Raw genomic sequence first — 115343 nt, 5'->3', positions numbered from 1 at the left:
CCTTTAGCAACTTTGTCCAAATCAAATTCATCCCCTGCTACATCTAAAAGCTCCATATCTTCCATAAGCTTTTCATATAATGTTTCACCAATAAGTTCGATTGCCTTTTCATCGTTAATACTTATTTTTGTCTCTTTAGCTTCTATTTGGCCATGCTTTCCATCATCAAAAACAATGATTTCCTTTGTACGTCGATCATAAACCCCTTTGAAATCTACCCCACAACCTATAGGCCAATTTATTGGATAAGATCTAATTCCAAATTCATTTTCTATTTCTTCCATAAGTTCAAATATATCTCTAGTTTCTCTATCCATCTTATTAATAAATGTAAAAATAGGTATTTCTCTAATGCTACAAACATGAAATAGCTTTCTTGTTTGTTCCTCGACCCCTTTTGCACCATCAATAATCATTACAGCACTATCCGCTGCCATGAGGGTTCTGTAAGTATCTTCACTAAAGTCTTGGTGACCTGGTGTATCAAGTATATTTATACAAAAATTATTATAATCAAATTGCATAACTGAAGATGTAACAGAAATACCTCTTTGTTTCTCTATTTCCATCCAGTCAGAAACTGCATGTTTAGACGCTTTTCTAGCTTTAACTGAACCTGCAAGCCTTATTGCGCCCCCATATAATAATAATTTTTCCGTCAGTGTAGTTTTACCAGCATCCGGATGGGAAATTATAGCAAATGTTCTTCTTTTTTCAATCTCTTTTATGTAATCCGCCAAGGTCATCACGCTCCTTTTATTTTTTTACATGCACATATATATATTCTTACAACCACTCTCTGAACTGCTAGTGGTTCTAAATTTCACTTTTCATTTCTCTACCTATCAATTCTAGCTTTAATCAAGAAATCTGTCAACTAAGGTTGTACTACCAGCTGTGAGCTATATATTATAGTATGAAGTTTCTTATTACAAGTCCCCCTGGAGAATTTTATACTTTATCTTGGTATAAATCCTATTTTCTTTTGCATTTTCCTTAGTGTCTTATTAGCCACATAGTTAGCTTTTTCCGAACCCTTTTTATAAATTTCTTCTAAATAAGCTTTTTTCCCTATGTATTCCTTAATCTTTATCTGTATAGGTTCAAGTTCTGCAACTATTGCTTCTGCTACATCTTTTTTAAATTGAGCATAACCTAATCCTTCATATTTTTCTTCTATTTCACCTATAGAAATACCAGTTATAGCCATTAATATAGTCATTAAGTTCTTAACGCCTAATTGTTCGTCGTTATACTTAACAACCCCTAAGCTATCTGTAACTGATCTGTTTACTTTCTTTCTTATAACTTCCGGTGGGTCCATTATTAAAATGAATCCATTAACATTCTCTCCTGATTTAGACATTTTTTTAGTTGGTTCTTGTAGATCCATTACCTTAGCCCCCGATTTACCTATATATGGTTCAGGTATTACAAAGGTATCACTATAGGTTTTATTGAATCTTTCAGCTATATCCCTGGCAATTTCAAGATGCTGAGTTTGATCTTTTCCTACAGGCACTAAATTAGTTTGATATAATAAAATATCTGATGCCATTAGCACCGGATATGTCAATAATCCTGCTCCTACACTCTCACTGTTTTTAGATTTTTCTTTGTATTGAGTCATTCTGCTTAATTCTCCCATGTAAGTAGAACAAGTTAAAAGCCAAGCAGCTTCACTATGTGCGGATACATGTGATTGAATAAACATAGTATTTTTCTCAGGATCAATACCTGAAGCTATGTAAATAGCCAACATTTCTAAGGTTCTTCTTCTCAAATCCTTTGGTTCTTGCTTTACTGTAATCGCGTGTAAATCCACCACACAAAAATAGCATTCATATTCTTCTTGTAATTTAACCCAATTTTTTATAGCTCCTAAATAATTTCCTAGTGTTAAGTCGCCCGAAGGTTGAATCCCACTAAATATCACCTTTTTATTTTCTTCCAAAATAATCATCTCCTATAATAATAATAATAATAATAATAATAATAATAATAATAATAATAAATGAAAATCATATATTGATCCGAATGCTAATTCTTGTTCATATGCTTTCTAATCAATATCTTATTTTTTCATTATTCTAAATGTGCTAAATACAAAAAAAGCCCTATGGATAAATCCATAGGGCGTATATACACGGTACCACCTAACACTTACAAGCTACATTAAAGCTTCTACTTAAACAGATACACTTGTATATCCTACCTTTATAACGTAAGGCTTACGTCAAGGACTACTGCATTTCATCCCGAGTCTTAGAGATCCATTCAATTTAAACATAGTTATCGTAATTCCACCATCAACGACTCTCTGTGAATCTGTTTTTAAATTTACTTACTTCTCATCAAAGACTATAACATTATAAGTTATTTAAATTATATTATGCCTATTCACTTAAATTGTCAATAATAATTTTAAATTTTATGCTTTCCAAAGTCCGTGTAAATTACAGTATTCTCTTACGAATACCACTTTTTCTTCTAACTTAAATTCTGCTTCTGGTTTATCACCTAGTTTTAAGTATTTTCTGTACACCTTATTTTCTGTGTGTACTTCAATAAATTCAATATGATGTTCTTCAAGCATTGGGTGCTCAACTGCTCCAACCTTAACCCTAATTCCACCTTCTATTTTTTCAATTACGGGAACATGTTTTTCAGCTGCTGCATCCTGAGTATTTTCTACTTTAAGTGTCATTGGTTTTCCACAACATACTAAAGTTCCGCCAGCGTTATGAACAACTTCAACTATATTTCCACATACATCGCATTTGTAAATTTGTCTCAATTCAGTCATTTTTATTCCTCCTTTAAATTTGAAAATCTATAAAATACTTATTATATTTTTTCAATTTATAACCGTTATCTATTGATAGTAATTAGATATATATTATTCTACATTTGTTTGAAAATTACCTCTTTTTTTTGAATTTTATTTACATATGTATTTTATGCTAATTTAATTCATTATATGCACCAATATGATTTAACGACATTTCAGAAGAAAAGTATCCCATTTCTATAAGTGGGAGTATAATTCGCCTTCTGAAGTCGTCAATTTATCTTCTTAGAAGCTATGCATCTTCTGTGAAGCTGTTGCAGCTCCGCAGGAGATGATTTAACTAATATTACCTTCATTTTTTTCTCTCTTTCGTGGAATACTATATAATACAATATAATATAAAAGGAGGTATGAACATGACTAAGGACCTTAAGAAGCAAACAAAAGTATATGCACCCTACGATAGAGATTTTTATGAATTAGAAGAGAAGGAGATAAGATCTTACTCTGAAAATGATTCTACTATGCTACCAAACCCAGTAACTGATCCTATAGTTTCTATGAATATATCCAATGTTGAATTTGACTATACCTATAATGGTGGCCAAGAAATTCCAGATACAGAAGACTAACTTGTTTTAAAGCTATAAAAACAGATGACTTCTTATTAGAAGTCACCTGTTTTTTTATATTATAACTTCAACTTTATGCACTCCATCAATAAATGGAACCAATCCATCTTCGCATAAATTACCATCAAGCCAAATTCCTTTGTTTCCCTGGCGCTTAACCTCAATCACATATTCGAATTTATCTTTTTTATATATAATCTCATACTGTGGCCATTCCTCTGGCACACAAGGTTCAATGGTAAACCCTTTTCCCTCCTTTAGTTTAAACCCTAAAATCGCCTCTATTCCCGTTCTATACATCCACCCTGAGGTTCCAGTATACCAACTCCACCCTCCGCGTCCTACATGAGGTTCTTTTCCATAAACATCAGCAGTCATTACGTAAGGCTCAGTTTTATATCTTTCACACTGAGGCAGTGTTTTTGTATGATTAATAGGGTTTATCATATTATAGAGCTTTGCCGCCATGTCACCTTTGTAAAGTTTAGCAAAGGCAAGAATTACCCAAGTTGCAGCGTGTGTATATTGTCCACCATTCTCTCTAACTCCCGGCACATAGCCTTTTATATAACCTGGCTCCAAAGTAGATTTATTAAAAGGAGGAGTTAAAAGCAAAATCATTCCATTATCTTCTTTTATTAAATAATGCTCTAATGACTTCATAGCCTCCTCTGCCCTTTCTTTATCTGCAGCTCCTGATATAACTGCCCATGATTGAGATAGGGAATCTATCTTACACTCCTCATTTTGAGATGATCCTAGTGGCGTGCCGTCATCAAAATATGCTCTCCTATACCAATTACCATCCCATGCGTTTTCCTCTAGATTTATCCTTATATATTCTTGCATCTCCTTGTATTTCTGTATTCTTTCATCATCGTTTTTATATGTGCAAGCTTCAAAGAAATCTCCTAGTATATCATATAAGAACCAACCAAGCCATACGCTTTCACCTTTGCCCTTATTCCCAACGGTACTCATTCCATCATTCCAATCTCCACTACCCATTAGTGGAATGTTATGAGGACCGAATTTAAGGCTTTTATCTATAGCTTTTATGCAATGTTCATATATACTACCTGTAAAATCTGCCCTTCCAGAAATATTATATCTTTCATCTTCACCGTCTGTTAGTGGCGTATCCATTAAATACTGAGCTTGCTGATCAAGAATAGAAAAATCCCCTGTGTTTTTTATATAATCCATAGTGACATAAGGTAGCCATAATAAGTCATCGGAGAACCTTGTTCTTATACCACTATCTACAACCGGATGCCACCAATGTTGCACATCACCTTCAACAAATTGCCTTGAAGCACTGTATAGAATCTGTTTTTTAGTCATACTTGGCTCAATCATGCCTAGTGACATAACATCCTGAAGCTGATCTCTAAAGCCATAAGCTCCACCAGATTGGTAAAAAGCAGTTCTCGACCATAACCTGCACACTATAGTTTGGTACATTAGCCATCCATTAAGCATTAAGTCCATACTCTTATCCGGAGTCTTAACTTGCAACGTATGAAGTAATTTGTTCCAATAGTTCTTTACATTTTCGAGTTCAGTATCCACTCTCTTAAAATCTTCAAATTCGCCAATAGTTTTAGAAACATTTTCCAAATTTTCATTTTCACCAAGCATCGCTACTAATTCAATCTCCATATTAGGTTCTATATGAATTTTTGAAGTGACTGCAAGACATGGATCGAGTCCTGCTCCTACATTGTTTGAAAGTCTTACTCTCTTTAGTACCTCAGGTTCCTCTACACTTCCTCCTCTGCCTAAAAATTCACTTCTATTGCCAGTAAAGCTTTGTTGCCCGCCTCCAAATAATCTTAAGAAAGCATTTATTTTCCCAAAATGCTGACTATAACAATTTGTAGCATATATATATTCCTTCTCTTCATTCAAATGAGTAACAATATGCTGAGCAGTATGCTCTCGTACAACCCCCATCACAAGTTCTGCGTAGTAGGTTATACTTATATCTCTTGCTATATCACTATTATTTCTAAGTTTTATTTTGCATAGCTTAACGTTATGCGACCTAGGCACAAACATGGTTACTTCACCCATAATTCCAAAAGCTTCATGCTTGAAATTTGAATATCCAAAGCCATGCTCAATTAAGTATTCTCCACCATCCCTTATTGGTTTAGGTGTAATGCTCCACACATTGCCATAAGCATCATCTCGCAAATATATAGCTTCTGAGCATTCATCGCTTACCCAATCATTAGACCAATTAGTAATTTTATTTTCGCGGCTATTAAGGTACCATGTATAAGCTGATCCACATTCTGATACATGGAATCCAAAATCACCATTTGAAATTACATTTATCCAAGGTGCTGGTGTATTATTAAAATCCTTAAGTAGAATAGTATAGTTTTCACTTTCTACATTAAAGCCTCCTAAGTCATTAAAGTACTCTAACGGTTTCATATTAAACTTGTGCTCTTTCCATTTAAATTGATTTTCTACAATCTGTAATAATGGTTGTTTTTCTATTTTCTTTAAATTGTTCTGAATTTGAGATACTAACATTCCCTTGCGGGAATCTATAACTATTCTAGCTATAGCTATTAAAAGCTCTATATCCTCCTCCATAATAGTAGCCTTATTAAGTATAAAGAGCCCTCCAGGTTTATTTTCTTTATCTCTTAAATGACTACTGCACACAAAATCCTTAATATCAGTTTGTAAAGGCTGATCATATGAGGCTTTTTGAAGATTTATTATTACCAAATCAACTCTTAACCCTTTAAGGCTTAAGTATTCATGGGCATTTAAAAGTTGACGAACGAGATCTTTATCTTTGCTCTCACGAACTATAAGTAGAATTATAGGTAAATCTCCTGAAATACCATATCCCCAAAGCGTAAATTGTCCCTTCTTTACATTTTTTATATTTTCTTCTCTTTGTTTAAAAGTGGAATTTAAAAATAATATTTTAGAAGCCATTACTTGGTATAAATTTGCTTGGCTAGATTTTATACCTAGATATTTCATGTCTACCTGAGTTTGGCTCCACGCCAGTTCAAACACCGCATTTACATTGTGAAGTTCACTATATTTCTTAGCTAAACTTATTACTTCCACTTTACTATCAGCTATCGAAGTAGTGAAAGCTATAATGCACGTTTCACCAGGTTTTATATTTACTCTTCTCCTCATACTTACTATAGGGTCAAGCACCGCCCCTACAGTATTGGATAAAATTGAGTCTTGCTTCATTGCTATAGGGTGTATTGTATTTTCACCACGCCCTATGAAACTCTCTCTGCTAGTCTCATATTGAACAGTTCCTACGGTAGTTCCCTCCGTTGCAACAGTTTGCATAATCCAAGGTTGATTTTTACCCTTAGCCCTAGGTCTTCTCGTTGCCAGGATGCAGCTAGGATTATCTATATACTCTGTTTTTACAAATAGATTCCCAAAAGCTGGATGGACTATGTCTGCATCATAATGAGCTAGAGTTACTTCTAAATAGCTTGTTATTTCTAAACTTTTACTTACGGTACCATGATTTGTAATGGATAATCTTCTTACCTCTGAGTCATCCTCTGTAGACACAGTGATTTCCGTGCGAGTAGTAATATCACCATCGTCCCTTGTAAATTCAGCTTTGTCTAAGGCGAATGTTACCTCATAACTATTCCCTACCTTTTTACAAGGTTCATAAGCTGCACTGAAGTATTCATGTTCATCCATATCTTTGATATACACGAACATGCCTGTATTGTCCTTAGTGACATCTTCCCTCCATCTATAAATCATAGTTCTATCTCGCATAGCATACCCTGACCCGCTATTAGAAATCATTAGCGAATAACTTCCATTAGAAATTAAATGTGTTTCTGGAGTTTCCGTTTTAGCTGTAATATATTTTCTAACTATAATCTTTTGTTTTCCTATAGTAGTTCCTGATATATTAAATTTATATTTTCTATCATATACCACTCTCTTAGAAATTTTCTCTTGAAGCAATAGCTCTGTAGCTTTGACCTTTGGCAAAGTATGAAATCTTTTTTGAAGAATATTATTTAATAATACATTGTCTATTGCCATTAAGCTCATACCTTCATGATGAATCATGAAGCACTTAATAATAGCCTTAGGTTCCTCCTTTAACATTCTATTTTTAGTATAATCTACCGCTTCATAAAAACCATAAGTTCCTTCTAATCCTTCCAAAGCAAGGCTCTTAAGATTATCATAAGATCCTCTAAAATCAGTTTGCAGTGCCATAACAGTAGCGTATGGCGCAATAACCAATTCATCTTCGAGTCCTGACTTGAGTCCTACTCCTGCTACCCCAAATGCCTTGTATTGGTAATTTGAATTTATGTCGAAATTATAAAATGCAGATTCAGATATTCCAAAAGGCACCCCTCTTTCATTACAATATTTCTTTTGTGCCCCAATTACAGCTTTATAAGTTTCATCTAGCATTGTTTCCGGATAATTTTTCATTATAAGTAGGGGCATCATATATTCAAACATGGTCCCACTCCAAGAAACTAATCCCTTACTTTTACCCATAAGAGTCATAGACCTACCAAGCTTAAACCAGTGTTTTTTAGGAACATCTCCTTTTGCTATGGCAACAAAGCTAGCCTGCCTTGACTCAGACGCAAGTAAATCGTAATAGCTCTTACCTAGACTATCATTCTCAACGTCATATCCAATTCTAAACAGTTCTCTTTCTTCATCATACAACATTTTAAAATCAGTAGCTTCTGCCATTGAATTTAGTCTTTCTTTTAAGCTCTCAATGCTACTAATAACCACTTGAGCTTTTTCTTTTGTATTTTGCAGTAAATCTTTTAATTTCTCTAAAGATTCATCACTTTTTGACATGCCATTTAACATATTTAATATGTTGGTGGTTTTTTCTGGAATACAATTTATTGCTGTGTTTTCGATTAAGCTTTTTAAAGAATTACTAATGTCTATATCAAAGTTTTTTTCATGGATAAACTCAAACCAAGGGAAAAATTCATTTATTTCCTCTAAGAACTTATCCACATCACCTTTGAGTTTTTTATTCCAATATGGCTCCTTGCCTTTTTGTACTTCCGTAACCCTTGATGCTAAATCTACAAGCACAGTTCTCCAAGAATAAAAATCTGTTTTGTCATTGCCTAAGGTGACAATCACTTGATGATATAATTCTTTCATTTCTTTGGATTCTTCTATTTCTTCACTAGCAAGCCTTATTGTGTCTTGCAAACCCTCCACTTGCACAAGATTAAATATTGGATTACACAAATATTCTTCTAGTGATTGAGAAACCAACCAGAGATAACCAACTAAGTTCCCGCTATCCACAGTGGACACATATCTAGGATAAAGTGGAGTTTTAGTTTTAGTATCATACCAATTATAAAAATGACCTTTATACGTAACCATGTCCTCAATTGAAGTCATAATTTTCTCTATTCTTTGTGTTACTTCCATTATGCCTATATACCCTAGATCATAGGCAACTATATTTGACGTTAATTCCATACCCATATTAGTGGGTGAAGTTCTCTGGGCTAATCCATTAGGCGGATCTTCTTGATAATTATCTGGTCCAAGCCAATTATTTTCGTCATTGACAAAATCCTCAAAATACGCCCAAGTTTTCCTACTTAATTTCCTTAAAAAGATCTTTTCTTCAACCATCATTTTAAAAGTTTCTAAACTTCTATCGCGACTTATAACATATGCAATTACAGGGCTTAAAAACCAAAGCACACAGGACGGTATACTAAGAAACCCAATACTCAAACTTGAATTAAATGCTAAAAATAAAATCAAAAGTGAAATTGCACTTTCAATCCACATAAAAGCTATGAAATTTTTAAGTTTTTTCCCTAGTTTCACCTCTACGTCTGCCGCTGTCTGCCACTCTAATAAATTTTTCTTGCTTACCATTATTCTATATAATGTTCTAATTATGGCATCCAACATCATATACGCTTGAAAAGGTATAAAACAAATAATCAAAAATATTTGTTCTATAGCCATAGACCCATTTTGAATTTTACCCGATAAACTTATACCTGCAGCAGGAGAAACTACAGCTTCGGATACATCAAAAAGTATAGGTGCTAAAACCGCAACAAATGCTGCAATAACCCATTTATCCGTCCCATCAGGCAATATTCCACCTAATGCAAGTATGAGCAAAATTGTAATGGAGGGTGCGAGTAAGCTCCTCCTTAAATTATCAAATATTTTCCATTTAGATATTTTATTTATTGGCGAATGTTTTGTAATCCAAGGTAATAATTGCCAATCACCTCTAGTCCACCTGTGTAATCTCATACAACTAGAATTGTAATAAGCTGGGTATCCATCTATGAATTCCACATCAGTAACTAATGCAGTCCTAACATAGCAGCCCTCTAACAAGTCATGGCTTAATACAGTATTTTCAGGTATTTCATCTTTTAACATATAATTAAATACATCTACATTATAAATTCCTTTTCCAGTAAAAATCCCTTCCCCAAATAGATCCTGGTATACATCAGATACAGCAGTAGTATAAATATCTATACCCGTTTCCCCAGAAAATATCTTTGAAAATAGAGTTTTGTTTGCGCTAAGAATAGACACTCCTACTCTCGGTTGCATTAAACCGTAACCTCTATCCACTTTCTTTTTACTATTATTTATGACAGCATTGTTTAGTGGATGAGCCATAGCCCCTATAAGTTTTTTTGCAGAGTCCCTTGGAAGCTTCGTGTCCGCATCTAATGTAATAACATATTTAACCTTTCTAAGGTTCAGAGGATTGCTGCTTATTACATCGTAACTAGTATTCTCGTTACCTCTTAAAAACTCATTAAACTCCATAAGCTTTCCGCGTTTTCGTTCAAATCCAATCCACTTGTTTTCTTTTTCATTGTACTGTCTATGTCTATTTAGAAAGAAAAATATCTTTTTATCAGGCTTGCAATACTTTTTATTTAAACTTTCTATGGCTAAAATCCCAACATTAACTATTGACTTATCTTCTACTTCCTCCTCAGTATCACTATCTTTAAAGTCCCCCAGTAATGCAAAAAACAAATTTTCCTGAGCATTGGCTAAATAGTATACTTCTAAATCATTTATTAATTCGACTACCCTACTAGGATTATTTAATAGTGTTGGAATTACTACAACCGTACTATATTTTTCTGGTATTACTTCTTTAAAATCCATTTTAGGAATAAAAGAAGGAGTACTCAGAACACTTACACTCCAATTGAAAATCGATATTACTATTTCGCTACAGGGTACTAATATAACAATTATGGCAAGACAATATCTCCATAAATCTTTGTTACTATCATTTAATAGGCTACTCGCAATAATTAGACATATTATTATCGTTGTAAATATAATAATAGTGCCTATATAAAAATTTTCTACATTCTTCTTTATGCTGTTTTTGAGCCTCTCTATACCAGTATTCTCATATCCTATTTTTCGCTTTAATTTATTTAGTCCCTTATCTATCAAATAATATCCAACATGTTGTTCATAGGTATTATTTTCTGAAAATTCACTTTCTTCGCAACATTCAATAGCTTTTTTTGCTATATATGATTCTGGAAGCTTTATATTTTTAGATATCCTTTCTATTTCGTGTCTATACTTATCTCTAGATTGAAAATCCATTTCTCTATAAATATGTGAAGGATCTTCTCTCAAAATACCCTCTACAGCACTTAGCTTTTCAAAATAATTTTCCCAATTTAAACCTTCAATAACCCTTATACTATTAATGGAATTTGCCATAGATATTTCAAAATTAGCTTCCATTTGATGCTCTAATACTATAATTTCTTCTAGGCTTGTTTCCTGCGCTCCAAGCCTTTCATCTATAAAATCATAAACCTCTTTAGAATCAATACCATTATCCCTTAACAATTTCAATAATCTTTCTGTAAAATGAGAATTGAATGTAAATTTTTCAGTTTCTAATAAATATATCTCTTTGACAATTTTATCTTCATTAAAAGCATTGATTAAACGCTCTGCAACTTTTTCTGCTTCTTTTTTATCTTGCTTCGCTTTAACAATTTTTTCAGTTATCCTACTAATATTTTGAATTAATGCTATTCTTAACATTATAGGAATAGCCCAAAGTTCACCAGACGTCAGTACAGCACTCCTTTGATAGGCCCTAATAAAATTTTCAATAACTGTTTCATCCATCCTACCATCGGTGTGAGATGCTATTTCTATAGCAATATGATAAACTCTTGGATAGCCCTTCATGAAACCTTTGTATATCACCGGTAAGTCTTTATAATAATTTTGTGGCATGTTATATTTTATACTCTTATACTCCTTCTCTACCAAGTAAAGATTATCCAAAAGCCATTCAGAAGCAGGCAATACATCTTTTTTATTTTTTTCTTCTTTATCCATGCTATCATAGCCATTTAAAATCTTTTCATAACTTCTATCTAAATTACTAATAAGCTTTTTCTTACAATTAGTTTTTTTCACATCAGCATAATGACGTGCCATTTCGAAAGCATGTTTCTCTAAATCTTCTCTATTCACATTTATGGTTGGAACATCTTTTAATAAATTTTCCTCTTCATAATAATTCAGATTTTTTCTTATCACTATGTAGATTAAAATACTTATTACGGCTATTGCCCCTAATGTAGCATATGGCATTATAAACACCCTTTCAACACTTTTTGTTAATAATATTTGTAAAGTTTTAGACCTAGTTGAAATTATTATCTCCAACTAATTGTTTAATTATTAGCAAAAACAACAAAAAAAACTCACAATGAAACATTGTGAGTTCTTTTTAAATGTGCTTAAGTTATCTTTTTATTAAATTTTATAAAATTCTTCAAATGATTTCGTAACATAAGTATGGTCTATTACTCCGCCTAGTTCTCTTATAGAATGCATAGCTAGAGTTGGGCTTCCTATATCTACCGAGCGTATATTTAAATGAGTTGAAGATATTGGTCCTATAGTTGACCCACCACGTGCATCAGAACGATTAACAAATTTTTGCACCGGCACCCCTGCTTTTTCACAAACTAATTCATAAACTGCATCAGAGTTACTATCAGTTGTGTAGTTTTGATTAGCATTAATTTTTATAACTGGGCCTTTGTTCATATAAGGCTTATTTGTTGGGTCATTCTTTTCTGGACTATTAGGATGAACAGCATGTGCATTATCCGCTGATATCATAAAAGATTTAGAAATTGATCTTAAAAAATCCTCACGATTTTTATCTAAAGATATTGTAATACGCTCTAATATATTAACTAGCATATTTGAGTCCGCACCTTGCTTTGTTGAGCTTCCTACTTCTTCATTATCAAAACAAACCATTACATTTGTTGCCTCTGCGGCTGGCGCTATAGCTAGTGCTCTTATTCCTGCATGTACCATTGCTAAATCATCTAATCTTGAGCTTGATATAAATTCATTGTTTAACCCGATAATTGAACCCTTTTCGTATTCATAAAGGAATAAATCAAAATCTATAATTTGTTTATGATCTACAGATAATTCCTTTGCAATGGCACTCATAAGATAATTATCTTTTTCTAATTCGTTGCTCACCATTGAAAGTAGTGGCAATGTATCCTTTTGCTTATTTAGTTCAATTCCAGTGTTTATTTCTCTATTCATATGAATAGCTAAATTAGGAATTATCATTATAGGCTTTTTAATATTTACTAACTTAGTTTCTGGATATAGAATATTTTTGTCTCGCAAAGTTACCCGTCCAGCTATTGCAAGAGGCCTATCCATCCAAGTATTTAATATAGGTCCGCCATAAACCTCTGTGTTTAATCTTACATACGTATTATCTACTACCATTTCTGGTGCTGGTTTAATTCTAAATGTAGGCGAATCTGTATGAGCGCCAATAATTTTAAAGCCATTTTCTTCGATTTCTCCCTTTCCAACTACAAACGCAATTAGTGCGGAGTCATTTTTAGTCACAAAATATTTCCCGCTTTTTTTAAGGTTCCACTTTTCTTCTTCTTTAATTTCCACAAAGCCTTCTTTACATAAATCTTCTTTAACCTTTGCTACAGCATGATAAGATGTTGGACTATCATAAATAAAATCAATAAGATTTTGGGCAAATTCTAATTCCTTATTCATATATATTCCTCCAATGAGTGTTAAAGCACATAATTACTTTGCTTATCCCCTTCTCTATTATAACAATTTTTTTAATAAAATTTCTATAAAATCCAAATAAATGCTATAATTAATTATCGAATATATGTTTAAAATTAACTTTTTAAATTATACTATATAATCAGAGGTGAAAAATATGTTATCAAAATTTTTAATTTCAAAATTCGTAAAAAATTCGGAGGATGTTAATAATAAAAAAGTAAGAGAAGCTTATGGTTACCTAGGCGGCTTAGTTGGAATTATAGTGAACTTAGTTCTTTTTACTACAAAACTAATTATAGGAATAATATCAAATAGTATAGCAATTACTGCAGATGCCTTTAATAATCTTTCAGACGTTGCTTCTTCTGTTATTACAATTCTAGGTTTTAAACTAGCTAGTAAGCCACCAGACAAGGAGCATCCATTTGGTCACGGAAGGCTTGAATATATTTCCGGACTTATAGTTTCCTTTTTAGTAATACTAGTAGGTTTTGAATTTATTAAAACCTCTTTTGATAGAGTAATTCATCCCTCAAAAGTAATATTCAAACTTATACCCTTTGTATTAATATTAGCCTCTATAGGATTTAAACTTTGGATTAGTGGATTTAATAAGACCATGGGCAAGGCTATAAAATCTTCAGCCCTTGAAGCCTCTTCAACTGATGCATTAAGTGATGTTGTTAGTTCAAGCTGCGTTGCACTATCACTACTTCTGTCTATTTGGATCGACCTTCCCATAGATGGATACATAGGAATCCTTGTATCCTTTATCATAATATATGCTGGCTACAAGCTTATTCGCGAAACTATGAACCCGCTTCTTGGTGAAGCTCCTGATAAGGATTTAGTAAACGGCCTTAAGGAAAAACTGCTTACCTATGATCATATTACCGGTGCCCATGATTTAGTTATCCATAACTATGGTCCAGGTAGATGTATGGGTTCTATTCACGCTGAAGTTCCTTGTGATATTTCTATAGTTAAAATTCACGAAATTATCGACACAGCTGAAAAAGAAATTTCTGAAGAATTTAACATTTATCTAGTTATTCACATGGACCCTATAAATACAGATGATGAAGATGTTAATGCCTCTCGTTTGGAACTTTTAGATGTATTAAAGTCTTTTTCTATAATAAAATCAATTCATGACTTTAGAATTGTAGGCGAGGGCGAACATAAAAATCTTATTTTTGATGCTGTAATTGATTTTAACCCAAGCTTTACAGATGTTGATGGACTTAACCTAGAAGATGAAATCAATAAAGAACTAAAAAAATGCTACCCAAATTATAATGCCATAATGACCTTAGATAGAGATTATTTAGGAGTCCAATAAACTTAAAAAAGTATATATTACTACAGATGCATTCTCTTCGCTAAGAACTACTTCAATGCATTTTACGTAATATATACTTTTTTTGCGCATAAACACAAATTTATCTATGGTAGATAGCAACCATTGAGTTTTATAGAATCTTAGTTTATGTAAAAAAAAATTTCGTCAAACAACTTAGGAACATTCTATTCTAGTTAATGAACCCATTTTATTGATTCGTTATAAATGAATAGAACTAATAAGAAAACTCCATCTTAACAAATTCACCATATCCTATTAGTGTGTCTTTACTATAAGTATCAACAGTCTTAAAACCCGCCTTGTTATAACATTTAATTGCCCTTTCGTTAAAAGAGCGAACTTCTAAAATAATTTTTTTATTGCCATATCTACTCTTACATTCATTTTTTAATAACTCCATAAAATTATCACCAAATCCTTGTCCACATAAAGATGGTTTTAAGCCAACCCCAATCAAAACATAGTCATTATTATTTATAAATCTAATGTAGCCACATAAACTACCAAATTCATTAATAACAGAACCAAACTCATTTTGCCTTTTTGACTCTATTGCAATACCCCAATTTTGCCTAAGAATAACATCCCATTCTGGAAAATTATATATAGAATATTTACCCTCGTATTTCCAATTACATATTTGTTTTGCATAATCCTCAGTCAAATTCTCTAATTTAAAATTCATTGTACAATCCGTTACGTAAACTTTATAAAACTCTATAACAACATTATATAAGTTTATATTTACTTCCTCATTCATCGTGTCCGATTTCATAGTCCCAAAGGATACTACTTTCGTTTGCTATAACACTCCAAAGTCTTAAATTTCCCTAATATCTTAGGGTACACAGTAGTTATTTTGTGTCTATAATCAGTTCTAATATTATCAAGACTCTTATGTAACTTTATAATATTCTTTTCAAGTTTTATAATATTGCTTGTTTTAACGTAACTTCCTCCTTTTTTATTTAGTTGGTATTTATTAGACACCTTACGTTGCAATCTACGTAATTTTTTTTCTACTTTCTTATCTTTTTGACTTTTATTAATTTTTATATGATTCCTCTTTATTTGAGCATATAGCTAAATCCTTAATTCCTAAATCTATCCCTATACTCTCGCCAGTTAACCGTACTGGTACTTGAATTGATTCTATACCTACTGAAATATAGCCCACAATAACTGATGGTATAAAAAATAATAAAGAATAGAATGCTGTATAATGCGTTCCACTATTACCATTAGACCATGGGATTAATCCTATAAATTTTAATATATTGTCTCCATAGCATACCTTATCTTCAAAAGAAGAAGCAAATAATATTCCCATAACATATAACAATAAAGAAATTGAACCTATCCCTATTTTTTTATTAACTTGTCTCAACCTTAGCACCCCCATGCAAATTATATTATCGTAGCTGTTAATGCATTATTTATGAGACATACGAACTAATTTAACTACAAATTATTCTTTAATCTCTATTGTTTTTTACAACTTTTCAATCCTTTAGAACCACTTATCGCACAAATAGCGACTACATATATTCTCACATCTCTTTACTCTGTTGGAAATATTTTTTGTTTTTTTGCAAAGCATGCTTGACATTTAATGCAAAGTACACTATGCTTAAAATGCAAAGCTAACATTGCAAAGGAGAGATGAGATGAAAACATGTATTCAGGAACTACGAAAAAAACATAAATTATCTCAAGAAGAACTAGCATTAGCAGTTGGTGTTACAAGGCAGACAATCACATCCCTAGAGTGCGAAAAATATACAGCATCACTTGTCCTTGCATACAAAATATCAAAATATTTCAATTTGAAAATTGAAGAAGTTTTTAATTTTTCAGAAGTGGGGGAATTATAAAATGGAAGAATATCGAAAAGTAATAAAGAAAAAAATAGGACTTATGTTAGGATTTAATGTGTTGGCAGCTGCCTTTATCACATTAATTGGAATCTCGGAAAATATGACAGCAATAATTAATGAACCTATTACTGATTTTATACATGGGTTCCAATTAGGTATCTTCATATTTTTGCAATTTGTCATGGTAATGTACATTATGAAATATGGAAAATCATTGAAAAACGAAGATAAATTAAAGAAACTGTATATAGTTGAACATGATGAAAGAACGACACTTATTAGAAATAAAATTGGTGGCGTAGGTTTTAACTTTTCCTTAGGCGTAATTGCAACTACCGCAATTATGGCTGGATTCTTTAATCAAATGGTTTTTGTCACTTTACTTGGTGTTCTAATTTTTATGTCACTCGTAAAAGGATTCTTAAAAGTATATTACAGAAATAAATTTTAGGAGGTAGATTCAGTATGAAGAGAGGAAATTATAATAAGTATTTAATCATTGCTAGCTTTTTTGGTTTCATCATATGTTTCATAGGACATTTCATTCATTTGCCCTGTATTATTGTGGGTTTCTGCTTTGGTGCTTGCATAGCATTCTCTACCATTGGTTTATATGCTTTAAATCATGATATAAGTAAATTAAAAAACTTTAAAAGGAACCTTATCAGAAGAATTGCGAATAATTAACCGAATATTGTGTATTTTACTAATAGAGGAAGCATAAGGCTTAAACACAGCCTTATGCTTATCTTTTATATTCAAATAAGCAATTTCTTTTAATTTTATTTACATTCATTATTTTGATAAACAAACTAAACTATTGACTACTTATTTTTAAATTTTAGCAATATTACATATTTAACTAACTAATATAAAATACTAAGAAAGGTAATAAAAATTGTATAATATAATCAGATAATTCTAAATTAAATGCTTTAACTTCACACAAAACTCACACTCATACTTTATAATTAACGGAAGAGGTGTATATATGAATGAAAAAATACTTGTAATTGAAGACGATATAGATATACAAGAAATTATACGTGAATTTTTGTGTGCAAGTGGATATGTTGTTGAAGTAGCTGAAGATGGATTAAAAGGTATTGATATATTTAATTCAAGTAAGTTTGATTTAGTGCTTCTAGATATAATGCTTCCTAAGATTGATGGCTTTGTTGTATGTGAAATTATTAGAAAAACATCTAAAATTCCAATTATAATGCTAACTGCTTTAGAAGAGGAAGAAGATCAAATAAAAGGTTTCGAATTAGAGATAGATGATTATATAACCAAACCTTTTTCAGTTAATCTTTTAATTAAAAGAGTGGAAGCTGTAATTAGAAGAATAAATGCTCAAGACGAAGAGTTAAAACTTAGCTTCGAAGATATTCTAATTGATACTACCTGCTTTAAGGTTTGGGTTGGTGGAAAAGATATAGAACTTACATCTAAAGAATTTGAAATTCTAAAGATATTTATTGAAAATAAAGGTAGAATTTTAACAAGAGAGATAATATTGAACCAACTTTGGGGATATGACTTTTATGGTGATGCTAGGGTTATTGATACTCACATTAAAAACCTAAGGTGCAAGCTAAAGGTTGATTATATTAAGACGATTAGAGGTGTTGGCTATAAACTTGAAAAATAAAATGAAAAAAAGTATTACATTTAAAATCTTTACAATCACATCTATATTGCTAATAGCATCAGCCATATGCATATATTTAATAATATACTTTATGTTACCAATTTATTACTATAATTATAAACGAAACAATGTAGAAACTGGACTAACGAAATTAGCTAGCACTGTACAAAGCCTTTCAATGGAAGAATCAAAGAAATATTTTGATGAATTTAATTTAAAATATACTGTTAGTTTGAATGTACAAGATATGAAAGGAAATATAATATATCCACCTTTAAATATTATATCTTTTGGTATATCTCAAGATACTGATATACCAAAAGACTCCTTACCACTTCCAGACAAAACATTACTGCGGGGTAGTGTAACTTCAACCATGTCTAAAGAAGTTATCAGTCTTGTTCCAAAACAGATAAAATTTTCAGAAGATAATGAAAGCTACACTATAAATGTTATCATTCCCTTGCAGCCTATAGATGAAGCTTCAAAGGTTTTATTAAATTTAGTGCCCTTAATTGGAATTGTAGTCATTATTATATCAGTGGTAGGTTCCTTTATATATTCAAAGAAAATTACTAAGCCCTTAGTTGAAATAAATAAGAATGCTATACAATTGGCAGCTTTAGATTTTGAAAAAAGCTGTGAGGTAAATAGTGAGGATGAAATTGGAGAAATTGCATTAAGCTTAAATGAGTTAGCATCCAATTTGCAGCATACAATGGATGAACTTAAAAACACTAATTTAAAGCTTTTGGGTGATATTGAAAAAGAACGGGAAATCGAAAGGAAAAGAAGAGAGTTTACTGCTACAATTTCACATGAATTAAAAACTCCTATTACAATAATCAAAGGTCAACTTGAAGGTATGCTTGGAAATATAGGAGTTTATAAGGACAGAGATAAATATATGAATAGATCCTTAGTAGTTTTGGATGATATGGAATCAATGGTTAGAGAAATACTTGAAATTTCAAAATTAGAAACTCATGGGTTTAAACCACAATACACTGAAATAAATCTATCCTATCTGATTAGCAATTGTCTTGAAAAACTCAGCTATCTTATAAGTCAAAAGGATATAAGTTTAAATACAAAAATAGCTGAAGAACTATGTTTTCAGGGAGATGAAAAACTAATTAAAAAGGCCATAGCTAATATTATTAATAACTCCATCACACATACAGAAAGAAATGAGAAGGTTCTTATAAATTTATATGAGGATAATTATCTAATAGTATTAACTGTTGAAAATGAAGGTGTACATATAGACGAAGCGGAATTCGAAAAGATCTTTAACCCTTTTTATCGCATAGAAAAATCTCGAAGCAGGAGTACTGGTGGCAGCGGGTTAGGGTTATATATAGTAAAAAAAATACTAGAGGCCCATGCTTTAGAATATAAATTTAACAATACTCAGTCGGGAGTTTGTTTTAAAATTATCTTTAACAGAAGCAATTAAGCTTCTGTTTTTTTGCGCCCGGCATGTTAGCACCAATTTATGACTTTCACCTACTTCATTCACGGTAAAAACATTTTAACTTCACCTTAACTACATAATTAAAAACTATAATAACATAAGAAAGATAAGAAAAAGAAGGAGGGTAACAAATGAATTTTATTAAAAGAGCAATACTAAGTGTTACTAAAAGGAAAAGTAAAACTGTACTATTAATTGTGATGTTTTGTGTTATAGCTAATATGGTGCTAGCTGGATTAGCTATACAATCAGCTACTGCTAAAGTTGCTGTTCTTGCTAGACAAAAACTTGGAGGGTCTGTATCTATTGAACTTGATCAGGAAAAGATTCGTGCTAAAAATTCAAGTGATATTCCTAGGCTAAATATGAAGGATATGGATAAACTAAAATCCTTAGAACATGTTAAATCATATAATTATTTAACGAACTCAATTGCTATGGCAGAGAACTTTAAACCTGTTAAAGAGGAAAATAAAAATGAGGTTGAGCCTGGCCAACAGGGAGGTATGAGTATGAGTATGAAACAAGGTGAAGATGGTGAAGAACAAAAGATACCAGATTTATCAATAGATGGCGCTTTATTTTCAAATCTTTATCCCGCTTTTACTGAAGGAAAAAGTAAACTGATTGAAGGACGACATTTAAAAAGTAGCGATGAAGGAAAAAATGTAACAATGATAAATAAAAAACTAGCAGATGCAAACAATTTAAAACTTGGAGATAAAATAAAAATAAAAGATAGAGAAGGAAAAGAAACCTTAGACTTAGAAATTGTAGGTTTATTTACAGATGATGGAACTGAACATACTCCTATTATGGATGCATTTCCTTTTATGAATCCTTCTAATACAATATATACACCTAATTCTGTAGCATCTTTAATGGATTTTTCATCTAAAGATACTTTTAAAGTAGCTACTTATTTCTTGGATGATCCTATACACATGGAAAATTTTAAAAAGGCTATAAAAAATTCTGGCATAGCACTAGATGATTTCAAAATAGATGCACAAGATTCGTTGTATAAAAAGCTGATGACACCTATTGAAAATGTTGGATCATTTTCAAAAACCATAGTTATTATAGTCGCCATTGCTGGTACAGTAATTTTATCACTTTTAATAAACTTATCACTTAAGGGCAGAAGATATGAAATTGGTGTATTGATGTCTCTAGGAGAAAGTAGATTTAGAATTATTGGTCAATTATTATTAGAATTAATAATTGTTGCTACCATAGCTTTTAGCATAGCTACATTTACCGGTAATAAGGTATCACAGACAATGGGTAATACTTTATTACAAAATGAAATAACTGCAAATAAAGATAAAGATGCAAACTCACAATCTGTTTCCTCTCGCAACCCATTTGAGATGTCGGCTCATCCATCACAGAATGATGATATTGATACTATAGACAACATGGATGTTAGCGTGAGTTCAAAAGATTTACAAAAATTATATCTAATGGGATTCATTATAGTGATTTTAGCAACATCAGGTTCAGCAGTTTCAATACTTCGATTTAATCCAAAAACCATATTATCTAGAAATGATTAGGGAGGTTGTATAAAAATGAATACAATATTAGAATTTAAAAATGTGAGTTATCATTATCAGGATGGTTCAAAAAAAACAACGATTTTAAAACAAATAGGTTTTAAGTTCGAAAAAGGAAATTTTTATACAATACTTGGCTCCTCTGGTTCAGGAAAAACTACATTTCTTGCTTTAGCTAGTGGATTAGATACATCCAAAGCTGGAGAGATATTATATGAAAAAAAGAATATAACAAATATAGGGCTTACTAATTATAGAAATAAATATATTGGTATAGTATTTCAATCCTACAATTTAATACCTTATATGTCAGCTCTACAGAATGTTTTAACAGCAATGGAAATAACAAAGAACAAAATAGAAAATAAAAAACAAAAAGCTTATGATTTACTAGAAAAAATGGGCTTAACAAAAGATGAAGCCCATAGAAACGTATTAAAGCTAAGTGGTGGACAGCAGCAGAGAGTAGCAATAGCACGCGCTCTTTCCTCAGAAGGAGATTTAATAATTGCAGATGAGCCAACTGGAAATCTTGATGCTGATATCGCAAGTGATATAGTAACTATATTTAAATCACTTGCTCATAGAGAAAATAAGTGTGTTATAGTAGTTACGCACTCTAGTGAAGTAGCCTCTCAGTCAGACGTTATACTTAGACTTAAAGGTGGTGTGTTAGTTAAAGCTTAAATTTTATTAGAGAATCCTTTTATATGAAATCCCCCCAGCCTAAGAGGTTGGGGGGATCTCACTATCAGATACAGGCGATATTCATGTTAAAAACATTTTAACTTCACCTTAACTATATAATTAAAAACTATAATAACATAAGAAAGATAGGGAAAAGAAGGAGGGTAACAAATGAATTTTATTAAAAGAGCAATACTAAGTGTTACTAAAAGGATAAATAAAACTGTACTATTAATTCTGATGTTTTGTGTTATAGCTAATATGGTGCTAGCTGGATTAGCTGTACAATCAGCTACTTCTAAAGTTGGTGATCTTACTAGACAAAAACTTGGAGGGTCTGTAGATATTACTCCTAATTATGAAAAGGCAACTTCTCAAAAATCAGCAGATGATCTACGTAAGCTACATATTAAGGATATAGATAAACTAAAATCCTTAGAGCATGTTAAATCATATAATTATTTACAGGCAACAAATGTTATGGCAGAGAACTTTAAACCTGTTAAAGCGAAAAAAGATGACACTAAGGATGCATTGCCTGAAGGTACGTCTATTCCTGATTTATCATTGGAAGGTACTTTATATTCAGATCTTCATCCTGATTTTACTGAAAGAAAAAGTAAACTGGTTGAAGGACGAAATTTAACAAGTAGCGATGAAGGAAAAAATGTAACAATGCTAAATAAAAAACTAGCAGATGCAAATAATTTAAAGCTTGGAGATAAAATAAAAATAAAAGCTCAACACGGAGAAGAAACTTTAGACTTAGAAATTGTAGGGTTATATACAGCTGATGAAACTAAATCTGATCCTAGGATGGCTGATTTTATGGATAAATATAGCTCTATGAATCCTTCTAATAAAATATATACACCTATTTCTGTAGCATCATCCTTAGGTGATTCTTCATCTAAAGGTACTATTCAAAAAGCTACTTATTTCTTGGATGATCCTATAAACATTGAAAATTTTAAAACAGATGTAAAAAATTCGGGTATAGCACTAGATGATCTCAAAATAGATGCACAAGATTCGCTGTATAAAAAGATGATGGCACCTATTGAAAGTGTTGGCTCATTTTCAAAAACCATAGTTATTATAGTCGCCATTGCTGGTACAGTAATTTTATCACTTTTAATAACTTTATCACTTAAAGACAGAAGATATGAAATTGGTGTATTGATGTCTCTAGGAGAAAGTAGATTTAGAATTATTGGTCAATTATTATTAGAACTAATAATTGTTGCTACCATAGCTTTTAGTATAGCTACATTTACCGGTAATAAGGTATCGCAGAAAGTAGGTAATACTTTATTACAAAATGAAATAAAGGCAAATGAAAAGGAAAAAACAGAATCAAAATCACAATCCGGGTCAGTGACGATGGGAATGAGTGGTGGACTAAAGACTGATGCTGATACTGATGCTATAGACAAAATAGATGTTAGCGTGAGTTCAAAGGATTTACAAAAATTATATCTAATGGGATTCATCATAGTGATTTTAGCAACATCGGGTTCAGCAGTTTCAATACTTCGATTTAATCCAAAAACCATATTATCTAGAAATGATTAAGGAGGCTTTATAAAAATGAATACAATTTTAGAATTTAAAAATGTGAGTTATCATTATCAGGATGGGTCAAAAAAAACAACGATTTTAAAACAAATAGGCTTCAAGTTCGAAAAAGGAAATTTTTACACAATACTTGGCTCTTCTGGTTCAGGAAAAACTACATTTCTTGCTTTAGCTAGTGGTTTAGATACATCCAAAGCTGGAGAGATATTATATGAAAAAAAGAATATAACAAATATAGGGCTTACTAATTATAGAAATAAATATATTGGTATAGTATTTCAATCCTACAATTTGATACCTTATATGTCAGCTCTACAGAATGTTTTAACAGCAATGGAAATAACGAAGAACAAAATAGAAAATAAAGAACAAAAAGCTTATGATTTACTAGAAAAGATGGGTTTAACAAAAGATGAAGCCCATAGAAACGTATTAAAGCTAAGTGGTGGACAGCAGCAGAGAGTAGCAATAGCACGCGCTCTTTCCTCGGAAGGAGATTTGATAATTGCAGATGAGCCAACTGGAAATCTTGATGCTGATATCGCAAGTGATATAGTAACTATATTTAAATCACTTGCTCATAGAGAAAATAAGTGTGTTATAGTAGTTACGCACTCTAGTGAAGTAGCATCCCAGTCAGACGTTATACTTAGACTTAAAGGTGGTGTGTTAGTTAAAGCTTAAATTTTATTAGAGAATCCTTTTATATGAAATCCCCCCACCTATGAAGATTAAATCATTCCGGCGACTTGATGTGAAAAATCCATATTGAGTCGCTGATTTTAATTTGCAAATTAATTCTACTCATTAATGTTTTGTTGCTTTATCTTAATCTCTGGCACAAAATCAATGATTATTTTGTACTTCTAATTTTTCATAACCATGTCCTTTTTCTGGTTCTTCCCTATATTTATTTTTAGTTTTTCAACTGAAAATGGGTTCCCATGTGCTGGGAATATTCTCTGGCAATTTTCAGAAATTATTTTTCTCCAACTCTCATAATATTCATCAATATTGCAAATAAATATTACACAATACTTTGTTCCAGCAAATTTGAGCATATTAGCAGCGGCATCTCCTACTATACAATCACCGTTATCAAACAATACTGAAATAGAATCTATAGTGTGTCCAGGTGTTTTCAGTATTTTCCCGTTTAAATTAATTCCAATATCTTTGAGCCTTATTTCTTCTTTAACAAGAATATCATTTACTCGTACCTTATAGGGTGGAAATTTAAGATTGCTTTTTTTGTCTATAATTCTTTTTAAATGTATCCCAATATATATCTGCTTAAGGGAAACCAATTGTTTTATGCGTTTGTTTATGAGTCCACCACCATGTGTTAGATCATTTTCTCCCTTTAACAATAAATCTTTTGCAAGATAAGACATTACTACTTGAACACTACTATTTTCTTTCAATATTCTATTTAACAATCCACAATGATCATCATGATGATGCGTTAGTATAATATGACTAATATCAGATAATCTAATACCAACTGATTTTAATCTTTTACAGAATAAATCCCAATCATATTCATATCCTGTATCAATTAAAATATATTTGTTATCAGTTTTTATTAAAAAGCAATTAGTCACACTAAGCTTTAATTGGATAATTTCCATTTTGGTACCCCTCCATTATGAATATAATTTTGAAATCCCCTCTAAGTTAATAGCTGCTATCAAGGTTCATAATCCTTGTTTAATTAGTATTTCAAATTTAAATCTAACTTCACTCTCCTTAGAAAAAAACTAAACACTAATATTGAATAAATTATATAATTAATTACAGTTGCTATTGCGGAGATGCAATATTAATGACTTCGGAAGGAGATTTATACTCCCACTGAAGTTTTCTATTTGTTATGGCATGTAACCCCCACTTATAGAAGTGGGAGACTTTCCTTCTGAAATGTTATTAAACCAAGTGATTTTACCGATTGGCGACCTATAACTGTTAAAGGTTGGTCGTAACTGAATGACACTGTTTACACGGATTCGCCCCTAGAATATGATATGGTGGAATATCTTTTGTTACTACAGAATTAGCTGCAATAATGGCACCATCTCCTATATGTACACAAGGCATTACGGTAACATTTTGTCCAATCCATACATCATTACCAACTACAGTATCGCCTTTTAGAGGCATATCTTCAAGACTAGGTGTAGCTTTTTCCAAATATTCCCCATAATATTAAATGGATATGTTATAATATTTTTTGATTTGCATAATAAGAAGATTATTCACTTATGAAATGTTCAAACCCCTCAGCATATTTTGTAGGCGAAAACTCAATTATTTCGTATTCGGCAATTTTATTAATATAAAATGGATCTTCTTTAATTATTGTTTTAACTTCTTCCCTATTCTTTGCATTACAAAGAATTACTCCACCTACCCTCGGATTTCTTCTGCCTGAACAAATAAACTTTTGTAATGAATAATATTTCTCTAAATGTTTTATATGTGGTTTTAATTCTTTTTCAACTTCCTCAAGTGGCTTTATATACTTCAATACTAAAATAAACATTAATATTCCACTCCTAAAAACTATTTTTAATCAACCTTATTATACGATTATGACCTAACTATGAAAACTGTCGTTAAATCCAAGTAACATCTAATGGGTTACGATCTACCAGTCGCTTATAACCATATTGGGGATACCCAACCATAACTGCACCTGTTAATACTTTATTTGTTGGAATGTTAAACAATTCCATCAACGGATAATAATTATCAAACGCACACATTTCAAAGAGTCCGGCCCAACAACTGCCTAACCCAAGGGTAGTTGCAAACAGTTCCATGTAGGCAAAGGAAAAAATCGTATTTTCTCTACCGTTTCTAATTTCTTTTGGAGCCATTGCTAAAATTAGATTTGGAGCATCACGTAATACTTTATCTATCCCAGTTTCTCTGTAATCACGAACATGATAAGGAAAACTCCAGTGGTGCAAAGGATTTTCAATTTGTGCTTCCATCCATTCTATGACAACCTCAGTAGCTTTTTTCAGTATTTTTTTATCTTCTACAATTATATATGATATTCCTTGCTGGTTACTGGCGGTAGGTGCAAAACGTGCAATATTAACTAATTTAATTAATTGTTCTCGTTGCACGGCCATGTCTTTGTAACAGCGAATTGATCGACGAGACCTAAGAAACTGTTTAGCAGTTTCTTCATTTACAACCGGGAACTTTTTTAGATCGGTCTGGTTATTTAAAGGTGTTTTGATATTGTCAATTGCACTGTGAGGGCATATGGCAACACACTGCCCACAGGCTATACATGCTTGTGGCTCAATTGCTACAGGACCATTTTCTCCCATACCCAAAACTTTTGGTGGGCATACTTTCGTACAAATTCCACATTTAATACACTTTGCTTGGTTTACTTTAATTAATTCCATTGGTGTTCACCCCTATTTTGTATATTCATAATTTCCATAATGTGCTTCTAACGGTATAATATTACATGATAACATCGTTTTTTACAAGTACACACCTATTAGTAGCATAGTATCTATTTACATACTATGCATTTAAAATCAATCAAATTTAATGTAAAAGATACGATTAATCAGTAATATAAACGACAAGTAGATGAATTAAATAAGTTATCGCATTCTATGCTAGCTGAATCTAATTATAAGGATATCGAATCAAAGTTTTTAAGGATACGGGGACTGAGCACTAATGAGCTTTCAATACTTAGAATTATTTCTGAAAAAGAAGATGTTATTATAAAAGATATATTAGAAATATTAAATGTACCTAAAAGTACATTAACTAGCATAATTGATAGATTAGAAAAACGCGATCTTATTGTTAGAGCTATTAGTAATAAGGATAGAAGATCCTATAAGCTAGAACTTACTGAAGAAGGTCACATGGCACAAGATGAACATCTTAAATTTGAAGAAGAGTTTTACGCAAAGATAATGATTTCTTTAGATACTTATGAGGATAGAGAAAATTTATTAAAACTTATAAGAAAGATAGCATACAATATTTCTAACTAATAGCAGTAAATTATCGTGAAACTTTAAAATTTAATGCTAATTATTAATTGTCTCATTCCATGAATCAATATTTGCTTTTGCCCAACTGTCTATATCGACTCTGGATCCTTTTAATGATGGCATAGACTGAAATGGTACTGTTAGCATATGACCTGACTTTTCATAGGTGATATGTTTATATTCATATTTAAAATTTGATTTTTCAAGCAACTTCATAGCCATTTCTGAATGCATTTTTGAAGGCCATATGGAGTCTGATTCAGAGGATATCATTAGGATAGGTCCATTTATTCTATTAACGGCAATTGTGGCTTCGTCAGTATTTCCTTCATCAATCAGCTTTTTGTACATCCATGACAACGCACCCTCTTTATTTTGCAACATTTTTATTACTAATTGCAATATAATAGAACAACTGAATTTCAGACAAGAAATTTCTTCACCTTTATACATCCATGAAGAATGGTGTGCTGGCAGCCCACCCATTTTTATCCCTTCATATGCATAGCAGCTAGGCATATTGGCAATAACACAAGTAATATCCTTGAATAAAGAGGCTGCCAAAAGAACCATTTCTCCACCCTTAGACCTTCCATACATTGCTATTTTATCTTTATTAACAGTATCTTGTTTTTTTAGCCATGTTATAGCATTTTCAATATATTCAAGTGATACACAATTAAGATTTTTGGGTGTTCCTTCAAGTCCAAAATAACAAACTGCTAATGCAGAATATCCCTTCATAGCTAAGATTTCAGCAATTGCCTGTGCTTTTTCTATTCTTCCGTCGCTTCCACTTACAACAATTACTGCTGGCCTCTTCATATTGTTTTTTGAAGTAAAATATCGTGCCAATAGATTCTTTTCTACTACATCTACGCTTTTAATCGTTTCATCGCAGAATATTCTTATATGCTCTTTTGATGTAATGGCTTTCCCATTCCTCTCCACCGTGCATGTAATGGTATATTTTCTATTTTCACTAATATCGCTTAATTTTTGCATTAACTTGCCCCGATGATTTTCTTTTACCTTCATAGAATAGAACAACCCCATTTCATTGCATGTTTTATAGGTACCATCAATAGGTGTTGTGTTTACTAAATCTATATTTCCATATTCATCTGCTATAAAAGTCGCATAAGCATCCCATAATCCATTTGCAGTATATATTACCTTCCATAAAAAGTCAATGACAATTTTGTAAGTTACTATTATTTAATGTACAAACATACTATATATCCAAAATTGTATTACATTCGTTTTGCTATAAACATATTTAAAGATACTTTAGAAACTTTAGTAGTCATGATAATAATTCTTTTTTAAAAATAGACAGTATATTGACAAGTTTTACATGTTCTGCTATTATTATTTTAGACAGTATAATGTCTTAAAGGAAAGGGGCATATTTATGGATAATTACAGAGATCTATTTTTAATGCAGCAAACTTACGCTACACTTTTTTCTCTTAACAATAAGCTTCAGATACAAGGCGATAAATACTTTGAGAGCTTAACGTCAAGACAGTTTATGGCAATGATTGCAATTATTCATTTGGCGGAAGATGAAACAACAATCAACAATATTGCGAGAAAGTTAGGTACCACCAAACAGAGTGTTAAACAAATGATAACTATTATCGAAAATAAAGGTTACATTATCACGATGCCCAGCCAGAAGGATAAGCGTGCAGTGAACGTTAAAATTACGGAATCCGGAAAACAGATCATGATGGAATGCGGTGAAAAAGGAATAAACTTTTTCGCAGATGTTTTTAAAGATTTTACCACGGAAGAAATGGAAATATTGTGGAGCCTATTAAAGAAACTGTATCGTTTTGACGGTGAAGAGCAGGATGGTTTTGAAGAAGATGCTAGTTTAAACGCGGAAGAAGAAGTAAATGACGCTCAAACGAGAGTATTAAAGGAAGCTCAAGCGAGGGCATTAAAGGAATTTGAAAGACGAAGAAATCATTCTCGAAATGAGAGGAGCGATGAAAATGAATAATATTGTTACAGTTAAAAATTTAGAAAAAAGTTATAATAAGAAAAAAGCTGTTGATGGAATAAATTTTGTAGTAAATAGAGGTGAAATTCTTGGACTCTTAGGTCCTAATGGGGCGGGCAAGAGTACAATTATCAATATCCTGGCCACCATATTATCGCCTGATAATGGCGAAATAACTATTTTGGGGCATGACTTAAAAAAAGATGTAAAAGCCATCAAACTGGGAATTGGAATAGTTCCTCAGGACCTGGCCATTTATGAAGAAATTACTGCCGAGAAAAATGTACGTTTTTTTGCAAGTCTATATAAACTCAAAGGAAATCTGCTGGAAAAACAGGTCAAGGAGGCCCTTGAACTCGTAGGTCTTTACGATAGAAAGGATGATAAGCCAAAAACCTTTTCAGGTGGCATGAAAAGAAGATTAAATATTGCTTGTGCCATTGCCCATAAGCCAAAACTTATTATCATGGATGAACCCACAGTTGGTATCGACCCCCAATCAAGAAATCATATATTGGAATCAATTAAAATCCTGAAAAATGAAGGTGCAACAGTTATCTATTCCACGCATTACATGGAAGAAGTGGAAGCGATTTCTGATAGAATCATTATTATGAACGAAGGAAAGATTATTTCTGAAGGTACAAAAGAAGAATTAAAACAGGAAGTGAATGATAAAATCACATATTCCTTTCATGTAAACAATTTAAATGAATTAAGCAATAATCATTTTTCTGGAATTGATGGCATAACAAAAATTAAAATAACTGAAAATGTGATTAAAATAACTGCCAAAAAGTCAAAGGATAATCTCAATGAAATCATATCCATAATCATAGCAAAGGGCTGTAAGATTGAAAGTATGAGCAGTAAAGAGGCATCTCTAGAAACTGTATTTTTAGAACTTACCGGAAAGAATCTAAGGGATTAGGAGGAAATACATGAACTTTATAAAAATAGTCAAATTTGATTTTATGAATATTATTAGAAACCCAACTCTGCTAATGTTTAACACTATATTTCCAATAATAATGATTGCGGTTATGGGTTTTGTAACAAAAGGTAAATATGGTTCAGGGCATGTAAGTTCCTATGATTATTATGGAGTCACAATGATGATTTTTACAGCGTTATTCATTGCCATGACAGCTTCCAATACATTTATGGAAGAAAGGGTAAAGGAAGGTAATACTCGCATAGTATATGCTCCGGTTTCAAAAACAGAGATATATCTATCTAAATTGATTGCTACTTATATTTTGGGTATGGTTTCATACAGTGTTTTATTGCTTGTAGGACAATATATTTTTCACATTAACTTTGGAGGAAAAAACATTCTGTATATTATGTTGTTAATCAATATATTTTCGTTATTTGGCTGCTCTCTCGGCACCATGTTCTGCTGTATTTTCAAAAGTGAAGAAGGAGCAAATTCTGTAATGCAAATATTTTTGTTTTTGTTTATATTTTTGGGCGGCTTGTTTTTTTCTGTAGCTAGTCTTGGAAATATAGTGGAGAAAATATCTTATTTATCGCCAGTCAAGTGGGTTACAGAATGTACATTTAAGGTCATTTATGATAATGACTTCAGCATATACCTCCCTACTCTTATCATTGTGTTGTTTAGTAGTATCATCTGTATAATAATATGTCAAATCACTTTTAAACCGGAGGAATATGTATAATGAATGTGCTCAATCTATTTAAAAATAGTTTAAACAGGATTCTAGCAAAAAAAGAGATAGTTATAATTGCAGTGGTCATTGTACCACTTATGATTGGAGTTGCTGTATTTTTTTCTGGAAAAATGAAGATGAGGCAGCACGTTGCTTTAGTAACAAATCATGCACAGAGCATTCCCAAAAATGATAGGATTAAAATTGATGTAATGAATGAAAAACCGGCTACTTCGAATCTACTTTTGGGTAAATATGCTGCCGTTGTGGAAGAAAAAAACGATGGAACCTATGAGGTAACAGGTATAAAAAGCAAAGCTGATAAGGAACTCATAGAAAACTTTTTTAACTTCGGTAAAATTCCCAAAATTGATCAAAGTGGACAAGCTAAAAGAGGTGTTGGAACAAACATTTTAGGGTTTATTCTAATGATTGTTTTAATGCAGGGGGTTGCTTTGACAATCCTTTATCCAGAAGATAGAACCCTTAAAACATTTAGGCGGATATTAACGACACCCGTAAGCGAAAAGCAATATATTTTTGCACAGGGAATTTTTACATTTTTATGTCTTTATATACCCACCTATCTAGTAATTGTTATCACAAAGGTGTGTTTTAATATAAAGATTGGATTTGGCCTTTTAATGCTAGCAATGTTAATTGGAATTCTTACTGCCCTCTCAACATCACTTGCTTTATTTATTTCATCAGTGCTAGAGAGAAACATCTCTTTAGTGGCCAGCGCTATATATGTAATAACTTGTATATTATCAGGCTGTTTTTATCCCTTTACGGGGAACAATAAAGTTCTTGATACCATTTGCAGTATCATCCCACAAAAATCATATATGACGCTGATTCAAGGGATAGAAAACGGGACTGGAATGTTAGAATTTAAAGGACAACTTATATATTTACTTATTTGGATTGTTGCACTCTGGCTCTTAGGAAGTATTATTACTAAGCGAAAAATGAGGCAAGGCATCTATTAAATCATATAGTAAGTAGTAGAAATATTAATTGGTAGAAAAATTTGTTTGTGAAAATTTGAAATAAAAACATACAACATAACGAGAATGTCACATTCGTTAGTTTAGTCATATATATCTTACTTTAAAATGTTCAAAGTAAGATATATATAATTGTGCTAAATATTTGAAATTTATGTTAGTATTTAGTATAATTTAAAATAAATAATGTTAATTATTAATAATTATGAATGTGAGGCACTTCTATGAAAATAATGATATTGGGACTTGGTGTTATCGGTACAACCTATGGCTATGCTTTTCAAAAATCAGGTCATCAGGTTGAACACTTTATAAGAGAAATTAAAAGAGACAATGCACCAAAAATTCTTGACATAAAAATGTTCGATGGCAGATATAACAATAAGGGCGAAAATAAGAAAGACACATATAATGTTACTCTTTCACAGCCCAACAGTAATTACGATTTTATTTTAATTAGCGTATCTGTGGGTAAATTGGAGAGTGCAGTAAAAACACTTAATGAAAACAATTAATTTCTTAATTAAATAGGATCATAATTAATGCATTATAAATAAATGTGGTTGTTGTAGATGATCCTGTACAATTCTTAGAACTTCACCGAATCTTTGATAATGAACAACTTCTCTTTCTCTTAGAAATTTTAACGGCTCTATTACATCTGGATCATCAGCCATATTAATTAGATATTCATAAGTAGCCCTTGCCTTCTACGATTTCTTCAAGACTTGAGCATTTCATTAGCTGCCTAACCATACTAGCAACCATTTCCATGTGAGCTAATTCTTTAGTATTTATTGTTATAAATTTAATTAAAATATATTAAATTTATAACAATAGATATGTCAGAATAGAAGATAAAAAAGTTTGCAAATTTTACTATTTTAGCATGCTTTTTTTATTTTGATTTTCTTATGTAGACAAGTTATTGTAATACAAAGCTCCAATGTTTAAGTTTACAAATTATTCCAAGGTTTAATTGTTTATTAAATGCACATAATAAATCGTAAAAATTATAAATTTGGAGGTATTGATATGAGAAAACTTTCAGAGGGTGAACTATTATCCTTAACAACCTTGTTAACTATGGAAAAAGATGGGTTAGCCGTGTCAAAAGTTATGAAAAATCTAATTAGTGATGAAGATTTAAAGAGACAAGCTGAGACTGGTGTTTTAGCAGCAGAAGGAAGAATAAAAGGCGTACAACAATTTATCAATGAAAATCAAGTAACTATAGGCGGTGTAAAATAATATGGGAATAATAACGGATAATATTGTAAAAAACAACACAGATATTAATGACGAAGTAATAGTTGGAACTATGATTAGTTCAGCAAAAAGTGCAGCAGATGCGTATCTAAACGCAACTATGACCAGCGCTACCCCTGAATTAAAAGCTATATACTCCTCTAGTTTAAATCAAATAATAGGCGGGCATTCAGCATTAACAGAGCTTGCTGTAAACCGCAAGTGGGCTTCACCTTATGATGCTCCTGCGCAACAACTAGCTATGTCCTTTAGTAAATCTGAAACTACAGTTAAGGCTAGTAAATAAAACCGTTCCAAAACAAGAATTGAGCGTAAAATTGGAGTTATCTCAAAGTTTTAGGGTAAAAGATCAAACCATTAAAGATTTATTTCTTGATATAGGTTCGGAAGAGCTAAGTCATATGGAGATGGTGGCGGAAGCACCAAGTTTTGAAAACCCAAGAAAGTAAAAAATATATATAAAAAAGAGCATCGTAATGGTGCCCACTGAAAAACAAAATTTTAATAACAGCATTAAGACTTAAAATGGATATGGATTTTCCATTTTAAGTTTATTTTTTATATAAGAGCATCCATAAGATCCCCACATTAATATTTGGAATTTCATTTCCGATATAATTTGCTAGTTGTGAGTTAGTAGCTACCATAGCTTTTAGAATTAATACGGTAAAAGCAAGCAATTCGAGTAAAGCTACAATTCCAGACATTGCTATTTCCCATATATATCTGAGAATTTCATATAAAATCCCCATTCTTTTTCTGAAATTTTACTTAAGTCAACAGATTTTGCACGCTTAACCTTTTTATCTATTTTCTCCCACATAACTTTCTTTATTGCATTAATTTGCTCATTGCAATTATTAGCTAGTAATTCCTTTGAAAGAATTAATTCATTATTAAGGGGTGTAGTCAATAACTCTTCTGATGTTTCAATTATTGATTTTGCAGTAATATCCTCTTCTTTCAATATTACTGCACAGCCGTGATTTACAGCGTATTGTGCATTTAGCTCCTGTTCACCTCGGCTACTTTTTCTAGAAAGTGGAACACAAATCATTCTTTTACCAATTGAAATACCCTCAGCAATTGCATTTGAACCACATCTAATAATCACTATATCAGATATAGCATAAATCAGAGACATATCATCAACATATTCATATTGACGATATCTTGCATCTGCAGGTAAATTGTTATTAAGTTTTCCTTTTCCACAAATATGAATAATATTATACTTTTCAAGAAGTTCGGATAAACACTCCCAAATCTTATTGTTAATTGCCGCCGAACCAAGGCTGCCTCCTAAGACCAGAAGAGTGGGGTTGCAGTTTTTGAAGGCTTTATCCTCAATGCATTCGTTTTGCACATTTAGTAATTCAGGACGTATTATCATGCCACAATAACCTCTTTTTTTACTAGGGACTTGAAATTTAGTACTAGGAAAGGTTACAAATACCTTTTTCGCAAATTTCATGCAAATCCTATTAGCAAGTCCAATAGTAACATCGGTTTCCCTAATGACAGATGGAATATGTTGTACCCAGCTTGCTATAATAACAGGTACCGAAACAAATCCTCCACCTGACATAACAACGGTCGGTTGTTCTTTCCTAATAATCTTATACGATTGATAGATTCCTTTTAAAACCCTGAATATATCTGTTACATTCTTCAGGGAAAAGTATCTACGAAGTTTACCTGTGCTAATAGCATGATAAGTAGCTAATCCTTGATTTTCAATCATTTCTTTTTCTATACCATGTCCAGAACCTATATACACAACTTCTAAACCTTCATTTTTCAGTAATGGTATTAGAATTTTATTAACCATAGCATGTCCAGCAGTTCCTCCACCAGTTAAAACAATTTTCATTTAAATCCTCCTTTAAATATTAGCTGCTTTTAAAAATTCAACAGTTTGCTCATAACTTATGACCGCATCTTGAGAATGATATAAGAAATTGTTATCTTTCTTAATAAAGTCGTTTATGATCCAAGAATGCCTGTCCTCAGCTTCAATAATGTACAGTTCATCATTCACACAGTAAATATGTTTTGTTTCTTCCTGCGTTGCTAAACATTCATTATTTTTTTCGCCTGGCCTTAGTCCAGTCACTACAATAATTGATTCATCTAATCCATATTTATATACTAAATACTTTGCAATATCATAAATCCATAACGATGGCATTCGTGCTATAAAAATTTCTCCTCCAGCACCACGAATTGCAGACTCAATTAATAATTCACAAGCCTTAGGAATATTAATAAAAAAGCGATTCATATCCTTATCTGTAAGCGTTACTGTCTGTTTTTCACTAATTTGTTTTTTAAATAATGGGATTACACTACCTTCACTTGCTAAAAGGTTGCCACATCTGAAAACAATAAATTTAGTTAATATAGAATTTTGGTTTGCAGCCAACATTAATTTTTCTCCTAACAATTTTGTACATCCATAAGTGCAATTTGCGTTTACCGCCTTATCTGTTGAAATATAAATTACCTTTGCTACCTTGTTAGCATTAGCACAATCAATTATATTGTTAGTACCTATAACATTAGTAAGAATAGCTTCATTAGGTGCTGTTTCACAAATTAGTACGTGCTTTAGAGCTGCTAAATGGAAAATAATATCACAATCACTACTCGCCTCTAATAAACGTTTTTTATCTCTAACATCTCCTAATACTATTTCTACACGTTTATCTGATAATGTCCTTTTTATTTCAATCATTTTCGCTTCATTTCTAGCAAAAATTCTAATTTGCCTAACTTCCATTTCTAGAAGCTTATGAGCTAACGCGTTACCAAAAGAGCCAGTGCCACCAACAATCAATATTTTTTTATTTTTCATAATATTCCCTCCATGTGTTTCCTATATTTTCATTATAAGAAACATATGTTACAACTATGTTACAACGTTTATTTTTATAAAAAAAGACTCCGCAACTAAAAATTGATTTGTATATTGTGAACTGCACCCTATTGTAGGCTATATCCCCTTAAAGTAGACGGATTAAGTAGTACTAAATATATTGTAACAACTTAAATCCTAATGAATAACATAATACAAAATATATTATAATTTCAAATATCGAGTTATTAGTAATATAAAGATAAGCGTTTAGATGATGAAGATGTAGTTTACTTATGCAACTATTATTAGATTTTTAGATCAAGGAGTGATTTTCGCTTGAAATATTCAATACTTCGGAGATATTGAAGAAGTGATAAAAATGAGGAGCGGTAAATATGAAAGTAGTTATATTATGTGGAGGTAAAGGGACCAGATTAGGGTCATCTACAGAAACTATTCCGAAAACATTAGCTTTAGTTTCTGGGAAACCAATTATATGGCACATTATGAATATTTATTCAAGCTATGGCTTTAATGACTTTATTCTTCCATTAGGTTTTGGTGGTGATAAAATAAAAGAATATTTTTGGAATTATGAGTGGAAAAACTCTGATTTCACCAAAGAACTCGGCAGTAATACTGTTTCTTTTTTAAATAAGCCTGCCAACTGGAAAGTGACTTTTGTTGATACAGGAACTGATACAATGACTGGTGGAAGAATTAAAAAAATTGAAAAATTCATTAATGAAGATACCTTTATGTTGACCTATGGTGATGGATTATCTGATATTAATATAAATAATCTACTAAAGTTCCATAAGGAAAACGGACAAGCGGTAACAGTTACCGGAATAGAAAGAAAGAGCCAATATGGAATTTTAACTGAAAAGGATGGTATTGCAACAACCTTTGACGAAAAATCAAAATTGGATGGCATAATAAACGGAGGTTTTTTTGTAATGAATAAAAAAGTTTTTAATTATATAGAAGATGACGATAAATGCATTTTTGAACAGGGTCCATTGAGAAACCTTGTAGAAAGTAGAGAATTGGCGGTTTATAGTTTCAAAGGTTATTGGACAGCAATTGATACTAATAAAGATCTAATTTATGCAAATGAGACATGGAAGTGAGTAAAATAAATAAGGACGATATGGACGCAATTTATGCATTTTTTTCTAAGGGTAAATCTCGGTTTAATAAACATGAAAATGAAAATCATGATATAAAAAAAGATAATAAAAAGGATGAAAAAAGCAAAAACAAAGATAGTAAAAAATATAAAGAAGAAAATGAAGAAGAAAATAAAGAAGAAGATATTGAAGACTATAGAGAATCAGATATAGAAGAATATAAACAAAGATGTTCCTTTTGTACAATAGTTAGCAAGGATTATTTAATAAAGACCTTAACTTTTTACTATTCACTTGAGAGGAATAGTGAAAATTTTCATCTATGGATTTGCTGTATTGATGATATTATCTATTCATCCCTTTCAAAGATGAATCTCAAAAATGCTTCTCTTATTCATTTGAATACAGTAGAAGACCAGCAACTGCTCGCTGTAAAAAACACGAGAAAAACAAATGAATATTGCTGGACATTGAAAGCAGCTGTTATTCGCTACGTGCTTATGAATTACAGCGTAAACTCAATAATATACTGTGACAGTGATATATTTTTCTTCTCAGATCCACAGATAGTATTTGATGAATGGGGTGAAGCTTCAGTGTTTTTATGTCCCCAAAGGGATCTTGAATGGGTTCACAAAATATATGGAAAATTTCAAGCAGGATTCATAGGTTTTAAAAAGGATATACAAGGATTGAATTGCCTTAATTGGTGGAATCAAAAATGCATTGAATGGTGTTATGGGGAACCTGACTCTGAAACGGGACGATGGGGAGATCAGAAATATCTTGATAAAATCACAGAAATGTTTTCAAATGTAAAAATTTCAAGAAATCTTGGAATAGATGCTGCACCATGGAATACAATTTATAATAATAATTTCAATATTACCTCAAAGGATAATGAAGTCTTTATTGAAGGTGATAAATTAATAGCATATCACTTTGCATGTCTTTCAATATTTAACGAAAATGACTATGACTTATGGACTTTTAATTATTTAGAAATAAGTTCTGCAATTAAGTCCAATATTTATATCCCATATATTGAAAGTCTAAGGAATACAATCAATGTTATAAGAAACAATCTTAATGAAAAAGTAGAGGGTTTATTTAATAAATCTGATTCTAAAGAAGCCCAGACATTATTTAAATACTCAGATCTGACGTTAGCCATGGCCCGCTATAACGATTTTTATAGCTTTTGTACTATAACTAGTAAGGCATATTTATTGCAAAGTATGTCACTTTATTCTTCGCTGAAGGATAAAATCGATAATTTTAATTTATTCATCTGCTGCATGGATGAAATTTCTTTTTCTGTATTAAGTAATCTGAAGCTTGAAAATACGATTATTATTAATGTTAGCGAAGTAGAGGATATGGAATTACTTCATGTTAAAGAAACCAGAAATATGCAGGAATATTGTTGGTCGCTTAAAGCACCATTGGTCCTTTATATTTTAGAGAAATATGCTATAGATTCAGTTATTTATTGTGATGCAGATATATTCTTTTTTTCTGATCCGATGGCGATCTTCAAGCAATGGAAGGATTATGATACACTAATTTGTCCTCAGAGGGATTGTCCGGAATTTGAAAAGGTACATGGACATTTTCAGGCAGGCTTTTTAGGTTTTAGAAACAGGAAAAGTAGTCTAGCTATTTTAAATTGGTGGAAGAAAAAATGTATAGAGTGGTGCTCAGATAAACCTGATATCATAATGGAGAGATGGGGAGATCAGAAATATCTAGATAAGGTTCCAAATTTATTTTATAGCATAAAAATATTAGATGACCTAGGTATAGATGCAGCTCCATGGAATCTAATTATTAACAATGATTACAAAGTTTACAAGGATAATAATACTGTTTTAATTGATGATCGAGAACTTATGGTTTATCACTTTGGCAGTATGAAAATATTTGATGAATCTGTCTTTGACTTATGGAAGCTAGATCCTTTGATTTTTAGCAAAGAAATAATTGATTATATATATATTCCATATTTAGATGCTTTATGCAAATCAATGGAAATATTAAAGTCATCAGGCCTTGTGGATCTTAAAGAATTATTTAGTAAAGAAGAGGTCACTAACGCTAAGAACCTGTATAGATTTCAATCGTAAATGTAAACCTTTCAACTTGGAGGTATAGTATATGGAAGAGGTTAGTCTTACCGGTAAGAGGATATTGGTAACTGGTGGATTTGGATTTATAGGCTCTCACCTAGTTAAGAGGTTATTGAATGAAGGCGCAGAGGTATCTATTATAGGAAGACAGAGCAGCCAAACCTGGAGACTGGAAGAGCAGTTAAAAAATATATCAATCTATGAGATTGATATAACTGACAGTAAAAAAATTGAAATTTGCATCAAGGATATATGCCCTGAAATAGTATTTCATTTAGCAGCTTATGGCGTAAACTCAGCACAAAAAGAATATATTAAAGCTGCAAACATTAATATTTTAGGAATGATTAATATTTTAAATTCATTGAAGGACACCGACTGCAAAAAATTCATTAATATGGGTAGCTGTGCTGAATATGGAGATAGGAAAGATCTTATGAAGGAAGATATGTATCCAGAACCTGTGAGCATCTATGGAAGTTCTAAAGCTAGTGCAACTATAATCGCTCATCAGATTGCCAGAGAAAATAATATAGATATTATAACCTTAAGGCCCTTTGGTATTTTTGGGGAGGGAGAAGAGAGGCATAAGATTTTTTGTCATATAATACTGTCAATACTGGAAGATAAGGAGGTAAGACTAACATCTGGTGAACAATTACGTGATTACTGCTACATTGAAAACATAATTGACGGATTGGTTATGTCTGCTAAAAGCAATTTAAAGAGCAATATTTTCAATATAGCAAATGGAAGTCTTTTCCCTTTAAAATACTATATAGATCTTATATTTAAAAATATTAAAACAGATAGGGTCCCCTTATATGGGACAATAAAATACAGAAAAAATGAAATGTGGTCACCTGGTGCGGATATAAGTAAGATCCATACTGAATTAGGCTGGAGCCCTAGAATAAGCCTTGAGGATGGAATTGTTAAAACAATAAGGTGGTATGAAGAAAATAAAGATATGTGGATTAAGCATTTACCATAGGATGTGAAAAAAATGTTAAAAGACCTTGAAAATAATTATAAAAATAAAAATGTTTTAATAACTGGTCATACAGGTTTTAAAGGATCATGGCTAGCTATTTGGTTAAAAAAATTAGGAGCAAATGTTATTGGTTATGCACTAGATCCCGTCAGTGTCAAAAGCAATTTCGTTTTATCTGAAATTAGCAATGATATTGTTGATATAAGAGGAGATATAAGAGATAGCAAACATCTTAATGAAGTTTTTATGACCTATGAACCAGAGATAGTTTTTCATCTTGCAGCACAACCACTCGTTAGGTACTCCTATGAAAACCCTAAAGAGACCTATGAGGTGAATTTTATGGGCACTGTAAATGTATTGGAAGCGGTGAGGGCCAGTAAAGAAACAAAAGCTTTAGTTATTATCACTAGTGATAAATGTTACGAAAATAATGAATGGATGTACAGCTACAGGGAAATAGATCCCATGGGTGGTTATGATCCGTACAGTTCTAGTAAGGGTTGCGTTGAACTTTTGGTTTCCTCATATAGAAATTCTTTTTTTAATACAGCTGAGTATAAAAATCATGAAAAAATAATTGTAACAGCACGGGCAGGTAATGTAATTGGAGGTGGAGATTGGGCCATCGATAGAATTATACCAGACTGCATCAGGGCACTAGAAAATGATGAAGAGATTTTGCTTAGGAATCCAGGTGCTGTAAGACCCTGGCAGCATGTCCTTGAACCATTATACGGATATTTACTTTTAGGAACAAAAATATTAAAAAAAGATGTGGAGTTTTCTGGAGCTTGGAACTTCGGACCTGAAGCTCAAAATGTCATTACGGTTCAGGAGGTTGTCAGAAGACTTGTCAAAGAGTGGGGCAATGGAAGCTGGAAATCTTTAATCCTTAAGGGAGATTCATTCCATGAAGCGAGCTTACTAAGTCTTGACATTAGCAAGGCTAGATTCTGTTTAAATTTTAAGCCTAGGTGGGGCATAGATGAGACAATAGAAAAGACTGTAGAGTGGTATAGGAAATATAAGGATGAAAAGGTGATTGATATATGCGAATCTCAAATTAATGATTATTGTAGATAGAGCTCTCATTCTAGGTGCATTAATATCAATATGGAGTGAAACTTAGGGTTCTAAAAAAAGAATAAATAATCTTTCCAATCAGATAATATTTATAAAATATTACAATTTTTAAGAGAAGTCCAAAATGGCTTCTCTTAAAAATTATTATCAGGGTCGTACTTTAAAGAGCCTTTAGGTAAATTATGTTTAATACTTAACTATCGTCTAACATGTTATATTTATAGATTAAATTCCTCTGCAACAACCTTTATAGCCTTTAATTTATCTCCAGTTTTAATAGCACAAGTAATTCTTATTTCTGATGTAGTAATCATTTTAATTTCAATATTGTTTTTGTTAAAAACCCTAAACATTCTAGCTGCTACTCCAGAGGTTGTCTTCATGCCAAGCCCCACCACTGAAAATTTAGTTATCTCTTCATCAACTATAACTTTATTATCTGCTATTAAGTTATCTATAATTTCTAAACTATCCTTTAAGCCTTCTTTAGGTATAGTAAATGATACACTTACCTTTCCATCTATAGGTGATGTTTGACTTATCATATCTATATTGATTCTTTTACTTCCTATAGCTTCAAATATAGTAGACAATATATTCACATCTTTAGGTATACGCTGAAGTGTTACTGCAACATCCTCATCACTAGTTGCTATTCCTGTTACTGGCTTATTTTCCATATTCATATTTTTTACCTCCTTAATTGCCATAGCTAAAAGCGCGCTTGAAATTATTTCACCTGTTGATAATAAAGCATCCAGTTCTCTCTTATCCGGTTTTTCTCCTATGCCTTTTGATAGAGATAATAAATCATCTGTAGTGTCCCCCATAGCAGATACTACTATAACTAAATCTGTATCTTCATTTTTCCTCTTTACTATACTTTGTGCAATCCCTTTAATTTTCTCTGTAGTTCCTACAGATGAACCTCCATATTTTTGAACAACTACTGCCATAATCAAATCACTCCTATTAATTATCACCTTTGGTGCTGTTTATCACCTTCGGTGCTATTTATCACCTTTTGTGAGATTTAGAACTCTTATATATTGTTCCAAAAAAAATAAATACAGCAAAGGAACACCTTTGCTGCATAAAATACATGTTTTTATACAAACTTCGTGTACCTTGTAGCTCACCACTGAAAAATCAGTGACAATTTTACACATATTATATGTAATCTCAGAAAACAATTTCACCAAATACATTTTCTTCGGCCATAGCTCCTTTTCTTATTCATCTTAGCCTGTAAGCTCCGAACAAGTACTCTTAGATACAGCACCTCTACCCTAGGTAGTTTATTTTTTTAATTAGTTTTTATATTATCACAGTATATTTATAAGTACAATCATTAATTATAGATGTTTTTGTTAAATCATCTCCTGCGGAGCTGAACAGCTTTGAAGAAGATGAATTGACGACTTCAGAAGGAGATTTACCCCTTTGTAGACCTCTGGAGTAGATAAGAATTCTCAATTGTTATCCCACCACTGAAGTTTTCTATTTATTAGGGCAAGTAACTCCTACTTATAGTAGGTAACTCCCACTTATAGAAGTGGGAGACTTTCCTTCTGAAATGTCGTTAAAACTATTTCTTAGGCATATATGGTATCTTATTTTTACCATCATATATTATTAAAGATTTAGCTTTTACAACATCAGTATTATATTTAAAATCTTTGTTAGAGAAATTTGCAACTACTTTTAAGTCCTTGCCAAATTTACTCATTTGTACAAGTTTGTCTGGTGAAAGTATTTTAAAATCCGTCATTTCCTTAGTTACAGCTTTTTTGTGAAATGGAGCCCAAATTTTATTGTGTGATGCTATTAAATCTTTATAATTATTCCATTCATATTTATCTATATGGTATAACGGTGGAGTATTATATAGAATTTCGTTTAACATTCTATTTCCTACTTCATCCTTTATTTTAAGCGTTGACCAGTCCCAGTGATAAGTAGTTATAACTGAGTCGTTGTAAACTAATTTAAAAAGAGGAAGAGAGTAAGTTTGATCAATAAATATATGTTTATATAAATCTTTTAGAGGAACTTGCTTCGAAAAACGATTAGGAACTCCGCCATTTGGAGAGTAATATGTTCCAAAATAATATTTACTATCTTTGTTTTTATTCATATCAGGATCCAGCCAAGAAAATGAGGGTGTTTCAATACCATGAGCAAAAGCTATAGTTTGGCTTGCAAAATCATTACCACCTTCAGAACCTATAACCATATTTTTATTATCTCTTATAAATGCCATTCTTTTAAGTCTTGCATTCATATCTTCTTGTTGTGTTGTTATGTGCTTCGGTGAGTAATCATCAAAAACCTCTCCAAAAGCATCGCAGTCAATAAACCAAGAATTATATTTTACGCCTGTATTTAAAATACTTTCTACTCTTTCTTTCACTGCTGGCATGGACAGAGTAGGATTAAGTTTTCTTCCTACCCCCTTAAAACCTTCTAATTTTTCACCCTTTCTATTTGTAACAGTAGCATTTTCATATAAAGATTTATCTTTAAAAGCAGCCGTAACCCATTTTTCTTCTCCAGGCTTATGAATAGAGTGATAAGAATCATAGGTACCTATTAAATAGCCCATATTATTGGCTTTTTCAACTAATTTAGGATTTATAGAACCTTGTATCCAATCATCGACGCCTATCCACGCATTTTTTATACCAGCGGCATTTATATCTTTTAATAAATCTACAGTATTGGAATTTGCCCAATTCTCTATTGGATCAAAATCATTTGGCATTTGAGATTTTAGTAACTTTTTATTTAAATCTATAAGTTCTAATTGATTTAAATTATTAACGCCTTTCTTTACTAATTTTTCAGTTTCTTTATCAAGATTCTTAAACACTTTAAGATTGTAAAAATCTTTTAATAATAATACCTGATTTAATGCACTCACTATTGTTTTCTTTTGATAATCGTCAACATAATCTTGAGTTTTTACTTGCTCAAAAACATCTAGCATTTCTTTTCCACCATCTATTTTTGTTTTTAATAATTCTTTTACCCAACTAATAGTTTCGTTTGATGTATTATTTCTAAATGCACCCCATTTCACATTTTCTTTTGAGATTACAGATTTATCCCAAAAATACATATGGGGTGCACCATAAAGTTTAGCAATGTTTTTATTTGTTTTTTCTTTACTTTTTAAAGTGGTGAATTTTCCTTTTTCAACAATATAATTCTTATATGTTTTTGCAATATTAACAGGGTCTTTTTCTGTTACATATATTCTAAATGAATATTCTTTATTTCTATTGATTTTAGGAAACTCATGATTAAATGAAAATTTAATTTTATCTTTCGAATTAAAAGTTATTTCATTATTGAACACATTTTCTATTACGTATAAAATAGAATATTTTTGCTTATTCAAAGCAAAAAATTGCATAGAAAATGATTCTAATGGTAAATAACTATTATTGCTTAAATATTTTTTCCAATATTTATCGTTGCTTGGTATATATTTGCCTTCTGAAAGAGGAATGACATAGCTTTCAGCACTAACATTAGGCCATTGAAATTCCGAATTATTTTTCACATTAGATTTTATTTTTACATTTAAGTATGTATTTTCCTTTTTAATTTCCACATTTACATTTTCATTAGGATATTTCCATGATACACTATTATTTGACCTTTTTAAATTTGATACTTTTCTTTTTGGTAACCCATCTGAAGCATTTTCCTTTACACCATTTTTTTCAATAGATAACTGAAAGGTTTCAGGATTTACAGTGAATTTGAAATTAGATTTTTTGACTATTCCTTCAGTAGTAGCATTAGCCGTGCTGGTACAGCTACCGAGTACTCCTACAATTAAAATAGAACTCATAAATATTGACATGATTTTTTTCATATTGCCCACCTCCAATTGAAATATTATACCATTAAATACCATTAAGTACCAGGTAAGGAGGCATTATAATGGGGAATAAATCAGTATATGTAGCTGTTATTCTAGATGCATTAATATCTATATGGACAGTGAGTAAGACTTGGGGTTCTAAAAAAAGAATAAATAATCTTTTCAATTAGATAATATTCATAAAATATGACGATTTTTAAGAGAATCCCAAAATGGCTTCTCTTAAAAATTATTACCAAGGTCGTACTTTCTCAAGCCAACCCTTCTCTTCCCAATATGTTTTATCAGTTTGATTAAATGCGTTTTTTCTGTATGAAACGCATGATATAGAAAAGAGCCTTTACTTTAAAACCAGGGATAATATGTTTAGATTTATTTGATATTTTAACAGACAATTTATCAACATCTTTTTCAATTTGCTTTTTTTTATTATCGCTGACACCTTGCCAGTCAGAAGCACCAACTGCTTTACCGTAAGTAAATATCTTTCCTACACCCCAATGAGTTAAGCTCATAGTCATATCTTTTATCGTTGATTTCATTCCGCTACCTGCTGCAGTACTTACAACGACAGCTGTTTTTGAAAACATTGTTTTATTGGGACGATGTATCATGAATTGAAAGCCGAAATGGTCAAGAAATGCTTTCATTTGACCACTTACATGCAATACATAAACAGGACTTTCCAAAATAATTAAATTTGCATTTTCCATTGCAGTTTTTATCGGAGTTATTTTATCTTCATGAGGACAAAAACTTTCGCCTTTACTAAAACAAAGTGCACAGCCTTGGCAAAAATGGGACATGTCTTTTGGCAAATAAAACTATATTAGTTCATCTTTCTCTCCAAGTAACTTTCTCAATAAAAGTTGCACAATGTTATAGGTACTGCCTTTATGTTCTGTTCCATATATGGCTACTATATTCATGTTTCCCCTCCTACTCAAAATTATAGAAATAAGATATATTTTCTTACTACTGAGAAATAACCTTTAAGTAAATTATAGACGATAGTTAACTATCGTCTATAATGAGTTTTATCTTTAGAAAAATAATCACTTTTTAAAAATGTTAAAAAGTAAAAAATGATACATATTATACTTACATAATCTTATGGTGGGAAAAACATTAAAATAGTATTTGATTAGCAATTATGAATTTCTCCGCAGCGACCTGCAACAAGAAGCGAAAAAGCACTGAAATTTCATTTAGGAATTCTTCTTTTGTGAAAATGTAATTCTCGTAAGACTGCCAGGAAGGCAGTCTAGAGAACTTGAGGCATGACGCCGAATGTGAACGTTAGCGAATTACATTTTCAGAAAAGTTTAGAATTTCTTAATGAAATTTCACGTTTCGAACTCCTGTTGCAAGTCACTGTGGAACATGTTATATTTACAGATTAAATTCCTCTGCAACAACCTTTATAGCCTTTAATTTGTCTCCAATTTTAATAGCACAAGTAATTCTTATTTCTGATGTAGTAATCATTTTAATTTCAATATTGTTTTTGTTAAAAACCCTAAACATTCTAGCTGCTACTCCAGAGGTTGTCTTCATGCCAAGCCCCACCACTGAAAATTTAGTTATCTCTTCATCAACTATAACTTTATTATCTGCTATTAAGTTATCTATAATTTCTAAACTATCCTTTAAGCCTTCTTTAGGTATAGTAAATGATACACTTACCTTTCCATCTATAGGTGATGTTTGACTTATCATATCTATATTAATTCTTTTACTTCCTATAGCTTCAAATATAGTAGACAATATATTCACATCTTTAGGTATGCGCTGAAGTGTTACTGCAACATCCTCATCACTAGTTGCTATTCCTGTTACTGGTTTACTTTCCATATTCATATTTTTTACCTCCTTAATTACAGTTCCTTTAATATCACTATTACTGAGCCCTACATATATAGGTATGCTATATTTTTGAGCAAGTTCTATAGACCTTGAATGCATTATTTGAGCTCCCAAACTTGCTAGCTCGAGCATCTCCTCATATTCTATTTCATCTAATTTTTTAGCTGCGCTGTATGCTCTAGGATCTACACTATATATTCCAGAAACGTCCGTATATATTTCACATCTGCCATTAAGCTTCACAGCTAAAGCAACTGCAGTAGTATCAGATCCACCTCTGCCGAGTGTTGTAATATCACCTTCCCCATTTATTCCTTGGAAGCCAGCAACTATTACGATTTTGCCTTCTTTTAAGCTTTTTTTAATCCTGCCACCGTGTATATCTTCAATTAACGCTTTACCATATTGTCCACTAGTCTTAATCCCAATTTGGTATGCAGTATAACTTATGGCATCATATCCAAGTCCCTTAATTGCCATGGCGAGTAGTGCACTTGAAATTATTTCACCTGTTGATAATAGAACATCCAATTCTCTCTTATCTGGTTTTTCTCCTATACCTTTTGATAGAGATAATAAATCATCTGTAGTGTCCCCCATAGCAGATACTACTATAACTAAATCTGTATCTTCATTTTTCCTCTTTACTATACTTTGTGCAATTCCTTTGATTTTCTCTGTAGTGCCTACAGATGAACCTCCATATTTTTGAACAACCACTGCCATAATCAAATCACTCCTTTATATATCTCGTGTAGCATAGACTAAATACTTTTTAGTTAATTCCTTCTAGGCTTTTTTCAATGCTCTTTAAAGCTTTTTCCAATATTGTTCTAGGACATGCAAAATTGATTCTTTGGAAATGTTCTCCACCAACGCCAAAGATATAGCCATCATCCAGTGCGATTTTAGCTTTTGTCTGCATCAATTGCTGAAGTTCTATATCCGTGAAGTCAAAATCACTAAAATCAAGCCACGCCAAATAAGTTCCTTCTGGTCTAATCATCTTTACCCTTGGAATTCTCGCCTTTAGAAATTTATCAATGAAATCAAGATTATCTTGTAGGTATATAATAAGCTGCTCAAGCCATTCTTCCCCTTTATTGTAAGCTGCTATCTGAGCCACAGATGCAAAGGAGCCTGGATCGATATCAATTGTTGCTAGTTTATGGTTTAATTCTTTCCTTAACTTTTCATTGGGTATTATAATATCAGAAATTTGTAGACCTGCAAGATTAAATGTCTTTGAAGGTGATGTACATACAATTGAGTTCATCCTAAATTCTTCAGAAATCTTACCAAATGGAATATGGCGATTTGACTGATATATTAAATCCGAGTGAATTTCATCTGAAATTACCAGCACATTATTCTCTACACAAATTTCACCCAACCGTTGCAACTCTTCAGCTGTCCAAACACGCCCAACGGGATTATGGGGACTACATAAAAACATGAGCTTAGTTCTGCTATCTTGAGCAATTCTTTCTAATTCACAAAAATTCATTTCATATTTGCCATTATTAAGTATTAATGGATTATTAGCAATATGACAACCATTATTGGTGATAATATTGGCAAATGGATAATAAACAGGACTTTGAATTATCACTTTATCACCTAGATTACAAAATGTCTCTACAATAAAGTTTAGTGCAGGTATTATTCCTGGTGTAAAAAGTATCCATTCCTTTTCAATGTCCCATCCGTTCCTTTTTTTATGCCAGTTAACTACAGCCTCCAAAAACTCATCACTCTTATGTCCATAACCAAAAATCCCATGTCGTGCTCTCTCTGTTAGTGCCTCAATAATGGGTTGAGCGACTTTAAAATCCATGTCCGCAATCCACATTGGAATGCTTTTTTCCTCTCCAAAGTTTTCTTTAAGATGTTTTTTAGACCATTTTATAGAGTCTGTTTCTCTTCTGTCGATAATTTCATCAAAGTTGTATTTTGTCATAATATCTCCTTCCAGTTTTAAATGTATTACAAAAAAACAAATATTGTTTAGGCTCTATACTATTTATAGTTTATAACCTAAACAATATTTTGTCAAGAGAGTTTTTATTTATACACTATTAGATCAAAATACTCTTTTTTATTGTTAACGAGGTATATTTAACAATTCAGTATACTTTTGCATAACTTTATAAAATGCGTCAATCTCTTCGGTAGTAAAGCTATTATGCAATGTTTTATCAGCCCAAGTGAGTTCCTTAATATCATATGCTTTATGTGCTTTACTTAGGAGTTCTCCTTTGTCAGTGACATACAAATGGACGTTTTTTGCGTTGTCATCTTCTTTTTTTCGTATAATTAAACCACGCTTTTCTAGTTTGGTAATAATCTGTGATACAGCACCTTTAGTACGATTCCACTCCAATGCCACCTCAGTAACAATAATTCCTGGATTCTCATCAATAACAGTCAGAGTATGTAATTCAACCATATTGATTATATCTCCAGTCCCATAATCACGAGCTGTTTTTATATAGTCACTATAAGTCATAACAAATTTATAAATAATATTTGCCTTTGTATCTAATTCATAATATTTAGTATTTCTTTGGATTACATTTTCAATATCGTTCATTTTGCCCAAACAACCTTTCTTTCATATTTTTATAATTAACCAAAAAAGTTTACGTTAACTAACTATACGATTCAGCATTTCTATTACCGATAATTTAATACTGTTAATTAGCTATAAATTACAAATGTTCACTCATATTATATCTCAATTAAAACTCTAAAATCATATTATACCATTTAGAACCACCGTGTACTGATTTAGATATGCCTATATTTACGAACCCGAATTTTGTATAATAATGAATAAGTTTTTCTTTACATGTTAGAATAACGCCTTTACGACCCTCTAATCTTGATACTTCTATCATATGATTCATTAATTGTACATCAATTCCTTGATTACAATAATCTGGTATCACGTCAAGACCAAAAATAGTCTGGTAATCTCCATCTGGAACATGTTGTGTAGCATCATTATATAATTCATCATAGATAGCAGTTTCATTGATTATACACCCATTGATGAACCCAATTATATTTCCATCAATTTCTGCTACAAAAAAAAATTCTGGAAATATCTTAATTCGTTGTTCGAATGATGTCTTCGTAGCAGCCTCTGCCTCTGGAAAACATCTTGATTCCACTTCTGTTACTGCATCTAAGTCTTCTATAGATACTCCTCTAATTTTAATATCCATTACACTAATCTCCTTTTGCTTAAAATATAAGTAATATTTGCTTCGTCGTATAGTATAGTTGCGAAGTATATATATATTTCAATTAAACATTAATAATTAATTACTGAACTTGATTTAACCTAAAGCATTTTTCTCCTAACACTTTTAATTTTGCAAGTTATATCTTTTCATATAGTTTCCCTCTGACAATCTCAAGTTGTTCTTTTAACTTCTTATTTTTACACCTTTTTTTATATTGTTTCAAAAAAAATAAATACAGCAAAGGAACACCTTTGCTGCATAAAATACATGTTTTTATACAAACTTCGTGTACCTTGTAGCTCACCACTGAAAAATCAGTGACAATTTTACATATATTATATGTAATCTCAGAAAATAATTTCACCAAATACATTTTCTTCGGCCATAGCTCCTTTTCTTATTCATCTTAGCCTGTCAGCTCCGAACAAGTACTCTTAGATACAGCACCTCTACCCTAGGTAGTTTACTTATTAAATTAGTTATTATATTATCACAGTATGTTTATAAGTACAAGCATTAATTACAGATGTTCTTACTAAAATGTCTATCTCCCCTCTCAGGCAGTATTGCAACAATGTTCCCACCTTCAATGGATTCTCCAAGTTTTATTGCAGATACTATGGCAGTCCCTAAAGAACTGCCTACAAATAGCCCCTCTTTACATTGTATCCTTAATTGATGGCTGCAGTTTTGCGAAGATATTTACACCTTCTTTTACACCCAAATTATTTAGCTTAATAAGTGGTGTATTTCCTATAATATTTAATATACTATTTATATATCTCACTGCTAATACCTCTACTTAGAACTAATTTTGCATATTCTTTTGCACCATCTAAGGAATGATCTCTATAATTTCCACATTGAACTTCATTGGCTGCCGGGATTTCCTCTGTTTCTATCACCTTTTTCAATCCATAATTTAGGGCTTCTATAACCCTATCTACACTGACATCATTCCATACGATCATGTAAAAACCTGTTCTACATCCCATAGGTGAAATGTCTATAATTCCGTCCATTACTTCTCTCATATATCCAGCAAGCAAATGCTCTAAAGTATGGATAGCTGATATATTCATAAACTCCTTGTTTGGTTGCATAAATCTTAAGTCAAACTTTGTTACTTTATCACCCTTTTCGCCTATCTTTACCTCACATTTTCGTACAAAAGGTGCCACAACCTTTGTGTGATCTAATGAAAAACTTTCAACCTTAATCATTTACCCTTACCTCCTTATTTGCTACTGCAATGAAAATGCCAGTTTCAGTATATTCGCCTTTGCTAGAATAACCTTTGCATCTTAAATCTGTATTCTCAATGTTTACTATATTAAACCCTGCGCCAGTTAACCACTCTTCCATCTGATTATTTGAAAAACCAAGCCATTCGTCAAACATTTCAGTCCTTGCCCACTGCCCATTATGCTCTTCTACATCCGATATTATTAAAGTCCCACCTTTTTTAATTATTCTGTGCATCTCTTTAATAGCCTTTTTAGCATCGCTCACATGGTGAAGAGCCATATTAATGAAGACCACATCTACAGATTCATCAAACAAAACCAAGTTGTCTATGGAGGATTTTATTGGATATACATTATCGAATTTTTTAGTTTCCATTAATTTTTTGGATTCTTTAAGCATATTTACTGATTGATCTATAGAAAACACAATGCTTGCATCTAAGGCCAGCGCTAAGGATAAAAATCCAGCGCCGCATCCAAGATCAGCCACTACCTTATCTTTTATACTTACTTTGGATAATACCTTGTACTTTAACCTTTCATCAAAATACTCACTTCTTATTACGTTCCAACTTTTAGCTATTTCGTTAAAATAATCTAATGAACTCATAATATTACCTCCATTTATTTTTTTTAAGTCTAAATTTTACATTTTATACTTAAAAAATAGTGTTAAGGCCAAGTTTTTTTTAAAATTCAAATATTTTTGGTGTCAAAAAAACACCGTCTCATTTTATAGAGGCGGTGTTATTACACTCCGCGGTCCACTCTAATTAGATATAGAATCTCACTTAAATCCAAGCACAAAATGCTTTATCGCTTTAACGGGCGAACCCGTAGTACCCTACTATAATTTCAGGTCCATGCTCCAAAGGGCACTTCATATATATTTAGGTAAAAGCTTCTCAGCATCGCTTCCTCTCTGTACCCATGCAATATACTACTTTCCTTTTTCATTGCATTTCCTAGTATTCATATTGGAATGATTATATTTTTATTATATGCCATATTTTATTTTTGTCAACCTCAATTTAAAAATAATAATTTACTATTATTCAGAATATATACAAAATATTTTCAACAAAAATATAAAATAATTATAATCAATTTCAACATCTATGAATAGTATGTATTGATATGATGAAATGGAGTGTGATATTATGCAAGGTACTATTAAAAATTTTTTCCCCGGTGGCAATACTTCAAGAGGATTCTATTCCTACTATAGGTATATACTAGGTCAAGATGAAGCAAGAAGAATAATATGCATAAAAGGAGGCCCTGGAACAGGTAAATCATCCTTAATGAAGAAAGTTTCTAAATACTTCAATGAAAAAGGCTACGATATAGAACAACATCACTGTTCTTCCGATAATAATTCACTAGACGGAGTAGTTATTAAAAAACTTAACGTTGCAATACTTGATGCAACAGCACCTCATATAGTGGATCCTATAAATCCAGGAGCCGTAGATGAAGTTCTAAACATGGGAGATTGTTGGAATGAAGAAGGCTTTAAGAAATATAGGCATAAAATAATTGGCATAAATAAAAAAGTTGGCAAAACTTTTAAAAGGGCCTATCGATTCTTTGGAGCAGCTAAATTAGTTTATGATGATTGGCAAAACTATAATGATGAAGCCTTGAATATTAATAAATTAAACATACTGAAAGAAAATCTAAAAGAATCTTTATTCACCACGCCACCATCTACTATAGGCTATGATAGACATTTATTTGCTACAGCCTTTACACCTAACGGTATTGTCACTTATATTGAAAACTTAAGCGCAGGTTATAAAAATATTTATGTATTAAAAGGCGGACCTGGTACTGGAAAATCAGATGTACTAGAATTTCTATCCACCGAAGCCTTAAGGCGTGGATACAATGTAGAAATTTTTCATACGCCACTTATCCCTGAAAAAATTGAGCATATATTGATTCCTGACTTAAATGTTGCCATTTTGACCTCTAATGAAATAAATAATTCAGATCTTCCAGGTATTGTAATTGATATGGAGGATTGTTTAAATCTAAGTACACTTGAAAATAACAAAGATGAAATAGAATATGATGCAACTGAGTTTTACACGCTATTAGATAAGGGCTTAGCTACAATAAAAGAAGCTAAATGTCTACATGACGAACTCGAAACTTACTTTATACCAAATATGGATTTTTCTAAAGTGGATGCAGTATTCACAAAGATCATTAAAAAGATAAACGAGTATGAAGAAGATTATTTAAATGATCCGTATACAGATTTTTAGTTAAATCGTATATGATAAATTCATAATCCTCATAAATACAAGTAAAAAGAATATTTATGAAAATAATCACCTTTATATAACTTCCCTATATGAAAAAAAGATGCTCTACTTTTTTTGAAAGTAGAGCATCTTTTATATATATATTTTAATTTTTTCTATTCTTCTTTGTTTAACTTGCTCTATTTTAAATATTACATTCCCATATTCAATAGTTTGGGTTTCATTTTTCTTTGGAATACATCCTATAAGGCTAATTAAAAAACCTCCTATAGTATTGTAATTCTTCGACATTAAATTTAAATCAAGATGATCATTCAATTCGTCTAAAGAAAGTAATCCATTCACTATATAAGTATTATTATCAACTTTTCTTATATCAGGTTCGTCATCATCATATTCATCTTCAATATTTCCCATAACTTCTTCTATAAGGTCTTTAATAGTAACTACCCCTGAAAATCCTCCATATTCGTCTATAAGTACTGCCATATGATTTTTAGATATTTTTAATTCTCTAAATAATTCATCTATATTTTTACTTTGATAAACAAGGTAAGGAGAATGTAATATATTCTTAATGTTTACATTTTCAAAGCCCTTAATGCGAGCCTCCATTATAAAATCTTTCATGTGAAGTATTCCTATGATATTATCAACATCACCGTCATATACTGGCACTCTTGAATACTTTTTCTCTAATAACTCATCTAAGAACTGTGTAACATGATCATTTATATCAATCAAAAACACTTCAGTTCTTGGAGTCATAACTTCTCTAGCTGATTTATCATCGAATTCGATAATGTTATTTATCATCTTTTTGGCAGTTTCGTTTATAGCGCCGCGTTGTCGTCCAACTTCTATAAGTGATTTCATTTCCTCTTTTGATAACTTCTCCTCTAATTTTTCACTATTAAGACCAGTAATCTTAACTAAAACATCAGTGGATGCTGAAAGTAGCATTGCAAAAGGAACCAGCAGCTTAGATACATAGAAAACAGGCACTACGCAAAACATTGCAATAGCTTCTGATTTTTGTAGTGCTACTCGCTTTGGAAACAATTCACCAAACACAAGTGTTATATAACATAGACCAATTGTTATGCTAGCTAAAGCAATTTGCTTACTATAAGGTACATTCAAATTGTTTAAATATCCTGAAAAATGATTAGATATTCCAGTAGCCGCAGTTGCAATAGAAAAAAAACCAGCGAGCATAATTCCAATTTGAACAACCGATAAAAACTTTGTTGGCTCCTCAATAAGTTTTACTAATAGCTGTGCTTTTTTGTTATCCTCTTGCGCAAGATGCTTAATTTTATTTTTGCTAAGTGACGCTATTGCCATTTCCGCCGATGCAAAGAATGCATTTATCAGTGTTAAAATACCAATTGTTATAAATTGCGCCATTATATTATTGGGCGCAGGGTCAGGGTCTGAATCCATTAAAATTCCTCCTCTTAAATAAAAACTTTTCATACTACAATAATATCACAAATATTGTATTCTTTATTGATAATATGAAAATTAATATTAATTATATCTAATTTATTGCAATTATTTAAAATAAAGTATGTTTCGATCTATACATAAAAAAAACAAACGCATACTGCAATATGATATAATATTATAATCAAATGAACCAACCCAATAACATTATGATAGAAATCATAGGAGGTAAATAAATGGATAAATCAAAAGTATACTTTACAAACTTAAGAACAAAACCAGGATGCAATCTATTAGATAAACTTCAAAAACTTGTGGTAGAAACAGGTATAAAAAATATTGATTTCAAAGATAAATTTGTAGCTATAAAAATTCATTTTGGAGAGCCAGGAAATCTTTCTTACATTAGGCCAAATTATGCTGCAAGTATTGTTAAGCTTGTGAAAGGACTAGGCGGTAAACCTTTCCTTACTGATTGCAATACACTATACACAGGAAGAAGATCTAATGCTGTAGACCATATTGAAGCCGCTATGGAAAATGGTTTTAATCCGATTTCAGTTGGATGTAACTTAATTATAGCTGATGGATTAAAGGGTGGGGATTATAGAGAAATCCCAATTAACCAAAAACATTGCAAAACTGCTAAAATAGGTTCAGCCATTGCTGATTCAGATATAGTTATTTCTATGACTCATTTTAAAGGCCATGAAATGACTGGGTTTGGTGGATCATTGAAAAATTTAGGTATGGGCTCAGGCTCTGTTGGCGGCAAGCTTGAAATGCATTCTGCATCAAAGCCATTTATGAAACATCGTAAATGTGTAAGCTGTGGTCAGTGCGTTAAAAATTGCCTACATGAAGCAATTACCTTTAATGAAGATAAAAAGGCAACTATAGATTATGATAAATGCGTAGGCTGTGGTCAATGTGTTGCCGTATGTCGCTATGGCTGCGCAACAGTAAAGTGGAATGAATCCGCTGATAGCGCTAATGAAAAAATTGCAGAATACACCTATGCAGTTATTAAAGATAAGCCACATTTTCATATTAGTTTCATTATGAATGTTTCCCCTAATTGTGACTGTTCACCGGAAAATGACGTTGCAATTGTTCCAGATATAGGAATAGCTGCATCCTTTGATCCAGTAGCCTTAGATCAAGCCTGTGTTGATATGGTTAATAGTGCAATTGCATTAAATGCAACTGAACTTTCAGATAACCACTATCATGATGGAGACGATAAATTTTCTACTATACATCCTGATACAAATTGGAAAGTTGGACTCGACCATGCAAAAGCTATCGGAATTGGAACTGACGAATATGAACTAGTAACAGTTAAATAAAAAATAAAAAGGTATATATTACTATTTAATCAATGCATTATACGTAATATATACTTTTTTTGTGCATAAAAATATTTGTTAGCAAACCTCGTAAGTTGAGACTCGCTTGTTTTGTGTTGTATTAATTTTTATATCTCCAAAATCGTTACAAAGAGGCTTATTCTACACTTTTAAGAGAACTAACCATATCAATATCTTTAACTTTCTTTGAAAACATAAGGTTAACAAGAATAGATATCAAAATTGTTCCGAAAATACTGTAAAACAATGATTGAACAGATATTATGGTCATCATATCAAAGGTATCACCCATGAATGAAATCATATAGCTAATAAGCCATTTTCCGCAAGGTATCCCAATTATAATTCCAAGGGTTGTAATCCAAATGGTTTGTGTAAGAAGTAGCCACCTAATTCTCTTTGTTTTAAAGCCTAATACCTTTAGCGTGGCAAGTTCTCTTTGTCGCTCTGTAAAGGATAATATGCCGAGATTGTAAAGCACTACTATGCCCAAAATAGCTGCTCCTAAAATAAGTATATATACCATAATGTTCATGGCTTCTGTCATGGTTTCATAACTTTTAGTTAAATCTACCCTTGACCAGATGCGCGTTACACCAGTAACATTAGAATTTATTTTTTTAGAAGTTATGATAGAGATAGCTTTAAAGTTGTATCCCAGCCTTTCAAAATTATTTTTTGTCAATGTGATGCCTTGGGATATGGGTGTACGGTAAATGGCCCCGATTGTTGATGTAACGTAACGTTCATCACCATAAATGTGAAAGGAAATTTCATCGCCTACTTTAACTCCTAAAAGATTAGCCATTTTATAGCTTATTGATACTTTGTCTTGTGGTAATTGAATAGCCTCACGCTTGGCATTTTGAGGGTTAATAAGTGTTACATTTTCAGTTACAAGTAGCTGCGCAGTTTTCTTTTTATCCTTTGCTTTAATTTCGATAGTACCTTCCATTATTGATTCTCCAGCATAGCTATTTTTAATTGATGAAATTTCTTTTTTGGATACTTTCTCAGAAAGTGTCAACTTTGTTTCATAGTGGTTAATATCCGAATACTGCCAACTAATAACATCCTTTACGCTATCTTTCATACCAAAAGCACATACAAGCAGTGATGTACATCCCATTACACCGATTATAGCCATAATGGAACGAACTTTACTTCGAAACATATCCCGTAAATTCCACTGTGTATTGAACCCAATCTTTGCCCATAACTTTGTTTTTTCAAAAAAGCCTTGTTTCATAATCCTTGGAGCCTTAGGCAAAAGCAATTGAGATGGTATATCTTTTAGAACTTTACGGCAAGTAAGGTAAGTTGCCAAAGTACATGCAATTACAGAAACTAGAGCCATTATAAATGAAGAGACTGAAACTTCCGGTTTCCAAACAGGTAAGGTGTATGCTGTTTTTAATGAATCGTAGAAAAGATGTGGCAGAATAAGTGGGCCTGCTACTAATCCAATAACAGCACCAGCAATGGAAATCCATAAGCCATAAGAAACATAGTGGAATAATATGTGTTTCTTCTTGAAACCTATCGCTTTTAATGTGCCGATTTGCGTACGTTGATTATTGACTAAACGCGTCATAGTTGTAATTATTGTAAGTAAGGCAATTGCAAGAAATACAATTGGGAAGACCTGCCCTATCGCTTTATGCTGCTCGATTTCTTCCTGAAACATTGCATAACTTCCAAAATTATTTCTTGTTAAAAATACACTGTACTTACCGTCTAAAGCGGTATCAATTTTTTTTTCTAACTTTGAGTAATCTGTCCCATCGGTAGTAACCAAAAGGTCTGTGTAGAATATTGGTATTGATTTTGGTAAAGACTTGTCGGAGAGATAAGCAAATCCAAAGTTTTCATGGTTTGGAACAATGTCATTATCGCCTGTTGCATACACATATTCAGGATTTAAAACTGTTCCTAGTATTTCTTTTTTCATAGTAATACCATTGAATGTTGTGGATATAGTATCTCCAAGGGTGAGTCCCTTTGCTTTAGCAAATGCGTCGTCCAGCCATACACCATCTTTATCAACAGAAAATTCCTGCCCATCAATAAGCTGGCACTTTGAAATCTTGTTTTCATTTGTAAAATGTAGTGTTATCTTTGGTTTGTTTTCAAATCTCGCAACACTGTCTATTGTGAGCCTTCTTTGTACGGAGGTAACACCATTAACTGATAAAACCTTATCAGCATCCGATTTCGTAAACCCACTGCCATAAATCCAGACATTAGCAAAATTAGTATCCCGGTAATACTCATTTGATGCAGTTTGCAATCCATACCATTCACTGTTTATACCTACGTATATAAAAACGCCTAAAATAGACATTATAAAAATTGAAATGAATTGAGTTTTGTTTAGCTTCATATCTCGAATCATTTTGAGAAAAAGCATTACCAGTTCACCTCCTTTACATCAACGGGTGCAGCATTAATACTTATATCCCTCACTTTGCCGTTTTTAATTCGGATAACCTTATCTGCAGCCTGAGCCAGTGCTGAATTGTGTGTAACAATAATAACTGACTTATTTTTCTCTCTGCTCATTTTCTGTAGTAAGGAAAGAATAACAATACCTGTTTCACTATCTAGTGCACCTGTTGGCTCATCGCAAAGAAGCATGGTTGGATTTTTGCATATGGCCCTTGCTATAGACACTCGCTGTTGTTCCCCACCTGATAGCTGTGATGGAAATTTATTTAAGTGATCACCTAGTCCAACTGAGGTCAGTATTTCGGCAGCATCCAATGCCCCTTTCACTACATCCTTTGTAAGTGCCACATTTTCAAGGGCAGTTAATGTTGGAATGAGGTTGTAGAACTGAAATACAAAGCCCACATTTTCTGCTCGATATTCCGTCAATGCATCATCTTTGTAATTCGCTATATTTTTACCATTAATAATGATTTCTCCATTTGTAGCAAAGTCCATACCACCAAGCAAATTAAGAACTGTAGATTTGCCGGCGCCACTCGGACCTAATATAACAACAAATTCACTATCATTAATAGTAAAACTGATATTATCTGCAGCAAGTAGCGTCTTTTCGCCTAAATTATAAGCTTTTGTAACATTTTTAAATTCAATTGTATTTTTCATAGTCCCCCCCTATAATCTGAAACATGTTTCAGATTATATTATACCAACCCGTCCCTTTGTTGTCAATATTAACCTGAAATATATTTCAGTTTTGTTGACTGCTTCACTTAAACTAGTTATAATTAAATTAAAATCTTAGTCTAAGGGAGGACACCATGAGTAATAACTCAATTAGAGAACCTAAACAAAAACGTTCTATTGAAAAGAAAAAAAAGATAATTGAAGTTGGATTTAAACTAATGTGCGAAAAGGGCTACCACAATACAAACTCAGTGGAGATTGGTAAAGCTGCTGGAGTATCAACTGGTATTATATATAACTACTTTACAGACAAAAAGGATATTTTTATTAGCGCTATTCAAGATTATGCTAACAGTCTAACAGCACCAATGTTTGAAAAAATAAGTACACTTAAAGAACCTATTGATTTGACAGACCTATTAAAGCAATTTATTGATATTTTTATACAGTCACACTATATTTCAAAGTCTGCTCACGAAGAAATGATGGCTATGGCTCATTCTGATAAAGATGTAGCTAAGTTGTTTTACCAGTTTGAAATTGATACTACAAACACCCTTATTGAGTTAATGAAACAAAAAGGTATTACACCAACAAACCCTAGAGAGAAAGTTCATATTTCTATTGGGCTAATTGAAAACCTTTGCCATGAAAGGGTGTACCATAAACACGAGTCTATGGATTATATGATTATGACAGACGAAGTTATAAATCTTGTTATTAGTATGTTAACAAATTAAATATTTGTTAAAGTAGTGTAACATCTTTATTTTGCTTTTAGATCCAATATCCACTTAAAGCAAGTAACCCCATATCATTAGATATGGAGTTACCTGCGACGAAATATAAAGAAGATTGTAAAGCAATGATTCACTTTATTTTAATGCATTTTTTAGCTTTTTTAGAAAAAATAATCATTTTAAAAATCATTTCTTAAACCCATATATACTTGAGGTAAGACCAATTACAACAATAGTGAAGCCTATTAGATTAGAGTAAAAGATCTCATTAGACGAAAATCCACCCCCACCGATTGCTATGATTGCTACTCCAACAATAGTAACTTCTATACCTATTAACATTATTTGTATTGGAGTTGTTAGCGGTAAACTAAAAGGGTGATATTTCGGCAAACAAAAAAGGAGAATAATTTCCAGTTAAGTACAATAATAATTCCTTCTCTGATACAATTAGAGATATATTTTACAGAGGGGGAATTTAAAATTGAAAGGATGGAATATGTTTAGTGAAATAAAACAATATAAAGCACTTGGATTTAATAAATCACAGGTTGAAAGAGCTCTAAATATAAATTACAAAACAGTTCAAAAGTATTGGGACATGGATCCTGGTGAATATGTTAAAGTCACTATTCAATCGAAGAATAGACATAAAAAAATTGATATCTACAAAGATGATATTTTAGAATGGATTACTGATTTCAGAGATATGTCAGCAGCACAAGTACTTGATTGGATAAAGGAAAGATATGGTGATGTAAAATTTAAAGAAAGGTCTTTAAGGCTTTATATTAGTAATTTAAGGAAAGAATACAATCTGCCTAAGGCTTCGCCAATAAGACAATTTGAGGAAGTACATGAACTTCCCATGGGCTACCAAGCTCAGGTTGATATGGGTCAAATATGGCTCAAAAGATTAAATGGAAACAAAGTAAAAGTGTATTGCTTTGCAATGGTTTTATCACATTCAAGGTATAAATACATACTTTGGACAGACAAACCATTTACTACCGCCTCTTTTATTGATGCTCATAATCGAGCTTTTGAATATCTTGGTGGTATGCCTATTGAAATAGTGTATGACCAAGATCGTGTGCTTGCAGTAGCCGAGAATTCTGGAGACATTATTTATACCGAAGGTTTTCAAAATTATATTAATACTATGAAATATAAAGTTAGGCTTTGTAGAGGTTTTGATCCTCAAAGTAAGGGGAAAATAGAATCTGTGGTAAAATACTCAAAATATAACTTTGCTATAAACAGAGTATTTATAGATGTTGATTCCTTTAATGAAGACTCATTCAAATGGCTAGATAGAACAGGCAATGGTAAAAAACATGAAATAACGAAAAAAATACCGGCAGAAGTGTTTGCTCTCGAAAAGAAACACTTGCTACCAGTACCTGAACTCTTTGAAAAAAATTCATCTAATACTAGTTTAACTTATGCTGTACGAAAAAACAATGTAATTTTGTATAAACAGAACAGGTATCAAGTGCCCAAAGGAACTTATAGCCCAGGTAAAGAACTTAAATTAATGATAAAAGGCTCCAAAATGAATATAGTTGATTTTGATACAGGTGTATTAATAGCAAGTCATCAAGTAAGTACAAGGCAGGGTGAACTTATAAAAATAATTCATCCCGAAAGGGATATTCACAGTTCTATTGACCAAGTTTATGAAAGATTGTTTTTTGCTCTCGGTAAAACTGAAAATGCAAAAATGCTACTAGATGGCATAAAACGTGAAAAACCAAGATACTGCAAAGATCAATTTGGTTCAATACTAAATATAGTACATTCATATGAAGCTTCGCTAATAGAACAAGCATTGAATTATTGTGTTATACGAAACTTGTGGAGTGCTGGAATGTTTAAAGAAACCCTTGAATATCTTGCGATACAGGATATTGCAAAAGTTGATAAAAAATCTGTAATTGACAAGTTATCTATACCATCAAAGTATAGAGGGTTAAAACCGGAAGTAAGAAGTATAAGTGACTATATTGATGCTTTGAAGGAGGACAAGCAATCATGGAGAAATTAGAATTAATCAAAGAGTATGCCAAAAATCTTAAGCTAAACTATTTAAATGTAGATGCAGATAAAATTATTGAAAAAGGTGAGTTAGGTAATGTTTCCTATCAAGACTTTCTATTATCAATACTTAAAAATGAGGTTGTTTTGAAAGATCAGAAAACACAAGAAAAAAGACTTAAATATGCTGACTTTCCAGTTAAAAAGACAATGGAGGAATTTGATTTTCTATTTCAAAAATCAATAACAAAGAAACAAATAAACAGACTCATGGAAATGGAATGGATAGATAGGATGTATAATCTTATATTTTTAGGCCCACCGGGCGTTGGGAAGTCTCACACAGCTATTGCCTTGGGTTATAAAGCCGTTGAGGCAGGTTATAAGGTAAGTTTTGTAACTATGGATAATCTGATGCATGTTTTGAAAACTCAGCAGATATCAAGAAAAAGCAAAGGTAAACTAAATAGAATCCTTTCTTCAAGCCTCGTTATAATTGATGAGGTCGGATATCTTCCTATAACTAGAGATGAGGCTAATTTGTTCTTTCAATTAATATCATCCCTTCATGAACAGGCATCACTAATTATAACTTCTAACAAAGGATTCGAAGAATGGGTAGAGCTTTTAGGAGACCCAGCATTAACAACAGCTGTATTAGATAGAATATCTTATAGGTGCGAACTTTTTAACATGATTGGAAAGAGCTATAGGTTGGAGCACAGAAAATCTATATTTTAGCAGTTAAATGGGAAAAATATACTGGGATAAATTCAGTAAAATAGTTTGCCGAAATTTCTCCAAAAGTACTTGCCAATAACAGGAGTCTTATTCTTTGTATGTTTATCTAAAATAACTATAGTTAAAAGTATTGGAATAAGTAAAATAACAATCAAAATCAAAGCTGCCATAAAAACACCCCTCAGTCTATATTTGTTTATACAAATGCTTTAATAATAGTATTTTCTTTTTAAACTCATCTTCTAAAATAATATTTTTTTGAGATAAATTGAATATAAATTTAACACTTTCATCGTATTTCCTGAGATTTTCATTGTTCTCATCAACTAAATTAAGATTACATAATGATTTTTCATATTCATCATCAGTAAGTATGTTATTGCTCTTTAAATCATCAAGTGTTGAGAGTACATCAACATCAAATTTAATTATATTACTATGTTTGTTATCAGTGTATATTTTATTCAATTCATAAAATGCAGGACTAAAAAAACCAATTAACCCAAATAAAATAATACCAAAAACTCCAGCTTGACCACCTACATTTAAAATTACCGATGCCAATATTAGACCTAAAAACCCACAAATTATTGAGTATATAATTAACTTCATAGCCATCACCCCTCGTATAATATCTATATGCCGCGATTTTTTACAATTTCGACTAATAATATATATTTAATCATACCATAATTACCATAAATTGAGTATATTTAAAATTCTTTTGAAATGAGTAATAGACTCAATGTGAATGTAACTCAATTGGTTATTGTGTTACATTCACAATATCAATATATATAATAAAGTAAACCCGTATTTACTGATATGGGTTTACTTGTGACGACGTATTCGAATGTTGCATATTACATTTACTATAGAGTATGCTTATTTTACTCTTTGAGCAATTGGATGGTTCTCTTTAAATTGAACTAAATCCCATAAGTTTCCGTATAAATCTTTGAATACTGCAACTGTACCATATGATTGTTCTTTAGGTTCTCTAACAAATTCTATACCTTTTGCTATCATTTCGTTATAATCTCTCCAAAAATCATCTGTTCCAAGGAATAGGAAAACTCGTCCTCCTGCCTGATTTCCAATAAACGATAGTTGTTCAGGTTTAGAAGCTCTTGCAAGTAATATTGTAGTCCCTGACGAACTTGGTGGAGACACTACCACCCAACGTTTATCTTGGTCTTCTTGGTATGTGTCTTCTATTAATGTAAAATGAAGTTTCTTTGTGTAAAATTCAATGGCTTCATCATAGTCTTTGACTACTAACGCAATGTGTACAATAGATTGTATCATTTTATTTGCCTCACTTTCTTTACAAAATATAAGTAATATTATTGTGTCGTCTATTTTTACAAGTTCCTCATAAATATTTATTCAATTATACTACTATTGCCTTATCCAAGAGTAAGCATAATTCCCAATATGTTTAGGAACATTATTCATATCTATAGAGCAATCTTCAATTATTAATAGTTTCTTTTTTTTTAAAATATTCCACATTAATGTTATCCTCCCCCCTCCTATGTAATCCTTACCTAATAATACCATAACATTATAAATAGCTAAACTTTAATTCCCCTAGGGAATACAATATAATATGGATGGGAAAAGAACAAATAACGTGAAACCAAAATTTCACGTTATTTTATAAGTATTTATAATGTTTACAAAAGGCTAAAGTAATAATAGACATACTTATTTACACAAGAAAGTAATCCCTAATACTGTTGTACAAACTCCAATTAACAATAATAATATAAAACCGATTATATTTTGTTTTTTAAGTTGCAAAATACTATAAAGTAAAGTATCGATACCAACACAAACCATTACTAAATTCAATAGAGACTTATCGTCTATACCATTGTAGGAATTAAATATATGAATAAAAAACAATATAAATATGGCCACAGAAACTATTTTACGTGAACTTTTATAAAATAAAGAATTTTCACTATATAGATTCATAAACATATAATAATTGTTATATTTTTAGTTGAATATATCTATTTTTACTCCTTCATAGAAATATCTCGTTGAAGTTGAATCCATAAATATAATCCTATTATGCAAGTTAATATTTCTGTTATAGTCATCGACCATATAACCCCATGTAAACCAAACGTATATTTTCCTAAAATCATAATAGGAATTAATAATGTTCCCTGCACTACAGACATTATGGTTGCATCTTTACCTCTTCCAGCTCCTTGGAATATTGCTATAAAAAGACCAGTAATGCCAGCAAACAAAGCTGAAATAAGCATAGCTAGCAAAATGTATATCCCAGTGTTTATTACGTAAGTATTATGGCTAAATAAATGTAATATTGGTTTTCTGAAGATAAATATTATCAATGAAAAGGCCATAGTTAGGATTGCAATATAGGCTGCAGTAATATTTATAATACTCTTCATTCGTTTTATATTGTTAGCTGCATACGCATAAGCAATTAAGGGAATAACTCCAATATATAACCCTTTAGCAGCAAATTGAGCAAGTTGGGCAATTCGCAGAGATATTCCAAATGCAGCAACAGCATAGTCGCCATAGTATGCTGAAAAATTATTTAACAATAAAACGGAAACAATCAAAAATGCATCTAATAGGAAAGAGGATATTCCTATCTTAAAAATATCTTTCAACATGCTAAGCGTTGGTTTGAATGTACTTATGGAAACTGTCAAAGTAGAACTTTTGTTTTTAAGGTAATAAACATAGTACAATACTGCACATGTATTCGCAACAACTGTTCCAATTGCTGCTCCTACAATATTTAAATGACATGTAAAAATTAATATGGGGTCCAAAACAATATTTATGATAACACTTATAAACATACCATTCATCGAGACTTTTGATGATCCCTCCGCTCGTACTACTTGTCCTAATGCAAAGTTAGAAATTACAAATGGACTTCCTAAGATAAGAACCATAATAAAATCTTTGGTGAACAAAACCGTATCACCTTTTGCCCCTAATACTTTTAGAATAGGATGAATTAAAGGTATCGCGAATAACATAAAAATAAATCCAGCTAATATACTTAAGAAAAAAGTAACTGATGAAACTTTTTTTGCATCTTCTAATTTTGTTTCCCCAAGTAACCTAGATATATAGGTTCCACCACCTACACCAAAAATATTTCCAATTCCCGATAATATGATTGTAAAAGGTAACGCTAAGGTGACAGCTGTCATCATCGATGTGTTATTTAGCATTCCAATAAAAAAAGCGTTAATAACATTATAAATCATAATAACGGACATCCCCAACATCATAGGCACTGCCATGTGTGCAATCGCTTTTGGTATAGTTGCTTGTTCAAAATAATAATTTTCTGTATTTTCCATATAATGATCCTCCTTAAATTCTCGGTAGTGTAAATTTTTTATTTCTTATCAACGGTTTGTTCTGTATATTGTGTATTGATTTTAAATTTACACATTTAAAATTCACCTCTCGCAAAAGAATATTTATGTTTCCTCGGCAACATAACTATTCTATCACTTTATTGTTTCCTTGTCAATAATAAAGGAGGCTGTATCATACGCTGATGTTTCAGCGCTTTGATACAGCCCGCCTTAGGCTACTTTTTATACAACTCCATTATTCAGAACCATTTCGATTTGTTATATCTACACCTTGCTTCTTTATTTCTGCATCCAAATGCCTACTATGCTTTTCCACGAAGCTAAGCATGATATCAAATTGTTACTCGGTTACCTGTTCAGTTCTGAATGTGACTCGATTGGCATTGTATTACATTCAGAATATCAGTACACTTAATAAAGTAAACCCATATCTAGTGATATGGAATGCCGTGATTAGTGACACCGGCTCTTTTAGTAATTGGATTAATAACAAAATAATGCTAACAGCAATTAAGGTTATTCATGACAAATATGGTTAATAATGATATCATAAACATAACAATTTAAGTTTAAAATTTCAAATGAGGTGGTAAAAAAATGAATAAATCAAAAGTAGAAAAAGTAAATTTTTATAGTGATGTCCTTGGTAAAGAAATGCCAATGTTAGTGTATTTACCTGAATGCTATAATAGTTTAACTCCTCTACCGGTATTATATTTTCTACATGGAAGAAGTGGGAATGAAAATTTAATGTTTGAAATGGATATAAACGCTAAAGCTGATCGAATGATAAAAAATGGGGACATTAAGCCTATGATAATTGCATGTCCAAGAATTGAAAACAGCCGTGGTTTTAATTCATCCTTAATCTGTAAAGAGGTGCCTGATCCTGGAGATAATAATAGAATCATAAATTTAGGAATGTATGAGGATTACTTTATGAAAGAAATATTGCCTTTAACAGATAAAACTTTCAATACTATAAAAGATAGAAAAGGAAGATATATTGGAGGGATATCTGCTGGGGGTTATGCAGCTCTTCACAATACATTTCGACATCAGCACATATTTTCAAAAGTAGGAGGGCATATGCCTGCCTTAGAACTGAAACTTGAAGAGGAAGACAAGCCATATTATAAAGACATGGATGTATGGGAAAAATATGATCCAATATATATTGCAAGAAACAATAATATTTCTTCTGATATTGATGTATATCTTGATGCTGGAGATAAGGATGAAGGTAGATTTTATGAAGGCTGTTCAACTTTACATAAAACATTGAACGAAAAAGGCATAAATTCTCAAAATCATGTATTCCCTGGTAATCACAGTGCTGAATATATACAATCAAATATTGAAAAATATCTAAAATTTTATGGATGTTAATATGTTGTGTACAGGCCTTGTGTAATTTATACAAGTATAAAAAATAATAAACCACTTTCTGTAGATGTATGATAAATCAATAGTAGGATAGTTTTTAATAAAGCTAAGAACTATTTTATATAATAGGGGTTGAAAAAACAAATGACGTGAAAATAAAATTTCACGGACATTTGTCTTTTACCTCTATACGTCCTATAGCTAATAGTTACTTTAATGTACGTAATAAACCATCATGTAATTGATATTTTTAGCCTATAATTGAGAATATACACTACTTTTTTGCAGGATTTACCCCTTTTTATATTCCAAATTCTTACCATTAATCTGGCAAAAACTATATTCACTTATGTAAGCTAAAATATATGCCACTATAGCTAAAACTTTTAATCCTTTTGAATCAAAATACTTGTAACTTATAACTATTGCAAATAGTACAATTAAATCTGTAACCATAGTTATACAAAATGTATTCCATATTAAGTTACTTTTTTCTTTTTTTTCCATTTTATTTATAAAATTCAAAGAACTAAACTCAGTATTAATATTTAATTTGTATAACAGAACAAAACAAAAACAACTAATTATAGCAATAATAAATATATACATAATTGGTAATAAAGTAACGCCATTTAATAGGTTCAAAATTATTATTAATCCGAGTACAAATACCGCAAGTATTAGAGTAGTTTTTAGCGCAGTAAATATTAATAAAATTTCCCGCTCGTCTCTTTTTCTAGGAAACAATATATTTCTTGTCATATTCCATATAATCAATAAAGCAATGCCCACTTCACCTATAATTTTTATATCATTCAAACTTAATCATCCTCCCTAATAAATTCAAAAACATCATCAATTTTCTTGTTCAAATAGTTAACAATTTTAAAAGCTAATTTTAAAGATGGATTAAATGCTCCTCGCTCTATTTCAAGGATTGTTCCTCTCGAAACACCAATTGCTTCAGCTAATTCCTCTTGGGTTATTTCTTTTTCAGCTCTTAAAACTTTAATCTTAGTTTTAAACATTTTTGTCTTAGTTAAATTTTAAGGCACCTCCCTGTTAACCAATCTACTATAATATAATTATAGTAGTATATATAATATAAAATATCAATATTATATTAGTTTGAAAATAGTAATGGGCATACAACATAATAAGTCTTGTATTGAGCCAAAATAAAGACCCCTCTGAAATAATATAATGTATCCTATAGAGTAGACATTAAAAAAAAGTGAACTGCCCCCTGTCAAGTAGACAGGGGGCAGTTCATTAATACTTCTAACGCTGAACCTATATCTTCATAGGAGTTGGTTCTGTTAAATAACATAATATTTCTCCGAAGTAACCTTGCACTGAGTGCTTTGCAACAAGAAACGAAAAAACATTGAATTTCCATTTAGAAATTCTTGTTTTGCTAATATAAAATTCTCGTGAGACTTCCTGGAAGGAAAACTCGCATACTTTTATTTAATATTCAACATTTCTTAGAGATAATCCTTTTGCTTTTGCCATCGGTATATACTCTGATGCTGTTTCTTCATTTAGTAATTTTTCTATATCCATTGCCTTAATTTTTCCTTTACCCACTTCTAAAAGGCTTCCTATAATAATTCTTACCATATTCCATAAGAATTCATCTGCATTAATTTCTATTTCAATAATGCCTTCTTTTTCTGTTATATTTATATAATTGATAGTCTTAGTAGTTGATTTAGTATTTGTAGATACTGTCGCTAAATACTTAAAATCATGAGATCCAACTAAAGACTCTGCCGTAATTCTCATTTCTTCTAAATTAAGATTCATCTCAGAGTGATAAACATATTTTCTATTAAATACATTTCTTAGTTCATTATTATTTATTTTATACACATAAGTAATTGATTTTATATTATACCCTGCATGAAATTTTTCACTTGCATCCACCATGGATTTCACTACTATGTCCTCTGGTAAAAATTCATATAAACATTCTCTCATCTCATCTATGCTTAACTCACAATTAGTATGAAAGTTTGCCATATAATTTTCAGCATGTACACCTACATCAGTTCGCACGCAGCCTGTAACCTCTATAGGTTCTCCTGCCATTTTAGATAATGCACCTTCTAGTTTACCTTGAACCGTTAAATCGTTATCTGATTGTTTTTGCCATCCTTTATATCTACTTCCATCATATTCTAATATCATTTTTAAATTTCTCATATATATCCGCCTTTAACTTTTTTGATTATTCATGTTTTAATTTTACCCAATGAACATTTTAATTATAGCTTTTCTATTAAAATAAAGCTAATATATTTATCATTATTTAATTTCATATACCCTAGTTTCATAAGGTCTTAATTTTATATTCACACTAGCGGCATAACCTTCCACCACATAATTTGATAGCAATAGTTTAGCCTTTTCATAATGGATATGCTTTGGAAACTCAAATATTGGTTCATTTCCAAAGAAATTAACTATGATTAAGATCATCTCCCCCTCTAATTGTCTTAGATATGCATATATTTCCTCATCTTCTCTATTAATTTCCTCAAAGCTTCCATATACCAATACAGCCTTGTTTTTTCTTAAAGCTATCAATTTTTTATAATAATTTAGTATTGAATTTGAGTCTTCTATTTGTTCATCCACATTAATTTTTCTATAATTTGAATTAACTTTTATCCAGGGTGTGCCAGTAGTAAACCCTGCATTTTCACTATTATTCCACTGCATTGGTGTTCTTGAGTTATCCCGCGACATATAGCGTAGTCCCTTTAGATAGTTTTCTTCACTCACTAACCCGCCCTTAACTAAATCTTTGTGTTTATTAAAAACAGCCACATCTCTATAATCTTGTAATTTAAAGTCCCAAGCATTGGTCATTCCTATTTCATCTCCATAATAAATAAAAGGAGTTCCCTTTTGAGTTAATTGAAGACAAGCTAACATTTTTGCAGATTCTTTTAAATAATTCTTCTCTTCTCCTAGTCTTGATATAGTTCTCGTAGTGTCATGGTTCGAGTAAAACAAGGGGCACCAACCTTCTTCTTCAGGCCTTCCTTGCCATCCACTCATATTTTCCTTTATATCTTTTATTAAGTTTATAGGTTTCCTTTCCCAATCAGTTTCCCCTCTACCCACACTATGCATATCAAAATGGAAGGTAAAGTCTAATTCACCTTTATCTTTTCCTGTATAAACATAGGCATTTTTATAGTTTACTCCACCCGTTTCACCAATTACTACATGATACCCAGTGTTAAATACCTCTTTTCTTAATTCTTTTAAATAATCATGAACTTCAGGTAGATTTTGTACATATTTTATAAAATCACCATATACATTGCCTTCTTCTATTATTCCATCTGGAAAGGAATGATCTTTTCCGAGATGATTAATAGCATCCATTCTAAATCCATCTACCCCTTTTTCCATCCAGTACTTTATCATGTTCTTTATTTCTTCTCTTAATTTTTCATTTTCCCAATTTAAATCTGGTTGTTTCTTAGAGAAAATATGAAGATAATATTCTTCTGATATCTCGTCATATTCCCAAGCGCTGCCTCCAAAAAAAGACCCCCAATTATTTGGAGGGTTACCCTTTGTACCTTTATTCCAAATGTAATAATCTCTATAAGCATTATCTTTGCTCTTTCTACTCATTTGAAACCAAGGATGCTCATCAGAAGTGTGATTTATTACCAAATCCATCACTAACTTCATTTTTCTAGAATGAAGTTCTTTAACTAACTCATGAAAATCTGCAAGCGTCCCAAATTCATCCATTATGTCTCTAAAGTCACTGATATCATATCCATTATCGTCATTAGGTGATTTATTTATAGGATTTAAATACAATATGCCTACTCCTAAGTCTTTCAAATAATCTAGTTTTTCTATTATCCCTTTTAAGTCACCTATTCCATCACCATCTGAATCCTTAAAACTTCTAACATATGCCTGATATGCCACTGCTTCCTTCCACCATTTTTTATCCATGGTTATCCCCCTCTTCAATTTTTTAGTTTTAAGACTTATGCGTAATTGCTATTTCTATACACGGTTGGAGAAACCCCCACTATAACTTTGAAAGTTCTACTGAAATGGCTTTGGTCATAAAACCCCAATAAAATCCCAATATATAAAATGCTTTCATCTGTACTGAGCAGTAGATTTTTTGCCCTGTCTATTTTTATTTCTTGCACATATTTCATTACTGAAATACCCATCTTCTTTTTAAAGCAATCGCTTGCATAACCCACTGAAATGTTTAAATCTCTAGCTAACTTATCAAGCGAAGAGTGATTTTCAATATTAATATGTATGTATTGAAGCATTTTATTAATCATAAAATTATCAGTGACTTCAATATCATTTATTAAAATATTAAAATATGCTGTGACCATGCTTATTTCTAAAGCTTGTAACTCAATTAAATCAGTAATACCTTGGACTTTATCATAGAAATTATTATATAGAGGATGCAGCGCACTTTTTGATACGCCATTTTTTATAATTTCCTTTGTGTATATAGCATTCCAAATAATTAAATCATTTTTTTTATTGCGAGCGGACTGTCCATTTTCTTTTTCCTGTAGATGTTTTTCTTTTAGGGTGCTTAATACTTTTGGTATATTTTTTGATTCGACGAAAAATGATATATCATTATTAAAAATATAAATATCTGATTCAAAGGTCTCCAGCATATTTTCACCTCTTTATTTTAATAATCACCTGCGGTGCTGCAATATTAAAGACTTCCGAAGGAGATTTACCACCTTGAGTTATTTAGTTGACTCTCTCTCAACTAATTTTGTATCAATAATATAATTGGTTATATATTCTTTCTCATCTTCCAATTTATTTATTAATAGCTTAACTGCAAAATAACCTAATTCTTCAGAATTAATATCAACTGAAGAAAGTGAAGGCTCTCTGTATGCAGTTAATGGTGTGTTATTAAACCCAACTATTGAAATATGGGTTTTGGACATTTCGCTTATTGCTTTTGATGCACCAAAGGCAATTAAATCGTCAGTGGTGACAACAGCTGTAGGGCTGGATTTTTCTAAAATTCTTTTCATAGCATCATAACCACTACTTTCTGTAAACTCTGCTACTTGTACCATATTTTCATCTATTTTCATCCCAATGTTTTCCATGGATTTCTTGTAACCTTCTAACCTATTTATAGTTACATTAAGTGTAGCTGGTCCTCCTATAAATGCAATTTTTCTCTCACCCTTTTGTATAAGATAATTAACAACATTATACATGGCGTGAAAGTTATCATTATCAACCCATAAAAGTCCTTCTGTATCTTCTGGTTTTCCTATTACTACGAAAGGATAATCTACCTTTTTTAAATAAGTGATGCATTTGTCATCCTTTTTTACAAATGGCAAAATAATTCCGTCAACTCTTCCACTATTTATTAAACTTGTTATATACTCTACTTCTTGATCTTCATTGCTACTGTAAGCATACATAATATAATATCCCTTTTTTTGAGCATAATGGCTTATTCCCCTCATAATTTGAATGAAAAATGGATTAGAAAATAAATCTTCATCAGTGCTAGGTAAAATAAGCCCTATAGTTTTGGTTGTTTTACTAACTAAGCTCCTAGCTATTGCATTAGGGTGATAATTGATTTCTTTCATTACTTTATAAACTTTTTTCTTTGTTGCATCACTAATTGTAGAATTATCCGCAATAACTCTTGAAACTGTTGAGGGTGATACATTTGCTAGCTTTGCTACTTCCCTTATAGTTATCGACATGAAAACTTCACTTCCTACTTTCTAAAAATATTTATACGAGTTATATTATAAAACTTGATTTCTGAAATGTCGTTAAAGTTTTAGACATCATCTAAAATAACTAATTAGTATGTTATTCTAGATGATGTCTAATTATAAAAACTAACCTTTAGTAGCACCAGATGATAGTCCTTCTACAATATGCTTTTGTAAATATACAAACAGCAATGTAATTGGAATAGCAACTAGAATTGCACCTGCAGCGAACATGGTAAATTGGGTGTTTTGTTGTTTTTGAACCCATTCAAATAATCCCATAGCAAGTGTTTTCTTCTCACTGCTTTTTAATATTATTTGAGGAAATATAAAATCAAACCAAGGTCCCATAAAGTTTGTAAGTGCAACTAATGTAATTATAGGCCTTGCCAAAGGTAATATTACCTTTACGAAAATAGTCATATTTGAAGCCCCATCTATTTTTGCAGCTTCATCTAAGCTTCTTGGAATACCATCGAAAAAGCCTTTACATAACCATGTATTATATGGTATTTGTCCACCTGCATACACAAGAATTAAACCCCAATGACTATTTAATAATCCTAACTTACTTATTAGAATAAATACAGCAGTCATAGCTAAGAAACCGGGGAACATTTGTAAAATCATCATTGTCATAAGCCCTTGTTTTCTACCCTTAAATTTAAATCTAGAAAATGCATAAGCAGAAAGTGTTGTTAGTATAACTGACAAAACCATATTAATTATAGCAATTTTAAATGTATTCATATACCATTTCGGAAAATCTGTTTGTGTAAACAACTCTTTATAGTGGATTAATGTTGGATTTTTAGGAATTATAGATGAACTAAATAAGCTTGTACCACTATTGAATGAGGATAAAACAATCCAAATTACCGGTGTCAATATTACTATACATAATAGCACCAATATAGCATATATAATTATTTTTTGAATTACATCGGATAAATTTACCTTTTTATTTTTTACTATTTTTTTATTCATTACATCATGTCCTCCTCTTTGAAGGCTTTGGTTTTACTAAAGCTATATGCTGAAATACTTGCAACAAAAATAAATAATATAATGGTAATTACAGATGCCATATGGTATTGATTCTGATCCTTTGTCATCTTATAGATCCATGAAATTAAGATATCAGTATCTCCTGCATATTGTAAACTTCCATTAACTGGATTACCGTCTGTTAACAAATAAATCATTCCAAAGTTATTAAAATTATAAGCAAAACTCATTGTTAATAGTGGCATTGTTTGAAAAAGCACTAGTGGCAAAGTTATTTTATAAAATTGTTGCCACTTGGTTGCACCATCAATTTCAGAAGCTTCATATAAAGACTTGTCTATATTAGTAAGTATTCCTGACATAAGTGCCATAAAATAAGGTGATCCTAACCAAACCGTTATTATTAAAATCATTATTTTCGCAATAGTGGGATCTGTAAAAAAAGGTATTTTTCCCATTCCAAAGGAAGCTAGCATATTATTTACTGGACCTGGTCCACTAAATGCTAATCTCATTATAAGTAAGGATATAAATGCTGGTATAGCATAAGGCAAAAGAAAAATTGTTCTAAAAAACTTTTTGAATCTTATTCCCTTAGCATTAGTTATTAGTGCTAAGAATAAACCAACAAAAAAGTTACAAGTAGTGCTTACTACAGCAAATATAAGTGTCCAAACTCCTACTTTTAGAAAAGTATTATTCCACATTTTTAAATTTACTAATTGTTTAAAGTTATCAAGTCCAACCCAGTCAACTAAGTTCCTTGGTGGCAAATGATTAGGACTTGAATAGTTAGTAAAGGCAACTACTACGGTGAACATAATAGGAAGCATAATAAAAAATACAGTAAACAAGAATCCAGGTGTTATCATGATATGAGGAAAATATTTTTCCCACACATAACTTAAGAATTCTTTTGTATTTAGTGGTTTATTACCTTTTTCTATACTTTCGCCTCCTCGTTTTGCATCATAGATATTAAGTATGTATACTGAAATTACAAGAAATAAAATTATAACAGCTATAAGACCTTCAATCATTAAGAAAATAGAATGATCTCCTGTTGCTTTCCCATTCACAAATTCCACACCAGAATCTCCTAGTGAAATTAGTCCCTTTATTGATGTTGAAAAATATCTTATATTAAATAATGCTACTATTTCTATAATTGCAAGAATAATTCCTTTGAATATTTCTTTGTTATATATTTGTCCTAGACCCATAAAGAGCACAGAGAAAAGAGTTGCTTTTTTTGATTTTTTCATTTCATACCTCCTAAATCAGATAGAATTTTATTTTAAATTAGTCATTTGCTATATAGCAAATGACTAACTTCTATTTACAACTAATTATTTTTGAGCAGCTATTGCGTCTCTTATAGTTTTAGCTGCAGTTTTAAGTGCTTTTTCGGGAGCAACTCCATCGTTCCACATTGATGAAAATGCTGCTCCGTATGGAGTCCAAACAAGTCCTATTTGAGGATTTGATGGCATTGGTACAGAATATTTTATTTGCTCTAAAAATGGTGCAACCATTGGATCATCTTTAATTTTAGCGTTTCCCATTAGTTTTGTTACTGGTGGTATTTGTTTAGTCAATTCATATCTTTTTAATAACATTTCATCAGATGTTGCTAAACTAGCGAACATTTGAGCTGCTATTGGATATTTTGAATAAGAACTAACAAATAATGTTCTTATTCCTGATAAACTTGATTGTTGCTTTCCATTAGTTAATTTAGGTAATGGTGCTACCCCAAAATTAACACCAGCCTTTTCTCTACCTGATACTGCCCATGGTCCATCTATCATAGCTCCTATTTTTCCTTCATCAAATAAACCTTCCACAATTGCATTAGTTGAATCTGCTGCATTGATTGGTAAAACTTTTTTCAAATCCATTAAAGATTTTGCTCCGTCAATTGCTCCAGCTGAATCAATACCTACGTCTGTTTTATCAGTTCCATTTTTAAAAATATAACCGCCGCTTCCTGCTATAAAACTATGAGAGAAGTAAGCATTTCCGATATCCCACATAAATGCATATTTGTTTGTTTTTGCATCATTAAATGTTTTGGCTTTTGCAATTATCTCTTCATAAGTTTTTGGTGCTGTTTTGAATACATCTTTATTGTAAAATAATCCGTAAGTATCTACTGCTGTTGGATATCCGTAAACTTTACCCTCATATGATACTGCATCTAAGGCTGATTTTAAATAGTCCTTCTTAACTCTTTCTGCAAATAGGTTATTTTCTAAAACTAAACCTGATGATACAAGTTCTCCAGTGTGATCATGTGGTGCATCAAATACATCCGCCCCTACTCCAGCTGGTCCATCTGTAGCCATTTTGGCTTTAGTATCAATAGCTCCAACTTCTTCATATGTAACTTTTACTCCGTATTTCTTTTCAAACTCAGTACCAATAAGCTTCATATAATCTGTTTCAACGCCTTTAGCCGTCCAAACTACTAGTTTAGCTCCTGATTCAGGTTTCACTTCAGTTGCAACTCCTTCTTTAGCTGCTGTTGCTTCTACTGCTACTTTTTTAGTACCACATGCTGCTAACGATACAGTGCATGATAAAGCTAATAATAGACTTAATACTTTCCTTTTCATATTTAATCCCCCCAAAATAGTATTTTTATAACATCTCTGCAAGCGTTTGCATATTTTTATTGTAAACCGAATTTTCAGAACTGTCAAATAATCTTTTTACCAAATTTTGTTTAATTAACTATAGTAAAATACTATGTAATATTATTATGAAATCAATTTCAAAATCACTTTGAGCTCTTATAATCTCTAGTTTAGATTCTCTCAATAACAATACTGCTTTACTTTATTACAACAATATTCTAAGGAAATTTTGTACAAACGTATACGCAAATGCACAATTTTATATTACAATTCAATAAATACAAATAAATTAACATAGTGTATATACATATTTTATTAAGTATATACAATCATCAATAAATGCTTATGATATAATTGCACCCATAAATATACTAGGGCATACAGGAAATATCCATGACAACTTCCACTATTTACTTTTTTCATATGCCTAGAATAAACATAAAAGTGAGGTAGATTAAAATGAATAAGCATGCAATATATCATATTACTGAAACACCCTATGCCTATGGCAGAGATTTAAACACTCTAGTGCTGCGTTTAAGAACAGCAAAAGATGATGTTAAAAAGTGCAATTTATATTATAAAGATAGATATAACTGGGATGATCCATATGATGTTAAAGAAATGAAAATTACAGCTCAAGCTGACTTATTTGATTATTTTGAAACAGAAGTATCCGTTGAGAGAAACAGATATAGATATTACTTTGAGCTAATTGATTGGGATAATAATATAATATGTTTTGATGAAAGAGGCTTTAGAGATAAGACAACAGATCTAAAAGAAATCACAGCTTTTCAATTTGCCTATTTGGCAGAGGGCGATTTGTATGAAGAAGCTCCTTGGTTACAAGAATCAGTTGTATATCAAATTTTTCCGGATCGTTTTTATAATGGAGATAAAAGTAACGACCAAGAGAATACTTCCAAATGGGGCAGTGTAGTAAACACTGAATCTATGTTTGGTGGAACTATTAAGGGAGTGATTGATAAGTTAGACTATCTAGAGGAATTAGGCGTTAATTTAGTTTACTTAACTCCAATATTTAAATCCACTTCAAACCACAAATATAATACAGCAGATTATTATGGCATAGACCCTCAGTTTGGGACCTTAGACACAGCAAAAGAGTTAATAAAAAATTGTCATGAAAAAGGAATGAAAATTATTTTTGATGCTGTATTCAATCATTCAGGAAGTGACTTCTTTGCCTTTGAGGATTTACTAGACAAACAAGAAGCTTCAAAGTATAAGGACTGGTATTTTATCGACAGTTACCCAGTTAGTACTGATACTGTGAACTACTATACTTTTGCTGATGACGTAAGCACAATGCCGAAATTAAATACTCATAATAGTGAAGTAAGAGAGTATTTATTAAAGGTGGGAGAATATTGGGTAAAAGAAATAGGAATTGATGGTTGGAGACTGGATGTTTGCGATGAAGTTGACCATGATTTTTGGAGAGCTTTTAGTAAAGTAGTTAAAGCAGCTAATAAAGATGCGGTTATTGTTGGTGAAATAATGCATGAAGCAAACTCCTTCTTAAAAGGAGATCAACTGGACAGTATAATGAACTATCCTTTTAAATCTGCTTTAGTTGATTTTTTCGCTAATAGAAGCATAGCTGCAGAAGAATTTGACAATATATTATCTTCTAATAGAACTCTTTATATGAGTAGCATCACAAGGCAACTCTGGAATCTAATGGGTAGTCATGATACTAAGAGATTTTTAACTGAATGTGAGGATAATGTAGACAGAATGAAGCTTGCAATCGCCTTCCAATTTTGCTACCAAGGAGTTCCATATATTTATTATGGAGATGAAATAGGTCTTAATGGTGGTGAGGATCCTCAGTGCAGAAAATGTATGATTTGGGATGTAGAAAAACAAAATATAGAATTATTTAACCACTACAAGACTATGATATCTCTTCGGAAAAATAATAGTGCTTTAATTTATGGTGGCTACAAAAAACTCTATTGCGAGGACAATGTATTAGTTTTTGAAAGAAGTTATGAAGGTGAATCTCTACTAATTGCTATTAACAATAGTGATGAAGAGTATAATGTTAATCTATCTTTAGATAACACCGCTATAGATATTTTCACATCACAGGAAACAAAATTAAACAATGGATTAATATTAGACCCTATGGAATTCAAAATATTAAAGTTATAGGAAATAAGAAAGCGGGGCAGTCGTTGATAAAAGGCGTGCCCCTTTTTTAATATATACTTTTCGTTATAGCATAATATAAGAAAAAAGATCCTAATATATTGGTTCATGATGATTCATAGAAAAACCATCAACCATTACATCTAACCTCTCCGAAGTATCCTCTTTTATCTCTACAGGTTTTAGTTTTTTCACAATTCCAAGAGGCTCCTTTAATGAAAGTTTATCGGTGCGTCCTGATATAACCCACAAAATTTTATACCCTTTTGGCATTACATCCAGTTTTTCTTCACCCTTTCCATCTGTAAAATATATTAGTATATTGGTATCCGTATTATTTACATACTTAACTACCGGTGTAAATTTTGTACCACCGCGCGAACTACAACGCTTTCTTATACTATTAATAGACTTAGCCTTGTATACTTGCCTTATTTGCGAATCACATTCAATCAAGGTTATTTCATGCTTATAAGTTTTTACAATATTAAAAACTTCCTTTATTGCTCCATGAAACTCCTCATCACTTATGCTACCGCTTATATCTATAGCCAAGGTAATTTTAGCTGTATGTCCTCTTAGTTCTCCCCTTAAATCTAATCTATTAGGTTGACGTCTGTTCCTTCTTGACACAGTCTTTTTTTTATCACTTTCTAAGGTTCCCATTATTTTTTTCAGATATAAATTCCAAGGAATTTCACCTTTACTCGCTTTTAATCCTTTGAGAATTCCCTCTAAATAAAGAGGAACCTTGCCCTTTTCTGCAAGTTTCGCAAATTTTCGCGTAAAATCTTTAAGGGTCTCCTCATCTGTCTCTATAGATTCTTCCCATAAATCATGAGTTTTAGATGCATTAAATTCTTTTTCTATGTGCTTATCCTTAGAGTCATCTTTTTCTCTCTCATCTTCTTGTTCTAATAGATTTAAGGCTTCTTGAATTGTATGTGCATAATACTCCATAGTCATATAATGTTGCATCTTTAAACTATACTTAAAATTTATACTGTCTATTGTCGTGGCATAGGGCGGCAAATAATCTATATACTGGTTCACTACTATATCCATTGCCATATTAATAGAAAGGGTACTATATTTTGTTTTAAGACTCCTTGCACGATTCAAATGGGAGGATAATATGTGATAAATCTCGTGTTTAATAGAGCCCATCATCTGCCTCGGTGTAAGATTTAAAAAGATATAGGGATTAAAATAAATAACGTACCTAGATAATTTAAAGTTTACAGCCGTGGGCGAGGTTATGTCATATTTTATCTCCCTAGACATTTGAAGCAGAAAATACCCATAAAAGTTTTCGTTATCTTCTATGAGCATAAAATTAACCTTTTGCACAAGCTTCAAAAAGTTTTCCACAAAATCCTTTGGCATTTCTTCAATGCTTTTCACATTAGAAATTTCATCATAAAGCTCATTTTTAAGACTTTCAAAGTTTTTCACCATAATTTCACCTAGCCTTTTATTTCATTGTAGGCCTTAAAATACATTTCAACGAAATCCTCATTTTCCAAACATAATTTATAAACACTATTATGACTTTCTTTAATATCCTGCATAATTCCTACCCCTAGGTCCACAGGGTAAATCTCTAGGAATTCTACAAGTCTTTGTATATCACTATTTAAATTTTCTTTCTTATCTAAGATACATAAGATATTATTTGCAATCAAATATAATCTAGTATGACTTTCCTCTTTCACCTTTGCAATTACATCTTGTTGTAATTGCATGCCATTAAATACCTCCTCATAAGAAATTAGAGGTTTATTATCTTCCTGTGAAAATGCCATAAACTCATGAGCTATTCTATTGCCTAAATTCCCTTTTAATATATTTAAAAATATTCTTTTATGGATTGTCTCTTTATTTTCCTTGTAAATCCTATAGCTTTTAGAAACCCGTTCATAACTTCTGGGGGTTGCTCTTACTTGCTCATCCTTTTGGTTATTAAGTAAATATTCTGGGAAAGTAGATATAAATTCTATAACCTTTTGCTCTATTTTATTCTCAATAGCCCATGAAATCCAAGCTAATGAATCACATTCCATTTGTAGCAAAACAAATCTATTTTCTTGCGCTGCATCCATATCAACTACTTGATAATCAAAATCTTCCCCGTATTTACTAGAAGGATTCATTGCAGCTAATATTTTAACTTTTTCATTTAGCTTGTACCCATTTATCTCCCTATTTAGTATAAGATTCATAAGCTCCTGCTGCACCGTATGTTCACAACGATTTATTTCATCAATAAATAAAAATACCTCTTTACCGCTAGATATCAAATTATCTATTTCTTGTAGCTTTGTGTGAACCGCGTAAACAGTATTTTTCTTACTAACAGTCTTTCCTCTATCATCTTTAAATCTATAATCCTCAACTGTTGGAAGACCACCTATTTCTCCTTCTTTCAAAAGGTTTCCATCTATAATAACTAGGCTCCAGCCTTTAATTTTTGAAAGTGTCTTCGCTAAGGCAGTTTTTCCTATACCACTCTCACCTATAACTAAAGGTACTTCATCCGTTTGTATAACAAGATCTACACTTTGCATTGTATCTTTAAAATTCATCATTCACCCTTCTTACATCATATTCAGTTTTTCATCAACTGCTATTTTTTTGCAGACTTTACTACCATATTTATAAATAAAAATTATTTTATCCATAGATATATTTCCATATTTTTCATTTATACTATCGCAGTTTATAAAATCTCTCACGTATTTTTCTGATATAGTTTCTTTAGATAATACATCTTTGAAAGCCAGCTCCGTAGCATCCATTGGTAGGTCATTAATGAAATATTTCATTACCAAGGCATTGTGCTTTAAAAATGACATTTTTTTATTTTCATCTATGTTTGAAATGAACTTTATTGCAGCTTCATTTTCGCAAACAGCCAAAATTTCTGCATTTAAGGTTGCATTTTTTATATACCTTAACGCATTATAATTTATTTTTATAGCCAAAATTTGTATTTCTTCATTTGGGTTGTCTATATATTTTATAGAGTCATAATCTTTTTCTATAGCTAGTTTTTGCAATAAATTGCTTGGTTCTTTTGCATATTTTATTGCATAGCCTTTTTGATCAATGCCTATTTTTATCAATTCTTCGCAGGGATTTTCAATAAATTCCAAAGTATTCCATAGCTTTGACACAACATATTTTTTCATATCATAACTTGGATTTTCTACAAACTCAATTGACCGTGGATTACTTCTTATTGCTAGCTCCTTCATTTCTTTTGTAGGGTTTCTTATATAACGTAGCATTACCCCATCTTTCTTTATAGCCATTATCTTCATTTGATCACTAGGATTTTCAATATTTCTTATAACAATTGGATTACTCTCTATCATCGCAATGACTTTATTTTCTATCATAAAATTGCACCTCGATACTTATTAATTTAAATTAATTATAACATGAAAAATGAATTTATTATTTCTTGGAAATAAAAAAAAGAGATATTTCTATCTCTTTCATAAACGATCTAAAATTTTATATTTTATATTCCAAAATACCGTTGCCCCAATTTTTACACCTATCTTTTCGATAGGTGGGTGTCCTCAGAGATGTTTAATAGTCCTTGCCACTTAAAATATTGGTCTTATAGGCCAAATCCACACCTAGATCTCGAACTCCCGTATTAATACTGTAGGTTGAAAATAAGAGCTTCACGAATACCTCAGAAATACAAACTTATAAAATCAATGAATACGTTTAAGTATTTCTTATTAAATTTATTATATCAGATTATAAATAAAATTCAATAGTAATTTATAATTTCTTTAAAAATTTTTTTTATGCAATAATGCCTTGTTTTTTTAAATACACTTTTGAGTTTTTATCTGCTTCTGCAGAAGTATATTCTCTTTGCATTTTTTTCATGGTCTTTAATATAACAGCATCTGCTGTACTCATACCGTCTATGGATAAAACTGCCAAATTTTTAATTGTGTCTTCTGCGGTTTCTGCAACAATCCCATTTCTTGCAGGTATAATAGAATTATTTATAGCCAAAATTGCTGATTGTACAGCGACTGATGCAGAAGTTGAAAGCTTTAATGCACAGCCTTCCTTTGCCCCATCACATATCATCCCACTGGTGTTTGCAATGGTATTTTTTATAACCCCATCTATTTGGTCATAACCAGCACCCATTAACCATGCTATAGCAACGCCAGCCCCGGTTCCAGCTGCAACACCACAAGCACACAGTGCTGATAATCTCCCTATATAATGTTTTATATAGCTGTTCGTAATATGACTTATTGCCACTGCCTTAGCCAATCTATCATCACTTACATTAAATTTATTTTTATATGCAACCAATGGCAAAATTGCCGTAAGCCCATTGTTTCCGCTTCCACTACTACTCATAACAGATAAATTCATCCCTGACATTCTCGCATCACTAGCTGCTGCTGTGAGCATCATTGAAGAGGTCATTAAGTCTTCTGACAGAATCCCTTTCTCTATGCTTTTCTTAAGACTAAACCCAACTCCCATGCCCATTTTCTTTTTAAGTCCTACCTTGGCTATATTTTCATTCATCACTATTCCTTCTAACATAAAAGCGATATCCTCATGAGGAATTTTCTCAATTTCTTTTATAATGTCTCTTATTCTCAAATTATATAAAATATTCTTTCCCTTATTGCTACTCTCATCCTCATTTGTTAGATCTATTAGAACTTCGCCTAATCTTTCAATATAAATAAATCTATTATGTTTTCCGCTTATAATTACACTACAATTACCTTTATCTGTTACAAGATTTACTTCTACATAGACTTTATCTCCAGTATCTTTAATGTCTAGTCTTAATTTCCCACTATATAAAAACTCTTTTGCAAGTTGAACTTGCATTTTGTTAATTCCTTCAAGTACCCTTAAATCCTTTTTACTTTCTCCACCAATAAAACCCAGTGAAGCTGCAATCGAAAGCCCAACCTCCTGCGTATTTGGTATACCAACTGACAATCCATTTTTATATATGTTAGGACTAACAAAAACTTCTGCACTTACTATATTATTAAAAGTTATTAGTTCTTTAGCCTTTGCACATGCAAGAGCAACAGCTACTGGCTCAGTACATCCCATGGCAGGGACAACTTCTTCCTTAAGTGTTTGAACTATAAGATTTCTTAATTTCATGAAAACACTCCCTCAACGAATTATTCTAAGACATACCTATAAAATTAAATACATTAAAAACTTATGTAGCTTTTATTAACATTTTTTTAAATATGCCTTATACATATAATAGCAATACTCATGCCAACAAAATTATACTGAGAATAAACGTTTCAGTGGTGTTTTTTCTCAAAATGATAAAAAAATCAGTATCAAAATGAGAATTAATTCTCATTTTGATACTGATTAATGATTTACAGCTTTGAAAAAGATGATTTATAGCTTCGAAGAAGATGATTTGATCCCATATTCTTTTATTTTTCTATATAAAGTTGCTCTACTTAATTCTAAAGCCTCAGCAGCCTTTGTAATTGACTGTTTACTATGTCCAAAATACTCTAGAGCTTTTTCAATTTCTTTTTTTTCTAATTCCTTAATAGGTATAATCTCTACATTCTTATTCGACTTTAAAGTGCTCTCGCAACCTTTCAACCTCTTCGGCAGATCCATACATTTTATAACACTACCACTGCACATATTTACAGCATATTCTATGGTATTTTCAAGTTCACGTACATTGCCAGGCCACTTATAATTCATAAAAATTTCTAAAGAATCATCATCTATTTTATTTATATGCTTTTCTAGCTTAGAATTACATTTGTCTAAAAGATAATCCACAAGAACTATTATATCATCTTTTCTATCTCTTAAAGGAGGTATATTAAGTGGAATTACATTTAATCTATAAAATAAATCTTGCCTGAACTCTCCTTCTAATACTTTTTTTTCTAAATCTTTATTGGTAGCCGCAATTATTCTTACATCTATAGGAATGGATTCTTTTCCACCAATTTTTTCGATAACGTATTCCTGTACTACCCTTAAAAGTTTAGTTTGAAGATGAATAGCCATGTCTCCAATTTCATCCAAAAATATTGTTCCCTTATTTGCTAATTCAAATTTCCCTGCCTTGCCACCCCTTCGCGCTCCTGTAAAAGCCCCATCTTCATACCCAAAAAACTCACTTTCTAGCAGTTGTTCTGGAATAGCCGCGCAATTTATTGTAATAAACGGCCCTTTCGCTCTATTACTATAAAAATGAACAGCCCGTGCAAATAGCTCTTTTCCAGTTCCACTTTCTCCCTGAATAAGTACTGTAGAAGTAGATTTCGCTGCTTTTTCCGCCTCTAATTTAACTTGTTCTAAGCAGTAACTACTACCTATAATGCTGTCAAAAGACGTAACCATAGTCCCTGTGGTAATATTATTTACTGTTTTTAATAAATCGGATATATTACTAAAAGAGCATACTATACCAAAGTTTTTATCACCGATACTAATAGGCTTCGCATCAAGTACTCCTCTGAAATGATGACTACTACCATTATAAGTAAAGTCTTTATTCTTTAAATTCTTATGTTTTTCGATAAGTTTATTGAAATCTAAGTCACCAATAAGATTTTTTATATTTGTATTTAAAATTTGGTTTCCATGAAGTCTAAATAGCTCTAATGCTTTGGTGTTATAATGAAGAATATTTCCTGCGTGGTCCGCTGCTATAATTCCTTTATCTACAGCGTCAAGAACTATCTCAAGTTCCCCTGCCAAAAGCTTTATTTTCTCTGTATTTTCCTGTTCTAATAGCTTTGAGGATATTAAATCCGCCATTCTATTTAAAAAGTTCATTAGGTTTACTTGATTATTTATAATAGCATCCCTTTGTTCTTCCTTAAACGCAATAAGCCCAATAACTCCAATAGTATCATTACCAACATGAATTGGGCAACAAACCTCGGCAAACTCCTTGCAACTGTAAGTATTATCACACTTTAAGCATGCAAAATGTTTTCTAGGATTTTCAATAACGAAGCTTTCTCCCTGCGTCAGCGCAAACCCAAAAACAGATTTTTCATTTACTTTTTCTCCGATACAATTTCTATACCTTCCTGTCCCTGCTATTCTATTATAATTATTATCTACAACCGTCACATCTACTCCTATGACACTTGATATCGCCTCAGAAATCTTCTGAACATTTGAAACTATTTTTATCAAATCCATACTTATCATCCTTTTAATTTTTTACATAAATCTGAATTTATTATACCATAGTTAAATAATCTCCTGGGTCGCTGAAATGTCGTTAAACATCTGAATATATATCAGAAAATTCTATATTTATTCTTTCTGTACTAGTTTTATACTGAAATTCATCATCTACATAATGCTTTGTTAATGTTTTTGTTGGAAGTTTAATTATAGCCTCACTTCCTATGTTAATCTCACTTTTTATTTCAATGCTTCCTTCATGCATTTTTACAAAAGATCTTACAAGGGACAATCCTATACCTGCCCCTTCACAAGGACGTTTTAATGTTTTATCTATTTGTGCAAATCTCTCAAATACAAATTTTAACTTGTCCTCTGGTATACCTATACCTGTATCCTTTACAGAAATGAGAATACTATCTTCCTTATCAGTCAATGCCACTAAAATTTTACCACCACAATCAGTATATTTAATGGAGTTAGATAGTACATTAAGCATAATCTTCTCTATTTTATCCGGATCAAAGGTCATTATCTTTTCTTCTACATCTGTATCAAAAGTAAGTTGAATTTGCTTACTTTCCACGTAGGACGCAGCAGATAAAGCTATATTTTCAATCACGCTTACGATGTTAACCTCTACCATGTTTGGTTTAAGTAACCCTGAATCTACTTTCGTAATGTCTAAAAAATTATTAATTAACCTCATAAGCCTGAAACAATTTTGTTTCATTACAACTAGATATTCATCTTTTTTCTCCCAAAATTCTTCTGTATTGTTATATATACTCAATACCTGAATAGCCGAATATATAACATTTAAGGGAGTCTTTAATTCATGAGAGATATTTGTAAATACCTCTGTAATCAATTTATTCAATTTAATAGTTTCATTTAATAATTGAAGATTTTTTTCTATGTCCAATTGCAGTTTTTCAACCTGCTTTTCAGGAGTAATATCACGTATTATACTTAATATCACGGGTTGTCCTGCATATGTAAAATAAGTAGAGGTATTTTGCACATTAGCAACTTTACCATCCTGCTTAAATATTTTTCCTTCAAAATTTACAAGTGTGCTTTGCTTATTGTATATTTCATCAAACTTCTCTTTAATATTTTCACTCTCATCTATATCCATAAAGTCTAAGATAAGTCTCCCAATTAATTCATCTTGGGTATTTAAGCCCACTAATTTTATAGCACTTTCATTCACAAAAATCACTTTATCATTTCTATGAACAAATATAGCTTCTCTTGAATTTTCAATAAGTAAGCTATGGCAATCTTCATTTTTCAATAATATTTTTTCTATATATATACGTTGATTATCCGTGTCCTTTAATTCATCATTAAGTGCTTGAAGTTGTAAATTTTTTCTGTATGAATTTTCTTTTTCAATTTCTACGTAATGACCTAATGGCCATGCAGTTAAAATAAATACTGCTGCCATAATTAAATCATTTTGAAAATATAAATTAACACTAGTATACGGTGCATAAATCAAATCTATAACTAGTATTATCCCTGATGAAATAACAGCCGTAGTAACACCATTTTTCATACCTAATTCTAATGTGGAAGTAACAATTATAAATAGGAACAATAATTTATATTGACTAGTACAATTATTCGATAAAATAATTGTAATTGAAAAAATCATAATAAAAACTAAGTTCTCAATAATTTGTATTAACTTTACATATTTACATTTAAATCTTCTTATAGAAAAAAATGACCATAACCAATAAATACATATACTGCTTACTGATAGTAGTGCGGTTGGAATTATATTAATATACCCACTTGAGTTTTGAAGAATCTCATTATTTGATATAAGAAGTTCATTGTATATTACAATTCCACAAAATAATAAGGAAATTAATTTAACAATAGATATAATATCATTTATTTCTTTTTTTCTGCCTCCGTCAATATTACTCATGTTTTTCACATCCAATTAAAGCATTTATATTTAACAGCAATATAAGGATCATCACTGATCCTTATAACCTTTTTAAGTTCTTATTTTCCCCTAAAGCATTTTGATTCTTCAGCTTTTACATTTTAATACATATATCGCCTAAATTCACTTTATTTCTAATATTATTATATCTTTCTCCAATCATTTTAGCATCAATTTTCATGTTTTAAATTATGTCAATTTTCTACATAGAATGCAAAATACCACAAACCTCCTCTAATCTAAACATAAATTTCAATAAAATACATATAAATATTAATCTAAAATATGGATATACTATCATTGAAAGGAGATGGTATTCATGAATGAAGGTCTAATAGTACTAGCGAGAGGAATCATCGGATTTTTTACCTTATTAATATTTACTCGTGTTCTTGGAAAGCAGCAGATTAGTCAACTAACTTTTTTTGATTATGTTGTAGGCATAACTATAGGCTCCACTGCCTCCACTCTAACTACAGATTTAACTAGTAGGGCATGGCCTCATTGGGTAGGCTTACTTACTTGGACTGTGTTATGTCTTGTTTTGCAATTAATAACTGTTAACTCAAAGACTGCTGAAAAATACCTAGATGGTGAACCTACCATTATTATTATAAACGGAAAAGTACTTGAGAAATCCATGAAAAAATTTCGTTACACCATAGGTGACCTTTTATCACAGTTAAGAGATAAAGGTGTTTTTGACTTAAGCGACGTAGCTTATGCAATACTCGAAAAAGATGGACAATTGTCTATCTTAAAAAAAACTCAATGTGATACTGTTACAGCAAATGATTTAAAAGTTAAAACTACCCCTGCTAGTATTGATTTTGAAATAATTTACGATGGATCTATTTTGCAAGATAACTTAGATAAAATTAATAGAAATGAAAAATGGCTAATGACTAAACTAAAAAAGAAAGGTATTAATGATGCTTCCGAAGTATTTTTAGCTATCTATAACGCAACAACCGGTTTACATATAGATCTTTATAAAGATGATATAGAAGAAAATAATAAATAGTAGATAAAGGGGCTTAAACTATGAAAAAATTTATATCATATGCTATACCAATAGTTACTTTAACAATTTTCGTACTAATAATGTTAGGAGGTAATTATTTAAAAAAGCCTCGCACTCCTTCAGAAGACGTAGTTTCTTTTGTTGAGCTATCTATAGAACATGCAAAATCTGAAAAGTGGGATATGCTTGAGCAAGATATCGTCAGTATTGATACTGCCTGGAAAAAAATCATACCTCGCATTCAATTTAGCGTTGAACGAGATGAACTATATAATATAAGTTTAAACATCGCCAGTCTTCGCGGTTCAATAGCCAGTGAGGATAAAGCTAGTACCTTGATTGAATTAAATCAAATTATTGAAAATTGGGATGAACTAACAAAATAATACCTAGTGACCTAGGTATTATTTTCAGGTTGTTTACAAACCCAGTATAATTTTTTTATTATACTGGGCTTTTTACATGCAATTATGCGATAGCATTTTGAGTTATGGATAAATGTAAAATAACAACTATCTTCTTAGTTAGAAAATCAAAAAACAGTAAAGATAGCAGGCTAGCTATCTTTTTCATATTCTGCACTGCTGCTGTAAGCAGACACTGCTCTTGCACATTTTCTAATCCACGCATATGGCAATAGCGAAGCCCATGCAGTTGTTTTGAATCTGCGAAGCTTCGCTCTATAGTTTCTTTTCTTCTTCTATATATATTTCTGCCTTTATCTGTTCTGGTGAACTTTACAACATCTTCTTTATACGTTTCCCAAACATGTCTTCTAATAGTTTTAAACTTGCTTTTTGCAGAAAAGCATTGAGCTCTATTTGGACATATCTCGCAATATTTTGCATTACCAACATATTCTTTATATCCTTCTCTTGTTGTCGTTTTATAATGTAAAGCCCTTAAGTCAGGGCATACGTAAATGTCCTGCTCTTTAACATATTGGAATTTATTTTTTGTGTACATTCCTTTTGTATGTGGAGACCTACGGTATCCCATTACAGATTTTAATTCCCTCTCATATAGTTCTTTACATATAAGATTTGTAGCATAACCAGCATCTGCACCAACATATTTTGTATTAAAATTAAACTTTTTTATTTGCACATCTAATCTATCGATATAAGGATCAACATCATTTATGTTTCCAGGAGTAACATACACATCAGTAATTATATTATGTCTGCTATCGACAGTTCTGTGATCTAAATATGAGAAGCCTTCCGGCTTGCCATCTCTCATCATATATCCACTGTCGGGGTCGGTTGTGCTAACTTTAGTTTCTTTTATTTTGGTAACAGGTTCTTTTTCCTTTAAAGGTTTTTTACCATGGTTTATTCTATCTTCTTCCACTGCTTTATTAAGTTCAGCTACATATTCTTTCGGCGTTTTTTCAACTTCAATTTTCACAAGCTTTCGCTTATTAGCATTTGCTTTTAGGTGTGTAGAGTCTGTGTAAAGTATTTTACCGGTTACCATCTTAAGATTTATAGCCTTAAATACTACTTCGTCAAATATTTTTTGAAACACATCTGTACCTTTAAACCGTCTACGTCTATTTTGGCTAATTGTTGAATGATCTGGAATAGGATCAGTAAGACTTAGTCCTAGAAACCATCTATAAGCCACATTTACTTCAATGTCCTTTACAAGTTGTCGTTCAGATTTTATTCCAAATAAGTACCCAATAAACAGCATTTTAAAAAGTATAATAGGATCTACGCCAGGTCTTCCATTATCTAAGCAGTAATATTTTTTAGTCAGTTCTCTTATAAAAGAGAAATCCATGTATTTATCTATATTTCTCAGAATATGGTCTTTAGGAACTAAATCTTCTAAATACACCATTTCTAGTTTTTGTTGTGTAAAATTCTTTTCATTAATCATAATAATGCCCTCCGAATTATAAAGTTTGTATACTATATATATTCGACATTGATGTCCTAAAATCCTTTTTGAATATAAAAAAAAACACTCCAATTTTAAATTAGAGTGTTTTACATTTTATGTTTGTCAACGGTCTGAAAATAATACCTAGTGACCTAGGTATTATTTTTGTTAGTTTATTATTTTTTTCTTTTTAAAATTTAGAATGAACTTTTCAAAACCACATGAAGTTCGTGTAATGCTCTAGTTGCCATTACATACCTAAGTTTATCCTCTTGCTTATATTCCCCCTGCAAACCTTCTGTTTTAAGTCCACAAGGCTCATCTAATATCATGATAACTGCATCAAACTCAAGTCCCTTAGCAAAATATGATGGAATCACAACAATTCCGCTATGATACACTGCGTTTTCTTTATTTATAATCTTAACATTAGCATCCTTGTTAATTAAATCAAAGATTTTTTCTGTTTCACTTATATCTTTACAGATAATCGCAATATTTTCATAAGTCTTACTTTTGAACTCAGAAATTTTTTGGTTCATAAAACTTTTAAGTTCATCCTTATCAGAAATTAATTTCTCTTTTACCACTTCACCATTACGTACTACGGGAACAATAGGATCTGCATGCAAATATTTATTAGCATACTCCATAATTTCCACTGTAGATCTATAGCTGGTACTTAGTCTAAACTCCTGAGTATTACACCCTGGAAGTATATTCTTTATATCATGCATAGGTAGCTTCCCGTCATATGGAATCAGTCTCTGATTGCTATCTCCAACTATCGTTAAAGAAGAACACTTTGTTAATTCCTTTATTACCATGAATTGAAGTTCATTATAATCCTGAGCTTCATCTATTACTACATGCTTTATTTCCTCAGAAATCTTGATCCCTTCTAGCTTAATTTTAAAATATAAGATACCACCTAAATCATTTTCTGTTAATGCTTTATATCCATTTATTTTGTTGTATAAATCAACACAGTTTCCATTTTCAATCCAAGTAAGGTTTCTTTTTACTGCTAATATCTCTTTAATTACTTCTCTAATTTTGAGTCTTCTATTAAAATCTAAATCATTTATTTTAAAATCCTTTTCTTCCTCAGGTAACTCTACCACACTTTTTTCATATTCTTTTTGTATAAATCTAACTTTTTCATCTCTAGCGTCTCTAATCTTAGAATAAATAATTCTTTTAATTTTCTTACTTCTTCTGAATAAAGGCATAGTTTTATAGTGATTATAAAACATTTCCATTATTTCTTTTTTAGATAATACTATCTCATTCATATATAATAAATCTTCTATTTTAAAGTATTCGTTATCTAATTTTTCTACTGAGGCGTCAAGAAAGTTTTTATACTCTGTAGAATTTTTATACATAATATCTCTAGCAAATTCTTTTTCTCCACTAAGTACTTTTTCCATGTACTCTTTTAGACTCATTACTTCCATAGGACCTAAAATGTCAAAGGCAAAGTCTCTAAATGTTGTTTGCTTAACTCCCGATTCTCCAAGGCTTGGTAGCACTAAAGATATATATTCCATAAATACATTATTTGGCCCTAATATTAGAACCTTGTCTTGGAGTATTTTTCTATAATTATAAAGCAAATATGCTACCCTATGAAGAGCAATAGTAGTTTTTCCACTACCAGCAACGCCATCCACTACAATAGTTTTGGTTCTTGGTTGCCTTATTAAATCATCCTGTTCCTTTTGTATTGTCATTATTATATCTTTCAGCTTTTCTGACGCATTGCTACTAAGCACCATTTGAAGTATCTCATCTTTTACATCTAGCGCTGAGTCGAACATGCCTTTAAGCTTTTCTTTTTTAATAATAAATTGCCTCTTAGCTAAAATGTTTACTAGTATCTTTTCCTTAGGAGCATCATAAAAAGCTTCCCCTAAAGCCCCGGTGTAAAATAAAGATGCAACGGGAGCTCTCCAGTCTACTACTAAAGGTTCATAAGTATTTTCTGGAGTAACTCCAAACCTTCCTACATACATTTTATTAATACCATAGTCTTCTTCAGAAAAATCAACTCTTCCAAAATAAGGAGAGCTCTTAAGCTCAGTTAACTCCATTACTCTTCTATCAATAGTTTTAAATGCTTCTTCCTTTACATATACCTCATGATCAAAATATTCTATTACCATATCTTCATCATCTCTATAATCTTCAATTACTTTTTTCCTATATTCTAAAATATATTTTGTGATTTCCATTCTCTTTTGAATATATTTTAGAATTTCTTCACTAATGATTTTAATAATGCCATTTAATTTTTCTTCTTCTATATTAAATTCTAATTGTTTCTTTAATTCAACTTCTATTAAACTAGCATCCATATCATATTTATTATTATTCAAAACTACCACCCCCTTTAACGATTATATTTTTTCGTACAATTCGCATTCGTATATTTAAAAAATTTCATTCCATCCAATTATATCTATAATCCCAAGACCTGGAGAATCATTAATAGTTATCGTATTCCCTGTAATACATGCACCACCAACTATTGAATCATGTTCAAATAGCAACATAGTATCTAGATCAGCTTTAATCATATTGGATTTTGACGCTGCAAAACTCGTTGCTGCTGTAATGCCTATTCTACTTTCTAGCATGCATCCCATCATACATCTTATACCCATATTTTCTGCCATATTATACATCTTTATTGCATTATTTATACCACCGCATTTCATAAGCTTTATGCTTATGAGGTCTGCCGCTCTTTTTTCAATGATCTTAAAGGCATCTGATGGACCAAAAACTGCTTCATCTGCAAGAATTTTTGTTTCCACATTATCTGTTACATATTTTAGTCCATCTATATCCCAAGCATTAACTGGTTGCTCAACAAACTCAATATCTAACCCCATATCTTCGAACTTTCTAATAGTACTTACAGCTTCCTTTGGCCTCCACCCTTGGTTAGCATCTACTCTTATTTTTATTCCACGCCTTACCGCTTTTCTTACTGCTTTTACTCTCTCTATATCACGAGCCATATCATTTCCAATTTTCACTTTTAAATATGTATAACCATTTATTACAGCTTCTAATGATTTTGTCACCATTTTTTCCACTGTATCATTTGCTATTGTAATATCTGTAGTTAATGAAGTTTTATATCCACCCAAAAATTTGTAAAGTGGCACTCCATATTTTTTGCAAAGTAAATCATATATAGCAACATCAATAGCTGCCTTAGCACTATTATTTCCGTGCATAGAACTATGAATTACTTTCATAATTTCTTCAATATTATCAATATCTAAACCTATAATTTCAGGTTTAATATACTCTATTGCTCCAATAATTGAACTCTGGGTTTCCCCAGTTATTAAAGGTGTTGGGGCTGCACTACCATATCCTATTTCTCCTGTATCTGTAACCATTTTTATAACTATTTCATCAGAAAAATTAAGAAGTCTCTTCCCTACTTTATATGGTTGTCTCAAAGGAGTATTAATTTTACCTATCCTAATATCTTGTATTTTCATAATTATCCCCCACTAAACGTTTAATATTTTAATAGTATTTAACTTACTTAACCTATTTATACAATAAGAAGTAAATTCTTAACAGTACAATATTTCATTATACCTCTATATCTACTTTAATTCTATTACTTTTATAAAATTCTTTACTAATTATTTTTATACAATTTAACCCTTAAAGTTATTCTATTTTTATTTACTTCTATACTATCATATAAGCCCTCAATTACTTTTATGTTATATTCAAAATAGTAATATAGCAAAAACCCATATCTATAATTGATATGGGTTTTTCTTACGACGACCTGTATGAGACTGTGAACTATTTTTTTATTGCTTATAATCATCTTTCATTCGGACATCATAAGCTACTCGGAGTGCAGTGCCAATTATACTTGCCATTACTACACTTATATACACGCACGCTATCATCCCTAGCCCCAAAAGTCCAGCACCAAAATCATTTGGATCGGACTGAGTGTTGAAAAAATTTGGCACTTCAAATGTGATTATAGGAGAATAAACTAAATAATAAGGAACAGTAACTAATAGTATATTTACCCAATTTGCCTTTATAAAAAATGCCATTATAATTATATAAAATAATGTTAATAAACCAATCCCCAAAACTAGTATTGTACCATTCTTAAACGTCCAATCACATTGTAAATATACTCCTCCAGCAATAGCAAAAATAATACTTATTATTTGAGTTATAATAATCTGTTTTAAAACTTTTGAAATATTCTTCTTAATATAATTCACCTTCTTGATTTAATTCAATAATTCAGCTCCGCAGGAGATTATTTAACAATCACTTTACCAGTCGTATCAATAAATTTCCATTCATCTTTTATGTATACAGATCTAAATACATTTGTATTTTCGATAATAGAAAACATCTCATTTTATAATGAAGATATTCTTCTTTGGATAGTTTCCGATAGTCGCATTTAACATTTCTTCTCTATCTTTGCTTTCCTAAAAAATATAATTTACCTTCCGAAAACGAACTACAACAAATTGGTATAATAAAAATTAGTCTATATTTTTAATAGTGCTTACAACCGATGAAAGCTCTTTAGAAAGTTTTTTATAATTAACGTACTCAGGGTGATCAGGTGGGAACCCTACATCCATAGGACCACCTATAATATAAGTAACTCCCCTTGCAGTAATATATCTTTTACCTATACCATCCGACATACTTTCATCAAAATCGGGTGATTTTTTTACAATTTCAAAGAGCATACCTCCGGCTATAGGATTAACCGGCTTAAATTTTACGACCAACCCATTATTATCTTCTTCAACCGTATACTTATTTTCCCAAGACGCTGGAAAAGCAACAGAAAAGCCCAAATTATTACTGACATATTCTTGTGGTGATGCTGAGATAATTTTTTTTGGTGAAGGCACTGTTTCTTCAGAAGGTGCTGTTTGTTTTGAAGAAACTGTTTTTTCAGAAGGCACTGTTTTGGTTGAAGGAACCGTTTGTTTTGAAGAAACAGTCTTTTCAGAAGGTACTGTTTGTTTTGAGGAAACTGCTTTTTCAGAAGGTGCCATTTGATTTGAACAAACTGTTTTTTCAGAAGGCGTTGTTTTTTCTGGAGAAACAGTTTCTTCAGAAGAAGGCTGTGACTTTGAATCTTGTACTTCTTCAGATTGCTGTGGTTGCTGCGGTGATGCATCCTGTGAAGTAACTGATGGTTTTGTATTTGCAGCTTTTTCACTAGATGATGACTTTGTACTAGGTGCAGTATTACTAGCAATCTTTGTGCCCGTGGTGTTTTTATTTGTGGTAGTATTATTTTTATTTGGTTGTTTTTTACCTGTTATATAAAAAGTTCCGACTAAAATAATGAATACAATAACTATTATAGACCCTCTAACTAATTTTTTTTTAAATAATTCAATCATATCTATTCTCCTTTTAATTGTAGATTTATTATTAAAACATAAAATAATATAGCTATTGATCCAACATCCCAAACAATTAATAATATTGATATAGGTGTTAAATAAATATTATTATTTGATTTAATAATAGGTTTTTGTGTTTTAAAAGTTTCTGAAACATTACTAAATGATGTATTGTCAATAACTTTAGCATTGATTATAGTATATTCTGGTAAAATTCTTAGCGTAATATTTGGCATGGCAATATTCCTTATAATATACAAACTTAAATCTGCTTGTATATTATAAGGAATAAGCAATTTTAATAAGAGTAGCAACCTTCATTACCAGCCATTCTGAATCTGATATTTTAGGTAAATCTTTCATTGTTAACACCAACTGTAAGAACTAAAAATCATAATTGTCTACACTTGTATTCTACAAGCTTAGTGTAACAGAAAAATTTTCAAAGTCAATATTATTATACAATTTATGCATTATTATACTTTCATTCCTTATTTTATAGCGGCTCCGCAGGAGATGTTTTAACTCAACGGTACACAGCGGTTCTATAAGTAATATAAGCACCAATATAATATTTGGTTATACTGATTAGCCCTAGATTTTCTAGGGGTTTATCTTTATATTAAATATGCATAAACACAGAGGCGTATACTTCTTCTTACCCATTGGTCTAACTCTTTATATTGGCATCACAAACCAAACCAATAGTTCTACGGGTTAGAATTATTTTGATGAAGAGTATGTTATAATAATTAAAATATAAGTAATTTATAGGAAATTAGGTGTACATAAAAATAAATTAATTACCTCAATAAAACTTTAGTAATATAACATACCTTAAAAATAGCATTTTCTGAAGAAAGGAGAAGATCTCTTAAGTAACCTATAATTCACATGATTATGAAAGGAATGTATGTTTAGTGAAAAATAATAATGAATTTCTTGAAAACTATACGCAAATACCAGATAAACAGGCTATAAGAAAATTTATTTGGGGTCTTGTTCTCATTGTAAACATTTTAAATTACAGTGAATTATCCTATTATAAAGATTCTATATTAAATATGCCTATACCAAATTCTATATTAACTTTATTAATTGCCATTATTTCTATTTTCGATTTAGGTTCATTAATTTTTTATATTTTTCCCAAGCGATTTAACAAAATAATTTGGTTATATACAGCTATCGCTTTTACAGGAACTTCAATTTTTAATTTCTTTATTTCTTCCTTGGTCTTCCTACATGAATTAAATAGCCCTATATCTTATTTAATTGTAATAATAAGTTTATTAATATATATACTTATTATTACTGCTATAATATTTAATATAAAAAATAAGTTAAAAAATGGTTATAGCAAAAAACATATTAATAAGGCATTTGTAGGAATATTTTCTTCCTTCTGTATTTCACTTGGAATAATTTTATCAAAACAAATAGAATTTAACAATATCCGTTTTGCAATTTCTCAATTAGTAATGGCTTATTTACTAATACTCCCATGCTCAGGATTTCATAAGTTTTATTTAATAATTAAAAACAAGGACAAATATAATAATCATGAATTAGGTAGTAATCCACTAAAAAAATAAAATTATGTTTTGCCTAATCAAATTTGTACAAAACTATAATCGTTGACTTTTTAAGAACTTGATCTAATAAAGTTTTGTACTATTAATACAAAACTTTAGATTTATTAATAATATTTTATGTTTTTTTAATAAATTTCTTATAATATAAACTTTTTACTTTAGGACCTAACAATATAAATAAAGTAGGCAATTTATATTATTTTTTACAATGATGGGAGTATGTATATATATTGTGGATAACTAAAGGGTTAATAACTAGTCAATTTGACAGTTATTAACCCCTTACAGACATGAATCTTATTTTTTACTTCTATTTAAACATGCATCTTGCTTCTAGGATGTATGTCTAAAATTGTTTACTTTGCAAGTTCATATAGTGCATGAGCATATATCTTAGCATTCGTAATTAAATTGTCTATTGTGATATATTCATTTTTTTTATGAATAGTATCTGGTTCCCCTGGGAACATTGGTCCAAAGGCTACAGTATTAGGCATTTCTTTAGCATAAGTGCCTCCACCTATGGATAGCAATTTAGCTTCTTTTCCAGTCTGCTCAGCATAAACCTTTTGAAGTGCCTTAATAATTGGACTATTTGGTGAAAAATATAATGGTTCTTGATGTTCAAACTTTTCTACCCTTATTCCAGTTCCATCAATTTTACTATTAAATGGAGTCATCATATCCTCTAATTTCTTTGTTACAGGATATCTTAAATTTAAAGTCATTGTAGCTGAATTTTCATTCATATCTACAACTCCAACATTAAATGATAACTTACCTGAATTCTCATCTTCAAGGCAAACACCAAAAGACTCTCCGTGTGTTTCCATACCTATGTTTTCATTTAAAAACCCTACAAATTCTGACGCATCATTCGATCCAAGGTCTAATGTTCCAACGAAAGCAAATAATTGCATTATAGCATTTTTACCAAGTTCCGGTAAACTTCCATGAGCTGCTTCGCCTATAGATTTAATTATTACCATATCTTTATTAACTACTGCAGAAAGCTTGTAATTATTATCTTTTATAAAAATCTCCAACGCTTTAACAATGCTTTGTGCGTTAGTAGCCACGATTCCTGCCTCACAATAATCAGGTACTATGTTAGATACTTGACCACCCTTAATATATTTTATAAAGTTTTCACCCTTATTCTTGATCTTAAAATCTTTTACAATGTTAAAAATAGTTATACCTTTTTCTCCATTGATTATTGGATACTCTGCATCTGGAGTAAATCCAGCAACTGGTGCTTTTTCTTTTTCTAAGTAATATTCAAGTTCCTTGCTTCCGGTTTCTTCATTAGTTCCAAATAGAACTCTAATTCTTTTAGATATAGGCAATTTCGCATCTTTAATAGCTTTTAATCCATAAAGTGTTGCCATTATTGGTCCTTTATCATCTGTAGTTCCACGTCCGTACATTTTTCCATCATGAATTTCTGCAGCATATGGTGGATGAATCCATCCTTCACCTTCAGGAACTACATCTAAGTGACCTAATGCTACAACATAATCTTCACCTTGTCCATATTCTGCATATCCAACATAACCATCTAAGTTAACTGTATGAAAGCCTAAATTCTTTGCAGTGTTTAAAGCACATTCTAGTGATTTAGCTACTCCATCGCCAAAAGGCATTCCTGGCTTAGCTTCACCTTCTACACTCTTAATTCTTATTATTTCTTGAGTAGACTTAACAATATCCTCTTTCATAACGTCAATTAATTTATTTAATTCCATATTCGTTCCCCCCCACTTATAGTCTACGTCCGCAGCTTTATCTACATTCGTAGCTTTATCTACATTCGTAGCTTAGTTAAGATATCATATTATTTATTATTATTTTTCAAAGGTAATCCATCCTTTTTGAGATAAATACCTTAGAAACATAATTAACCTATTAATAGCATTCTGCTCAGTATCATCAAATTTTTGAGCCAGAGCTAAAGCTATATCATAAACAGTTTTAGTGCCATCACAAAGTTGCCAAACCATAGAACCCATTTCATCAAGCTCTATATCATTAACTTTTGGTTTTTTTATGAGCCATCTCACAAATTTTTCTACTGGTTTATTATGGTTAAAAAACAGTTTTACTTTTTTATCACTTACAGACCATTGTTCAATCTTTCTTAATGGTCTGTAAATCATAAAATTTTCCTGTGATTTTTCTTTGTTTTTTTTATTAAACATACATTTCTCCTACAAAGAAGTTAAGAGCCATAGTGGCTCTTAACTATATTTTTTCTTTATTTTTCATTAAGTTAAATATTGTTTACCATGTATAATTTTAACATTAAACAGTAGTTTTGTCCACTTTTGTAGCAAACATGTAGATCCATAATCCTAATCCCAAGAACATTATTGTAGCGAATTCTGGGCTTGCAGCTAAACGTGGAAATAATCTTGCTCCAAAACCTATATCTAACCAAGCAATATTGGGATATAAATTCTGAAGCGTTGCAAATCCTGCGACAACTATACCCATTAAAGCATCTCCTGCAACAAGCCCTGATGCAAGAAGTATACCTTTTTCCACTTGTACCTTTTGTTTTTCTTCGTCTTTCTTGAATTTCTTTTCAACTAATATTCTAATAATCCCACCACAAAGAATAGCTGAGTTTAAATGTATTGGTAAATATATTCCAAGTGCAACTGGAAGTATTGGAATTCCTGCCATTTCACAGAATATTGCAATTGTAACTCCAACAAATACTAATGCCCATGGAAGTTCACCAGTCATTACACCTTTGATAACCATTGACATTAATGCTGCTTGAGGTGCAGCAACATCTTTGCTCCCTATAACATATGTGCTATTAAGCATTAATAATACTCCACCAGCAACCGCTGCAGCTGCAACTATTCCTAAGTACATACCAATCTGAACACTCTTTGGTGTACCACCGATTACATAAGTTGTTTTTAAACTTTGTGCAGTACCACCAGAAACACAGATAGCAACACAAACTATACCGCCTATAATAACAGCTGCGATCATTCCTTTATCACCAACGTTACCTGTAATCTTTAATATTGATGTTACAATTAACAATGTAGCTATAGTCATACCTGAAGCTGGGTTATTTGAACACCCAATTAATCCAACCATTCTAGCTGATACAACCGCGAAGAAGAATGAGAATACAACCGCAAGTATTCCACCAACTATACCAACATTAATTATTGGTAATAACCATGAAAGTAAGAATACTAATACTGCTGCGCCTACAACCCAACTTATTGGTGCATCAATGTCGGATCTTTTTTGAGCATTCGCCCCACCTGCTCCAATGCCAGACATAGCTGATTTAAAAGATTTGATGATTGTTGGAGCTGATTTTCCAAGACTTATAAATCCACCTGCTGCAACCGCACCAGCACCTATATATTTTATATAACTTTTCCAAATATCCCATGCTCCCATTTGACTAATAACTGTTACTGATGGAAATAATGGCGCTTGCAAACCATGTCCAACATACATTATTAGCGGCATAAGTCCGAACCATGCTATTAAAGAACCCCCAAACATATAAAGTGATGCTCTAACCCCGACTATATACCCAACACCTACAAGAGATGCTAACGTATCAACACCAAATAATGTTCCTTGCATAGGCTTTATCGTCCATTCGGCTTCTTCGACCCAAAATTTAAATCCACCAGAGAATAGCTTAAAAATTGCTCCCCCTGCAAGTCCTGTCAATACTGCCTTAAATCCTGAGCCACCTTCACTACCAGTTACAAGAACCTCAGCAGCTGCCATACTTTCTGGATATATAAGGGTACCATGTTCTTCTACTATTAAGAAGCGTCGTAGAGGTGTAACAAATAGCACTCCTAAAAGTCCTCCAAGTAATGTTACAACAATTATAGTAGAGAGTTTTAATTCCATACCCCAAAGTATAATTGCTGGAAGTATAAATATAATTCCGCCTGCTAGTGATTCTCCCATAGCAGCAATTGAAGATACCATATTAGCCTCTAATATGTTATTTCTTTTAAATAAACCTTTAAGTATTCCTGTAGCCAAAATTGCTCCTGGAATACCTGCTGAAATTGTCATACCTACTTTAAGTCCTAAATAAGTGTTTGCAGCCGCAAATATCATTGCAAATAACATACCCATTATTATGGATATTGCCGTAAGTTCTGGCATTGCTTGGCTCGCTGGTACAAATGGTAAATAATCATCACCTTTAATACCACCGTAAGCTGTATGAGAAAGTTTTTTTGATTCCGCCATGATATATCCCCCTCTTGATTATATATGTTAATCATCTATTAATATAATTCATAATACCATATGTTGTAATAATAACTATTATGAAAATTTATCGTATTTAACCAAATTTTCTTATTTCAATAATTTTTCAGTTAAATCCCTACAAAATGCTCGTTTTAGCTTAATATATCACTATAATTTTATTCTTAATATTGCTTTTGAAACCGTACAAATTTTTTTATTCATTTTAAAATATTTAGTTAATGTAGATTTATATTACATCTTGAAGTACAGAAGAATATTGGTATTTTTTTATCGAATATATCGTTAGGAAATGTAAAGCTTTACCATGGTTTTTTTATTGCAAAACCCTTAAGCTAGAGGGATGCTAAATTCAATTATTAGACTATATTATAACTTCCTAACTAATTAATTTTCAAAAAATGAAAATAGCAGATATATAAACTTGCATTTATATCCTGCTATTTTATTATTTTAATTTTCCAAATCTACTAAACGGACTAATTATAATTCCTGCCTTACCCATTATATCTTTTTTAGGTATAAAAGGTTTATCCCAATATCTTGCATCTAGAGAATCTACTCTATTGTCACCCATAAAGAAATAACTATCTGCTGGCACTTTATATTTCCCTGTTTTACCACCTGGAAATACAACATAACTTTCATTTATTTTTTTATTATTTATATATACAGATCCATCTTCTTTAACTTCTACTATATCATTTGGAAGTCCAATAAGCCTCTTTATTAAATCTTCACCCAATTCATCAGAATGAAATACTACTATATCTCCATGTTTAAGATTATTTTTGTTATGAACTATTGTTACTAAAATTTTATCATTCAAATGTATTGTTGGTAGCATAGATCCAGTTGGAACAGTTACATTAAAGAAAACAACCTTGCGTATTACAAATGCTATTATAACGGCCACTACTATAGGTACTATCCAATCTTGAAATATTTTTTTAATAAAGTCCATAATTATCTCCTCCGAAATCTAACACATTAATATCTTATCACAATATTTACAATATATCAGTAATTAAAATTTATTTTCTTGTTAAATCATCTGTTGCGGAGCTGCAACATAATTTGGTATATAAAGGTGAAAAGAGAAGCCGACCTATTAAAAGTCACTTCTCCAAATTTGACGGAAATATATAAAATTACTGTATGTACTATTCCATGCGATGCGCAAAATGTTCCATGATTTTTGCCCAAATACGTTGTGTTTCGATGAATTCAGCATAATGTTTTTCCACATTTCTATTGTATTTCTCGAGTTCTGCCAAGACATTAATAAACTCAGGCTTTCCAAAATAAGCACTGATTTTGGGCAATGTTACTCTCAGCTGCTCTTTTATCTCTCTAATCTTATCCGTGTAGTGATCTGGCTGAGTTATATAGAGCAGTAATGGCTTATAACGAATCCAACCTATACATGCATTATAAAAGCGAGTTTTAACCTTGTCCGTATCAGCTTTGATAAACTTCAATCGAATTGGGAGAACGCCTTCTAAAAGGTGATTATATGTAGAAAATCCGTCATGGAATGTGTAACATGGCACCCTCAAAACTTTTCTCTCACTTAGACATGTGCTTAAAAAAGTATCCTCCCCTCTAGCTCCTGGTGGATTGTAAAAAGGGAAAATACGCTTAGGCTCAGTTAGGTTAATACACAGATTAGCACCTGAGATGAATTTAGAATGATTTATTTCTTCTACCTCTCTGGCCTCATGGCTAGTCAATGTCTTTGTATCTGCATATGTTATCCCACCATTTTTCATAACAGATTTTAATTTATCCCACTTAATAATATCATTACTAATAGCCTCAATAAAAGACCTAAAATCACCTTCGGTCATAGTGTCGTTAAATTCCATATATGGAATTGGAGATATATAACCACAGTGATGTCCGTGAGTGATGTCTGCTTCAGTGATATTATTAAGATGTTCTGCCAAAACAAACTGACCTCCCCAAATGGCAGTATCAAGCGTATTAGTTACTGCCATTGGGTATTCGTCATCATCCAAAAAAACAAGATAATCCATTTTGTTTTTTATAGCATTATATAGCACAGCGTTACGCTTGGCTGCATATCCTTTGCCAAAAATCATTTGAGTCTCCTCAAAACTAATGACGTTTTCTCTAATTAAATAATCAATTTCTTCTTTTATAGCAACGCTTCCAATAAATTTACTACTATCAATCTGCTTTACCAAATCGGGATGTACATTTGTGTAATCAGTTATTTCAGTTTTATTATAATGAAGATCATAGGCAACAAAAAGGTTTAAACTTAACCTTTTATCTGCTACCAAACCAGATTCCTTCCAATTGCTTATGTTAGTTCTCAGCACCTTTTGAAAACTCTTTCTTCCCGTCGCAAAACCTATTCCGACTTTGATCTCTTTGACGTTCGGCATTTAATCACTCCCTTTTATGAAAACTTTATGGTAAAGTATATCTCTATTGTATATTATACCATAACTAACCCATAAAATCACAAATAGCATTTCAGACTAAATACTACATTTTTCTTTGTCCAAATTATATTTTAATTAGACATTATTTATTATATATTGCTTTTTTTCTTGCAAAAATAAAGGGAGTCGTGAAATTCATGGATTTTCAATTTAAGTGTTATGACCTCAGGGACTTCGGCTTCCTGTTAATCGAAGCACATTTTCTAAACAGAGGTCATATAATGATTTTGTAATACTATGAAAGGATTAGCAATATGTATAATGTTTATGACCCATATCCTTATGGTGTTAATACACCTATGTATAACCCATACAATATGTATAATCTTTATAGAACCTATCAATGTCCTTATTACATTAACCCATCAATGCATACCTCAACTGATGAAATAGAGTATGATTCAATTCAGTTAAAGGATTATGGACCAGAACCGTTTGTAGTTAATATTAATGAGGCTACTAAGCAAAACAATACTTATCGTACCGCTTTATGGACAGGAAGCCATTTGCAACTTACCTTGATGAGCATCAAGGTTGGGGAAGATATAGGTTTAGAGGTTCATCCAGATCTTGATCAATTTATACGTGTTGAAGAAGGGCAAGGGCTTGTTAAAATGGGTGATAGTAAATATAACTTGGATTTTCAAAAAAACGTCTATGATGATTTTGCATTCATCATACCTGCTGGTAAATGGCACAATTTAATCAATACAGGTGACATACCACTTAAATTGTACTCTATTTATGCACCACCTCAACATCCACATGGTACAGTTCATGAAACTAAAGCAGATGCAGAAGCTGCTGAAGAGAACCACGACCACTTATATCAAAAGGGACAAAGAGCTCTTAGGCAAAACAAGGAATTTACCTTAAGTGAACTTGCTCAGTATGATGGTACTATGGGAAACCCTGCTTATGTAGCAGTTAACGGAATTGTATATGATTTAAGCGCTAATTCAAAATGAAGCGGTGCTACACACTATGGCTTAACTGCTGGTAAAGATTTAAGCTCTCAGTTTGAAAGCTGCCATGGAGTATCAAGCAAACTAGCTAAGCTTCCTAAGGTTGGTGTGCTTAAAGTATAAGCAAAAAACTATAAAATAAAATGAGATAACTTAAATACTAAGCTATCTCATTTTATTTTTATACTCTAGTAATAGTAACCTCTTGCTATTTTTGTGTCTCTTGATAAACCAAATGCGGTCTTCCGGGCTATTGTTCGCATTTTGATTTTAATTCGTTAAATAAGAATATTATATATTAACAAAACTAAACATTTAGTATTTCATTTGAAATTTCTTCAAATCTTTCATCAGTTATACCAAGTTTTTTCTTAAATATTTCATCTTCCATTCTTACAGTAATTATCTTGTTAGGAGATATCTCCTTAATAATATTTTTTATCTTCTGAATTGATTCTTCATCATCGGTATAGCCCTTTAGAATAGTTACTTCTAATATAAATTTGCCTTTATATTGCTCTCTAAAAGCTTTCATATTTGAAATATGATTCTCAAAAGTATACCCTCCAATTGGCCGCTGGATTTTTTGAAAATCTTCATTTGAAATAACCTTTATTTCGCCAATAACTTCCTCACACATGTTAGCAATCTCTTTAAATTCTAGCCAATTTAGAATATAACCGTTTGATAGCAGCTTAACTTGCAACCCTTTACCTTTAATAATATTAATCACATCAATAATTTCTTCATTCACTAAAGCTTCACCTTTTGAGTTAATAAAGATTACTTCTGCTTTTGTACTTTCTATCATACCTTCTAGTTCAATCAATGAACTATCTGTTTTATCAAATGATTTTTGGGTATCTACTTTATTTGGCGACCTTCCAATAGGACAAAATATGCAGTCAAAATTACAATGCTTTTCAGGCAGTATATTTACTTCCAGTACCCTTTTACCATCTTCAATATAAATCTCTTTATAACTAAACCCACCCATTGCTATATCCTCCTAAAATTACTCTATTACTACTTCCTTATTATTGATATCTAAAATTGAAATTTTGCTTGTTCCACCTAAATTGTCTTGTACTGCTTTTGCTAGTTCTTTTAATGCGTCCTGAAATTCTATTAATCTACTTTCATCAGTTAATTCAATACATAAAAAAGCATTAGTTGTATTTTCAGTAAGCATTGTTCTTACTGCTTCACGCCAATTCCAGCACCTGCAAATTGCTCCCTCATTATCTTTATATATTATCTCACCTTCATATGGTGGTTCACTTTTATCCGTTCCTAATGTAATAAAATTTTCATTTCCAACTGCCTTAGTCAATCTTATATCAGAAGCAAATGTATCGATATCCTCACCACCGCAGGGCAATGCATATCTTAATGAAATACAGTTGTAAATATCAACTAGTGGATTAATAGTCCCTAAATGATTTCCATTATTCACTCTCTTTAGTAACGCTTCTATTGATGCCCTTGCACCCTTCTTTGTTTTAAACTTTTGAAATGCCTCTCTCCATACTTTTATAACTTCGTTACTGCTAAATTCTGCATTCTGCAAATATTTTAAGGCTTCCTTTTCTGAATTTAAAATCATTTCCTTAAATGTTTCTTTATCTTTTATAGTGTTATCTATTCCATAACAAACAACAACTCCGATCCGTGCACTGGGAAATAGGCTCCAAAAATCATCTTCAATGACAAACTTTTTCATTAAAATTCCTCCTTCATATAAAAATGTGATAGCTACATATTTTACCCTTATCACTTTTCTTTAGCTAATAGTCTACTTATTTTTTGCTATTTCTAAACTATATACGATACCACTCTCAACAATTGCGATAATGGATTGATCATCATCTATAAAAAATTGCGGGCGGATGGATAAATTGTATTTTTTAATAAAAGAAATGGTGTCTACATTATAACCTTCTGGTTGCAAAATAAAGGGCTGATCCCTGATATCTTCAATGGTAACATATTTAGAATGAACAGGTTTGAAATTTTTCGGTGTAATGCATAAAAGTCTATCGATATACAGCGGCGTTTCTACCAAATCTTCCTTAACAGGCAAAGTAGAAAGGCCAATACCTACAACACCCGTTTTTGCCCAGAAAAGAACATCTTCATAATCACCTTGCATAATATTGATATCAATATTGGGACTCTCGTCTGAGGGAACATAAAACACACTATATTAAATTACTCAAATCCTCTAACCCTTTGCTACCAGCCTATTTTCTCTCTATCCTCGCAACGCACTCTACATGAGCCGTCTGTGGGAACATATCCACAGGTTGAATTTCTAAAGTTTTATATCCAAGTTCATCTAAAATCCCAAGATCTCGAGCTAAAGTGCCTGGATCACAAGAGACATATACTATAGTTTTAGGCTTCATGCTACTAATTGCTTCTAAAAGAGTTTTGTCACAACCCTTTCTTGGTGGGTCAACTACCACAACATCAGCTTTTACTCCCTGATGAAGAAGCTCTGGAATAATTTTTTCTGCCTCGCCTACTATAAATTCTGTATTAGATATATTATTTTCTTTTGCATTTATTTTAGCATTTTCAATGGCCTCGGGTATTATCTCTACTCCATATACTTTTTTAGCCTTCTGAGATAAAAATAAGGATATAGTGCCTGTACCACAATAAGCATCAAGCACCACTTCTCCACCACTTAAATTTGCATACTCTAGTGCTTTACTGTACAGCACTTTTGTTTGTATTGAATTAACTTGAAAAAAGGATAGTGGAGAAACTTCAAATTTAAATTCCCCTATGTAATCTGTTATAGTATCTTTTCCCCATAGAGTTACGCATTTCGCTCCTAATATTACATTTGTTTTTTCACTATTAATATTTTGGATTACACTCACTAATCCTTTGATTTTTTTAGTCATTAAGGCTATAAATTCTTCTTTGTAAAGAAGTGTTTTACCATTAGTAACTAATACCACCATTACTTCTCCAGTCTCAATCCCTTTTCTAATCATAATATGTCGAAGATTGCCTTGGTGATTTTCCTCATTATAACACTCGATATTAAACTCTTTTATCCATTGTCTTGTTAGCTTTACCACAAGATCTGCAACTGTATCTTGAATATGGCAATTTTCCATATTTATTATGTCATGACTTCTTTGCGCATAAAACCCAATATTCACTATAGAATTTATATTGCTAACAGGTAGTTGAACTTTATTTCTATAATTATAAGGACGCTCCATGCCTATTGTAGAATGTACTATGACCTCTTCTAATTTTCCTATCCTATTTATAACCTGTACTACTCTATTAGTTTTAAAATCCAATTGAGCCTTATAGTCTATATGTTGCACGTTACAACCGCCACAGTTCTTGTATATACTGCAAACTGGATCTATTCTACTTGCTGATTCCTCAATTATCTCTAATAGTTTACCAAAAGCAAAGTTTTTAGAAACCTTAACAATTTTTATTTTTACCACTTCACCTATAATTGCACCAGCTACAAAAACGGTAAAATTATCTATTTTACCTACTCCTTCACCCTCATATCCCATATTATCTATCGTCATTATATAATCTTCATTTTTTTTAACAGGAATAATATAATCATCAAACTTTCTCTTACTTTTCATTGTTTTTCCTCCCTAATTCTACCTTTATCCTCTTTACTAAAGCACATGAAAATAAATAGCAAGCAAGCTATGCTCGTATATTTACTCCCATGTGCTTATTAATTTTGATTTTATAATACCTAAAAAATGCCTACATCACAATTTAAAAAAATTCTATTATTCTTTAAAAGTCTCACATTGTGTTTTTTCAGTAGTTAAAGCACCTGTACCATTAACCATAATATTATCTGCAGCACATAAATTTTCTCTATTGTGTATACAATTTTTAGCAATGCATCTAATATTCGGACTCATCTCTATAGAGTCACTATTAAATACTTGTTTAAATTCACCAACTACATTCATATTAAGTACATTAGTTAATGAATTCTTTAATCCTTTTTCAGCAAATGTTTCACACTTCGTTGCCTCACTACTATGAGCATTTGACCCCGAGACATTGATAGTACTAGCTGAGCAAATTCCTGACATATTATTGACGCAATTTGTTGCGCTGCAACTTAGAGTTCCGCTCATGTTTATCACTCCCACTACTTATTTCTTATTATAATCTGTAGCTTTAGCTTTTATTATACTATAAAAATGAAAAATAAGTATAATAATTATTATTTTGCGAAAGCTGTTTCTTATATAATAAAAAAAAGCACCATGTAGGTGCTAAAAAAAAAAATCAGTTGCCATGTTGTTTTGTTTACACTTATAACTATATCCATATTTGTTTTCAATATACATGTCTATTGAAATTTTAAAAAAAGATTGCCAGTTAACTGACAATCTCTTGAGCTATAAACTCATTTTTTTTAGTTTTTTACATTAGCCCTACCACTATACACAATGCCTCTAGCTGCATCCATTGTTATAAATGAACCAGTTTTAATAACTTCTTCTGCTCCTATTGCACTATATATTATTGGAATTTCTCTTGATGTACATTCAATAACAACACTTGAACTTAATTCATCTTCTTCTACAATAATTCCTGAAACTCTATCTAATATGTCAATATATTCTCTATTTAATGTTTTCATTACTAAAATGTCTCCATCTCTCATAGTGTCTTTAGCTTCTTTTGCACTTTTTACATAATAAGCTGTACCACAAGCTGAAGCACTTATATTTCCCTTACCTTGAAGTAATATATCACCAACAATATGAACTTTCATCATATTTGTACTACCTACATAATTTGCTGGAATTCCAGCAGCAATAACTACTAAATCTCCCTTTTCTACATAGCCTTCTTTTAAAGCAATATTTACAGATTTATCTATAAGTTCATCTGTAGATTCTACCTTCTCTTCACATATTGCAACTACACCCCAGTTTAATGCAAGACTTCTAGCTATCTTTTCATAAGGAGTAACAGCTATAACAGGGCATTCTGGTCTGTAAGCTGAAACTTTTTTAGCTGTACTACCACTTTGAGTTGCAGTAATAATAGCTGAAGCCTTAAGTTCCATAGCTGTATTGCAAGTAGCTAAACTAATGGCATTTGGTACATTAGGAATGTGATATTTGCCCTTATTCTTTAAATTCTCTTCATAATTAAGAGCATTTTCAGCAGCTTTTGCTATTTTAGACATTATAGTTACTGCCTCTACAGGGTATTTACCATTAGCAGTTTCACCACTGAGCATTATAGCATCTGTACCATCGAATATTGCATTTGCAACATCTGATGACTCGGCTCTAGTTGGTCTTGGATTTCTCATCATAGAATCTAACATTTGAGTAGCTGTTATAACTGCCTTTCCAGCAGCATTACACTTTTGGATAATCATTTTTTGAACTATTGGAACTTCTTCAGTAGGGATTTCAACTCCTAAATCTCCTCTTGCAACCATAATACCATCAGAGAATTTAATAATATCATCAATATTATTAACCCCTTCTCTATTTTCGATCTTAGAGAAAATTTGTATATCTCCGCCACCATTTTCGTTAAGTACACATCTTATATCAAGTACATCTGATGCTTTTCTTATAAAAGATGCTGCAACAAAATCAACACCTTGCTCAGCTCCAAATTTTAAATCACTGATATCTTGCTCTGTAAGTGCAGGTAAGTTTATTGAAACACCAGGCACATTAACTCCTTTATGGTTACCTATCATACCAGTATTTGCAACCTTGCAATGTATTCTTTTACCTTTTACTTGTTCTACAATAAGTCCCACTAAACCATCATCTATTAGTATAGTATCATTCGGTTTAACATCTTCATATAATTTATTGTATGTTACTGAACAAATAGTTTCATCTCCAACAACTTCTTCACCACAAACAACAGTAAATTTTGCGCCTTCCTTTAATTCAACTTTACCAGCTGCAAAATTTCCTGTTCTGATTTCTGGTCCCTTAGTGTCTAGTATTATAGCAATATGTTTATTAAGCTCTGATCGTAGCTCTTTTACTAAGTCCATTCTTATCTTATGTTCTGCATGATCTCCGTGAGAAAAATTATGCCTTGAAGCATCCATTCCCGCATCAATTAAGCTTTTTATAGTTTCACTATTGTCACTTGCTGGACCTACTGTACAGATAATTTTAGTTTTTTTCATAAATTACTCCTCTTATTGTTAGTTTTTTTTATTTAATACATTATTACGTTGTCTTATATTTAAATCCCTTAGCAGATGCGCAACTCTGAAAGAGATGATTAACAGCTCTAAAAGAGATGCTTAACAGCTCTGAAAGAGATGATTAACAGCTCTGAAAAAGAGATTATTAGTAAGAAAGAATTTTTGAAATATGATAAAGTCTTTCATTAAATTTTCTTGGTATTTCTAATGCTTCATTGATGTCTTCATCCATTATTTTGCCATCTTTCATACCAATTACTCTTCCTGATTTACCTTCTATAAGAACTTCTACAGCTGCTACTCCCATTCTTGAAGCAAGCATTCTATCAAAGGCACTTGGGCTTCCACCTCTTTGAATATGGCCGAGTATTGTAGCTCTTGATTCAATTCCTGTTGTTTCTTCTACTTGCTTTGCAAGTTCATTTGCTCCGCCTACACCTTCAGCAAGAATTATCAGATTGTGCATTTTGCCTCTTAGTTTACCTTCAAATATAGTTTTGCATAAACCATCTATTTCATACCCTTTTTCAGGAATAATAACTTCTTCAGCCCCTCCGCCAATACCAGCGTATAAGGCTATATCTCCACAATTTCTTCCCATTACTTCAACTACACTAACTCTTTCATGAGAACTTGATGTATCTCTTATTTTATTTATAGCATCCAGTACTGTATTTAGTGCTGTATCAAATCCTATAGAATATTCACTATAAGGCAGATCATTATCAATAGTTCCAGGTATACCAACCGTTGCAATACCTAAATCTGATAAAAGTTGTGCTCCTTTGAAAGAACCATCTCCTCCAATTACTACTAATCCATCAATTCCAAATACCCTTAATACATTAACTGCCTTTGCTCTTCCAGCTTCTGTTTTAAATTCTTCACAACGGGCAGTTCTAAGAATAGTTCCACCTCTATGTATTATATCCGAAACAGAATGTCTATCCATATCAAAAATTTCACCGTTTATAAGGCCACTATATCCTCTTTTTACGCCCATAACTCTTATGCCTTTAAATATACCCATTCTAACTACTGCTCTAATGGCTGCATTCATTCCCGGTGCGTCGCCTCCACTTGTTAATACCGCAATTGTTTTCATAAAAATAACCTCCTTGTTGTTCTCTGTCTAAGATATCAACTATTGATTGTTACCTTATTGTACCAGAGGGACAAGTATAGTCCCACTGTAATTATAATATATTTATGTTTCCAAACAAAACATTACTACTAATTTTAAAATACCTTTATAGTCTAATATTATACAAATTTCTCGAAATATTCAACATTTTATATGAAAAAAAATATTTTTTTATTAAATGGTATAGTATTAACACTTTGTAAACCTTTTATTGAATAAAAACGGGAGAAAAGAAACATCGCTCCCATTATTTTACCATTATATGGTGTTATTTATTGAACTTTTATGTTGTTTTCTCCAAATATACTTCTTAGAAGTACCATAGTATCTGTTTCTTCACTTAACCACAACCCTTTATCTACAGCGTACATTTTTCTTGGCTCTTTTGTACAAAGATATACAGGAGTATTCCCTCTGTAAATAGCTAAATTCTGTTTTAATTTTTTTAGTGCATCCTTCATCATAAGTTCATTTTCTATTAGGATATAAATTTTTTCACTGTTAATCTTTAGGAGTGGTTTAATATCTTCACATAATATCTTTGGTTGCTCTTCTTCCCTAATGCTAACTCTACCTTTTAGTATTACTATTTCATCCTCTTCCATTAATGATTTATACTTTTCAAATGTCCTCGGAAAAACTATTACTTCCACACTTGCGTATAAATCCTCCAAATTAATAAAAGCCATCATATCATTATTCTTTGTAACTTTCTTATTAACAAATGATATTATACCACCAATAATAACTT

Annotated in this window: 98 protein-coding genes, 1 other RNA gene, 6 pseudogenes, 2 riboswitches and 1 other annotated feature (2 of these 108 only partly in view); of the genes and pseudogenes, 35 read left to right on the top strand and 70 right to left on the bottom strand. The window is 31.4% G+C overall.

The genetic code is table 11. From position 1 onward, the window contains the following. From ACWJKE_RS16380 to ACWJKE_RS16370, 3 genes are all read right to left on the bottom strand, one after another. Positions 1-740, bottom strand: the 5' portion of a protein-coding gene (locus tag ACWJKE_RS16380) for a peptide chain release factor 3 (protein WP_216301857.1). 862 nt of this gene lie to the left of the window's left edge; the window shows 740 of its 1602 coding nt (coding positions 1-740); the start codon lies at positions 738-740; its stop codon lies beyond the left edge, outside the window. A 218-nt stretch (positions 741-958) separates the two neighbouring features. Continuing rightward, complete coding sequence (gene trpS, locus ACWJKE_RS16375; RefSeq protein ID WP_216301856.1) at positions 959-1954, bottom strand: tryptophan--tRNA ligase; 996 nt, start codon at positions 1952-1954, stop codon at positions 959-961. A gap of 477 nt (positions 1955-2431) precedes the next feature. Then, positions 2432-2806, bottom strand: a complete 375-nt coding sequence (locus ACWJKE_RS16370) for a desulfoferrodoxin (RefSeq protein ID WP_216301855.1) — start codon at positions 2804-2806, stop codon at positions 2432-2434. A gap of 395 nt (positions 2807-3201) precedes the next feature. Between ACWJKE_RS16370 and ACWJKE_RS16365 the strand changes: the two genes are divergently transcribed. After that, positions 3202-3423, top strand: coding sequence for a hypothetical protein (locus ACWJKE_RS16365; RefSeq protein ID WP_462953610.1), 222 nt, complete (start codon positions 3202-3204; stop codon positions 3421-3423). 54 nt (positions 3424-3477) lie between these two features. Here the strand turns inward: ACWJKE_RS16365 and ACWJKE_RS16360 are convergent, their stop codons facing one another. Both ACWJKE_RS16360 and ACWJKE_RS16355 read right to left on the bottom strand, forming a co-directional pair. After that, complete coding sequence (locus tag ACWJKE_RS16360; RefSeq protein WP_216301853.1) at positions 3478-12099, bottom strand: GH36-type glycosyl hydrolase domain-containing protein; 8622 nt, start codon at positions 12097-12099, stop codon at positions 3478-3480. A gap of 165 nt (positions 12100-12264) precedes the next feature. Beyond that, complete coding sequence (locus ACWJKE_RS16355; RefSeq protein WP_216301852.1) at positions 12265-13566, bottom strand: M18 family aminopeptidase; 1302 nt, start codon at positions 13564-13566, stop codon at positions 12265-12267. Positions 13567-13741: 175 nt separating this feature from the next. Here ACWJKE_RS16355 and ACWJKE_RS16350 point away from each other — a divergent pair, with 175 nt between their 5' ends. Continuing rightward, positions 13742-14929, top strand: a complete 1188-nt coding sequence (locus ACWJKE_RS16350; RefSeq protein ID WP_220286111.1) for a cation diffusion facilitator family transporter — start codon at positions 13742-13744, stop codon at positions 14927-14929. 235 nt (positions 14930-15164) lie between these two features. On the opposite strand, the gene ACWJKE_RS16345 is transcribed toward ACWJKE_RS16350, so the two are convergent. Beyond that, entirely contained in the window at positions 15165-15710 is a 546-nt protein-coding gene (locus tag ACWJKE_RS16345) for a GNAT family N-acetyltransferase (RefSeq protein ID WP_253198071.1), read from the bottom strand. A 285-nt stretch (positions 15711-15995) separates the two neighbouring features. Next, positions 15996-16337: a hypothetical protein gene (locus ACWJKE_RS16340; RefSeq protein ID WP_216301850.1), complete on the bottom strand. Its 342-nt coding sequence runs from the start codon at positions 16335-16337 to the stop codon at positions 15996-15998. Between the two features lie 280 nt (positions 16338-16617). Here ACWJKE_RS16340 and ACWJKE_RS16335 point away from each other — a divergent pair, with 280 nt between their 5' ends. The 9 genes from ACWJKE_RS16335 (at position 16618) to ACWJKE_RS16295 (ending at position 24466) form a co-directional block, all read left to right on the top strand. After that, the gene (locus ACWJKE_RS16335) at positions 16618-16824 is read left to right on the top strand and encodes a helix-turn-helix transcriptional regulator (protein WP_216301849.1); all 207 of its coding nucleotides are present in this window, start codon (positions 16618-16620) and stop codon (positions 16822-16824) included. Position 16825: 1 nt separating this feature from the next. Next, positions 16826-17278: a hypothetical protein gene (locus ACWJKE_RS16330; protein WP_462959021.1), complete on the top strand. Its 453-nt coding sequence runs from the start codon at positions 16826-16828 to the stop codon at positions 17276-17278. 14 nt (positions 17279-17292) lie between these two features. After that, on the top strand, positions 17293-17514 hold the full coding sequence (locus ACWJKE_RS16325; RefSeq protein ID WP_216301847.1) for a hypothetical protein: 222 nt from the start codon (positions 17293-17295) through the stop codon (positions 17512-17514). Positions 17515-17818: 304 nt separating this feature from the next. Continuing rightward, positions 17819-18481 (top strand): response regulator transcription factor, encoded by a 663-nt coding sequence (locus ACWJKE_RS16320; RefSeq protein ID WP_216301846.1) that lies wholly within the window; start codon positions 17819-17821, stop codon positions 18479-18481. Position 18482: 1 nt separating this feature from the next. Continuing rightward, entirely contained in the window at positions 18483-19940 is a 1458-nt protein-coding gene (locus ACWJKE_RS16315) for a sensor histidine kinase (protein WP_462953604.1), read from the top strand. Positions 19941-20089: 149 nt separating this feature from the next. Continuing rightward, positions 20090-21517, top strand: coding sequence for an ABC transporter permease (locus ACWJKE_RS16310; RefSeq protein ID WP_216301844.1), 1428 nt, complete (start codon positions 20090-20092; stop codon positions 21515-21517). 15 nt (positions 21518-21532) lie between these two features. Then, positions 21533-22204, top strand: a complete 672-nt coding sequence (locus ACWJKE_RS16305; RefSeq protein WP_220286114.1) for an ABC transporter ATP-binding protein — start codon at positions 21533-21535, stop codon at positions 22202-22204. Positions 22205-22375: 171 nt separating this feature from the next. After that, a complete protein-coding gene (locus ACWJKE_RS16300) occupies positions 22376-23779 on the top strand; it encodes an ABC transporter permease (RefSeq protein ID WP_216301842.1) in 1404 nt (467 codons plus the stop codon). 15 nt (positions 23780-23794) lie between these two features. After that, on the top strand, positions 23795-24466 hold the full coding sequence (locus ACWJKE_RS16295; RefSeq protein ID WP_216301841.1) for an ABC transporter ATP-binding protein: 672 nt from the start codon (positions 23795-23797) through the stop codon (positions 24464-24466). A 182-nt stretch (positions 24467-24648) separates the two neighbouring features. Here ACWJKE_RS16295 and ACWJKE_RS16290 read toward each other — a convergent pair whose 3' ends face one another. The 4 genes and pseudogenes from ACWJKE_RS16290 to ACWJKE_RS16275 all read right to left on the bottom strand — a co-directional run bounded on the left by ACWJKE_RS16290 (position 24649) and on the right by ACWJKE_RS16275 (position 27207). Further along, the gene (locus ACWJKE_RS16290) at positions 24649-25413 is read right to left on the bottom strand and encodes an MBL fold metallo-hydrolase (RefSeq protein WP_462959020.1); all 765 of its coding nucleotides are present in this window, start codon (positions 25411-25413) and stop codon (positions 24649-24651) included. Between the two features lie 364 nt (positions 25414-25777). After that, positions 25778-26007, bottom strand: a pseudogene (locus ACWJKE_RS16285) (DapH/DapD/GlmU-related protein); the annotation flags it as partial. 26 nt (positions 26008-26033) lie between these two features. Next, positions 26034-26324, bottom strand: coding sequence for a YciI family protein (locus ACWJKE_RS16280; protein ID WP_216301839.1), 291 nt, complete (start codon positions 26322-26324; stop codon positions 26034-26036). 73 nt (positions 26325-26397) lie between these two features. After that, positions 26398-27207, bottom strand: a complete 810-nt coding sequence (locus ACWJKE_RS16275; protein WP_216301838.1) for a nitroreductase family protein — start codon at positions 27205-27207, stop codon at positions 26398-26400. 219 nt (positions 27208-27426) lie between these two features. Here ACWJKE_RS16275 and ACWJKE_RS16270 point away from each other — a divergent pair, with 219 nt between their 5' ends. Beyond that, positions 27427-27819 (top strand): MarR family winged helix-turn-helix transcriptional regulator, encoded by a 393-nt coding sequence (locus ACWJKE_RS16270; RefSeq protein ID WP_462953599.1) that lies wholly within the window; start codon positions 27427-27429, stop codon positions 27817-27819. A 36-nt stretch (positions 27820-27855) separates the two neighbouring features. Here the strand turns inward: ACWJKE_RS16270 and ACWJKE_RS16265 are convergent, their stop codons facing one another. Further along, positions 27856-28929: an acyl-CoA thioester hydrolase/BAAT C-terminal domain-containing protein gene (locus ACWJKE_RS16265; RefSeq protein ID WP_462954358.1), complete on the bottom strand. Its 1074-nt coding sequence runs from the start codon at positions 28927-28929 to the stop codon at positions 27856-27858. A 304-nt stretch (positions 28930-29233) separates the two neighbouring features. Here ACWJKE_RS16265 and ACWJKE_RS16260 point away from each other — a divergent pair, with 304 nt between their 5' ends. The 5 genes from ACWJKE_RS16260 (at position 29234) to ACWJKE_RS16240 (ending at position 33031) form a co-directional block, all read left to right on the top strand. Continuing rightward, entirely contained in the window at positions 29234-29830 is a 597-nt protein-coding gene (locus tag ACWJKE_RS16260; RefSeq protein ID WP_462959019.1) for a MarR family winged helix-turn-helix transcriptional regulator, read from the top strand. After that, positions 29823-30761, top strand: a complete 939-nt coding sequence (locus ACWJKE_RS16255) for an ABC transporter ATP-binding protein (RefSeq protein WP_462955173.1) — start codon at positions 29823-29825, stop codon at positions 30759-30761. Before ACWJKE_RS16260 ends, ACWJKE_RS16255 begins: the two co-directional genes overlap by 8 nt. A 10-nt stretch (positions 30762-30771) precedes the next feature. Beyond that, on the top strand, positions 30772-31515 hold the full coding sequence (locus ACWJKE_RS16250; RefSeq protein WP_462953596.1) for an ABC transporter permease: 744 nt from the start codon (positions 30772-30774) through the stop codon (positions 31513-31515). Continuing rightward, positions 31515-32498, top strand: coding sequence for an ABC transporter permease (locus tag ACWJKE_RS16245; RefSeq protein ID WP_216301831.1), 984 nt, complete (start codon positions 31515-31517; stop codon positions 32496-32498). The genes ACWJKE_RS16250 and ACWJKE_RS16245 overlap by 1 nt, the downstream gene beginning before the upstream one ends. Before the next feature lie 242 nt (positions 32499-32740). Then, entirely contained in the window at positions 32741-33031 is a 291-nt protein-coding gene (locus tag ACWJKE_RS16240) for a ketopantoate reductase family protein (RefSeq protein ID WP_462953595.1), read from the top strand. Positions 33032-33055: 24 nt separating this feature from the next. On the opposite strand, the pseudogene ACWJKE_RS16235 reads toward ACWJKE_RS16240, so the two are convergent. Next, positions 33056-33226, bottom strand: a pseudogene (locus ACWJKE_RS16235) (manganese catalase family protein); the annotation flags it as partial. A gap of 325 nt (positions 33227-33551) precedes the next feature. Between ACWJKE_RS16235 and ACWJKE_RS16230 the strand changes: the two are divergent. The 3 genes and pseudogenes from ACWJKE_RS16230 to ACWJKE_RS16220 form a co-directional block, all read left to right on the top strand. Continuing rightward, a complete protein-coding gene (locus ACWJKE_RS16230; RefSeq protein ID WP_216301829.1) occupies positions 33552-33767 on the top strand; it encodes a hypothetical protein in 216 nt (71 codons plus the stop codon). Position 33768: 1 nt separating this feature from the next. Continuing rightward, on the top strand, positions 33769-34071 hold the full coding sequence (locus ACWJKE_RS16225) for a spore coat protein (protein ID WP_216301828.1): 303 nt from the start codon (positions 33769-33771) through the stop codon (positions 34069-34071). 37 nt (positions 34072-34108) lie between these two features. Next, positions 34109-34222: pseudogene (locus tag ACWJKE_RS16220) on the top strand (manganese catalase family protein); the annotation flags it as partial. 272 nt (positions 34223-34494) lie between these two features. Here ACWJKE_RS16220 and ACWJKE_RS16215 read toward each other — a convergent pair. Continuing rightward, positions 34495-35658 carry an undecaprenyldiphospho-muramoylpentapeptide beta-N-acetylglucosaminyltransferase gene (locus ACWJKE_RS16215; protein ID WP_462953594.1) on the bottom strand — a complete coding sequence of 388 codons (1164 nt, stop codon included), beginning with the start codon at positions 35656-35658 and terminating at the stop codon, positions 34495-34497. A gap of 12 nt (positions 35659-35670) precedes the next feature. After that, a complete protein-coding gene (locus ACWJKE_RS16210; protein ID WP_216301825.1) occupies positions 35671-36642 on the bottom strand; it encodes a polysaccharide biosynthesis protein in 972 nt (323 codons plus the stop codon). 398 nt (positions 36643-37040) lie between these two features. On the opposite strand from ACWJKE_RS16210, the gene ACWJKE_RS16205 reads away from it, so the two are divergent. The 4 genes from ACWJKE_RS16205 to rfbG are packed head-to-tail and all read left to right on the top strand — an operon-like array spanning position 37041 to position 41987. Further along, positions 37041-37778 (top strand): sugar phosphate nucleotidyltransferase, encoded by a 738-nt coding sequence (locus ACWJKE_RS16205; RefSeq protein ID WP_462952776.1) that lies wholly within the window; start codon positions 37041-37043, stop codon positions 37776-37778. Beyond that, entirely contained in the window at positions 37775-39904 is a 2130-nt protein-coding gene (locus ACWJKE_RS16200) for a glycosyl transferase (protein ID WP_462959018.1), read from the top strand. The genes ACWJKE_RS16205 and ACWJKE_RS16200 overlap by 4 nt, the downstream gene beginning before the upstream one ends. A gap of 31 nt (positions 39905-39935) precedes the next feature. Next, positions 39936-40901 (top strand): NAD-dependent epimerase/dehydratase family protein, encoded by a 966-nt coding sequence (locus ACWJKE_RS16195; RefSeq protein ID WP_462953592.1) that lies wholly within the window; start codon positions 39936-39938, stop codon positions 40899-40901. 12 nt (positions 40902-40913) lie between these two features. Next, complete coding sequence (rfbG, locus tag ACWJKE_RS16190) at positions 40914-41987, top strand: CDP-glucose 4,6-dehydratase (protein ID WP_462952773.1); 1074 nt, start codon at positions 40914-40916, stop codon at positions 41985-41987. A 218-nt stretch (positions 41988-42205) separates the two neighbouring features. On the opposite strand, the gene ACWJKE_RS16185 is transcribed toward rfbG, so the two are convergent. The 11 genes and pseudogenes from ACWJKE_RS16185 to ACWJKE_RS16135 all read right to left on the bottom strand — a co-directional run bounded on the left by ACWJKE_RS16185 (position 42206) and on the right by ACWJKE_RS16135 (position 52856). Then, positions 42206-42943, bottom strand: a complete 738-nt coding sequence (locus tag ACWJKE_RS16185) for an ACT domain-containing protein (RefSeq protein WP_268064076.1) — start codon at positions 42941-42943, stop codon at positions 42206-42208. A gap of 167 nt (positions 42944-43110) precedes the next feature. Beyond that, positions 43111-43282, bottom strand: a riboswitch (Lysine riboswitch). Between the two features lie 293 nt (positions 43283-43575). Next, entirely contained in the window at positions 43576-45873 is a 2298-nt protein-coding gene (locus ACWJKE_RS16180) for a glycoside hydrolase (protein WP_462959017.1), read from the bottom strand. 302 nt (positions 45874-46175) lie between these two features. Further along, positions 46176-46700, bottom strand: a complete 525-nt coding sequence (locus ACWJKE_RS16175; protein ID WP_462959016.1) for a flavodoxin family protein — start codon at positions 46698-46700, stop codon at positions 46176-46178. Positions 46701-47274: 574 nt separating this feature from the next. Then, positions 47275-48474 (bottom strand): aspartate kinase, encoded by a 1200-nt coding sequence (locus tag ACWJKE_RS16170; protein ID WP_462953589.1) that lies wholly within the window; start codon positions 48472-48474, stop codon positions 47275-47277. Between the two features lie 49 nt (positions 48475-48523). After that, positions 48524-49708, bottom strand: coding sequence for a MalY/PatB family protein (locus ACWJKE_RS16165; protein ID WP_462959015.1), 1185 nt, complete (start codon positions 49706-49708; stop codon positions 48524-48526). A 144-nt stretch (positions 49709-49852) separates the two neighbouring features. Next, positions 49853-50341 (bottom strand): MarR family winged helix-turn-helix transcriptional regulator, encoded by a 489-nt coding sequence (locus tag ACWJKE_RS16160; protein WP_462959014.1) that lies wholly within the window; start codon positions 50339-50341, stop codon positions 49853-49855. 148 nt (positions 50342-50489) lie between these two features. Beyond that, complete coding sequence (locus ACWJKE_RS16155) at positions 50490-50978, bottom strand: GNAT family N-acetyltransferase (RefSeq protein WP_462959013.1); 489 nt, start codon at positions 50976-50978, stop codon at positions 50490-50492. Positions 50979-51287: 309 nt separating this feature from the next. Continuing rightward, a riboswitch (Lysine riboswitch) is annotated at positions 51288-51459 on the bottom strand. 56 nt (positions 51460-51515) lie between these two features. Next, positions 51516-51659: pseudogene (locus ACWJKE_RS16150) on the bottom strand (cysteine synthase); the annotation flags it as partial. Further along, positions 51658-51786, bottom strand: a complete 129-nt coding sequence (locus ACWJKE_RS16145; protein WP_258280624.1) for a hypothetical protein — start codon at positions 51784-51786, stop codon at positions 51658-51660. The gene ACWJKE_RS16145 and the pseudogene ACWJKE_RS16150, both read right to left, overlap by 2 nt. Beyond that, the gene (locus ACWJKE_RS16140) at positions 51770-52222 is read right to left on the bottom strand and encodes an S-ribosylhomocysteine lyase (protein WP_462959012.1); all 453 of its coding nucleotides are present in this window, start codon (positions 52220-52222) and stop codon (positions 51770-51772) included. The genes ACWJKE_RS16145 and ACWJKE_RS16140 overlap by 17 nt, the downstream gene beginning before the upstream one ends. Beyond that, positions 52215-52856, bottom strand: coding sequence for a class I SAM-dependent methyltransferase (locus tag ACWJKE_RS16135; RefSeq protein WP_462959011.1), 642 nt, complete (start codon positions 52854-52856; stop codon positions 52215-52217). Before ACWJKE_RS16135 ends, ACWJKE_RS16140 begins: the two co-directional genes overlap by 8 nt. Before the next feature lie 124 nt (positions 52857-52980). After that, positions 52981-53212 (bottom strand) — a binding site (T-box leader). Positions 53213-53406: 194 nt separating this feature from the next. On the opposite strand from ACWJKE_RS16135, the gene ACWJKE_RS16130 reads away from it, so the two are divergent. Next, positions 53407-54519 carry a PRK06851 family protein gene (locus tag ACWJKE_RS16130; RefSeq protein ID WP_216303944.1) on the top strand — a complete coding sequence of 371 codons (1113 nt, stop codon included), beginning with the start codon at positions 53407-53409 and terminating at the stop codon, positions 54517-54519. Between the two features lie 132 nt (positions 54520-54651). On the opposite strand, the gene ACWJKE_RS16125 is transcribed toward ACWJKE_RS16130, so the two are convergent. Further along, on the bottom strand, positions 54652-55965 hold the full coding sequence (locus ACWJKE_RS16125) for a hemolysin family protein (RefSeq protein ID WP_462959010.1): 1314 nt from the start codon (positions 55963-55965) through the stop codon (positions 54652-54654). A 239-nt stretch (positions 55966-56204) separates the two neighbouring features. Here ACWJKE_RS16125 and ACWJKE_RS16120 point away from each other — a divergent pair, with 239 nt between their 5' ends. Continuing rightward, a complete protein-coding gene (locus tag ACWJKE_RS16120) occupies positions 56205-57317 on the top strand; it encodes a DUF362 domain-containing protein (protein WP_216303942.1) in 1113 nt (370 codons plus the stop codon). Positions 57318-57474: 157 nt separating this feature from the next. On the opposite strand, the gene ACWJKE_RS16115 is transcribed toward ACWJKE_RS16120, so the two are convergent. Both ACWJKE_RS16115 and ACWJKE_RS16110 read right to left on the bottom strand, forming a co-directional pair. Continuing rightward, positions 57475-59748: an ABC transporter permease gene (locus ACWJKE_RS16115; RefSeq protein ID WP_462959009.1), complete on the bottom strand. Its 2274-nt coding sequence runs from the start codon at positions 59746-59748 to the stop codon at positions 57475-57477. Continuing rightward, a complete protein-coding gene (locus ACWJKE_RS16110) occupies positions 59748-60452 on the bottom strand; it encodes an ABC transporter ATP-binding protein (protein WP_216303940.1) in 705 nt (234 codons plus the stop codon). The genes ACWJKE_RS16115 and ACWJKE_RS16110 overlap by 1 nt, the downstream gene beginning before the upstream one ends. Before the next feature lie 155 nt (positions 60453-60607). Between ACWJKE_RS16110 and ACWJKE_RS16105 the strand changes: the two genes are divergently transcribed. Then, positions 60608-61213, top strand: a complete 606-nt coding sequence (locus ACWJKE_RS16105) for a TetR/AcrR family transcriptional regulator (RefSeq protein ID WP_216303939.1) — start codon at positions 60608-60610, stop codon at positions 61211-61213. A 186-nt stretch (positions 61214-61399) separates the two neighbouring features. On the opposite strand, the gene ACWJKE_RS16100 is transcribed toward ACWJKE_RS16105, so the two are convergent. Further along, on the bottom strand, positions 61400-61555 hold the full coding sequence (locus tag ACWJKE_RS16100; RefSeq protein ID WP_462959008.1) for a hypothetical protein: 156 nt from the start codon (positions 61553-61555) through the stop codon (positions 61400-61402). Between the two features lie 142 nt (positions 61556-61697). Here ACWJKE_RS16100 and istA point away from each other — a divergent pair, with 142 nt between their 5' ends. Together istA and istB are read left to right on the top strand one after the other, a co-directional pair. Next, positions 61698-63260 carry an IS21 family transposase gene (gene istA / locus ACWJKE_RS16095; RefSeq protein ID WP_462959007.1) on the top strand — a complete coding sequence of 521 codons (1563 nt, stop codon included), beginning with the start codon at positions 61698-61700 and terminating at the stop codon, positions 63258-63260. After that, positions 63248-63991, top strand: a complete 744-nt coding sequence (gene istB, locus ACWJKE_RS16090; protein WP_220320588.1) for an IS21-like element helper ATPase IstB — start codon at positions 63248-63250, stop codon at positions 63989-63991. Before istA ends, istB begins: the two co-directional genes overlap by 13 nt. Before the next feature lie 32 nt (positions 63992-64023). Here istB and ACWJKE_RS16085 read toward each other — a convergent pair whose 3' ends face one another. From ACWJKE_RS16085 to ACWJKE_RS16065, 5 genes and pseudogenes are all read right to left on the bottom strand, one after another. Then, a complete protein-coding gene (locus ACWJKE_RS16085) occupies positions 64024-64161 on the bottom strand; it encodes a hypothetical protein (protein ID WP_462959006.1) in 138 nt (45 codons plus the stop codon). Between the two features lie 16 nt (positions 64162-64177). Further along, positions 64178-64603, bottom strand: a complete 426-nt coding sequence (locus ACWJKE_RS16080; RefSeq protein ID WP_462959005.1) for a hypothetical protein — start codon at positions 64601-64603, stop codon at positions 64178-64180. A gap of 273 nt (positions 64604-64876) precedes the next feature. Beyond that, positions 64877-65299 carry a VOC family protein gene (locus ACWJKE_RS16075; protein WP_216303937.1) on the bottom strand — a complete coding sequence of 141 codons (423 nt, stop codon included), beginning with the start codon at positions 65297-65299 and terminating at the stop codon, positions 64877-64879. A 719-nt stretch (positions 65300-66018) separates the two neighbouring features. Next, a complete protein-coding gene (locus ACWJKE_RS16070) occupies positions 66019-67359 on the bottom strand; it encodes an MATE family efflux transporter (protein ID WP_220286134.1) in 1341 nt (446 codons plus the stop codon). 256 nt (positions 67360-67615) lie between these two features. Next, positions 67616-67720 (bottom strand): annotated as a pseudogene (locus ACWJKE_RS16065) (MarR family transcriptional regulator); the annotation flags it as partial. Between the two features lie 257 nt (positions 67721-67977). On the opposite strand from ACWJKE_RS16065, the gene ACWJKE_RS16060 reads away from it, so the two are divergent. Further along, a complete protein-coding gene (locus ACWJKE_RS16060; RefSeq protein WP_462959004.1) occupies positions 67978-68769 on the top strand; it encodes an alpha/beta hydrolase in 792 nt (263 codons plus the stop codon). A 288-nt stretch (positions 68770-69057) separates the two neighbouring features. Here ACWJKE_RS16060 and ACWJKE_RS16055 read toward each other — a convergent pair whose 3' ends face one another. From ACWJKE_RS16055 to ACWJKE_RS16015, 9 genes are all read right to left on the bottom strand, one after another. Next, positions 69058-69585 carry a hypothetical protein gene (locus ACWJKE_RS16055; RefSeq protein ID WP_462959003.1) on the bottom strand — a complete coding sequence of 176 codons (528 nt, stop codon included), beginning with the start codon at positions 69583-69585 and terminating at the stop codon, positions 69058-69060. A gap of 2 nt (positions 69586-69587) precedes the next feature. After that, positions 69588-69794: a helix-turn-helix transcriptional regulator gene (locus ACWJKE_RS16050; RefSeq protein ID WP_216303932.1), complete on the bottom strand. Its 207-nt coding sequence runs from the start codon at positions 69792-69794 to the stop codon at positions 69588-69590. 442 nt (positions 69795-70236) lie between these two features. Continuing rightward, positions 70237-70974: a tRNA pseudouridine(38-40) synthase TruA gene (gene truA / locus ACWJKE_RS16045; protein ID WP_216303931.1), complete on the bottom strand. Its 738-nt coding sequence runs from the start codon at positions 70972-70974 to the stop codon at positions 70237-70239. Between the two features lie 102 nt (positions 70975-71076). After that, on the bottom strand, positions 71077-72759 hold the full coding sequence (locus ACWJKE_RS16040; protein WP_216303930.1) for a glycoside hydrolase family 13 protein: 1683 nt from the start codon (positions 72757-72759) through the stop codon (positions 71077-71079). A gap of 35 nt (positions 72760-72794) precedes the next feature. Then, entirely contained in the window at positions 72795-73466 is a 672-nt protein-coding gene (locus ACWJKE_RS16035) for a helix-turn-helix domain-containing protein (RefSeq protein ID WP_216303929.1), read from the bottom strand. A gap of 78 nt (positions 73467-73544) precedes the next feature. Continuing rightward, positions 73545-74543, bottom strand: a complete 999-nt coding sequence (locus ACWJKE_RS16030; RefSeq protein WP_462959002.1) for a LacI family DNA-binding transcriptional regulator — start codon at positions 74541-74543, stop codon at positions 73545-73547. Positions 74544-74684: 141 nt separating this feature from the next. Continuing rightward, positions 74685-75545: a sugar ABC transporter permease gene (locus ACWJKE_RS16025; protein WP_462955156.1), complete on the bottom strand. Its 861-nt coding sequence runs from the start codon at positions 75543-75545 to the stop codon at positions 74685-74687. Continuing rightward, positions 75545-76831: a carbohydrate ABC transporter permease gene (locus ACWJKE_RS16020; protein WP_462959001.1), complete on the bottom strand. Its 1287-nt coding sequence runs from the start codon at positions 76829-76831 to the stop codon at positions 75545-75547. Before ACWJKE_RS16020 ends, ACWJKE_RS16025 begins: the two co-directional genes overlap by 1 nt. Before the next feature lie 84 nt (positions 76832-76915). Next, a complete protein-coding gene (locus ACWJKE_RS16015) occupies positions 76916-78184 on the bottom strand; it encodes a sugar ABC transporter substrate-binding protein (protein ID WP_220286140.1) in 1269 nt (422 codons plus the stop codon). 480 nt (positions 78185-78664) lie between these two features. On the opposite strand from ACWJKE_RS16015, the gene ACWJKE_RS16010 reads away from it, so the two are divergent. After that, on the top strand, positions 78665-80389 hold the full coding sequence (locus ACWJKE_RS16010; RefSeq protein ID WP_462959000.1) for an alpha-glycosidase: 1725 nt from the start codon (positions 78665-78667) through the stop codon (positions 80387-80389). Positions 80390-80479: 90 nt separating this feature from the next. On the opposite strand, the gene ACWJKE_RS16005 is transcribed toward ACWJKE_RS16010, so the two are convergent. The 7 genes from ACWJKE_RS16005 to ACWJKE_RS15975 form a co-directional block, all read right to left on the bottom strand. Beyond that, on the bottom strand, positions 80480-81844 hold the full coding sequence (locus ACWJKE_RS16005) for a vWA domain-containing protein (protein ID WP_462958999.1): 1365 nt from the start codon (positions 81842-81844) through the stop codon (positions 80480-80482). 8 nt (positions 81845-81852) lie between these two features. Beyond that, the gene (locus ACWJKE_RS16000) at positions 81853-82971 is read right to left on the bottom strand and encodes an ATP-binding protein (protein WP_220320099.1); all 1119 of its coding nucleotides are present in this window, start codon (positions 82969-82971) and stop codon (positions 81853-81855) included. 12 nt (positions 82972-82983) lie between these two features. Continuing rightward, positions 82984-83787, bottom strand: a complete 804-nt coding sequence (locus tag ACWJKE_RS15995) for a hypothetical protein (RefSeq protein ID WP_220320100.1) — start codon at positions 83785-83787, stop codon at positions 82984-82986. Between the two features lie 125 nt (positions 83788-83912). Then, a non-coding RNA gene (gene ssrS / locus ACWJKE_RS15990) (6S RNA) lies at positions 83913-84102 on the bottom strand. Between the two features lie 106 nt (positions 84103-84208). Then, the gene (locus tag ACWJKE_RS15985; RefSeq protein ID WP_220320101.1) at positions 84209-85564 is read right to left on the bottom strand and encodes an L-cysteine desulfidase family protein; all 1356 of its coding nucleotides are present in this window, start codon (positions 85562-85564) and stop codon (positions 84209-84211) included. Between the two features lie 255 nt (positions 85565-85819). Beyond that, entirely contained in the window at positions 85820-87607 is a 1788-nt protein-coding gene (locus ACWJKE_RS15980) for a sigma-54-dependent Fis family transcriptional regulator (RefSeq protein ID WP_462958998.1), read from the bottom strand. An 82-nt stretch (positions 87608-87689) separates the two neighbouring features. Then, positions 87690-89540, bottom strand: a complete 1851-nt coding sequence (locus ACWJKE_RS15975) for a sensor histidine kinase (protein WP_216303918.1) — start codon at positions 89538-89540, stop codon at positions 87690-87692. Between the two features lie 340 nt (positions 89541-89880). On the opposite strand from ACWJKE_RS15975, the gene ACWJKE_RS15970 reads away from it, so the two are divergent. Beyond that, positions 89881-90585 (top strand): DUF421 domain-containing protein, encoded by a 705-nt coding sequence (locus ACWJKE_RS15970; protein WP_220320104.1) that lies wholly within the window; start codon positions 89881-89883, stop codon positions 90583-90585. Positions 90586-90605: 20 nt separating this feature from the next. Further along, positions 90606-90971 carry a DUF4363 family protein gene (locus ACWJKE_RS15965; protein ID WP_462958997.1) on the top strand — a complete coding sequence of 122 codons (366 nt, stop codon included), beginning with the start codon at positions 90606-90608 and terminating at the stop codon, positions 90969-90971. Positions 90972-91053: 82 nt separating this feature from the next. Here ACWJKE_RS15965 and ACWJKE_RS15960 read toward each other — a convergent pair whose 3' ends face one another. From ACWJKE_RS15960 to ACWJKE_RS15935, 6 genes are all read right to left on the bottom strand, one after another. Continuing rightward, the gene (locus ACWJKE_RS15960) at positions 91054-92472 is read right to left on the bottom strand and encodes an IS1182 family transposase (protein WP_268064016.1); all 1419 of its coding nucleotides are present in this window, start codon (positions 92470-92472) and stop codon (positions 91054-91056) included. Positions 92473-92672: 200 nt separating this feature from the next. After that, positions 92673-94835, bottom strand: coding sequence for a HelD family protein (locus ACWJKE_RS15955; RefSeq protein ID WP_216302672.1), 2163 nt, complete (start codon positions 94833-94835; stop codon positions 92673-92675). A gap of 75 nt (positions 94836-94910) precedes the next feature. Next, positions 94911-95999, bottom strand: coding sequence for a dipeptide epimerase (locus ACWJKE_RS15950; protein WP_462958996.1), 1089 nt, complete (start codon positions 95997-95999; stop codon positions 94911-94913). A gap of 327 nt (positions 96000-96326) precedes the next feature. Next, entirely contained in the window at positions 96327-96761 is a 435-nt protein-coding gene (locus ACWJKE_RS15945; RefSeq protein ID WP_462953571.1) for a hypothetical protein, read from the bottom strand. A 273-nt stretch (positions 96762-97034) separates the two neighbouring features. Next, on the bottom strand, positions 97035-97916 hold the full coding sequence (locus ACWJKE_RS15940) for a hypothetical protein (protein WP_462958995.1): 882 nt from the start codon (positions 97914-97916) through the stop codon (positions 97035-97037). Between the two features lie 2 nt (positions 97917-97918). Continuing rightward, positions 97919-98215, bottom strand: coding sequence for a hypothetical protein (locus ACWJKE_RS15935; RefSeq protein ID WP_216302661.1), 297 nt, complete (start codon positions 98213-98215; stop codon positions 97919-97921). Between the two features lie 624 nt (positions 98216-98839). Here ACWJKE_RS15935 and ACWJKE_RS15930 point away from each other — a divergent pair. Then, a complete protein-coding gene (locus ACWJKE_RS15930; protein ID WP_462958994.1) occupies positions 98840-99514 on the top strand; it encodes a hypothetical protein in 675 nt (224 codons plus the stop codon). A 356-nt stretch (positions 99515-99870) separates the two neighbouring features. On the opposite strand, the gene pepV is transcribed toward ACWJKE_RS15930, so the two are convergent. The 5 genes from pepV to ACWJKE_RS15905 all read right to left on the bottom strand — a co-directional run bounded on the left by pepV (position 99871) and on the right by ACWJKE_RS15905 (position 106206). Beyond that, a complete protein-coding gene (gene pepV, locus ACWJKE_RS15925; RefSeq protein WP_216302658.1) occupies positions 99871-101262 on the bottom strand; it encodes a dipeptidase PepV in 1392 nt (463 codons plus the stop codon). A 99-nt stretch (positions 101263-101361) separates the two neighbouring features. Further along, entirely contained in the window at positions 101362-101715 is a 354-nt protein-coding gene (locus ACWJKE_RS15920; RefSeq protein WP_462958993.1) for a PqqD family protein, read from the bottom strand. Positions 101716-101818: 103 nt separating this feature from the next. After that, a complete protein-coding gene (locus tag ACWJKE_RS15915; protein WP_462958992.1) occupies positions 101819-103771 on the bottom strand; it encodes an OPT family oligopeptide transporter in 1953 nt (650 codons plus the stop codon). Positions 103772-104240: 469 nt separating this feature from the next. Beyond that, complete coding sequence (gene lepB, locus ACWJKE_RS15910) at positions 104241-104756, bottom strand: signal peptidase I (RefSeq protein WP_462958991.1); 516 nt, start codon at positions 104754-104756, stop codon at positions 104241-104243. A gap of 199 nt (positions 104757-104955) precedes the next feature. After that, complete coding sequence (locus ACWJKE_RS15905; RefSeq protein WP_216302654.1) at positions 104956-106206, bottom strand: hypothetical protein; 1251 nt, start codon at positions 106204-106206, stop codon at positions 104956-104958. A gap of 314 nt (positions 106207-106520) precedes the next feature. Between ACWJKE_RS15905 and ACWJKE_RS15900 the strand changes: the two are divergent. Beyond that, a pseudogene (locus ACWJKE_RS15900) lies at positions 106521-107084 on the top strand (cupin domain-containing protein); the annotation flags it as partial. Between the two features lie 454 nt (positions 107085-107538). On the opposite strand, the gene ACWJKE_RS15895 reads toward ACWJKE_RS15900, so the two are convergent. From ACWJKE_RS15895 to ACWJKE_RS15860, 8 genes are all read right to left on the bottom strand, one after another. Next, positions 107539-108228, bottom strand: a complete 690-nt coding sequence (locus ACWJKE_RS15895; protein WP_462958990.1) for a radical SAM protein — start codon at positions 108226-108228, stop codon at positions 107539-107541. An 18-nt stretch (positions 108229-108246) separates the two neighbouring features. Continuing rightward, positions 108247-108954, bottom strand: a complete 708-nt coding sequence (locus ACWJKE_RS15890) for a B3/B4 domain-containing protein (protein WP_462958989.1) — start codon at positions 108952-108954, stop codon at positions 108247-108249. A 72-nt stretch (positions 108955-109026) separates the two neighbouring features. After that, entirely contained in the window at positions 109027-109383 is a 357-nt protein-coding gene (locus tag ACWJKE_RS15885) for a LysR family transcriptional regulator substrate-binding protein (protein ID WP_462958988.1), read from the bottom strand. Positions 109384-109474: 91 nt separating this feature from the next. Then, a complete protein-coding gene (rlmD, locus tag ACWJKE_RS15880) occupies positions 109475-110866 on the bottom strand; it encodes a 23S rRNA (uracil(1939)-C(5))-methyltransferase RlmD (RefSeq protein WP_216302649.1) in 1392 nt (463 codons plus the stop codon). A 156-nt stretch (positions 110867-111022) separates the two neighbouring features. Beyond that, entirely contained in the window at positions 111023-111382 is a 360-nt protein-coding gene (locus tag ACWJKE_RS15875) for a DUF1540 domain-containing protein (protein ID WP_216302648.1), read from the bottom strand. A gap of 284 nt (positions 111383-111666) precedes the next feature. Continuing rightward, positions 111667-113427, bottom strand: coding sequence for a pyruvate kinase (gene pyk, locus ACWJKE_RS15870; RefSeq protein WP_216302647.1), 1761 nt, complete (start codon positions 113425-113427; stop codon positions 111667-111669). A gap of 166 nt (positions 113428-113593) precedes the next feature. Next, complete coding sequence (gene pfkA / locus ACWJKE_RS15865) at positions 113594-114553, bottom strand: 6-phosphofructokinase (RefSeq protein WP_216302646.1); 960 nt, start codon at positions 114551-114553, stop codon at positions 113594-113596. Positions 114554-114864: 311 nt separating this feature from the next. Further along, positions 114865-115343: the 3' portion of a DNA polymerase III subunit alpha gene (locus ACWJKE_RS15860; RefSeq protein WP_366509998.1), read on the bottom strand. It continues 3103 nt past the right edge of the window; only the last 479 of its 3582 coding nucleotides appear in the window; the start codon falls outside the window, past its right edge; it ends in the stop codon at positions 114865-114867.

It is taken from the genome of Clostridium sp. CM036, assembly GCF_055081135.1.
This window is presented reverse-complemented; position numbering and strand designations above follow the sequence as displayed.

Coding starts and splice junctions, on each gene's coding strand:
- ACWJKE_RS16370 (WP_216301855.1), bottom strand. CDS start 2,806: ATGACTGAATTGAGACAAATTTACAAATGCGATGTATGTGGAAATATA.
- ACWJKE_RS16365 (WP_462953610.1), top strand. CDS start 3,202: ATGAACATGACTAAGGACCTTAAGAAGCAAACAAAAGTATATGCACCC.
- ACWJKE_RS16360 (WP_216301853.1), bottom strand. CDS start 12,099: ATGCCATATGCTACATTAGGGGCAATAGCCGTAATAAGTATTTTAATC.
- ACWJKE_RS16355 (WP_216301852.1), bottom strand. CDS start 13,566: ATGAATAAGGAATTAGAATTTGCCCAAAATCTTATTGATTTTATTTAT.
- ACWJKE_RS16350 (WP_220286111.1), top strand. CDS start 13,742: ATGTTATCAAAATTTTTAATTTCAAAATTCGTAAAAAATTCGGAGGAT.
- ACWJKE_RS16345 (WP_253198071.1), bottom strand. CDS start 15,710: ATGAATGAGGAAGTAAATATAAACTTATATAATGTTGTTATAGAGTTT.
- ACWJKE_RS16335 (WP_216301849.1), top strand. CDS start 16,618: ATGAAAACATGTATTCAGGAACTACGAAAAAAACATAAATTATCTCAA.
- ACWJKE_RS16330 (WP_462959021.1), top strand. CDS start 16,826: ATGGAAGAATATCGAAAAGTAATAAAGAAAAAAATAGGACTTATGTTA.
- ACWJKE_RS16325 (WP_216301847.1), top strand. CDS start 17,293: ATGAAGAGAGGAAATTATAATAAGTATTTAATCATTGCTAGCTTTTTT.
- ACWJKE_RS16320 (WP_216301846.1), top strand. CDS start 17,819: ATGAATGAAAAAATACTTGTAATTGAAGACGATATAGATATACAAGAA.
- ACWJKE_RS16315 (WP_462953604.1), top strand. CDS start 18,483: ATGAAAAAAAGTATTACATTTAAAATCTTTACAATCACATCTATATTG.
- ACWJKE_RS16310 (WP_216301844.1), top strand. CDS start 20,090: ATGAATTTTATTAAAAGAGCAATACTAAGTGTTACTAAAAGGAAAAGT.
- ACWJKE_RS16305 (WP_220286114.1), top strand. CDS start 21,533: ATGAATACAATATTAGAATTTAAAAATGTGAGTTATCATTATCAGGAT.
- ACWJKE_RS16300 (WP_216301842.1), top strand. CDS start 22,376: ATGAATTTTATTAAAAGAGCAATACTAAGTGTTACTAAAAGGATAAAT.
- ACWJKE_RS16295 (WP_216301841.1), top strand. CDS start 23,795: ATGAATACAATTTTAGAATTTAAAAATGTGAGTTATCATTATCAGGAT.
- ACWJKE_RS16290 (WP_462959020.1), bottom strand. CDS start 25,413: ATGGAAATTATCCAATTAAAGCTTAGTGTGACTAATTGCTTTTTAATA.
- ACWJKE_RS16280 (WP_216301839.1), bottom strand. CDS start 26,324: ATGTTTATTTTAGTATTGAAGTATATAAAGCCACTTGAGGAAGTTGAA.
- ACWJKE_RS16275 (WP_216301838.1), bottom strand. CDS start 27,207: ATGGAATTAATTAAAGTAAACCAAGCAAAGTGTATTAAATGTGGAATT.
- ACWJKE_RS16270 (WP_462953599.1), top strand. CDS start 27,427: ATGCTAGCTGAATCTAATTATAAGGATATCGAATCAAAGTTTTTAAGG.
- ACWJKE_RS16260 (WP_462959019.1), top strand. CDS start 29,234: ATGGATAATTACAGAGATCTATTTTTAATGCAGCAAACTTACGCTACA.
- ACWJKE_RS16255 (WP_462955173.1), top strand. CDS start 29,823: ATGAATAATATTGTTACAGTTAAAAATTTAGAAAAAAGTTATAATAAG.
- ACWJKE_RS16250 (WP_462953596.1), top strand. CDS start 30,772: ATGAACTTTATAAAAATAGTCAAATTTGATTTTATGAATATTATTAGA.
- ACWJKE_RS16245 (WP_216301831.1), top strand. CDS start 31,515: ATGAATGTGCTCAATCTATTTAAAAATAGTTTAAACAGGATTCTAGCA.
- ACWJKE_RS16240 (WP_462953595.1), top strand. CDS start 32,741: ATGAAAATAATGATATTGGGACTTGGTGTTATCGGTACAACCTATGGC.
- ACWJKE_RS16230 (WP_216301829.1), top strand. CDS start 33,552: ATGAGAAAACTTTCAGAGGGTGAACTATTATCCTTAACAACCTTGTTA.
- ACWJKE_RS16225 (WP_216301828.1), top strand. CDS start 33,769: ATGGGAATAATAACGGATAATATTGTAAAAAACAACACAGATATTAAT.
- ACWJKE_RS16215 (WP_462953594.1), bottom strand. CDS start 35,658: ATGAAAATTGTTTTAACTGGTGGAGGAACTGCTGGACATGCTATGGTT.
- ACWJKE_RS16210 (WP_216301825.1), bottom strand. CDS start 36,642: ATGAAAAATAAAAAAATATTGATTGTTGGTGGCACTGGCTCTTTTGGT.
- ACWJKE_RS16205 (WP_462952776.1), top strand. CDS start 37,041: ATGAAAGTAGTTATATTATGTGGAGGTAAAGGGACCAGATTAGGGTCA.
- ACWJKE_RS16195 (WP_462953592.1), top strand. CDS start 39,936: ATGGAAGAGGTTAGTCTTACCGGTAAGAGGATATTGGTAACTGGTGGA.
- rfbG (WP_462952773.1), top strand. CDS start 40,914: ATGTTAAAAGACCTTGAAAATAATTATAAAAATAAAAATGTTTTAATA.
- ACWJKE_RS16185 (WP_268064076.1), bottom strand. CDS start 42,943: ATGGCAGTAGTTGTTCAAAAATATGGAGGTTCATCTGTAGGAACTACA.
- ACWJKE_RS16180 (WP_462959017.1), bottom strand. CDS start 45,873: ATGAAAAAAATCATGTCAATATTTATGAGTTCTATTTTAATTGTAGGA.
- ACWJKE_RS16170 (WP_462953589.1), bottom strand. CDS start 48,474: ATGGCAGTGGTTGTTCAAAAATATGGAGGTTCATCTGTAGGCACTACA.
- ACWJKE_RS16165 (WP_462959015.1), bottom strand. CDS start 49,708: ATGACAAAATACAACTTTGATGAAATTATCGACAGAAGAGAAACAGAC.
- ACWJKE_RS16160 (WP_462959014.1), bottom strand. CDS start 50,341: ATGAACGATATTGAAAATGTAATCCAAAGAAATACTAAATATTATGAA.
- ACWJKE_RS16155 (WP_462959013.1), bottom strand. CDS start 50,978: ATGGATATTAAAATTAGAGGAGTATCTATAGAAGACTTAGATGCAGTA.
- ACWJKE_RS16140 (WP_462959012.1), bottom strand. CDS start 52,222: ATGATTAAGGTTGAAAGTTTTTCATTAGATCACACAAAGGTTGTGGCA.
- ACWJKE_RS16135 (WP_462959011.1), bottom strand. CDS start 52,856: ATGAGTTCATTAGATTATTTTAACGAAATAGCTAAAAGTTGGAACGTA.
- ACWJKE_RS16130 (WP_216303944.1), top strand. CDS start 53,407: ATGCAAGGTACTATTAAAAATTTTTTCCCCGGTGGCAATACTTCAAGA.
- ACWJKE_RS16125 (WP_462959010.1), bottom strand. CDS start 55,965: ATGGATTCAGACCCTGACCCTGCGCCCAATAATATAATGGCGCAATTT.
- ACWJKE_RS16120 (WP_216303942.1), top strand. CDS start 56,205: ATGGATAAATCAAAAGTATACTTTACAAACTTAAGAACAAAACCAGGA.
- ACWJKE_RS16115 (WP_462959009.1), bottom strand. CDS start 59,748: ATGCTTTTTCTCAAAATGATTCGAGATATGAAGCTAAACAAAACTCAA.
- ACWJKE_RS16110 (WP_216303940.1), bottom strand. CDS start 60,452: ATGAAAAATACAATTGAATTTAAAAATGTTACAAAAGCTTATAATTTA.
- ACWJKE_RS16105 (WP_216303939.1), top strand. CDS start 60,608: ATGAGTAATAACTCAATTAGAGAACCTAAACAAAAACGTTCTATTGAA.
- ACWJKE_RS16100 (WP_462959008.1), bottom strand. CDS start 61,555: ATGTTAATAGGTATAGAAGTTACTATTGTTGGAGTAGCAATCATAGCA.
- istB (WP_220320588.1), top strand. CDS start 63,248: ATGGAGAAATTAGAATTAATCAAAGAGTATGCCAAAAATCTTAAGCTA.
- ACWJKE_RS16085 (WP_462959006.1), bottom strand. CDS start 64,161: ATGGCAGCTTTGATTTTGATTGTTATTTTACTTATTCCAATACTTTTA.
- ACWJKE_RS16080 (WP_462959005.1), bottom strand. CDS start 64,603: ATGAAGTTAATTATATACTCAATAATTTGTGGGTTTTTAGGTCTAATA.
- ACWJKE_RS16075 (WP_216303937.1), bottom strand. CDS start 65,299: ATGATACAATCTATTGTACACATTGCGTTAGTAGTCAAAGACTATGAT.
- ACWJKE_RS16070 (WP_220286134.1), bottom strand. CDS start 67,359: ATGGAAAATACAGAAAATTATTATTTTGAACAAGCAACTATACCAAAA.
- ACWJKE_RS16060 (WP_462959004.1), top strand. CDS start 67,978: ATGAATAAATCAAAAGTAGAAAAAGTAAATTTTTATAGTGATGTCCTT.
- ACWJKE_RS16050 (WP_216303932.1), bottom strand. CDS start 69,794: ATGTTTAAAACTAAGATTAAAGTTTTAAGAGCTGAAAAAGAAATAACC.
- truA (WP_216303931.1), bottom strand. CDS start 70,974: ATGAGAAATTTAAAAATGATATTAGAATATGATGGAAGTAGATATAAA.
- ACWJKE_RS16040 (WP_216303930.1), bottom strand. CDS start 72,759: ATGGATAAAAAATGGTGGAAGGAAGCAGTGGCATATCAGGCATATGTT.
- ACWJKE_RS16035 (WP_216303929.1), bottom strand. CDS start 73,466: ATGCTGGAGACCTTTGAATCAGATATTTATATTTTTAATAATGATATA.
- ACWJKE_RS16030 (WP_462959002.1), bottom strand. CDS start 74,543: ATGTCGATAACTATAAGGGAAGTAGCAAAGCTAGCAAATGTATCACCC.
- ACWJKE_RS16025 (WP_462955156.1), bottom strand. CDS start 75,545: ATGAATAAAAAAATAGTAAAAAATAAAAAGGTAAATTTATCCGATGTA.
- ACWJKE_RS16020 (WP_462959001.1), bottom strand. CDS start 76,831: ATGAAAAAATCAAAAAAAGCAACTCTTTTCTCTGTGCTCTTTATGGGT.
- ACWJKE_RS16015 (WP_220286140.1), bottom strand. CDS start 78,184: ATGAAAAGGAAAGTATTAAGTCTATTATTAGCTTTATCATGCACTGTA.
- ACWJKE_RS16010 (WP_462959000.1), top strand. CDS start 78,665: ATGAATAAGCATGCAATATATCATATTACTGAAACACCCTATGCCTAT.
- ACWJKE_RS16005 (WP_462958999.1), bottom strand. CDS start 81,844: ATGGTGAAAAACTTTGAAAGTCTTAAAAATGAGCTTTATGATGAAATT.
- ACWJKE_RS16000 (WP_220320099.1), bottom strand. CDS start 82,971: ATGAATTTTAAAGATACAATGCAAAGTGTAGATCTTGTTATACAAACG.
- ACWJKE_RS15995 (WP_220320100.1), bottom strand. CDS start 83,787: ATGATAGAAAATAAAGTCATTGCGATGATAGAGAGTAATCCAATTGTT.
- ACWJKE_RS15985 (WP_220320101.1), bottom strand. CDS start 85,564: ATGAAATTAAGAAATCTTATAGTTCAAACACTTAAGGAAGAAGTTGTC.
- ACWJKE_RS15980 (WP_462958998.1), bottom strand. CDS start 87,607: ATGGATTTGATAAAAATAGTTTCAAATGTTCAGAAGATTTCTGAGGCG.
- ACWJKE_RS15975 (WP_216303918.1), bottom strand. CDS start 89,540: ATGAGTAATATTGACGGAGGCAGAAAAAAAGAAATAAATGATATTATA.
- ACWJKE_RS15970 (WP_220320104.1), top strand. CDS start 89,881: ATGAATGAAGGTCTAATAGTACTAGCGAGAGGAATCATCGGATTTTTT.
- ACWJKE_RS15965 (WP_462958997.1), top strand. CDS start 90,606: ATGAAAAAATTTATATCATATGCTATACCAATAGTTACTTTAACAATT.
- ACWJKE_RS15960 (WP_268064016.1), bottom strand. CDS start 92,472: ATGATTAATGAAAAGAATTTTACACAACAAAAACTAGAAATGGTGTAT.
- ACWJKE_RS15955 (WP_216302672.1), bottom strand. CDS start 94,835: ATGGATGCTAGTTTAATAGAAGTTGAATTAAAGAAACAATTAGAATTT.
- ACWJKE_RS15950 (WP_462958996.1), bottom strand. CDS start 95,999: ATGAAAATACAAGATATTAGGATAGGTAAAATTAATACTCCTTTGAGA.
- ACWJKE_RS15940 (WP_462958995.1), bottom strand. CDS start 97,916: ATGATTGAATTATTTAAAAAAAAATTAGTTAGAGGGTCTATAATAGTT.
- pepV (WP_216302658.1), bottom strand. CDS start 101,262: ATGGAATTAAATAAATTAATTGACGTTATGAAAGAGGATATTGTTAAG.
- ACWJKE_RS15920 (WP_462958993.1), bottom strand. CDS start 101,715: ATGTTTAATAAAAAAAACAAAGAAAAATCACAGGAAAATTTTATGATT.
- ACWJKE_RS15915 (WP_462958992.1), bottom strand. CDS start 103,771: ATGGCGGAATCAAAAAAACTTTCTCATACAGCTTACGGTGGTATTAAA.
- lepB (WP_462958991.1), bottom strand. CDS start 104,756: ATGGACTTTATTAAAAAAATATTTCAAGATTGGATAGTACCTATAGTA.
- ACWJKE_RS15905 (WP_216302654.1), bottom strand. CDS start 106,206: ATGCCGAACGTCAAAGAGATCAAAGTCGGAATAGGTTTTGCGACGGGA.
- ACWJKE_RS15895 (WP_462958990.1), bottom strand. CDS start 108,228: ATGGGTGGGTTTAGTTATAAAGAGATTTATATTGAAGATGGTAAAAGG.
- ACWJKE_RS15890 (WP_462958989.1), bottom strand. CDS start 108,954: ATGAAAAAGTTTGTCATTGAAGATGATTTTTGGAGCCTATTTCCCAGT.
- ACWJKE_RS15885 (WP_462958988.1), bottom strand. CDS start 109,383: ATGCAAGGTGATTATGAAGATGTTCTTTTCTGGGCAAAAACGGGTGTT.
- rlmD (WP_216302649.1), bottom strand. CDS start 110,866: ATGAAAAGTAAGAGAAAGTTTGATGATTATATTATTCCTGTTAAAAAA.
- ACWJKE_RS15875 (WP_216302648.1), bottom strand. CDS start 111,382: ATGAGCGGAACTCTAAGTTGCAGCGCAACAAATTGCGTCAATAATATG.
- pyk (WP_216302647.1), bottom strand. CDS start 113,427: ATGAAAAAAACTAAAATTATCTGTACAGTAGGTCCAGCAAGTGACAAT.
- pfkA (WP_216302646.1), bottom strand. CDS start 114,553: ATGAAAACAATTGCGGTATTAACAAGTGGAGGCGACGCACCGGGAATG.